Genomic DNA, 97,073 nt, shown 5'->3' on the forward strand with positions numbered 1-97,073 from the left:
TCGATGGCGGTGGGCGGCGTGGCCTTCGAACCCGTCTACAGCGCGCGCGACGCCGCAACGCCTGCGCAGGCCGATGCGCGCTTCGAGCTGTATGCCACCGAAGCGGCCGCCAAGGCCAATCCGGACGGCGAGGCCTTCCCGATCCGCATGCGTTTTGACCAGTCGATCCGCGGCCTGTCCGTGGGCGCATCGATCGATTTCTCGGGCATCACGCTGGGCAACGTCACCCAGATCAACCTGGACTTCGACCCCGTCAGCAAGCGCTTCTATTCGCTGGTGGATGCCACCCTGTATCCGGAACGCCTGGGCCGGGTCTACGAAGAGGTGCGTGCCCGCGCCGTCGAGGATGGCGACGAGGCCGGTGGGCGCCTGTTGGGCATCATGATCAAGCATGGCCTGCGCGCCCAGCTGCGCACCGCCAACCTGTTGACCGGCCAGCTGTATGTGGTGCTGGACGACTTCCCCAATGCCAAGCCGGTGGACTTCAAGATGTCCAGCCCGGCCCTGATCCCGACCGTGCCGGGCAACCTGGACCAACTGCAGCAGCAGGTCAGCAACATCGTCGCCCGCATCGAGAAGATTCCGTTCGACAAGATCGGCGAAGACCTGCGCACCACGCTGGCCAGCACGTCCAAGCTGATGACGCGCCTGGACAAGCAGGTGGCGCCGCAAGCCCAAGGCGTGCTCAAACAGGCCCAGGAATCGATGGCCAACCTGAACGCGCTGTTGGCGTCGGACGCCTCGTTGCCGGTCAATGCCGAGAAGGCCATGCAGGAACTGAGCCGCGCGGCGCGTTCCCTGCGCGCGCTGGCCGACTTCCTGCAATCGAACCCCGAATCGTTGCTGCGCGGCCGCGGCGACGACCCGATCCCCGGCGCTGGCCCGGTCAGGAACTGAAATCATGCCCATTCTTCGCTCCCGATCCCTCCGCCCGGCCCTGGGCCATGGCTCCCGACTGCTGCGGCGCGGGGTGCCCGCGCTGGCGCTGGCCGCGTGGCTGGCCGGCTGCGCCTCGTCGCCGCCGGTGCATTACTACACGCTGCAGGGGCCGTCGGCCCCGGCGCCCGCCGTGCCGCGCGCGGCGGCGCCTTTCCTGATCGATGTGCAGGGCGTGAACGTGGCGGCCCAGGCCGACCAGCCGCAGTTGATGGTGCGCACGGGCGACGGCAGCGTGTCGGCCCTGTATTCCGAGCGCTGGAGTTCGCCCCTGGGCGATGAAATCCGCGGCGCGCTGTCGGATGCGCTCAAGCATGACCTGGGCGCGCTGGACGTGCAGGTGGTCAAACCCGGTCCCACCGCGCCGGTCTGGCGCATACAGACCGACGTGCAACGTTTCGACCTGGTCGCGGACCGCATGGCGCAACTAGATGCCACCTGGCGGGTGCGACCGGTGAACCTGAAGGGCAACGGCCTGCTGTGCCGCAGCGTGGTCACGGTGAATGTGTCCGATGCGGCGGGCGATTCCGCCGCTGACGGGACCGGGGCCAAGCCGGCGCCGACGTCGGGCGTGCCCGGGTTGGTCGCGGCGCAGCAGCGCGCCGTGGTGGCGCTGGCGGGCGCCATGGCGTCCGCCATTCGGGGCCAGACGCCCGACAGCGGCGGGGTCGTGCAGATGCTGGGGTGTTCGCCACTGCCGGATTGAGCGGATTCGCCCGTTAAAAAGGGCCAGGGCGCTTGTCAAAAACCCGCCATGATCTCAACCGGTTAACCCTAGGGTTAACCTTAGTACAAACCCGGTTGCAACCTGATTAGCATACGGTCCTACCGATGCTGGGCCCCACTGTGGGCCCGGTATGACCTTTGCCATGCGACAGGAAGCAATCTCTTATGGCCAGCACCACCCTCGGCGTCAAAGTCGATGACGCGCTACGCGACCGCCTGAAGGCCGCCGCACAAAAGCTCAACTGCACGCCGCACTGGCTGCACAAGCAGGCAATCCTCGCCTACCTGGACAAGATCGAGCGTGGCCACCTGCCCGCCGAAATGTCCCATCTGGGCGGGGAAGAAGGCGCCGACGACGAGAGCGGCGAACATCCCGCCGCCGCCACGCCGCCGTTCTACGAGTTTGGCCAGGACGTGCAGCCGCAATCGGTGCTGCGCGCGGCCATCACGGCGGCGTATCGCCGCCCCGAGCCGGAATGCGTGCCGTTGCTGCTGGGCCAGGCCCGCATGCCGAACCTGGAAAAGGTGCATGCGATGGCCACCGACCTGGTCAAGAAGCTGCGCGGCAAGCGCACCGGCGGCGGGGTCGAGGGGCTGATCCAGGAATTCTCGCTGTCCAGCCAGGAAGGCGTGGCGCTGATGTGCCTGGCCGAGGCGCTGCTGCGCATTCCCGACCGTGCCACGCGCGACGCGCTGATCCGCGACAAGGTCGCCCGCGGCGACTGGAAGTCGCACATGGGCGGCTCGCAATCGCTGTTCGTCAACGCCGCGACCTGGGGGCTGATGATCACCGGCAAGCTGGTGGCCGTGAGCAGCGAGCAGTCGCTGTCCAAGGCGCTGACGCGCCTGATCGGCAAGGGCGGCGAGCCGCTGGTGCGCAAGGGCGTGAACATGGCCATGCGCATGATGGGCGAGCAGTTCGTGTCGGGTCAGACCATTTCCGAAGCGCTGGCCAACAACCGCAAGATGGAAAGCCGCGGTTTCCGCTATTCGTACGACATGCTGGGCGAAGCGGCCACCACGGCCGAAGACGCGGATCGCTATTACGCGTCGTACGAGCAGGCCATCCATGCCATCGGCAAGGCGGCGGCCGGCCGTGGCATCTATGAAGGCCCGGGCATCTCGATCAAGCTGTCGGCGCTGCACCCGCGTTATTCCCGCGCCCAACGCGAACGCGTCATGGCTGAACTGCTGCCGCGCGTGAAGGCGTTGACGATCCTGGCGCGCAGCTACGACATCGGCCTGAACATCGATGCCGAAGAAGCCGACCGCCTGGAAATCTCGCTGGATCTGCTGGAAGCGCTGTGCTTCACCCCTGAGCTGGAAGGCTGGAGCGGCATCGGCTTTGTCATCCAGGCCTACCAGAAGCGCGCGCCGTTCGTCATTGACTATGTCATCGACCTGGCCCGCCGCAGCCGCCACCGCGTGATGGTGCGCCTGGTCAAGGGCGCCTACTGGGACAGCGAGATCAAGCGCGCCCAGGTCGACGGCCTGGAAGGCTATCCCGTCTACACCCGCAAGGTCTACACCGACGTGGCCTACCTGGCCTGCGCCCGCAAGCTGCTGGGCGCGCCGGAAGCCGTGTACCCGCAGTTCGCCACGCACAACGCCTACACGCTGGCGGCGATCTACCAGCTGGCCGGCCAGAACTACTACCCGGGCCAGTACGAATTCCAATGCCTGCACGGCATGGGCGAGCCGCTGTACGACGAAGTGGTGGGCCCGCTGGCCCAAGGCAAGCTGAACCGCCCGTGCCGCATCTATGCGCCGGTCGGCACGCACGAAACGCTGCTGGCGTACCTGGTGCGCCGCCTGCTCGAAAACGGCGCCAACACCTCGTTCGTGAACCTGATCGGCGACGACAGCATTCCCGTCGAAACGCTGGTGGCCGATCCGGTGGACGCGGCCTCGCGCATCGTGCCGCTGGGCGCGCCGCACGAGAAGATTCCGCTGCCGCGCGAGCTTTACGGCAATCCGCAGCAAGGGGCGCGCGCCAATTCGGCCGGCCTGGACCTGAGCAACGAACATCGCCTGGGGTCGCTGTCGGCCGCGTTGTTGACCAGCGCCGCCACGCCCTGGCGCGCCGAGCCGATGCTGGGCGAGGGCGCCGATGCCTGGGATGCGGCCCGCGCGATCGAAGTGCGCAACCCCGCCAACCTGCGCGACATCGTGGGCCACGTGATCGAAGCCAACGGCGAGGAAGCCGAGGCCGCCTTGCGCGCCGCGGCCAATACGGCGCCCATCTGGCAATCGACGCCGGTGGCCGAGCGTGCGCAATGCCTGCGCCGCGCCGCCCAGTTGCTGGAAGAGCAGATGCAGACCCTGCTGGGCCTGATCGTGCGCGAAGCCGGCAAGTCGCTGCCCAATGCCATCGCCGAAGTGCGCGAGGCCGTGGACTTCCTGCGCTACTACGCGGACCAGGCCGAGCGCGAGTTCGGCAACGACACGCACCGCCCGCTGGGCACGGTGCTGTGCATCAGCCCGTGGAACTTCCCGCTGGCCATCTTCACCGGCCAGGTGGCCGCTGCCCTGGCGGCCGGCAATACCGTGCTGGCCAAGCCCGCCGAACAGACGCCGCTGATCGCGGCGCAGGCGGTGGCGATCCTGCGCGCGGCCGGCGTGCCGGCCGGCGCGGTGCAGCTGTTGCCCGGCCGCGGCGAAACCGTGGGCGCGCAACTGGTGGCCAGCCCCGGCATTCGCGGCGTGATGTTCACCGGGTCCACCGACGTGGCCCGCATCATCGCGCGCACGCTGGCCGACCGCCTGGATGACGACGGCCACACCATTCCGCTGATCGCCGAAACCGGCGGCCAGAACGCCATGGTGGTGGACTCGTCGGCGCTGTCCGAGCAGGTGGTGTTCGACGTGCTGAGTTCGGCTTTTGACTCGGCCGGCCAGCGCTGCTCGGCGCTGCGCGTGCTGTGCGTGCAGGAAGACAACGCCGACCACGTGCTGACCATGCTGCGCGGCGCGATGCGCGAACTGAGCGTGGGCAACCCCGACCGCCTGTCGGTGGACGTGGGCCCGGTGATTGACACCGAAGCCCGCAACGGGATCCAGCGCCATATCGACGCGATGCGCACGGCAGGCCACCGGGTCGACCAGGCCGAACTGAACGGCGAATGCCGCCAGGGTACGTTCGTGGCGCCCACCATCATCGAAATCGACACGGTCAGCGAATTGACGCGCGAAGTGTTCGGCCCGGTGCTGCACGTGGTGCGCTACAAGCGCGAGGAACTGGACGCCTTGCTGGATGCCATCAACGGCACCGGCTACGGCCTGACTTTCGGCGTGCATACCCGCATCGATGAAACCATCGCCCACGTGACCGGCCAGGTCCATGCGGGCAACGTCTACGTCAACCGCAACATCGTGGGCGCCGTGGTGGGCGTGCAGCCGTTCGGCGGCGAATGCCTGTCGGGCACGGGCCCCAAGGCCGGCGGCCCGCTGTATATGTACCGCCTGCTCGGCACGCGCCCCGACGGCCTGCCGCCCGCGCTGGATCCGGCGGCGCCGTTGCCGCAGCGCATCGCGCTGCCGGGCCCCACGGGCGAGACCAATACCTATATGGTCGAACCGCGTGGCGCCGTGTACTGCGTGGCGGCCACCGAGGCGGGCGCGCGGGCGCAGTGGTCGGCGGCGCGCCTGACCGGCAACCACGCCTGGTTCGCGGACACGCCCGCAGCCCAGGCGCTGCTGGCCGGGCTGGATGCCGAGCAGCAGGGCCAGGCCGGCATCCTGGCCGATGCCGAAGTCGACCAGGCCGATTACCAGGCGGTGCTGTTCGAGGGTGATGGCGATGCCTTGCGCACGCTGAATCAGCGCATTGCACAGCGTCCTGGCGCTATTCTGGCGGTGCATGGACTGACGTCGGACGCGCTGGCGGCGGGCGCGGCTTACGTGCCGGAACGCCTCTTGACCGAGCGATCCATCAGCGTCAATACGGCCGCGGCCGGCGGCAACGCCAGCCTCATGACCATCGGCTGAGCGTGACCGAGGGGTAACCCTTGGGCAACCAAGGGTTATCTCCAATATCTAGCGAGGTTGCACTGGAAGCAAAATCCGGTCGCACCTGAAGTTCGATTGCGGCAACCCGGCAATTGGATTCAAACAGAAAAGCCTGGCCCAAAAGCCCAGGAATAACAAAGCCTCATCCGACATACCGGAGGATACCCATGAAGTTTCGCACCACTTTGAAGCTTGTCGCCGCCGGCATCGCCGCCGCCAGCATGGCCGCCGCTGCCCAGGCCGCCGACGTCAAGTTCGGCTTTGCCGCGCCGCTGACCGGTCCCCAGTCGCATTACGGCGAAGACATGCAGAACGGTCTGAACCTGGCGCTGGAAGAAGCCAACAAGAAGGGCATCAAGATCGACGGCCAGCCGGCCAAGTTCGTGCTGGTGTCGCGTGATGACCAGGCCGACCCGCGCGTGGGTGTGCAGGTTGCGCAGCAACTGGTCGACGAGAACGTCGTCGGCATCCTGGGTCACTTCAATTCGGGCACCACGATCCCCGCGTCGCGCGTCTACCATGAAGCCGGCCTGCCGCAGATCGCCATGGCCACGTCGCCCGAATACACCAAGCAGGGCTACGAAACCACGTTCCGCATGATGACCAGCGACACCCAGCAGGGCGCCGCGGTCGGCAAGTTCATGGTGCAAAGCCTGAAGGCCAAGAAGGTCGCGATCATCGACGACCGCACCGCCTACGGCCAAGGCCTGGCGGACGAAGTCGAGAAGGCCGTCAAGGCCGCCGGCGGCCAGGTGGTTCGCCGCGAATACACGACCGACAAGGCCAACGACTTCACGGCCATCCTGACCAACATCAAGGGCTCGGCGCCCGACGCCATCTTCTACGGCGGCCTGGATGCGCAGTCCGGCCCCATGAAGCGCCAATTGGCCACGCTGGGCCTGAAGTCGCCGCTGGTTTCGGGTGAAATGACCCGCAGCGACACCTTCATCAAGCTGGCTGGCGACGCCGCCGATGGCACCTTTGCCTCGCTGGCCGGCGTGCCGCTGGACAAGATGGCCGCGGGCAAGGATTTCGAAAAGCGCTACCAGGAACGCTTCAAGAAGGCCCCCGGCGTGTACGCGCCCTACGCCTATGACGGCGCCTGGAACATGATCAGCGCCATCGAAGCCGCCGGCTCGGCCAAGCCCGAGAAGTACCTGCCGGAACTGGCCAAGCTGAACCGCAAGGGCGCCACCAGCGAACACATCGCCTACGACAAGAACGGCGATCTGAAGGAAATCTCGGTCACCATCTACGAAGTCAAGAATGGCAAGTGGGAGATGGTCGAGACGATGGTCAGCCAGGCCAACTGAGGCTGCTGCACCCGGCCAGGTCGCGGCTGCGCCGCCCCTGGCCATTGACACCCGCCCGCGCCGCCCGGCGCGGGGGTGCGCCACAACGGTGGCGGCCCCGCGGGTGCGCCGCGCGCGAGATGCGCGCGATTTTTCCAGGCTTATTCTGCGGCCCCTATGGATATCTTCATTCAACAACTGATTAACGGCGTCACGCTCGGCAGCGTGTACGCCCTGGTCGCCCTTGGCTACACCATGGTGTACGGCATCATCGGGCTGATCAACTTCGCGCATGGCGATGTCGTCATGATCGGCGCGATGGCCGCGACGACGATCGCCATCTCGCTGGTGGGCGGCGATCCGTCCACGTCCGCGTTCGTGGTGCTGGGCCTGGGCCTGCTGGTGTCCGTGCCGCTGTGCATGGCGGTGGGCTGGACGGCCGAGCGCGTGGCCTACCGGCCGCTGCGCCGGGCACCACGCCTGGCCGCGCTGATCACCGCCATCGGCGTGTCGATCATCCTGCAGAACGTGGCGATGATGGGCTGGGGCCGCAACTACCTGAACTTTCCGCAGGTGTTGACCCCGCAGGTGTTCGAGATCTTCGGCGCCCGCATGAGCACGCTGCAGATCGCCATCGTGGTGATCGCCGCGCTGATCATGGGCGGCCTGCTGGCGGTGGTGCACAAGACCCGCCTGGGTACCGCGATGCGCGCCACCGCGCAGAACCGCGAAGTGGCCGGTCTGATGGGCGTGAACATCAACACCGTCATTTCGGCGGCGTTCCTGATCGGTTCGGCGCTGGCCGCCGTGGCCGGCATGATGGTCGCCACCTACTACGGCGTGTCGCAGTACACCATGGGCTTCATGCTGGGGCTGAAGGCCTTCACGGCCGCGGTGCTGGGCGGCATCGGCAACCTGGTCGGTGCGATGGCCGGGGGCCTGTTGCTGGGCATCATCGAATCGCTGGGCGCCGGCTACATCGGCGACCTGACCGGCGGTTTCCTGGGCAGCCACTACCAGGACGTTTTCGCGTTCTTCGTGCTGGTGCTGGTGCTGATCTTCCGTCCGTCCGGCCTGCTGGGCGAGCGCGTGGGAGACCGGGCATGAGCGGCGCCATGAAACACAGCGGGCTGTCGACCCGCAACCTGATCGGCATTGCGCTGATCGGCATCGTGCTGGCGGTGCTGCCGTTCGTGATCGGCATGGCCGGCCAGAGCTGGGTCCGCATCCTGAACTTCGCGTTGCTGTACGTGATGCTGTCGCTGGGCCTGAACATCGTGGTGGGCTTTGCCGGGCTGCTGGACCTGGGCTATATCGCGTTCTATGCGGTGGGCGCCTACACCTGGGCGCTGCTGGCTTCGCCGCACTTCGGGCTGCACCTGCCGTTCTGGGCGATCCTGCCGATCGCGCTGGCGGTGGCATGCCTGTTCGGGGTGCTGCTGGGGGCGCCGACGCTGAAATTGCGGGGCGACTACCTGGCCATCGTGACGTTGGGGTTTGGCGAGATCATCCGCATCTTCCTGAACAACCTGAACGCACCGGTCAACATCACCAACGGGCCGCAGGGCATCAACCGCATCGATACGTTCAAGGTGGGCGAATTCGCGTTCGGCCGCACGGAAAGCCTGCTGGGCATCCGCGTGACCGGGCCGGAGAAGTACTACTACCTGCTGTTGGCGCTGACGCTCATCATCATCCTGGTGTGCGTGCGCCTGCAGAATTCGCGCATCGGCCGCGCCTGGGAAGCGATTCGTGAAGACGAGATCGCGGCCAAGGCCATGGGCATCAATACCCGCAACATCAAGCTGCTGGCCTTTGCCATGGGCGCTTCGTTCGGCGGCGTGGCGGGCGCGCTGTTCGCGTCGATGCAGGGCTTTGTCAGCCCCGAGAGCTTCTCGCTGATGGAATCCATTTCCATCCTGTGCATGGTGGTGCTGGGCGGCATGGGGCATATCCCCGGCGTGATCCTGGGCGCCCTGATCCTGGCCGCATTGCCCGAGTTCCTGCGGGCCGTGGTCGAACCGGTGCAGCACATGCTGTTCGGCGCCGTAGTGCTGGACCCCGAAGGCATCCGCATGCTGCTGTTCGGCCTGGCCATGGTGTGCGTCATGCTGTTCCGCCCCGCGGGCCTGTGGCCGTCGGCCGTGCGCAAGCGCGAGCTGGCCACCAAGACCCAGGGAGGTGCGGCATGAGCAAACTGCTGCAAGCCCAGGGCCTGGGCAAGCGTTTCGGCGGCCTGCAGGCCTTGTCGGACGTCAGCTTCGATATCGAGCAGGGCGAGATCTACGGCCTGATCGGCCCGAACGGCGCGGGCAAGACCACGCTGTTCAACGTGCTGACCGGCCTGTACATCCCCGAAGACGGTTCGTGCACGTTCAACGGCCAATCGATGTCGGGCAAGAAGCCGCACGAGGTGGCGCACGCAGGCCTGGCGCGCACCTTCCAGAACATCCGCCTGTTCGCCAACCTGAGCGCGATCGAGAACGTGATGATCGGCCGCCACATGCGTACCCGCGCCGGTGTGCTGGGCGCCGTGTTCCGCACCCGCGGTACGCGCGCCGAAGAGGCCGCCATCGAGGCCCGCGCGCAGGAACTGCTGGATTACGTGGGCATCGGCCACCGCGCCAACGACGTGGCGCGCTCGCTGCCTTACGGCGACCAGCGCCGCCTGGAAATCGCCCGCGCGCTGGCGACCGATCCGAAGCTGCTGGCGCTGGATGAACCGGCCGCCGGCATGAACGCGTCGGAAACCGTGGTGCTGCGCAAGCTGATCGAAAAGATCCGCGGTGACGGCGTGACGGTGCTGCTGATCGAACACGACATGAAATTGGTCATGGGCCTGTGCGATCGCGTGCTGGTGCTGGAATACGGCAAGGTGCTGGCCATGGGCAAACCCGCCCAGGTGCAGCGCGACCCCAAGGTCATCGAAGCGTATCTGGGCGCGGGCGCCGCCCAGGATCCGCTGATTCATCAGGAGCGCCCGGCATGACGACGGCAAGCAAACCCCTACTGGAACTGCGCGGCCTGCAGGTCGCGTACGGCGGCATCCGCGCGGTGCGCGGCATCGACCTGCGCGTGGACGAAGGCGAGCTGGTCTGCCTGATCGGCGCCAACGGCGCCGGCAAGAGCACGACCCTGCGCGCCATCTGCGGCCTGGTGCCGCTGGCCGGCGGCGAAGTGCTCTACGGCGGCAAGTCCATCGGCGGGCAGAAGTCGCACGAACTGGTGCGCCAGGGCCTGGTGATGGTGCCCGAGGGCCGCGGCATCTTCGGCCAGCTGACCATCGAGGAAAACCTGGCGATGGGCGCGTACATCCGGCGCGATGCGGCGCAGGTGCGGCAGGACACGGACCGCGTGTTCACGCTGTTCCCGCGCCTGGCCGAACGCCGCAAGCAGGCGGCCGGCACGCTGTCGGGCGGCGAGCAGCAGATGGTGGCCATGGGCCGCGCGATGATCGCGCGCCCCAAGCTGCTGCTGCTGGACGAGCCGTCCATGGGCCTGGCGCCGCTGATGGTCGAGAAGGTCTTCGAGGTGGTGCGCACCATCGCCAGCGAAGGCGTGACGATCTTGCTGATCGAGCAGAACGCCCGCCTGGCGCTGGAAAACAGCCACCGCGGCTACGTGATGGAATCCGGCGAGATCACGCTGTCGGGTCCGGCGCGTGACATGCTGCATGACCCGAAGGTGCGTGCAGCCTATCTGGGTGAAGTCGAAGAGGTGTAAAAAAAACCGGCGCAAGCCGGTTTTTTTTACCTTAAGCGGGTTGCGCCACGACCCGCTCACGCCCGATCAGCAGGGCGATGACGGCAGCGATCAGGCCGGTGGCGCCCGCGGCAACGAAGGCCATCAGGTAGCTGCCTTGCGATTCGCGCACCAGCCCCGCCATCCAGGCCGCGCTGGCCGCGCCCAGCTGGTGGCCGGCCACGATCCAGCCGAACACGATGGGGGCCTCGCGGTCGCCGAAGGCTTCGGTGGCCAGGCGCAGCGTGGGCGGCACGGTGGCGATCCAGTCCAGGCCGAAGAACACCGCGAAAATCGCCAGGCTGTAGAACGAAAAGTCGGAATACGGCAGGTAGATCAGCGCCAGCCCCCGCAGCGCGTAGTACACGAACAGCAGCTTGCGCGGATCGTAGCGGTCCGTGAGCCAGCCCGACGCGGTGGTGCCGAAGAGATCAAAGATGCCCATGATCGCGAGCAGGCCGGCGGCTTGCACTTCGGGCATGCCATGGTCGCCGCAAAGTGCGATCAGGTGCGTGCCGACCAGGCCGTTGGTGGTGAAGCCGCAGATGAAGAAGGTGGCGAACAAAAACCAGAACGTGCGGGTCTTGGACGCCCTGGCCAGGGCGCCGAAGGTGGCGGCCACCATGCCGGTGCGCGGCGCGGCGGGGGCGGGCGGGGCGTGCGGGTCGCTGCCGAACGGCACCAGGCCGACGCTGGCGGGGCGGTCGGGCACCAGCCACCAGGCCAGCGGCATCAGGGCGGCGGCCGCGGCGGCAACCGTCCAGACCACCCGGGTCCAGTCGCCGGACGAGGCCAGGGCGGCCAGGACGGGCAGGAAGATCAGCGTGCCGGTGGCCGTGCTGGCGGTGAGCAGGCCCATCATCAGGCCGCGATGCTTGGTGAACCAGCGATTGACCACGGTGGCGCCCATGACCACGGCCACCGCGCCCGAACCGATACCCGAGAACACGCCCCAGGTCATCAGCAGGTGCCAGGGCTGCGTCATGTACGCGCTGACTGCGCTGGACGCCGCCATCAGCGACAACGAAAAGATCAGCACGCGGCGCAGGCCGAAGCGTTCCATCGCCGCGGCGGCGAACGGGCCCACCAGGCCATACAGGAAAATGCCGACAGCGGCCGCGAACGAGGTCGAGCTGCGGCTCCAGCCAAAGCTTTCTTCCAGCGGCACCAGCAGGACGCTGGGCGAGGACCGCAGTCCGGCCGACACGAGCAGGGCCAGGAACACCACTGCGACCACGACAAAAGCGTACTTTTGCCCGGCGCGGCGGAAGGGGACGGGGGGTTGGGCTATACTCATGTTACTGACCGGTACGTATTGAGGTTTGCGAATAGTACGTACCGGTCAGTAACATCGTCAAGTTTTTTTTGGCGGCCCTGTTTACAGGAAAAGGAGCATTCGCATGGCCAGTAAATCCGGGTCGGCGGACAAGGCAACCGCCGCGTCCTCCCACGCAAAGCCGCTGCTTGCGGCCGATCGCATCCGCAAGACTGCGCGCGAGATGTTCTACCGCGACGGCATCCGGGCGGTGGGCGTGGACGCCATCGTCAACCAGGCCGGCGTCACCAAGCCCAGCCTGTACCGCAGCTTCTCGTCCAAGGACGAGCTGGCCGCGACCTACCTGCGCGATTACGAGGCCGAGTTCTGGGGACGTTTCGATGCGGCCTGCAATGCGCATCCCGGGGATCCGCAGGCGCAATTACGTGCCTACCTGTCGGGCCTGGGCGTGCGTGCGGTGCAGAACGGTTACCGCGGCTGCGGGCTCACCAATGCCGCGGTGGAATACCCCGAGGACGGCCATCCCGCGCGCGTGGTGGCGGTCGAACACAAGGTGGAGCTGCGCCGCCGCTTGACCGCGATGGCGGCGGAAATGGGGGCGCCGGACCCTGCCGCGTTGGGCGACGGGCTGCTGCTGCTGATCGAAGGGGCGTTCGTCTCGAGCCAGTTGTTCGGCGAGGGCGGCCCGGCCGGGCGCGTCGCCGACATGGCCGACAAGCTGATCGCCGCCCATGTGGGCTGCCGTCAGGGCTGATCGTCACCTGTTGCGCTGCACAAAAATAGTGCCAGATATGGTGCCTGTGCACTATCATGGTGGTGTTTGTACCCATTGCGCAACGGCAAAAATAGTGTCAAGCAATTTATATTGCGACGCAGCAAACGCGGATCTAACATGAAGTCGTGTTGTTCCCCATCGCGCTTTCTCAAGGAGAGAATCATGAGCGATACCGCGTTGAAAAATGCCCGCATGTCGGATGCGCTGGAGCGGTCCCTGATCCGCGAGGCCATCAAGGCGGAAACCCTGTCCGGCCCGTTTTCCCGCATGGGTTGGCGCCGGCTGAAGCTGCGCCTGGCCAGGCTGGGCGGCGCCGTTGGCGAAGTGCTGCACGACATGGACGCCGGCCGTCGCCAGCACCCGGTCGTCTCCGCCCGCCGCTAAGGTTCCGGCAGGGCTCCAGAAAAAACGCCAGCGCAAGCTGGCGTTTTTTTATGGCCGAAGGCGGCGTGCGATCACACCACCATGTCGACCAGCAGGTAGCCGTCCAGCAGCACGATGCCGACGGTGGCGATGACGGCGGCCCAGGCCCAGGCGCCGCGCAGCGCATGGTGGCCCATCAGGCTCTTGCGGCAGGCCAGCAGCACCAGCGGCCCCAGGGCGAAGGGCAGGGCCAGGCTGAGAATGACCTGGCTCAGCACCAGCAGTTCGTCGGGATCCTGGCCGCCCGTGAAGATCAGCAGGCCCACGGCCGCGGCGCCGGCGATCAGCCGCGTGGCCAGCGCGCGGCGGCGGTCGGACCAGTTGCTGCGCACCTGGAAGCCCTGCGACAGGATGCGGCCGGCCAGCACGCCGGTGATGGTGGAGCTTTGCCCGGCGGCATACAGCGCCACCGCGAACACGATGGCCGCGCCGATGCCCAGCGTGTGGCCGATGACGGCGTGGGCATCATCCAGGCTGGAGACGATCATGCCCGAGCCGGACAGGGACGCGGCGGCGACGATCATGATGGCCGAGTTGATCAGCATGGCCACGCCCAGCGACACCACGGTGTCGTTGCGCGCTACCCGCATGGCCATGTCGCGGGCGTCGGCCGGCAGCGCCCGGGCGCGTTGCGCCAGCGAGCCGGAATGCAGGTACAGGTTGTGCGGCATCAGGGTCGCGCCCAGGATGCCCAGCGCGATCAGAAAGCCTTGCGGGTTGCGCAGCGCCTGGCCCGTCTGGGTGATGCCGTGCGCCACTTCCGTCCAGGCCGGATTGGCCTTGAACAGCAGGAACACGAACGAGGCCGCCACGATCGACAGCAGCACGGCGATGACGCGCTCGTGGCGATCGGCGTTGCCGCGGGTCAGGGCCAGCACGGCAAACGTGCCCACGCCCGTAACGGCCACGCCGCCGATCAGCGGCAGGTTGAACAGCAGGCGCAGCGCGATGGCGCCGCCGATCAGTTCGGCCAGCGCGGTAGCCAGGATGGCGGCTTCGCCGGCCAGCCAGGCGGCCTTGGACATGCGCGGGGAAAGATGGCGGGCGGTGAGGGTGGCCAGGTCTTCGCCGGTGGCCAGCGCCAGGCGCGACACCAGCACCTGGAAACCCAGCGCCAGGATGGCCGAGGCGATGACCACCAGCAGCAAGCCATAGCCGAAGCCGCTGCCGCCGGCGATGTCGGTGGCCCAGTTGCCCGGATCGATGTAGCCCACGGCCACCAGGATGCCCGACCCGACCACCCGGCGCAGGTTGGCCGTCACCTGGGCGTCTTGTGCGTACGCCGCCTTGCCGCCAGAGATCGCATAAATGAATCGGGTCATGATTTTTCCTGAGAATGGTTCTCATTTTCCATAACTCGGGCATGACCGTCAAATTGATTTTCAGCAAGCCGGGGATAGGGCGGCCCAATGGCGCCGCCCTATCCCGGCCTGGCGGGCCGGTCAGGACTTGAGCTTGGCGTCCATGGTGATCTTGGCGTTCAGCACCTTGGAAACGGGGCAGCCTTTTTCAGCCTTGCGGGCAGCGTCTTCAAACGCCTGGGCCGACGCGCCGGGAATGACGGCTTCGACGGTCAGGTGCACGGCGGTGATGGCAAAGCCGTCGTCGGCCTTGTCCAGCGTGACCTCGGCCTTGGTGTCCAGGCTTTGCGCCACCAGGCCGGCTTCGCCCAGGATGTTGGACAGCGCCATGGTGAAGCAGCCGGCGTGGGCGGCGCCCAGCAATTCTTCGGGGTTGGTGCCCGGGGTGTCGCCAAAGCGGGTATTGAAGCCGTAGGGCTGGCTCTTGAGCGCGCCGCTCTGCGTGGAAATCGTGCCCTTGCCCGTCTTCAGATCGCCCGACCAGGCGGCGGTTGCGGTTTTCTTCATGCGTTGACTCCTGTAGAGGGGAACGCGCCCGTCGCGGACGCGTCCGGTGGGGGAGGCGGGCCGTTGGGGCGGCGCCGCGCAATGCCGAATGGGCATGGACCATGATACGGCGGCGGCGTGGCGCGGATGCGCATGGCAGCCCCACGCAACGGCAAGCCGATGTAACGGTTGCGGTCGCTACGCCTTGCCAGCGCGGCACCGCGCCGTCACACTTCGCCCTGGCTCAACCCGAACAGGCATTGGATACAGATGGTAGTGATCGACACCGAACAAACCCGCCGCGCATTGTCGTTCGACGCGGCGATTCCGGCTTTGCGCGAGGCCTTTCGCCAAGGCGCCCACGTGCCGCCGCGCCACGTGCATGCCATTGAATCGGGCGGTGCGCACGGCACGACGCTGATCATGCCGGCCTGGAACGAGCAGGGCTATTTCGGCGTCAAGGTCATCAACATCTTTCCTGAAAACACACGTCAGTCTTTGCCGGGCCTGCACGCCACCTACAACCTGTACAGCGCGCGCACCGGCGTGCCGCTGGCGCAGGTCGACGGCGACCAGGTCACGGTGTTCCGCACCGCCGGCGCCGCGGCGCTGGGCGCCTCGTACCTGGCCCGGCCCGATGCGCGGGTGCTCACCATCGTTGGCTCCGGCCGCATCGCCGGGCTGGTGGCTCAGGCCATGCGCACCGTGCGCCCCATCGACAAGGTGCTGGTCTGGAATCTGCGCCCGGCCGGCGCCGACGCGCTGGCGGCCGCGCTGCGCGAACAGGGCTTCGATGCCACCAGCACGCCAGAGCTCGAACAGGCCGTGCGCCAGTCCGATATCGTCAGCTGCGCCACGCTGTCCACCGAACCGCTGGTGCGCGGCGCCTGGCTGCGCCCGGGTACCCACCTTGACCTGATCGGCAGCTTCAAGCCCGACATGATCGAAACCGACACCGCCTGCTTTGACGGCACGACGGTCTACGTGGATACCGACGAAGCCCCCACCAAGGCCGGTGATCTGCTGGCCGCATTCCAGGCCGGCGTGCTGGCGCGGGAAGGCATCCGCGGCACGCTCACCGACCTGGTGCAGGGGCGAGCCCCGGGGCGCACCGATCCGCGCGAAATCACCGTGTTCAAGGCCGTGGGCAGCGCCCTCGAAGACCTGACGCTGGCCGCGCTTGTCTACGAGGCCCGCGCCGGTCAGGCAAAATAGCGGCATCCGCTTTTCTTCCTTTCCGCGAGTTGCCGTCATGTCCCGCACTTTTCTCCGTTACGCCTGCGCGGTCGCGCTGGTCGTCCCCGCCTTGTCTGCCCGTGCCGACATCGTCATCGGTGTGGACGTGTCCACCACCGGCCCGGCCGCGGCGATCGGCATCCAGACCAACAACGCGATCCGCCTGTGGCCGGCCACGCTGGGCGGCCAGCCGGCGCGCTACGTGGTGCTGGACGACGGCACCGACGTCAGCCGGGCCGTCAAGAACCTGCGCAAGCTCACGTCCGAAGACAAGGTCGACGCCATCGTCGGGCCCAACACCACCGCCGCGGCCCTGGCTGCGCTGGACGTGCTGGCCGAAACGCGCACGCCGATGATCGCGCTGGCCGCGTCCAGCGTCATCGTCGAGCCGTTGTCCGACCCCAAGCGCGCATGGGCCTTCAAGATGCCCCAGAACGATTCGCTGATGGCGACGGTGCTGGTCGAAGACATGAAAAAGAAAGGTCTGAAGAACGTGGCCTTCATCGGCTTTGCCGATTCCTACGGCGACAGCTGGTGGAAGGAATTCTCGGCCGCCGCCGGCTCCGACCTGAAGATCGTGGCGCAAGAACGCTTCCAGCGCACCGACGCGTCGGTGGTGGGGCAGGTGCTCAAGGTCATCGCCGCCAAGCCCGATGCCGTGCTGATCGCGGGCGCCGGCACGCCGTCGGCCCTGCCGCAGAAGACGCTGCTTGAACGCGGCTACACCGGCACCATCTACCAGACCCACGGCATCGGCACGCTCGAATTCCTGCAGGTCGGCGGCAAGGACGTCGAAGGCACGCTGTTCCCCACCGGCCCGGGCGTGGTGGCGCGCGAGCTGCCGGACTCGAGCCCGGTCAAGAAGGTGGCTGTGGCCTTTGCCGACCAATACGAACGCCAGTACGGCGCCAACACGCTGACTCAGTTCGCCGGCGATGCTTACGGCGCCTGGATGCTGCTGGATTCCGCCGTGGCGCGCGCCCTCAAGACCGGCGCCAAGCCCGGCACGCCGGAATTCCGCGCGGCCCTGCGCGATGCCCTGGAAAACACCCGCGACCTGATCGTGCCCAATGGCGTGCTCAATATCTCGAAAGACAATCACCAGGGCTTTGACGAGCGCGCCCGCGTCATGGGCGTCGTGCGCGACGGCAAGTTCTCGTACGCGCAATAGGGGCCTCATCAGTAAAAATGGGGGCGAAAAATGGGGACGACATAGTCGTCTACCCTTCGTAACGTGTTCTAACCTGTCATAGGGCAGCGCACGGGAAAAGCAGGCTTCGGCCTGCTTTTTTTCGTTCATATCATTAGAGGTGAAATGATTTAATGTCGTATCATTTTTAGCGAAGCCATGTACCTAGAAATAAATTCGGGAGAAAAAGACCATGACCCTGCAAACCACCCGCCGCCTGCTGCTGGCCCTGAGCCTGGGCTTGTTGGCCGCCTGCTCGGACTCCGGCGGCGACAAGACCGCGGCCGGCAAGGCCCCCGCGGCCGCCAACACGCTGGAAGCCGCCAAGGCGGCCGGCAAGATCCGCATCGGCTATGCCAATGAGGCCCCGTTTGCCTTCATGGACAGCAAAGAGGCCAAGGTCACGGGCGAGTCGGTCGAGATTGCGCGGGTGGTGCTCAAGCGCATGGGCATCAATGAGGTCGAAGGCGTGCTGACCGAGTTCGGCTCGCTGATTCCCGGGTTGCAGGCCAAGCGTTTCGACATCATCGCGGCGGGCATGTACGTGACGCCCGAACGTTGCGGCCAGGTGGCGTTTTCCGACCCCACCTATGGCGTGGGCGAGGCCTTCCTGGTCAAGCAGGGCAACCCCAAGAACCTGCACAGCTACGAAGACGTGGTGAAGAACCCCGACGCCAAGCTGGGCGTGGTGGTGGGCGCGATCGAAGGCGAGTACGCCTCCAAGGTCAAGGTGCCACCCGGCCAGGTGGTGGTGTTTCCCGATGCGGTCAGTGCGCTGTCCGGCGTGCAGGCGGGCCGCGCCGACGCCTATGCGGCCACCGCTCTCACCATCAACGACCTGATGGGCAAGACCGATGCCGGCAGCGGCCTGGAAAAGGCCGACCCGTTCACCGATCCGGTGATCGATGGCAAGGGCGTGCGCGGCTACGGCGCCTACGCCTTCCGCCCCGACGACAAGGCTTTTGCCGATGCCTTCAACGCCGAGCTGGCCAAGTTCATCGGCACCGAAGAGCACAAGCAACTGGTGGCGCCGTTCGGCTTCACGCCGCAGGAATTGCCCAACGGCGTCACGGCCGCCAAGCTCTGCGCCGGCCAATAGGAGGCGCCGATGCCGCTCATATCCGAACATATCGCCGAGCTGGTGCCGCCGCTGCTCGAAGGGCTGGCAGTGACGCTGGAAATCATGGCGGGTGCCGTGGTGCTGGCCGTGCCGCTGGCGCTGGCCGCGGGCATCGGGCGCCTGTCGACGCTTCGGCCCGTGCGCTGGGTGGCCTCGATCTATGTCGAGGTCTTTCGCGGCACGTCGGCCCTGGTGCAGCTGTTCTGGTTCTATTTCGTGCTGCCGCTGTTCGGCGTGCAACTGCCGGCCATGCTGGTGGGCATCGTGGTGCTGGCCCTGAATGCCGGCGCCTACGGCGCGGAAGTGGTGCGCGGCGCAATCCGCGCCGTGCCGCCGGGCCAGCGCGAGGCGGGCGTTGCGTTGAACCTGACCCGCGGCCAGATCATGCGCCGCATCGTCGTGCCGCAGGCCATTCCGGCCATGCTGCCGCCGGCCGGCAACCTGTTGATCGAACTGCTCAAGAACACCGCGCTGGTGTCGCTGATCACCATCACCGACCTGACCTTCCGCGGCCAGCTGCTGCGCAGCGAAACCCTGCGCACCACCGAGATCTTCACCTTGATGCTGCTGATGTACTTCGCGGTGGCGCTCTTGATCACGGCCGGCGTGCGGCTGCTTGAACGGAGGGTCCGCGTCCGATGAAACCGATATTCGACTGGTCCTTCGCACTGGAGATCCTGCCCACCCTGGGCTCGGCGCTGATCATCACCATCCAGGCCACCGTGCTGGGCATGCTGGTGGCCGTGACGCTGGGCCTGGCGCTGGCCCTGATGCGGCGCTCGCGCCTGGCGATCGTGTCGCTGCCCACGGCATTCGTGATCGAGTTCGTGCGCAGCACGCCGCTGCTGGTGCAGATGTATTTCCTCTTCTACGTGATGCCGCTGACCGGGGTGCAGATGTCGCCGCTGGCGACCGGCATCGTGGCGCTGGGGCTGCACTACGCGACCTATTGCGCCGAGGTCTACCGCGCCGGCATCGAGGCGGTGCCGCGCGGCCAGCTGGAAGCCGCCCGCGCCCTGAACATGTCGCCCTGGCGTACCGCCGTCGGCGTGGTGCTGCCGCAGGCGATTCCGCCGGTGGTACCGGCGCTGGGCAATTACCTGGTGGCCATGTTCAAGGACACGCCGCTGCTGTCCGCCATCACCGTGGTGGAACTGCTGCAGCAAAGCAAGATGATCGGCTCCAGCACCTTCCGCTACACCGAGCCCCTGACCCTGGTCGGCGTGCTGTTCCTGGTGCTCAGCCTGGTCGCGGCCTGGGGCGTGCGTGGCCTGGAGGCCCGACTGCAACGATACGGAGGAAAGCGATGAGCGCAAGCGTCACCATCAAGAACCTGCACAAGCGCTACGGCGAACTCGAGGTGCTGCGCGGCATCAACCTGGAGATCCCGGCCGGCCAGACCGTCGCGGTGATCGGCCCGTCGGGCTCGGGCAAGTCGACCCTGCTGCGTGTCCTGATGACGCTGGACCGGCCCACCAGCGGCGATATCGAGATCGATGGCCAGGCCATGTGGACCGACGAACAGGGCCGTCCGGCCGGAGCCAATTCCGACCACCTGCGGCGCGTGCGCGGCAAGATCGGCATGGTGTTCCAGCACTTCAACCTGTTCCCTCACATGACCGCGCTGGGCAACACCATGGAAGCGCCGGTGCACGTGCTGGGCATGTCGCGCGACCAGGCCCGCGAGCGCGCCGTGGAATACCTGGACATGGTGGGGCTGGGCGACAAGCTGGATGTCTATCCGGCGCAGTTGTCGGGTGGGCAGAAGCAGCGCGTCGGCATCGCCCGCGCCTTGGCGATGTGCCCCGAGATCATGCTGTTCGACGAAGTGACGTCGGCGCTGGACCCGGAGCTGGTGGGCGGCATCCTGCAGATCCTGCGCGACCTGGCGGCCCGGCGCAGCATGACGATGATCATCGTCACCCACCAGATGAAATTCGCCGAACGCAGCTCCGACCGCACCCTGTTTTTCGACGAGGGCAACATCGTCGAGGACGCCGAGTCGCAGACACTGTTCAGCGCGCCCAAAGAGGCGCGAACCCGCCAGTTCCTGGATAGCGTCATCGAAGGCCAGTAGCGCGGCCGGGCCGCAGGCGGCGCGCGCCGCCTGCATCGTCCGCCAGCGCGCGGCGCGACCAGGGCGTTGATGCGTCTGTGTCCCGCAGTCAGAACCCCCGCCGTTTAACCCTGTTGCGTCCGTTGGGATTTCCCGCCGGGCACGCCGGGCGGCGCTATGCTGTGCATCCGCGTCCATCGCCCGGAGTTCTTCGCATGAGTCACCTGTTCAGTCCCACGTCAGTCGGCAATGTCGACCTGGTCAATCGCATCGTCATCGCGCCCATGTGCGAGTACTCGGCCGACGAGGGCCGGGCCACTGATTGGCACATGATCCACCTGGGCCACCTGGCCCTGTCGGGGGCGGCGCTGCTGTTCACCGAAGCGACCGCGGTCGAGGCCGACGGCCGTATTTCCCCGGGCGACCTGGGGCTGTGGTCGGACGAGACCGAGGCCGCGCTGGGCCGGGTGGTGCAGGCGGTGCGGCGCTATTCTCCGATCAAGCTGGGCATTCAATTGGGCCATGCGGGCCGCAAGGCGTCCAGCCATGCGCCCTGGGAAGGCGGCCAGCTGGTGCCGCCCGAGCAGGGCGGCTGGCAGGGCTGGGCGCCGTCGGCGATTGCCCACAACGCGTCCGAGCCGCCGCCGCGCGCGCTGGACGCGGCCGGCCTGGCGCGGGTGCGCGATGCCTTCGTGGACAGCGCCCGCCGTGCCATCCGTCTGGGTTTCGACGCGATCGAGCTGCATGCCGCCCACGGCTACCTGCTGCACCAGTTCCTGTCGCCCCTGGCCAATCAGCGCGATGACGAATACGGCGGCTCGCTGGAAAACCGCATGCGCTTTCCGCTGGAAGTCTTCCGCGCGGTGCGCGAGGTGACCCCGGCGTCGGTGGCGCTGGGCGTGCGCGTGTCGGCGACCGATTGGGTCGACGGCGGCTGGGACCTGGAACAGACCCAGGCCTTTGCACTGCGCATCAAGGAACTGGGGGGCGAGTTCATCGACGTCTCCAGTGGCGGCGTGTCGTCGCAGCAGAAGATACCGGTGGGGCCGAATTACCAGGTGCCGTTCGCCGACGCGATCAAGCGCGAAGTCGGCTTGCCCACCATCACCGTGGGCCTGATCACCGAGGCCCAGCAGGCCGAGGACATCCTGGCCAATGGCCAGGCCGACATGGTGGCCCTGGCCCGCGGCATGCTGTACGACCCGCGCTGGCCGTGGCATGCTGCCGCGCAACTGGGCGGCCAGGTCAGTGCGCCGCGCCAATATTGGCGGTCGCAGCCGCGCGAGCAGAAAGAACTGTTCGGCGAAACGCGCTTCGGCCAGCGCTAGCCGCCGCAGCGGAGCCGGGCGACGTACGCGAGTCCGCCACCCAGACCGATCCGCCATGAAAAACGCCGCTTTGAAAAGCGGCGTTTTTCATGTGGCCTTGCGGCGAAGCGCGAGCCTTACAGCTTGGCGTAGGCGGCTTCCAGATCGCGATGCAGCAGGTCGGCAAAGCCGGCTTGCGAGGCATCGTGTTGCGACAGCAGGCGGGCCAGCACGACGTTGTCTTCTTCGCCGTTCCAGATCTTGATGTAGGTGCCTTCCTTGTAGCCGTGTTGCTGGCGGAAGATGTTCAGCACGTTCTTGGACACGTACTGGGTATAGGCATCGTTCCAGGTCATCTCGCAGGCCGTCATGCTCTGTTCCAGCAGCTTGAAGCTGGCGCGGCCGCAGACGGCCAGGCCGCCGATCAGTTCCAGCAGTTCCGGCACGGTCAGGCTGGCCAGCGCGTAGCTCTTGCCATCGAGTGTGACCGAGGCCGGGCCGGCCAGGTCGGCCACCAGCGCGGCAGCGGCCGCGCCGACGTCGCCCTTGGCCTGCACGATGGTGTGCGACAGGTAGAAATGCAGGATGTCGACCAGTTCCATCTGCACCTGGGGCAGATCGATGGTCTGCTTTTTCCACCACTTCCAGCCGTAGTGCTCGAGCGCCTCGGCGGATTCGACGAAGGCGGCGCGCAGGAAGCGGGCGCCGCCATTGATCCAGTCCGGATTGATCATGCTGTTCAAGTCGCCTTGCAGCTTCAGCATCGTGGCCGCCTGGGCCTGGTTCAATCCGACAACGTTGTTCACTTTCACTCCGGTATTCATGGGGTCTTTCGACGGCGGCGGAAATGTTAGCACCATTGCGTGGGGTGCCAGGCGCCGCCGTCCGCGTTCAGCCGTCCTTGCGGTACGAGGTGGTCTTGAGCGGCGGCAGTTTGCCCAGCGGCTGCTTGCGCGGATCGCGCGCGCCGCTGGCGGCCTTGAACAGCATGAACGCGAAGAACGCCAGGAACACCGCCGGCATCAGCTCGTCCAGGTCGAAGTGCGGTGAGCGCAGTGCCTTGAACGCGATATTGACCGCGGCCCAGCCGGCGATGGCGCCGGCGATGGTCAGGAAGATGCCCAGCTTGCGCTGGCGCGCGCGCTTGGCCATGGACACCGTGGCGGCGTCTTCCTGGCCGGGCACCCCCACCAGCGGCGCGGGTTCGGCGCGGCGCGATTGCAGCGGCGGGGGCGCGGATTTGCCCCAGGTCAGGTCGTACAGCGAATCCTTGGTGGAACCGCTCGGCGGGGCCGAGGGCGTGGCGGCCGGGGTGCTGGCCTGGCGGCGGGTTTCGGCCTTGTCGGGCACGCGGCCGGGCGAAGCGCCGCCGGCCCGTGACAGGTTCTCGACGTAGCGCGCGAAGTCGCCGTTTTTCGGCTCCATATCTATTGCCATGCTGTTCTCCGGGCTGGGCCTGATGACGACGGATCGGCCCTAATTGCCGCGGCGCGCTCGCGCCGGCTGCCGGCGTTTGCGCATCATCGCGACCAGAAGCCCGAATCCTAGCAGCACTGAGAAGCCCGCGCCGATCATCATGGCGATCTGTTGCGCGTTTTCGGCCGCGCCCAGGCTGCGCGCCGTGATGTAGCCCGGCGCCAGCATCAGCGGCATCCACAGCACGGCCGACGCGACGTTGGCCAGCTGGAAACGGCCATGGGCCATGCCCATCACACCGGCCACCGTCGGGATGGTCGAGCGGATGGGGCCCAGGAAGCGGCCGATCAGCACCGAGGCGAAGCCGTAGCGGTAGAAGAACAGCCGCGCGCGGGCCACCGCGGTGCGCTGTTGCTTGAGCGGCCAGCGACGCAGCACGGTCGGGCCGGCCCAGCGGCCCAGCGCGTACGACAGCGCGTCGCCCACGATGGCGCCGGCGATGCCCCAGGCCAGGATGCTCCAGAGGTCCAGCGTGCCCGCGCCGATCAGGCCGCCGGTCAGCAGCATCAGGGCGGTGGCGGGGATGAACAGGCCCAGCAGCACCATGGATTCACCCAGCGTCAGCAGGAAGGTGATCGGGCCGGCCCAGGCCTGGTTGGTCTCGATCAGCAGGCCGATCTTGTCGATATAGTGGTCCATGGGGGTCGAAGTTGAAAATTAGCTGAATGCAATCGGGTATCTTAACGCCTGCGTCGTGGACGGCGGGTGAAAATGGCGGTCCACCGGAAGGCTATCGTCGGAGTTCTATGGATTCGGTTACACAGGCCGTGCTGGGCGCGGGCATACAGGGGGCGCTGCTGGGGCGCGTGCAGGGGCGCCGGGCGCTGTTCTACGGCGCCGCGCTGGCGACGGTGCCGGATCTGGATGTGTTGATGCGCTATCCCGACCCCGTGTCGCTGATGACCTACCACCGCGGGTTCTCGCACTCGATCTTCGTCCTGACCGGACTGGCGGCGCTGCTGGCCTGGTTGATACGCAAGTATTGGCCCCAGGCGCAATACAGCGGCAGGCGCCTGTTCCTGACCTTGTGGCTGGTGTTGGTGACGCATCCGCTCCTGGACGCCTTCACCGTCTATGGCACGCAGTTGTTCTGGCCGATACCGTCCATTCCCGAAAGCTGGTCGGCGATCTTCATCATCGACCCCGTCTATACCGTGCCCTTGTTGCTGGCTGCGGTGTACGCCGCGGCGGTCGGCATGACGCGCAACGCCCGCCGCTTCCTGGCCGGGGCGCTGGTGTTCAGCACGGCCTACCTGGGTTTCGGCTTGGCAGGCCGCATCGCTGCCGAGCACCGGGTGCGCGATGCGATGCAGGCGCAGGGCATCGCCGTGACCGAGCTGCGGGCGATGCCCATGCCGCTGAACACGCTGCTGTGGCGCGTGATCGCCAAGACGCCCGATGGCCACTACTACGAGGCCGTCAGCAGCTGGTTTGATCGGGACCCACCGGAATCCCTGCGCCAGCCGCTCAATCTGGACGTGGGCCAGGCGCTGGCCGGCGTGCCGCTGCACGAGCGGCTGCGCTGGTTCACCGACGACTGGCTGCGCTACGACGTGATGGGCGACGCGCTGGTGGTGACGGACCTGCGCATGGGCATGGCGGGCCACTACAACTTCCGCTTCAAGATGGCCGAGCGCGGCCCCGATGGCGCCTGGCGCGCGGTCACCCCGTCCAGTTGGCCGGGCGAGCGGGGCGGTTGGGCCGAATTGAAACTGGTGCTGGCCCGCATCCTGCACGCCCAGCCGCCGCTGCCGCTGGCGCAATGGGCGGAAAAGGCGGCGCCCTAGGGCCTGTGCGAGGCTCCTTTTAGTGTTAACAGGCCCTGGCGCGCATCGCACCCGCCGGTCTGGTGTCGAAGGCCCCTTTCGCGTCGTACGCGAGGGGCTTTTGTTTTTGGCCGCCCTGGATTATTCTTGTTCGCTATTAAGGAACAGTAGTTCCGTTTTGTGGAACATTCATGAGTATTCTAGACGGCGTTCAACGCGTGCTGTCGCTGTATGCGGACGGCGTGGCCGAGTTGAGCTTCACCGACGTGGCGCAGCGGCTGTCCATGCCCAAGAGCACGGCGTCGCGCCTGCTGAACCAGATGCAGCACTACGGCATGCTGGACCAGGACGCGGCCACCCGCCGCTATCGCCCGGGTACCTTGCTGACCCAGGCGGTGCGCGCCGGCCAGAACGCCACGCCGCTGGACGAGGCCTGCCGCAAGGTCTTGGCCCGGCTGTCCGATGACAGTGGCCTGACCGCCTACCTGTCCACCCTGAACCAGCGCGAAACCGTGGTGTTGCAACGCTTGAATGGCTCGCACCCGGTGCAGGTGCTGTCCCCGCCCGGCTCGCGCCGCGCGGCTTCCGGCACGGCGATGGGGCGTGCGTTGCTGTCGCGCCTGACCCAGACCGAATTCGACACGCTGTATGGCGCCGATCCCGCCCAGCCCCTGGCAGTGGAAGGCAAGGATTGCCCGGCCACTGTCGGCGAACTGGCCCAGCGCGTCGCCCAGACCCGCGCCGACCACTGCGGCGTCGCCATCGACCAGGCCATGCCGGGCATTGGCGCCGTCGCGGCTGCGGTGCGCGATCCGGCCACCGGCGAACTGCGCGGGCTGTGCCTGTCGTTCGTGTCCTTCCAGGCCGATGCCGCCCGCGTGGCGACCCTGCGCGAATCTCTCATGCAGCAAGTCGCGGCGCTGGGCCGCGAACTGAACGATCCCTATTGGCTGGGCTGATGCCCGGCCTGATTCCCCTGACCGACATTCCCGCATCCTGGCCGCGCCCGCGCGGCATCCGACCTACCGATTCCAAGGAACCCTCATGAACCTTCTGCTTCTCAGCAATTCCAGCAGCGACGCCGGCTATCTGGTGCATGCGTTGCCCGACATCCGCGAACTGATCGAAGCGCTGCCGGCCGGCGCCAAGGCCGTATTCGTGCCGTTCGCGGGCGTGACCCGCAACTGGGACGACTACACCGCGCTGGTCGTGTCGGCGCTGGCCGATACGGGCCTGGACATCCAGGGGCTGCATCGCGCCGCCGATCCCGTGGCTGCGCTCAATGAGGCCGCGGTCATCATCGTGGGCGGCGGCAACACCTTCAACCTGCTGGGCCAGCTGCGCCGCCAGGGCCTGCTCGACGTCGTGGCGCGCCGCGTGCGCGAAGGCGCCGCCTACCTGGGCTGGAGCGCAGGCTCGAACATGGCGTGCCCCAGCATCTGCACCACCAACGACATGCCCATCACCGACCCCGAAGGTTTCGATGCACTGGGCCTGCTGTCGTTCCAGATCAATCCGCACTACACCAATGCGCACCCGCCCGGACATCGCGGCGAAACGCGCGCGCAGCGCCTGGCCGAATTCTGCACGCTGAACCCGACCATGCCGGTGCTGGGCCTGCCGGAGGGCGCGGCGCTGCGCGTGCGTGGCCAGGCCGTGGCGCTGATCGGTCCGCACGACGCGCCGCTGTTCCTGGGCCACGCCGAGCCGCGCGTGTTCCGCCCCGGTCCGCTGGAGATCCCGGCATGAAGCAAGTCATCGACACCATCGAGCTGCTGTCCTCGGCCCACATCACCGGCGAAGCCGTGGCGCAGTACCTGCGCGCGGCCGGTAATTGCCAGGTCGACGTGACCCGGCTGGAACGCGACGGCGCTGCCACCGAGTTTCTGTCCATCATCATCCCGGGCGCGGATGACGCCGCGCCGCAGTTGGGCATCATCGGCCGCCTGGGCGGCATCGGCGCACGCCCGGCCGTCACCGGCCTGGTGTCCGATAGCGACGGCGCCGTGGTCGCGATTGCCGCCGCGCTCAAGCTGATGGCCATGGCGCGCCAGGGCGACGTCCTGCCCGGCACCGTGCGCATCCGCACCCACATCTGCCCACGCGCCGGCACCCGTCCGCACCATCCGGTGCCGATGATGAAGTCGCCGTTCCCCATGCGCGAAATGATGTCGCATGAAGTGGACCCGCGCATGGACGCCATTCTTTCGGTCGACACCACGCGCGGCAACCGCCTGGTGAACCAGCGCGGCGTGGCGCTGACGCCGGTGGCCAAGCAGGGCTACCTGCTGCGCATTCCGGAAACCATGCTGGACGTCATGGGCTGGGTCAGCGGCGAACTGCCGCTGACGCTGCCGCTGACCACGCAGGACATCACGCCCTACGAAAACGGCCTTTCGCACGTCAACTCGTTGATGCAGCCCACCATCGCCACCGACGCGCCCGTCGTCGGCGTGGCGCTGACCGCGCAGACCGCCGTGCCCGGCTGCGCCACGGGCGTGACCAACGCCGTGGATGCCGATGTCGCCATGCGCTTCTGCATCGAAATCGCCAAGCTGTTCGGCCAGGGCGCCATGACGTTCGTCGATGCGGCCGAGTGGAATGCGCTGCAAAGCCGCTACGGCTCGCTGGCGCGGCTGCAGACCACCGGGGTCGAACCCGGGAGCGCCCAATGAGCGGGCACCCGCCACGGCGCGTCGCGTTCTTCACCATTGGCCAATCGCCGCGCAGCGATATCGTGCCTGAAATGGCGCCGCTGCTCGGCGCGCATGTGCAGATCGAGGAGTTCGGCGCGCTGGACGGCCTGGACGCCGACGCGTTGGCCGCATTGGCGCCGCGCCCGGGCGAATACCGCTTCGCCACGCGGCTGCGCGACGGCACGCAGATCGAACTGGATGCGACCGCCGCCGAAGCCCGCCTGGCGCAAGTGATGCGCGAGGCGGACGCGTCCGGCTACGACCTGTTGGTGCCGCTGTGCACCGGTACCGCCATCGCACCGATGCGTACGCTGGTGATCGAACCGCAGCAGGTCGTGGATCATCTGGTCGCAGGGTTGTCGCAGCACTGCCGCAAGGTCGGGCTGGTGGTGCCGCTGGCGGCTCAGGTCGATGCCTTCCACCTGGCCGTTGCGCTGGAATGCGAGGCGCGCGTCGCACACGCTTCGCCCTACGAGGCCGACGCGGACCGCGCCGCCGAGCAATTCGCGCAGGCCGGTCGCGACCTGGCGGACTGCGATTTCATCATCATGCACTGCATGGGTTACGCCGAGCGCATGCGGCAGGCAGTGGCAACGGCGTCGGGGCGCCCGGTGCTGCTGTCCAACCGCCTGGTGGCGCAGACGCTCGCACAATTATTGGTATAAGGGGAAACCACTTCATGTTCAGCAGCACCTTGCAACGCGCCGTGGGCGCCGTATTCATCGCCGGTTCGCTGGCCGCTGCGCCGGCCTTGGCCGCCGACGCCTGGAAACCGACCAAGCCGGTGCGCCTGCTGGTGGGGTTCGCACCCGGCGGTTCTGCCGACACGCTGGCCCGCCTGTTGGCCGAACCGCTGTCGCAGCGCCTGGGGCAGACCGTCGTGGTCGAGAACCTGGCGGGGGCCGGCGGCAACATCATGGCGTATCGCCTGTCGCAATCGCAACCTGACGGCTACACCATCGGCATTGCCGCTGCGGGCTCCATGGCCATCACGCATGTCCTGAACCCGAAGGGCACGAACTACAAGCCGGCTGATTTCACGCCCATCACGCTGGCGGCGGTGCAGCCCAACGTCGTGATCGTCAACAAGGACGTCCCGGCCAACAACCTGGCCGAGTTGAAGGACTACTTCCAGAAGACGCCCACCGCGACTTACGGCACGGCAGGCGTGGGTATCTCGAACCACCTGATCGCCGAGACCATGCTGTACAAGATGGGCGTGAAGGTGCCGCATGCGGCTTACCGTGGCGCCGCGCCGGTCATCACCGACCTGCTGGGCGGCCATATCGCCATGACGATGGACAACATCTCCACCGCTGCGCCGCTTGCCAGCCAGGGCAAGGTCAAGGCCATCGCCGTGGCCTCGCTCAAGCGTTCGGCCCAGTTGCCCAACGTGCCCACGTTGGACGAGCAGGGCCTGAAGGGCTTCGACATGCCGACCTGGCAGGGCGTGTTCGCCCCGGCCGGCGTGCCGGCGGACGTCCTGGCGGCCTACTATGCGGCGCTGCAGGACGTGCTCAAGCAGCCGTCGGTGATCGAGAAGATGGCGGGCCTGGGCTCGGAACCGGTCACCGGCATGACGCCCGAGAAGTTCGGCCAGTTCCTGGAAACCGACCGCAAGCAATGGGCCGACATCGTGCGCGCGGCCAATATCAGCCTCGAGCAGTAATGGCGGCATTGACGCCTGACTTGATGTCAGACGTTGCGTCACTGGCTGCCTCGGCAGTGACGCCGCCATCAAGTGAAAACGCCAGACTGTCGTCTGGCGTTTTTTTTGGCTGAAGCCCGGCGCTTGCGCCGGCAGTACCCCCCGATCAGGCCGGCAGGCGCGCGGCGATCTCGGCAATCAATCGACGGGCGGCATCGAGCTTGTCGGCGGCCGGCAGCGGGTGCGCGCCCTGGGCGTCGAACAGCACCAGTTCGGTCGTGTCGGCGTCCATCACCTTGTGCGCCAGGTTGCCGACCAGCAGCGGAATGCCCTTGCGTGCGCGCTTGGCCTCGGCGTGCTCGGCCAGCTTTTCGGTTTCGGCGGCAAAGCCCACGCACCAGGGGCCGTCTTTCAGCTTGGCCACTTCGGCCAGGATGTCGGGGTTGGGCTCGAATTCCATCAGCGGCGCGCCGCCGCCTTCGCTGGTTTTCTTGAGCTTTTGCGCGCTGACGTTCTTCACGCGCCAGTCGGCCACTGCCGCGACCGCAATGAAGATGTCGGCGTCGGTGGCGCTGGCCATCACGGCATCGTGCATCTGGCGTGCGGTGGTGACCGATAGCGCGGTAACGCCGCGGGGCACGGGCAGGGCGGTCGCGCCGGTGATCAGGGTGACGCGGGCGCCCGCTTCGCGCGCGGCGCGGGCCAGCGCGTAGCCGGTCTTGCCCGACGAACGGTTGCTCAGCACGCGCACCGGGTCCACGGGCTCGGACGTGGGGCCGGCGGTCAGCAGCACGTGGCGGCCGGCCAGCAGCTTGGGCTGGAAGAAGGCGATCAGGTCGGTCAGGATTTCATGCGCTTCCAGCATGCGTCCGTCGCCCGTTTCGCCACAGGCCTGTTCGCCTGCGGACGGACCCAGCACGCTGATGCCGTCGGCGCGCAGCTGCGCCACGTTGCGCTGGGTGGCCGGGTTGGCCCACATTTCGCGGTTCATGGCGGGGGCTACCAGCAGGGGGCACGCGCGCGCCACGCACAGGGTGGACAGCAGGTCGTCGGCCATGCCGTGCGCCAGCTTGGCCATGAAGTCGGTGCTGGCGGGGGCGATCAGCACGGCATCGGCGCCGCGTGTCAGGTCGATGTGCGCCATGTTGTTGGGCACGCGTGCGTCCCAGGCATCGACGAACACCGGGCGGCCCGACAGGGCCTGCATGGTGACGGGGGTGATGAAGTGCGTGGCCGCTTCGGTCATCACCACATCGACGGTGGCGCCTTGTTCGGTCATGCGCCGCACCAGCTCGGCGATTTTGTAGCAGGCGATGCCCCCGGTCAGGCCGAGGACGATGCGTTTGCGGGCGAGGTCGAGCATGAGGGTCGGACGGCGGGCAAGCGCCGTCAAATCAAGGAACGGACAATGATTTTATTCTGCATTGCGGTATTGCGCCGTTCGCCATGCCGATAGGGGGCGTCAAACAGGACAAAACGCAAGACAGAACCCAAGAAAAAACCCGGCCGGGGGCCGGGTCTTTCGGGGCAATGCGGGATGAAAAATCAGGCCCGCGGCTTGCGCGCCCGCAGCAGTTCGTCCAGCACCAGCAGTACCGCACCGCAGCTGATGCCCACGTCCGCCAGGTTGAAGGCGGGGAAATACCAGTCGCGCCAATAAAACAGCAGGAAGTCCACCACGTGGCCATAGACCACGCGGTCGATCACGTTGCCGATGGCGCCGCCCAGGATCAGCGTCAGGGCCAGGCAGAACCGCGGCTGGCCGCGGGTGCGGCGCAGGATCACGGTGATGACCACGGCGGCCACGATGCCCAGCGCGGTGAACAACCAGCGCTGCCAGCCTTCTTCGGACGCCAGGAAGCTGAACGCCGCACCGCGGTTGTACAGCAGCGTGAAGTCGAAGAACGGCAGCAGGTTCAGGCGTTCGCCGTACTGGTACGAGGTGTTGAAGTACACCTTGGTCAGCTGGTCCAGCACGATGATCGCCAGGGCGATGGCCAGCCAGCGGCCCACCTTGGCGGGGGGCGCGCTGGCAGCCGCGGACGCGTTGGCGCCTTGCGGGGCGGGGCCGGCCATGTTCAGGCCTTGTCGCGGGCTTCGCCCGAGCCGAACAGGTTGGACACGCAGCGGCCGCAGATCTCGGGGTGGTCCGGATCCTGGCCCACGTCCAGGCGCCAGTGCCAGCAGCGTTCGCACTTCTTGTGCGTCGACGGCGTGACCTGGATGCGGGTTTCGCCTTCGCCTGCGTGCACGGTGGCGCGCGAGACGATCAGCACGAAGCGCAGGTCGTCGCCCAGGCTGGCCAGCAGTTGCTGGTCTTCGCCGTTGGCGTACAGGTCGACTTCGGCCTGCAGCGACGAACCGATGTCGCCTGCCGTGCGCACTTCTTCCAGCTTGCGCTGGACTTCGGCGCGAATGGCGCGCAGGCGCGTCCACTTGGCAGACAGGGCCTCGGCATCGGCGAACGGCGGCAGCGCGTGGTAGACCTCGGTGAAGATGGTCACGCGGGCCGCGTCGGCCTGGTGCTTCAGGGCCGAGGCCACCAGTTCTTTCCAGGCTTCTTCGGCCGTGAACGACAGGATCGGGGCCATCAGCTTGAGCAGCGTCTGGGTGATGTCCAGCAGCGCGGTCTGGGCCGAACGGCGGGCCACGCTGTCGACAGCGGACGTATACAGGCGGTCTTTCAGGATGTCCAGGTAGAACGCGCCCAGGTCTTCCGAGCAGAACGTCTGCAGGCGCGACACGGCCGGGTGGAAGTCGTAGCGCTCGTAGTTGGCCTGCACTTCGGCCTGCATCTGCGCGGTCATGGCCAGCGCATAGCGGTCGATCTCGAACAGCTCGCCATAGGGCACGGCTTGCGACACGGCGTCGAAGTCGGCCAGGTTGGCCAGCAGGAAGCGCAGCGTGTTGCGGATGCGGCGGTAGCCTTCGACCACGCGCTTGAGGATCTCGTCGGAAATCGACAGTTCACCCGAGTAGTCGGTGGAAGCCACCCACAGGCGCAGGATTTCCGCGCCCAGCGAGTCGGACACCTTTTGCGGGGCGATCACGTTGCCGACCGACTTGCTCATCTTGCGGCCCTGGCCGTCCACCACGAAGCCGTGCGTGAGCAGGGCCTTGTAGGGCGGTTGGCCGTACAGCATGCAACCGGTCAGCAGCGACGAATGGAACCAGCCGCGATGCTGGTCCGAGCCTTCCAGGTACAGGTCGGCGGGCCAGGCGAGTTCAGCGCCATGCGAGCCGGCGAAGGCGTGGTCCTTGCCGCCCAGCACGGTGGCATGGGTGCTGCCGGAGTCGAACCAGACGTCCAGCGTGTCACGGTTCTTTTCGTATTGGTCGGCTTCGTCGCCCAGCAATTCGCGCGGGTCCAGCGCCTGCCAGGCCTCGATGCCGCCTTGCTCGACGCGCTGCGCCACCTGTTCAAGCAGTTCGGACGTGCGCGGATGCAGCTCGCCGGTTTCCTTGTGCACGAAGAACGCCATCGGCACGCCCCACTGGCGCTGGCGCGACAGGGTCCAGTCCGGACGGTTGGCAATCATGGCGTGCAGGCGGGCACGGCCCCAGGCCGGGTAGAAGGCCGTGGCGTCGATACCGGCCAGCGCCGATTCGCGCAGGGTCGGGCCGCCGTCTTTCGGGGCCACGTCCATGCCGGCGAACCATTGGCTGGTGGCGCGGTAGATGATGGGCGTCTTGTGGCGCCAGCAGTGCATGTAGCTGTGCTTGTGCTTTTCCACGTGCATCAGCGCGCCGGCTTCGGTCAGGGCCTCGACGATCTTGGGGTTGGCATCCCAGATGGACAGGCCGCCAAAGAGCGCCAGGCTCTCGGCGTACTTGCCGTCGCCCATGACCGGGCTGATGAAGTCGGTGTCTTTCATGCCGTGCGCCTTGCACGAGATGAAGTCTTCGATACCGTAGGCAGGGGCCGAGTGCACCACGCCGGTGCCCGAGTCGGCCGTGACGTAGTCGCCCAGGTAGACGGGCGACTTGCGGTCGTAGGCGGCTTCGAACTGGGCCAGCGGATGGCGGAATTCAATGCCCGACAGCGCAGCGCCCGGGGCGGTGGCGATGACTTCGCCTTCCAGGCCCCACGACTTCAGGCAGGCTTCGACACGCTCGCGCGCCACCAGCAGCAGCGGACCGAACTTGGGCGCGGGCGACACGCGCACCAGCGCGTATTCGATTTCCGGGTGCACGTTCAGCGCCTGGTTGGACGGGATGGTCCAGGGTGTGGTGGTCCAGATGACGATGGCGCCGTCGTCCACCGAGTCCAGGCCGAAGGCCTGGGCCAGCTTGGCCGGTTCGGCGAACGGGAAGGCCACGTCCACCGCCGGGTCGACGCGGTCGGCGTATTCGACTTCGGCTTCGGCCAGCGCCGAGCCACAGTCGAAACACCAGTTCACGGGCTTCAGGCCGCGGAACACGTAGCCCTTGTCCAGGATGCTGCCCAAGGCGCGGATTTCGTCGGCTTCATTGCTGAAGTTCATCGTCATGTAGGGACGATCCCAGCCACCCAGCACGCCCAGGCGCTTGAAGTCCTTGCGCTGGCGGTCGATCTGCTCGAGCGCGTAGGCGCGGGCCTTGGACTGCACTTCGGCCACGGGCAGGTGCTTGCCGTACTTTTTCTCGATCTGGATCTCGATCGGCATGCCGTGGCAATCCCAGCCCGGCACGTAGTGCGCGTCGTAGCCGGCCATGTTGCGGCTCTTGACGATGATGTCTTTCAGGATCTTGTTGACCGCGTGACCGATATGGATGTCGCCGTTGGCGTAGGGCGGGCCGTCGTGCAGCACGAAGCGCGGGCGCCCCTTGCTGGCGGCGCGGATCGCCTGGTAGACGTGGTTTTCCTCCCACTGCGTAATCCAGGCGGGCTCGCGCTTGGCGAGGTCGCCCCGCATGGGGAAGGGGGTATCGGGCAGGTTGAGGGTCTTTTTATAGTCCATGAACGGCAAAATAGGCGCGCGCGTTTCGCGCGTCTTCGGCGATGGCGGCAGTCAGGGAAGGGAGGTCAGGAAACTTTTCTTCGTCCCGCAGCTTGTGCAGGAATTCGATACGCACGAGTTTACCGTATGCGTTGACGGTCTCGTCGAGCAGGTGTGACTCAAGCAGCACGCGGCCGCGGTCTTCGACCGTGGGGCGCACGCCCAGGCTGGCCACGGCCGGCAAGGCGCGGTCGCCCAGGCCGTAGACCTGCACCACGTAAATGCCGGAACGGGCCGCGCAGCGCTCGGCCACCCGCAAGTTCATGGTGGGAAAGCCCAGGGTGCGGCCCAGCTTCTGGCCGTGGATCACGTGGCCGCTGATATGGAAGGGGTGGCCCAGCAGGTGGCGGGCCCGGTCCAGGTCGCCGACGGCCAGCGCGGTGCGCACTTCCGAACTGGAAATACGGTGGCCGTGGCGGTCGGTCACGTCGGCCAGGGTCTGGACCTCGAAGCCATGGCGCAGGCCGGCTTCGCGCAGCAGGTCGATGTCGCCGCTGCGCTTGTGGCCGAAGCGGAAGTCTTCGCCCACCAGCAGCCACTTGGCGTTCAGGCCCCCCACCAGCAGGTTCTCGATGAAGGCATTGGCCGACATTTCGGCCAGGCGGGCATTGAAGCGTTCGACCACGACCTGGGAAACGCCATAGCGCGCCAGCGCCGCCAGCTTGTCACGCAGGCCGGAAATGCGCGTGGGCGCCAGTTCCGGGCGGTGGTTCAGCGTGGCGAAATACTCGCGGGGATGCGGTTCGAACGTCATCACGGCCGGGGTCAGCGCGCGCTCGCGGGCAACCTGGCAGACGCGCGCCAGCATGGCCTGATGGCCGCGGTGGACGCCGTCGAAATTGCCGATGGTCAGCGCGCAAGGGGCGCGCTGAGCGGGCGGAGGAAGGGATCGGTAGATACGCAGCGATGGTTTCACGAGCGAGAGTTTACAATTTTGGATTACGGGATTGTTCGACATCCCCAATTTGGATTGGTCATCTTGCCGGAAACATCTACTACACAGCGCCGCATCGTCATCCTGATCTCAGGGCGCGGCAGCAATATGCAGGCGCTGGTCCAGGCCTGCCGCGAGCAGGGCTGGCCCGCCCGCATCGCGGCCGTCATCGCCAGCCGGCCGGATGCCGGCGGCCTCGAATGGGCCGCCGAGCAGGGCATTGCCACGGCCGCCCTGTATCACAAGGATTACGCCAGCCGCGAAGCGTTCGACGCAGCCCTGGCCGCTGAAATCGACCTGCACGAACCCGATTTCGTCATCCTGGCCGGCTTCATGCGGGTCCTGACGCCCGGCTTCGTCAATCGCTTTGCCGGCCGGCTCGTCAATATCCACCCGTCGCTGCTGCCGGCGTTCCCCGGGCTGCATACCCACGCCCAGGCCCTGGCCACCGGCGTGCGGGTGCACGGCTGTACCGTGCATTTCGTCACCCCGGTGCTGGATCACGGCCCGATCATCGCCCAGGGCTGCGTGCCGGTCCTGGCCGGCGACACCCCTGAATTGCTGGCCAACCGCGTGCTGGAGGTAGAACATCAGGCTTTTCCCGCCGCCGTGCGCTGGCTGGCCGAAGGCCGGGTTACCCTGACAACCGACCACCGGGTGGACGTGCAGGGCGATCCCGACCGCCTGTTCACCTGGTCCGCGGCGTCCTGAGCCGCGACCCTTACGCATCGCGGGCCGCCCGGCGGCCCTGAATCGCATTTATCGGGCGCAATCCCTGCGCCCCACTGGAATACACCATGAGCAAACCCCAATCTCCGCGTTCCCGTCCGGCCGGCGCCCCGAGGGCAGCCGCCGAAGGCCGCGACGGTCGGTCTTTCTTCTCGCGCCCCAAGGGCGAATCCCGCGACGCCGCCCCGCGCGAACGCGCCCCGCGTGACGAACGCGCTGGCGGCCGCGAAGAACGCGGCTCGTTCGGATCCGAGCGCCGCGAAGAACGCGGCAATTTCGGCGCCGAGCGTCGCGAAGGCCAAGGCCGTCCGGCCCCGCGTCCGTCCTATGACGCCCCGCGTGGCGACAACCGCGGCGGTCAGCGCGGTTCCTTCGGTTCCGAGCGCCGTGAAGGGCAGGGGCGTCCGACGCCGCGCCCGTCCTATGACGCCCCGCGCGGCGACAGCCGTGGCGGCGAGCGTGGTTCCTACGGTTCTGAGCGCCGCGAAGGCCAAGGCCGTCCGGATTCCCGTCCGTCCTACGGCGCCCCGCGCGGCGACAGCCGTGGCGGCGAGCGTGGTTCCTACGGTTCGGACCGTCGCGAAGGCCAAGGCCGTCCGGATTCCCGCCCGTCCTACGGCGCCCCGCGTGGCGACAACCGTGGCGGCGAGCGCGGTTCCTTCGGTTCGGACCGTCGCGAAGGCCAGGGCCGTCCGGATTCGCGTCCGTCCTACGGCGCTCCGCGTGGCGACAGCCGTGGCGGTGAGCGTGGTTCCTTTGGTTCGGACCGTCGCGAAGGCCAGGGCCGTCCGGACTCGCGCCCGTCCTACGGCGCCCCGCGTGGCGACAGCCGTGGCGGCGAGCGCGGTTCCTTCGGTTCGCACCGCCGTGAAGGCCAGGGCCGCCCGGACTCCCGCCCGTCCTACGGCGCCCCGCGTGGCGACAGCCGTGGCGGCGAGCGTGGTTCCTTCGGTTCGGACCGTCGCGAAGGCCAGGGCCGCCCGGACTCCCGCCCGTCCTACAACGGCCCGCGTGACGACGCCGGCCACGGCCAGCGCGAAGCCGCGCCGCAAAAACCGCAGTTCAACCGCCCGCGCCTGTCATACGCCGCCAGCCGCATCGACCAGGTGCAGCGCGTGCTGGGCGAGATCCTGCAATGGACCTACCCGGCCGACGCCGCGCTGTCGCACTGGCTGCGCCATCACCCCGGCCTGGGCGCCCGCGACCGCTCCGAAGTCGCTGAAGCCGTCTATGACGTGCTGCGCCACCTGCGCCGCTACCGCCAATTCGGCGAAAGCGGGGTTGGCCCCGCCTCGCGCCGTCTGGCCATCCTGGGCCTGGCCGCGACGCTGGGCGTGGACGCATTGGAAGAGGGCATGGATGCCGGTGAAGCCGCCTGGCTCAAGCGCGTCAAGCAGATCGACCTGGCGACCCTGCCACGCGCCGTGCGCGGCAGCATCCCCGACTGGCTCGACGAGCGCCTGGGCGCCATGGACAGCCCCGAAACCCTGATCGACGCACTGAACCGGCAGGCCAGCCTGGACCTGCGCGTGAACCCGCTCAAGGTCGAGCGCGACGCCATGCTGACCGAACTGCAGCAAAGCGCCGGCCGCTACGAACCCGTGGCCATGCCGTTCTCGCCCTGGGGCATCCGCATGGAAGGCCGCCCGGCGATCAACCGCTGGCCGCAATTCGAAAACGGCAGCATCGAAGTGCAGGACGAAGGCAGCCAGTTGCTGGCCCTGCTGGTAGCCCCGCGCCGCGGCGAAATGATCATCGACTTCTGCGCCGGCGCCGGCGGCAAGACCCTGCTGCTGGGCGCGCTGATGCGTTCCACCGGTCGTCTCTATGCCTTTGACGTGTCGGCCGCCCGCCTGGCCCGCGCCAAGCCGCGTTTTGCCCGCAGCGGCCTGTCCAACGTGGTGCCGGTGGTCATCGACAGCGAAAACGACGCTCGCGTCAAACGCCTGGCCGGCAAGGCCCAGCGCGTGCTGGTCGATGCGCCGTGCAGCGGCATCGGCACCCTGCGCCGCAATCCCGACCTGAAGTGGCGCCAGCATCCCGAAGCGCTGGCCGAACTGGGCCAGTTGCAGGAACGCATCCTGAACAGCGCCGCGCGTTGCGTGGCCCCGGGCGGCCGCCTGGTGTACGCCACCTGCAGCCTGCTGGCCGAAGAAAATGAAGTGCAGGCCGAGCGTTTCCTGGCCAGCCACCCTGATTTCGAACGCCTGGACGCAGCCGAAATCCTGGCGGCGCGCTGCGAAAACCTGAAGCTGGACGGCCCCTACGTCCAGCTGCGCCCCGACGTTCATGGCACCGACGGCTTCTTTGCCGCGGTGTTCGAACGCCGCAAGAAGGCCACCGCCGCCACGGACACCGAGGCCCAGGCCGAGGTCGACGCAGAAGCGGACGCCGTGGATACGGTCGAAGGCGCTGCCGAGGCAGAGGCTGACGCGGTCGTGCAGGCTGCCCAGGCCGAAGCCGAAGTGGTTCTGGCGGAAGTGGAGTCGGTTCAAGCTGAAGCCACTGACGTGGCTGACGAGACCGAGGCGGCGCTGGCCGAAGAGGCCGATGCGGCGGAACCTGCCGACGCCGAGCCGGCCCCGGTCAAGCCCGCTGACGCCAAGCCCGCGGCTTGAAGCACGCGGGCCGCGCCGGCTCAGTTGGCCGGCGCGATGCCCAGCGTGGCGCTGTAGCGGCGGATGCCGATCGTCTTATTCTGGTATTTCACTTCCCAGGCCAGCGAGTCCGACCCGGGCTGGTTGGCCTGGTAGACCAGTTGGGCGACCGGCACTGTCTTATATGCGCAACGTCCCGAATCGCCGGATTGGCCCCGTGTCTGCACGATGCTGGCCGTGCCCAGGCGCGGCTGCAGCGTGATCGTCACGCGCGGGGCGCGCAAGGCCAGGCAATCCGACCCCCGTATTTCGTAGTACGACGCCAGCACGGCGACGTCCCCGGTTTTCATCGACTGGGCGAGGGCGGGCGTCGAGGCCGCCAGCCCGGACAGGGCCAGCAGTGCAATAAAATAGGGACGGGCTTTGTGGCGAAACATCTGGGGGCGGACCGGATAAGTGACGGGGCGAGCGGACCGAAGTGTGCGCCAGACGCATGGCGCCCGCAAGACAGCCGCAGGACCTGACAGGAACTTTAATGGCGAAATGTAGCCAAAACACCATGCCTTGCGAAGGCTTCCCCAGTTCCGGGAAGCGCCGGCCCCGCCGCCGGAAGCCCGCACGGTGTCAGTCCGCGGCTTGCCAGTGCCGCCGCGAGCGTGCGGTTTTGTGCTCAAAAGCGGGGCTTAGTCCTTGATTTCGCTCAAAAACTATTTTGAAACTCCGTTGTCATAAGATGGCAAAGGTAAGCTAAACTTCAGGCACTCTTCAAGCGAGGCTCATAACAGCTTTATGGATTACATCCTCTCCTTCATTGCCGGCGGTCTGACTCAAGCCTCTTGGTGGCAGGTCGTCGTTTTCACCCTGGTCGTGACGCACATCACCATTGTCGCGGTCACGGTCTTCCTCCATCGCAGCCAAGCGCACCGCGGTCTGGATTTGCATCCGGCTGTCATGCACTTCTTCCGTTTCTGGCTCTGGATGACGACCGGCATGGTCACCAAGGAATGGGTCGCCATCCACCGCAAGCACCACGCCAAGTGCGAGAAGGAAGGCGATCCCCATTCGCCCATCCTGTTCGGTATCTGGAAGGTGCTGTTCCGCGGCGCCGAGCTCTACCGCGAAGAATCCAACAACAAGGAAACCATGGCCAAGTTCGGCCACGGCACGCCTGACGATTGGCTCGAACGCAACGTCTACAGCAAGCACAGCCTGTGGGGCGTGCTCAGCATGCTCGCCATCGACATCGCCCTGTTCGGCGCCATCGGCGTCACGGTCTGGGCTGTCCAGATGGCCTGGATTCCCTTCTGGGCGGCTGGCGTCGTCAACGGCATCGGCCACTACTGGGGCTACCGCAACTACAACAGCCCGGACACCAGCACCAACGTGTTCCCGTGGGGCATCGTGATCGGCGGCGAAGAGCTGCACAACAATCACCACGCCCACGGCACGTCGGCCAAGTTCTCGGCCAAGTGGTACGAATTCGACATCGGCTGGTGCTACATCAACATCCTGAAGTTCCTGGGCCTGGCCAAGATCAAGAAGGTCGCGCCCAAGCTCAAGCTGGATGACTCCAAGACCGGTATCGACCTGCGCACCCTGCAAGGCGTGATCACGCACCGCTACGAAGTCATGGCCCGCTACGCGGACGTGATCAAGAGCGCCGCCCGCGAAGAACTCGCCAAGCTGAAGGCCTCGCGCCAGGACGGCAACGCCGATTGCGGCTGGAACAAGCTGCACAAGGTGCGTCGCGCCATCCACCGCAACGAAGACATCCTTCAGCCGGAACAGCTCGAAGCCGTGGACAAGGCCATTGCCCAGAACCAGTCGCTGTCGACCCTGGTGCAGATGCGCCGCGAACTCGGCCGCATCTGGGAAAGCTCCAGCGCCAGCAGCGAACAGCTCCTTCATGACCTGCAGGCCTGGTGCCAGCGCGCCCAGCAAAGCGGCATCGCCGGGCTCGAGCAATTCGCTCAACGTCTGCGCCGCTACGCGGCATGATGCTAGAGAAGCTCAACCCTGAACAACGCGCCGCAGTAACGTTAGAACCGCAGCACGCCCTGGTCCTGGCCGGGGCGGGCAGCGGGAAGACCCGGGTGCTCACCACCCGCATGGCCTGGCTGATTCAAACCGGCCAGGCTTCGCCTTTTGGGCTTCTGGCGGTCACGTTCACCAACAAGGCTGCCCGCGAAATGCTGGCGCGCATGTCGGCCATCCTGCCGATCGATACGCGCGGCCTCTGGATCGGCACCTTCCACGGCCTGTGCAACCGCATGCTGCGCGCGCACCATCGCGATGCCGGCCTGCCGCAGACCTTCCAGATCCTCGACGTCACCGATCAGCTGGCCGCCATCAAGCGCCTGATGAAGGCCAACGGCGTCGACGACGAGAAGTATCCGCCGCGTGACGTGCAGCGCTTCATCAACGGCGCCAAGGAAGAAGGCCTGCGTCCCAACGACGTCGAAGCCTACGATGCCCACCGCCGCCGCCTGATCGAGATCTACCAGCTCTACGAAGCCCAATGCCAACGCGAAGGCGTGGTCGACTTCGCCGAGCTGCTGCTGCGTGCCTACGAATTGCTGTCGCGCAATGCGCCGGTGCGCGAGCACTACCAGCGCCGTTTCCGCCACATCCTGGTCGACGAGTTCCAGGACACCAACACGCTGCAGTACAAGTGGCTGCGTCTGTTGGCCGGCGGCGGCGCGGCGATCTTCGCCGTGGGTGACGACGACCAGTCCATTTACGCGTTCCGCGGTGCCAACGTCGGCAACATGTCCGACTTCGAGCGCGATTACGCGCACGGCACCGTCATCCGCCTTGAGCAGAACTACCGTTCGTACGGCCACATCCTGGATTCGGCCAACGCGCTCATCGGCCACAACAGCGGTCGCCTGGGCAAGAACCTCTGGACCGACCAGGGCGAAGGCGAACCGGTGCGCGTCATCGAACAGCCTTCCGACGGCATGGAAGCCCAATGGATCGTGGACGAAATCCGTTCGCTGATCCACGAAGGCAGCCTGCGCCGCGAGATCGCCGTGCTGTATCGCAGCAACGCGCAATCGCGCGTGATCGAACACGCCATCTTCTCGGCCGGCATTCCCTACAAGGTCTACGGCGGCCTGCGCTTTTTCGAGCGCCAGGAAATCAAGCACGCGCTGGCCTACCTGCGCCTGATGGCCAATCCGCACGACGATACGTCCTGGATGCGGGTGGTCAATTTCCCCACGCGCGGCATTGGCGCGCGCACGCTCGAACAACTGGCCGACGCGGCCCGCGCGCACGATTGCAGCCTGTACGCGGCGGTGGCCATGGTGGCGGGCAAGGGCGGGTCGAACCTGGCCCAGTTTGCGCAGCTGATCCATCGCCTGATCGAAGAGACGCGTGACCTGCCGCTGCCCGAAATGGTCGAGCACATGCTCGAAACCAGCGGCTTGAATGCCCATTACAAGGCCGAACGCGAAGGCGCCGAGCGGCTGGAAAACTTGAACGAACTGATCACCGCCGCGGCGGTGTTCGCGTCCGAGGAAAACTACGACAGCCTGCCGGCCGGCGTGCCGCCCGCGCAGGACACCTCGTCCACCTTGATGCCGGGCGTGGTCGATGCGCCGCCGGTCGTGGCCGACACCATGACGCCGCTGGCGGCATTCCTGTCGCACGCGGCCCTGGAAGCCGGCGACAACCAGGCCCAGCAGGGCCAGGACGCCGTGCAGCTCATGACCGTGCACGCCGCCAAGGGCCTGGAATTCGACGCGGTCTTCATCACCGGCCTCGAAGAAGGGCTGTTCCCCCACGAGAACAGCATTCTTGAACAGTCCGGCCTGGAAGAAGAACGCCGCCTGATGTACGTGGCGATCACCCGTGCGCGCCAGCGCCTGTACATCAGCCTGGCGCAAAGCCGCATGCTGCATGGCCAGACGCGCTACGCCATGCGGTCGCGCTTCCTGGATGAAATTCCCGAGCAGCACCTGAAATGGCTGTCGCCCAAGGCCGGCCTCGCGCCGGTCAGCAGCACGGGCGCGGGCTGGAACGGCAATCGCGGCGATGCCTTTGGCCGCAAGCCCACCAACACCATTGCGCCGCGTCAACCGCGCGGCACGGCCACCGGTGTCACCGTGGGCGACAAGCAGTATCGTGTGGGGCAGGGTGTCCATCACGCCCGTTTTGGTGATGGCACGATCATCGGCCTGAGCGGTGCAGGGCAGGACGCGCAGGCTGAAATCCAGTTCCGCGATGTGGGCGCCAAGACCCTGGCGCTGGGCATCGCCAAGCTTGATATTGTTCAAGGTTGACAAAGACATGGCCAAAGACGATTCCCCGAAAGCCGAACTCTCGGCGCTGCGCGCCGAGGTCGACGAAATCGATCAGCAGATCATCCTGCTGCTGGGTGTGCGGTTCCGCTGCACGGACATGATCGGCGAGCTCAAGCAAGCCCACGACATGGACCTGGTGGACCCGGTGCGCGAAGACCAGCAGGTTCAGCGCATCCGCCGCCTGGCCGAAGAGGCCGGCGTGCCGCCCGCGCTGGCCGAAACCATTCTGCGGGAAGTGATCGACACCGTCGTCGATCACCATACCCGTCTGCGTGAGCGTCCTTATTCGTGATCCGGCATGCTTGCTCAAAAACGGCGTCCACCTCGGACGCCGTTTTTTTTACAGCACCTTCAAGAACGCCAGCAGCGCATCGATCTCATCCGGACTCAGGTCCAGCGGCTTGATGTGCGCCGACTTGCGCGGCGCATACGGATCGGGCGGGTTGTCCGGCGCCGGTTCGCGGCCCATGCCGGCGTTGTACATGCGCAGCAGTCCCTTCAGGTCCGGAAACAGGCCGTTGTGCATCCACGGCCCGGCGCGCGAGACATTGCGCAGGCTGGGCGTGCGGAACTTGCCCAGGTCGTCGAGTTCGCGCGTGGCTTCGAAGCGCCCCAAGTCCTGGTTGCGGCGGCCGTAGAACGACAGGCCGATGTTGTGGAACTGGTGGTCCGTCAGCAGCGGGCCGCTGTGGCAGTTCATGCAGCGGGCCTTCGTACGAAACAGATGCAGGCCGCGTAGTTCCGTATCATCCAGCGCATCGGGCTTGCCGGCCAGGAATGCATCGAATCGCGTGGGCTCGGGCCGTAGCGACGCGACGAACGCCGCCAGCGCGCGCGCCAGGCGGTCCGCATCCACGGGCGACGGCGGCGCGGGGGTGGCGTCAGGCGCCGCAGCAGATGCCGCAGCGGGTGCCGCGTCAGGTGCCGCGCCGAATGCCGCCAGGAACAGCGGCGGATAGGCCTCCGTCTGCCGCAGCCGCGCCACTGCGCCGGCCGCGTCATGGTTCATTTCATGCGGGTCGTGCAGCGGCCCCATGACCTGTTCCTTCAGGCTGGCCGCGCGCCCATCCCAGAACAGGCGCGGGGCGAATGGCGCGGCCAGGAGCGGCGTGGAACGACGCCGGCCCATCAGCTTGTCTTCGCCCACCGCCAGCGCCAGGCCATCCGTGAAGGCGCGCTGCGGCAGGTGACAGGACGCACAGGACACCTGACCCTTGCGCGACAGGCGGGTATCGAAGAACAGCATCTGGCCCAACGTCACGACCGGCGCACGCGCCACGTCGGCCGCCAGTTCCGCCTGGCCCGGGTTCGCGGCTGTCCAGCTCAACGGCAGATCGGATGCAGGCGGTACCGCCGCCCATTCCGTCCAGCGCACGCCCGGGTCGATGGTGGGCGCCGGCCACGTAGCGGCGGGTCCGGCGTAGCGGAACCGCAGGCAGGCGGCGTCTGCGCCTGTCGCGTTGCGGCAGGCGGGCGCGACAGTCAATGGAGCAGCCCCCGGCGGCTCGGCGCCCTGCGCGGCGCTGGCCAGCGCCAGCGCCGCGCCCGCCATCAGAAGCGATAGCCGACTTGCAGCCATAGCTCGCGTCCCGATTGGAAAGTGCTGCGGTTGGTCTTCAGGTTGGGATTGCTGGCCGTCACCGCGGGCATGCGGTTCAGCACGTTCAATACCTCGACCGTGAATTCCAGGTTGCGGGCGAATGTGGGTTGCCAGGCCAGCTTGGTGTCCCAGGTCCAGTACGACGGCAGTTCACCGGATTCGAAGCGGTCCAGGTAGTAGGGCTTGGGGCCCACGCCGACATAGATGGTGGCATCGCGCTTGCTGCGCCAATTGACCATGTTGCTCCAGGTGAGCCCGGCGCGGGGCCACGCGCCGATCAGCGTCATCGTGGCGACCTGCGGCTGGTAGAAGGTGCTGGGCGGCAAGTCGATGGCGCGGATCTGCGAACCGTTGTAGATCACGTAGTCGTCCGGCGCGCGGGCGTCCGCGGTGTAGCCTTCGACCAGGTCGGCGTTGGTCTTGCGCTTTTGCCAGCTCCACGAGGCCTGCATGTTCCAGCGCGTCTCGCCCAGGCGCCAGGGTTCCAGCATGCGCAGCGTCAGGCTGACGCCGTCCGTGGTGGACAGGCCGTCGTTGGTGTACTTGTAGCCGTCGCGTTCGTTGCCGGTCTTGGTCCATTGGTCGCGGCCGTTGCGGTGCACGTAGCTCAAAGTGCCTTCCAGTCCTGCCATGCGCTGGCGCAACGACACGGCCCATTCGTCGTCGTAGGGCAGGCGCAGGCCCTGGTATTCGACGAAGTACTCCTTGTTGCCATCGGCCACCGGCTTGCCCTTGGCATCCAGCACCTGCTTGCGCAGGCGGCTGCGCTCGGCTTCCAGCGCGGTTTCCAGCACTTCGCCGCCGTAGTAGCGCGACCAGCCGGCGCTGAGCAGTGTGTCGCCCGAGCCGAACAGGTCCCAGTCCAGGCGGGTGCGCGGCGAGAGGTTGGTGTTGCCCAGGAAGGTCTCGCGGTCGTAGCGCACGCCGGCATCCAGCGCCAGGCGCTGCCATTCGATGCGATCGGACAGGTACAGGCTGGCCATGTCGTAATTCACGTTCACGGTGCCGGGCAGATAGCGGACCTTGCTGAAATCCTGGTATTTACCGTTGGCGCTGTAGGCGCGGCGATAGGAATAGGTTTCCTGGTAGCGCTTGAAGGCCGCATCGATATGCTGGATTTCCGTACCGGCGTACAGGCTGTGCGTGAAGACGCCCGTGCGCACCGGGTCCAGGTCGATGCGGCCCTTGAGCGTCCAGGTATCCTGCTGCGTCTGTTCGCGGCCGAAGCCGCCGGCGGTGTATTGCGGCAACCGGTAAGGCTGGTACGTGACCAGTTCGTTGCCGACCGATGTGCGGTTGCTCATCGAACGGTCCCAGCCGGCCTGCAACGTGAAGCGGCCGCCCTGGAACAGGTGATCGACATTGCCGCTGACACCGCGCGCGCCGTGATTGTTGTCCCAGCGGGTGTTGCGGAACAGGTCGCTGGCCAGCGTCTCGTGCCGGTCGCTGTATTTCAGCGTCAGGTCGGCGATGGTGTCGGCGCTGGCGCGCACGCTGAACTTGCCCAGGAAGTTGTCGATGCGGTCCTGGTAGCGGTCCTGTCCGGGCAGGGGCTGGCCCTTGTCGTCCACGCCCATGTTCCAGCGCGTGATGTCCGATTCGCGGCGCGACATTGCCAGCACCGCACCCGTTTTCTCGTTGAACGCAATGTCGCCCACGGCGGAATAGAAGCGCTTCTTCCATTCCGGCGAGTAGCCGGGCTTACCTTGCGCCCAGCTGTTCTCGTCGCCTTCCGACACCTGTTGCTGCGTCATCTTCGACGTGTTCCAGCGGTAGTCCAGGTTCAGGTGGTTCTCGCCGGAAAAACGCCGCAGCCGCGCGTCGACCACGCCGCCGGTAAAGCGCCCGTATTCCACCGGCACGAAGCTGTCGTGCACGCGCACTTCGTCGAGCAGGCTGGTGTCCACGAAGTACGACTGCGGATTGCTGGGGACGTTGCCGACCTGCAGGTTCAGGTTCTTGCTGGCCGGATCCACGCGGTTGGTTGCGTCCATGCCGTCGATCTGGAACAGGTTCTGGTAGGGGCTGGAGCCGTGGAAGGAAATGTCTTCCACGTTCAGCGAGCCGCGATTCTGCGAGCCCGCCGCGCCGGGATTGGTGCGCACCGCGGGGTGGGTGGCCAGCAAGGTGCTCAGGTCGCGGTTCGACGACGGCGTTTCGGCGATTTCCTCGCGGCCGTAGACGCGTTCGCCGACTTGTTCGCCATAGACCCGCACGGCTTCCAGCCGCAACGCCGAGAATTGGCTGGTCTTGTCCACGAAGACGATGTAGCGGCCCGGGCCGTCTGCGCGCAGCGCCAGGCCGGACCCTGCCAGCAGCTTGTCCAGCGCCAGCAGGGCCGAATACTCGCCTTGCAGTGCGGGCGCGATCTTGCCAGCCACGGCGGCGGGCGGGAACGAGATTTCCAACCCGGCCTGGCGACCCAGCGCCAGCAAGGCATCGCCCAGCGGCTGGGCGGGAAGGTCGTACGAGGTCGCGCGGGCCGGGGGTTGTGCGGCGACAGGCGCTGCGAGCGCCAGCGCGGCGCAAAGGATGGCGGCCGAAGCGCCTGCCAGGCGCCGTGCGCCGCCGTCAGAGGGGAAAGCCATGGATACGTCCCAAGCTGTGTTGATGTCAGCCGTAGGACGTGGCGACGCCGTGTTTACCTCAGTGCCAGATCGATGAATAATTTATATCGATTCTCATTTACTGATTGGTGTGCGCACGTCAACGCAGGATCAGCAGGCCCGGCAGGTCCGTGATGCGCACCGGCGTCTGTGCCAACAGCAGGTCCAGCGCCCGCTTGGGGTTGGCGATATTGGCGGTGCCGGACACGCGGGTGCGCCGCGCCGCGTCACCCATGACCACGATGTGCTTGCCTGTGTAGCGCGCCAATTGCGCGGCGGCGTCGGGCAGCAGCGCATTGTTGAACGCCAGCAGGCCCTGGCTCCAGCCGGGCGCGTTTTCCTTGGGCGCGTCACCACGGAGGATGCCGGCAGGCGAGACGGTGGCTTCCTGCCCCGGGTCCAGGATCAGCGATTGGCCATCGGCGCAGGCCAGGCATTGCACCGCCACACGGTGCTGATAGACGGTGATGCGGGTGCCGGCCGGCTCGCGCGCCACGGTGTAGCGGGTGCCCAGCGCGCTCGCCGAGGCGTCGGGCGTGGCCACCGTGAACGCGGGGCCATCGGCAACGCGCGGCGCGGCATTGAACAGCGCCTGGCCGGCCAGCAAGCGCACTTCGCGCTTGTCCGGGCCGAAGTCGACCGCAATGGCGGAATGCGCGTCCAGCACGGCGGTGGACCCGTCGGGCAGCGCCACGCGCAGCACTTCGGCGCCGCTGGCGTAATCGGCCCCGGGATGAAAATCCCGCAGCGTATGCCAGGCGATGCCGGTGGCCGCCAGCAGCGCCAACGCCAGGACCGTACGCCGCTTGCGGGCCGGCCGTGGCGGCGCCAGCTTGCCGCGGTCGATCTCGCCCATGCGGCGCCACACCCGTGCCAGCCGGTCGTATGCCGCGGCATGGCTGGGGTCGGCCTGGTACCAGGCATCGAATTCGGCCTGGGTCTGGGCGTCCAGTGTTTGCCCGCTGGCGCGGACCACCCAGCGCGAGGCCTCGTCATTGGCGGCCTGCGGCCCGCGAACGGACGACGCGGTGCTCATGCCAGCGCCTGGTCGCAAGCCAGCAGGATGCGCATCATGTGTTTTTCCACCGCGCTGACCGAGATCGCGAACCGCTCGGCAATGGCGCGATAGGTCAGGCCATCGTGTCGGTGCAGCACGAACACATCCAGGCTGCGGCGCGGCTGGGCGAGCAACGCGGCTTCCAGCCGGCGCAGCAATTGATTGGCGGCGGCCACATCCAGCGTGTCGGCTTCGAAGGCAGGGGGCTGCGCGGCAGCGTAGTCGGCGACGGCGGTCAGTTCGCGGCCGCGGCGCCGGTGCCAGTCGGTGGCGATGTTGGCGGCGACCCGGAAGACGTAGGCGCGGTCATTGTCCGGGCGGGTCTTGTCCTTGAACTCGGCCAGCTTGATCCAGGTGTCCTGGGCGCAGTCCTGGGCCACATCGCGGGACCCGGTGCGCAGCGAAAGAAAACCCAGCACCTCGCGGTAGTGGCGAAGAAATACATCGGTAAGCGAAGACATGTCGCTGACGCCAGGCGCCAGATAGAGTCAAATTCGCAACCAATTATAAATGATAACTATTATTATTACTAGACGATTGCCGGCGTGGGCAAGCGGTGGGCGGCCTGGCCGCCCACCGTGATCAGGCTTCGCTCTGGTCGATTTCTTCCAGCGAACCCTGCAGTTCAAGCCACTGTTCTTCCAGCGTTTCCATGCGCTTGCCGTGTTCGCCATGCTCGGCCATGACCTTCTGGCGTTCGCTGCGGCGTGCGTCGGAATACAGGTCCGGGTCGGCGATGACACCGTCCAGCGCATGCAGCTTGGCGCGCAGCTTTTCCATTTCGGATTCCACCTTGGCCAGCTTGGCTTCCAGCGGCTTGCGCAGGGCCGACAGGCGTTGGCGCTGTTCGGCCTCGGCCCGGCGCTGCGCCTTGCGGTCGACCACGGGCTCGCCGTTTTCGGCGCTTTCGCGGGCCGCTTCGGCGCGTTCGCCGGCGTTGCGGGCGGCCAGCCAGTCCCGGTAGTCTTCCAGATCGCCGTCGAATTCGCTCACGGCGCCGTCGGCCACGATCCAGAAGCTGTCCACCGTCGTGCGCAGCAGGTGCCGGTCGTGCGAGACCAGCAGCATGCTGCCGCCGAATTCGGCCAGCGCGGCGGCCAGGGCCTCGCGCGTTTCCACGTCCAAGTGGTTGCTGGGTTCGTCCAGCAGCAGCAGGTTGGGCTTTTGCCAGACGATCAAGGACAGCGCCAGGCGCGCTTTTTCGCCGCCCGACATCGGGCCGACCTTGCTGTTGACCGTATCGCCCGAGAAGCCGAAGCCGCCCAGGTAATTGCGCAGTTCCTGCTCGCGCGTTTCCGGCGCCAGGCGCGCCAGGTGCGCCAGCGGCGTGCTGTCCAGATCCAGCATGTCGAGCTGGTGCTGGTGGAAGTAGCCGATGGCCAGGCCGCGCGAGGCGCGGCGTTCGCCGGCCTGCACCGGCAGCTCTTCAGCCAGCGTCTTGATCAGCGTGCTCTTGCCGGCCCCGTTGGCGCCCAGCACGCCCACGCGGCTGCCCGCGCGCACCATCAGCGTCACGTCGCGCAGGATCGGCACGGCGTTGCCTGCCGCATCGGTATAGCCGGCGGACAGGTGTTCCAGCGTCAAGAGCGGGTCGGGCACCTGGTCGGGTGACGGGATGCGGATGTCGATGCCGGCTTCGGCCTGCAGCGGCGCCAGCACCTGCATGCGGGCCAGCGCCTTGACGCGGCTTTGCGCCTGCTTGGCCTTGGACGCCTTGGCCTTGAAGCGGTCGATGAAGCCTTGCAGGCGGGCGGTTTCGCGGGTCTGGCGTTCGTAGGCGATGCTGGTCTGGCGCAGGCGCTCGGCGCGCTGCGTCAGGAAATCACCGTAGCCGCCGCGGTAGCGCACCAGCTTGGCATGGTCGAAATGCAGAATCGACTTGGCCACCGCGTCCAGGAACTCGGTGTCGTGGGAGATCAGCATCACGGTGCCCGGATAGGCGCCCAGCCATTTCTCCAGCCACAGCATCGCGTCCAGATCCAGGTGGTTGGTGGGTTCGTCCAGCAGCAGCAATTCGGACGGCGCCATCAGTGCGCGCGCCAGCGCCAGGCGCATGCGCCAGCCACCGGAAAAGCTTGCCACCGGCTGGGTCCACTCGGCCGGCTTGAAGCCCAGGCCGGCCAGGAGCTGTTCGGCGCGGGACGCGGCGCTCCAGGCGCCAGCCTCGACCAGGGCGGCCTCGACCTCGGCGATCTGCGTGCCCTGGTCGTCGGTCAGCTCGGCGCGGCGCGCTTGCAGCGCGCGCAGCCCCGTGTCGCCGTCGATGACGAATTCGCGGGCAGGGCGGTCGTCGGCGTGCAGTTCCTGTTCGACACTGGCGATGCGCCAGCCGGCAGGTACTGCCAGATTGCCGGCGTCCAGGTCCAGCGAGCCGGTCAACAGGGCGAACAGCGACGACTTGCCGGCGCCGTTCTTGCCCACGATGCCGACGCGTTCGCCGGGATGCACCACGAATTCAGCGTCGTCCAGCAGTACCTTCGTGCCGCGGCGCAGGGTCAATCCAGTAGCGCGTATCACGTCGTCAACTGCTCGCGGGTCAAGAGCAGGAGCTGGTCGGATGCCTCTGCCGTATCCAGCCACACCGGCGACAGCTCGGGGAAGGCGGCTTCGAAGAAATCACGTTCGTGGCCGATTTCCAGCACCAGCACGCCGTCTTGCGCCAGAAAGCGCGGCGCGGCTTGCAGAATGCGTCGCACCAGGTCCATGCCGTCGGTGCCGCCGGCAAGCGCCAGGTGGGGCTCGTGGCGGTATTCCTGCGGCAGCACGTCCATGGAACCGCTGTTCACGTAGGGCGGATTGCACACGATCACGTCGTACTGGCGTTCGGGCAGGCTGTCGAAGAGGTTGCTCTGATGCAGTTCCAGCCGGTCGGCCAGGCCGTAGTCGTCGACGTTGCGGCGGGCTACGTCCAGCGCGTCCGGCGAGACGTCGACGGCGTCCACGTGGGCATACGGGAAGGCCATGGCCGACAGAATCGCCAGGCAGCCCGATCCCGTGCACATGTCCAGTACGTTGTCGACGGCCTGTGCGTCCTGCACCCAGGGCGACAGGCCTTCGTCCAGCAGCTCTGCGATGGGCGAGCGCGGCACGATGACGCGCTTGTCCACGTAGAAGCGATGCCCGCGCAGCCAGGCCTCGTTGGTGAGGTAGGCAGCCGGCACGCGCTCGGTCACGCGGCGGTCGATCAGGTCCAGCACGCGGCTGCGCTCTTCGGTCAGCACGCGGGCGTCCAGGAAGGGCTCCAGCGTGTCCAGCGGCAGGTGCAGGGCGTGCAGGACCAGGTAGACCGCCTCGTCCCAGGCGTTGTCGCTACCGTGACCCAGCGCCACCTCGGCGGCGTTCAGGCGCGATACGCCGTAGCGGATCAGGTCGCGCAGGGTCAGCAGTTCTTGGCGGGCGGATTGATACATGAGGGGCTTTTTACTTGGCGGGCAGGAGGTTTTCCAGCGTGCGCCGATAGATGTTTTTAAGCGGGTCCAGCGAGGCCAGCTCGATACGCTCGTTGACCTTGTGGATCGTGGCGTTGCAAGGGCCGAACTCGATGACCTGCGGACAGATCTTGGCGATGAAGCGGCCGTCGGACGTGCCGCCCGTGGTGGACAGCTCGGCCGTCACCCCGGTTTCGTCGCGGATCGCCTTGACCAGCGCATCGGTCAGCGAACCGCGCGGGGTCAGGAAGGGCTCGCCGCCCAGGTCCCAATCCAGCGTGTATTCCAGGCCGTGCCGGTCCAGCACTTCGTGCACCCGCGCCTGCAGGCTTTCCGGCGTGCTGGCGGTGGAGAAGCGGAAGTTGAACAGCGCCACGGCATCGCCCGGCACCACGTTGGTGGCGCCCGTACCCGAGTTCAGGTTGGACACCTGGAACGTGGTCGGCGGGAAATACTCGTTGCCCTGGTCCCATTCGATCTTGACGATGTCGGCCAGCGCCGGCGCCAACTGGTGCACCGGGTTGCGGGCCAGGTGCGGGTAGGCCACGTGGCCCTGGATACCCTTGACCGTCAACGTGCCCGACAGCGAGCCGCGGCGGCCGTTCTTGCAGGTATCGCCCAGCACGTCGCCCGAGGTGGGTTCGCCGACGATGCAGTAGTCCATCTGTTCGCCACGCGCCTTGAGCGCGTCGCAGACGATGGCCGTGCCGTCGATCGACGGGCCTTCCTCGTCGGACGTGATCAGCAGGGCGATCGAACCGCCGTGCTGCGGGTTGGCCGCCACGAATTCCTCGGCCGCCACCACGAAGGCAGCAATCGAGCTTTTCATGTCAGCCGTGCCGCGGCCGTACAGGTAGCCGTCGCGCTCGGTGGGCACGAACGGATCGCTTTCCCACTTCTCGCGCGGGCCCGGCGGCACCACGTCGGTATGGCCGGCAAAGACGGCCAGCGGCGCGGTCGTGCCGCGGCGCGCCCACAGGTTGGTGACACCGCCCTGGGCGATGGTTTCGCAGGTGAAGCCGATGCGCGCCAGGCGCGCAGCCAGCGTCGCCTGGCAATCCGCGTCCGCCGGGGTGACCGACGGGCGCGAGATCAGGTCCTTGACCAGATCCAGAACGACAGAACCCGACATTTGGCTTAGGCCCTCAGCAGATCATTGATGCTGGTCTTGGCGCGGGTTTGCGCGTCGACACGCTTGACGATCACGGCGCAGGCCAGGCTGTGCGAGCCGTCGGCCGACGGCAGCGAGCCCGGCACCACCACCGAACCCGACGGCACGCGGCCGTAGGTGATCTTGCCCGTGGCGCGGTCATAGATCTTGGTGCTTTGCGACAGGTACACGCCCATGGCCAGCACCGAGTTCTCTTCGACGATCACGCCTTCCACGACTTCCGAGCGGGCGCCGATGAAGCAGTTGTCTTCGATGATGGTGGGGTTGGCCTGCAGCGGCTCGAGCACGCCGCCGATGCCGACACCGCCGGACAGGTGGACGTTCTTGCCGATCTGGGCGCACGAACCGACGGTGGCCCAGGTGTCGACCATCGTGCCTTCATCGACGTAGGCGCCGATGTTGACGTAGGACGGCATCAGGACCACGTTGCGGCCCAGGAACGCGCCGCGGCGGGCCACGGCGGGCGGCACCACGCGGTAGCCGCCTTGCTTGAACGCGTTGTCGCCGTATTCCGAGAACTTGAGCGGCACCTTGTCGTAGAACTGCAGCGGGGCCTGGCCCATGATGGCGTTGTCGTTCAGGCGGAACGACAGCAGCACGGCCTTCTTGATCCACTGGTGCACGACCCAGTCGTCGTTGATTTTTTCGGCCACGCGCAGGCGGCCCAGGTCCAGACCGTCGATGGTGTGCTCGACGGCTTCGCGCACTTCGGCGCCGGCATCGCCGAACGACAGGTTGGCCCGGTCGTCCCAGGCTTTTTCGATGGTGGTCTGCAGGTCGAGAGTCATAGCGGGTCAGCTTTTCAAAGGTTGATCAAACAGAAGTATGTACAAAATGGGCAATGCGTTCGGCCGCCTGCACGCAATCGGCCAGCGGCGCCACCAGGGCCAGCCGGATGCGGCCCTGGCCCGGATTCACGCCGTGCGCGTCGCGAGCCAGATAGCTGCCCGGCAGCACGGTAACACCGGTACGGCCATAAAGGTCACGGGCAAACGCCGTATCGGACCCCGGCGTGGCCGCCCACAGGTAGAAAGACGCCTGCGGCCGGGACACATCCAGCACGTTCTGCAGGATGGGCAGCACGGCCTCGAATTTTTCCCGATACAGGCGCCGGTTGTCCTTGACGTGGGCCTCGTCCGTCCACGCCGCGATACTGGCGGCCGACACGATCGGGCTCATGGCGCTGCCATGATACGTGCGATACAGCAGGAAGCGGCCGATCAGCGCGGCGTCGCCCGCCACGAACCCCGACCGCAACCCCGGCACATTGGACCGCTTGGACAGGCTGGAGAACGCCACGAGGTTGCGGTAGTCGTTACGGCCCAGGCGGCGCGCCGCCTGCAGGCCGCCCAGCGGCGGATTGCCTTCGTCCAGGTAGATCTCGGAATAGCACTCGTCCGACGCGATCACGAAGCCGTAGCGGTCCGACAGGGCGAACAGGTCTTCCCATTCGTCCAGCGTCATCACGTTGCCGGCCGGGTTGCCCGGCGAGCACACGAACACCAGCCGCGTCTTTTTCCAGACCTCGTCCGGCACCTGGTTCCAGTTGCAGGCGAAATTGCGCAGCGCGTCCGCGTTGACGTAGTAGGGCGTGCCGCCGGCCAGCAGCGTCGCGCCCTCGTAGATCTGGTAGAACGGGTTGGGGCAGATCACCACCGACCCGGCCGACGGGTCGATCACCGTCTGGGTAAAGGCGAACAGCGCTTCGCGCGAACCCAGCGCCGGCAGCACCTGGGTGTCGGCGTCGGGCGCCGGAATGCTGTAGCGCCGCGCCAGCCACTCGGAAATCGCCCGGCGCAAGGCCGGGTCTCCCTTGGTCGACGGGTACACCGACAGCCCGCCCAGGTGGTCGCGGATGGCCTGCCCGACGCGCTCCGGCGCGGCGTGCTTGGGCTCGCCAATCGACAGGTTGATGGGCGTCAGGCCGTCCGGTTGCGAGCTGGCAGAAGCCAGCAAAGCCCGCAATTTTTCGAACGGGTAGGGGTGTAGAGCATCGAGGCGCGGATTCATGACGCAAGATTTTAACAAGCAAGCTACAATAGCGGGCTTGGCTTTGCGAAGGTGGCGAAATTGGTAGACGCACCAGGTTTAGGTCCTGACGCCGTAACAGGTGTAGGGGTTCGAGTCCCCTCCTTCGCACCAAACCCCTATTAGATGCTGTTTTGGCCCGGGTGGCACCCTGGCTGGGCAGTGTCTGCAAGACTGTTGCAACTGGCTTTCAGGCCGGGTTGCAGCGCGGAAACCCCCTTGGCAGGAATGCCTTGGGGGTTTTTGTTTTGGGCGGAGCTGGCTGGGGGCGGGGGCTACAGCAGGAAAGGGAGCAAAACGATGCCGTGGACTAGAACAAACACGCCGAATAGAGCCATATCGTGTTCTCCCCAGGAAAATATCACTTGGCTGCTATAACCCTTGGCGTCTCGCCCTGCGCCAAAAGAGCAGGGCGGCCAGCGGGGTACACAGCAGGGCGCCGATAAGCAAGTCTCTGGGGGCCCGCAATCCGTCGAGCTCGTAGGCGATTCCCAGGAGAAACATCGTGGAACCTATGGCGGCCAATATCACCGCCAATAGATAGAGCACCTTGGAGAGGATTGCCGGAGTCTTGGAAATAACTCGGATTGTCTCCTTCTTGCGTTCCAGGCTGGCGATGGCGGCTTCCAGTTCAAGCCGGCGCTTCTTTTCTTCAAGCTGTTCGATTGTGTCTGGCATTGGGACGGCATTCAACGGGGGACTCAGAATTGTAGTCTGATGATTTGTTTACTTGAAATAATAGTCAGCACCCTATTGTGAGTAAACCGCAGCCTGACACGCTATTCCTCGCCCTCTCACTCGGCAGTCGAGGCATGCTTTTTCAAGATCGGTGCCATCTTCGGCGACCAGCGATAGCCGCCCTGATAGGGCGTGGCATAACCCAGGACCGTGAGCTTTTCCAGCACCGTACGCATATGTGGCCCGGGATAAAAGGAGCAATCCAGCGAAAAGCTCAGTTTGTTGAAGTGAACGTCATGCCAGGAATACACGTACACGAAGTAATCGATCAGTTCGTCCAGTTTCTGCGCGTTGTGCCAGTGCCTGGCAGCCACAGCTGCGGCTTCATAGGGTTGGCAATTGAACCGGAATAGCGAGTAGTTGGGATAGCCGGAAATCGGGTCTTTTACCGGCTCGGCGATCTGCAGGCCATGCAGAATGCTGCATATCCATTCCCATGTGGATATGCTTTGGTTATAGAAAGCCAGGGTATCGAGATCCCATGTTTCGTTTTCGGTGGAGCTTCAGCAATCAAGGTCATCACCGTCAACGTCGGAAAGCCGTCGACGCTATCAACGCCGGGTGACGGGACGATGACCAACTTTGCAGCAACAGTACGGCACCTGTTTAAGAAACCGTCCCCACAAGCCGTATTTATCCATAGCCCCGCATTTCGCGCTCAGCTTCAAAGGCAGCTATGGCACGCAGAAATTCCGACCTGGTACGTCATTCAATAGCAGCCGTCACGCTGGCCTGTGCCATCGACGGCATCGGCCCCGCCGACGCTCAATCCGTGACAAGCACCGGCCAAATCACGCCAGGCCCGGTCCAGACGCCCAACTGGTCGGTCGGCGCGGACCTGATCGTGGGAAACACCGCGGCTGGCGCACTCACCATTGACGTAGGCGCTACGGTCGACAACAGCGACGCCTACATCGGCAACCAGACGGGCAGCGCGGGCACGGTGACCGTGTCGGGCAGCGATGGCAGCGGCCAGGCCTCGACCTGGACGAACGCCGGCACGATGCGCATCGGGGTGGAATCGGGCAGCAACGGAGCGCTCAATGTGCTGGGCGGTGGGGTGGTCAAAGGTGACTCGGCCATCATCGGCGACGAGACCGGCGGCGTGGGCGTCGTGACGGTCTCGGGGACGGGGTCGACACTGACGCTTTCCACCGCTACGGCGTTCCAGATCGGCCGCGAGGGCCGCGGAACGCTCCTGATCAACGACGGGGCCGTCGTGCACAGCGGACAGGCCAGCCTCGGCCTGGGCGGCGGCGAAGGGCATGTCACGGTTGCTGGTGCGCGAACGGTCTGGGACCCGGTCGGCAATATCTATGTGGGCCTGGGCGGCACCGGTGAACTGCGGGTTCAGGATGGCGCCGCGGTCAGCACGGTCGGCCCGACGGGCCCCACGTCTGCCGCAAGCATTTACATCGGCTTGAGCGGCGGCAGCGTCGGCACGGTGACGGTATCCAGTGCGACCGCCGATACGTCCACGCTTAGCGCAAGCGACGGCATCGACGTCGGTCTGAGCGGCGACGGCACGCTGAACATCGAGAAGGGCGGCTGGGTGCGGACGAGCTTCGACACCTGGATGGCTCGCACGCCCACGGCCACGGGCACGCTGAACCTGAACGGCGATGCCAGCGGCCGCGGCGTGCTGGAAACGGGCGCTGTCGTCAAAGGGTTGGGCAACGTCACCCTGAATCTGAACGGCGGCATCCTGCGTGCGAATCGCGACGAATCCGATTTTCTGAGCGGCTTTGCCACGCAGGCCGTGGGCGCCGGTGGCGCCTGGTTCGATACGAATACGCATGAGGTCGGCGTAGGCACCGCCTTTTCCGGCTCGTCCAGCTTGACGAAGCTGGGCGCGGGCACGTTGACGCTGACCGGCAACAGCACGGCATTCACGGGCAACACCGAGGTCCGTGCCGGAACGTTGCAAGTCGATGGCGTACTGGGCGGCTCGATGAACGTTCTGGCTGGCGCTCGGTTGACCGGTACGGGCCAGGTCGGCGCCACGGGCAACCGTGGCACGATCGCGCCGGGCCCGCGCAGCGGCTTCGGCACGCTGACGATTGCCGGCGACTATGGCGCCCAGGGCGGCAACCTTGAAATCAGGACGAAGCTGGGCGATGACAACTCGCCGACGGATCGATTGGTCATCACGGGGGGGACGTTCGGTACGACCCCCGTGACCGTAACCAACGTCGGAGGCGAGGGCGCGCTGACCCAGCGCGGCATACAGGTGGTGCAGGTCAATGGCCTGTCGGCCGGGCAGTTCAACCTGGCCAATGGCGACTACGTCATCGCCGGCCAGCCGGCGTTGGTGGCCGGGGCCTACGGCTATGTATTGCAGAAGGACCCGGCCAACGGCAATTGGTATTTGCGTTCGTCATTGACGCAAGTCGGCGCACCCGAAGCCGGTGTGCCGGGCGTTGGCGCACCGGAAGGCGGCAATGGCCCCTCCGGCGCGCCGGGGCCCTCCATGTACCAGCCCGGTGTGCCGGTGTACGAAGCCTACGCCAACACATTGCTGTCGTTGAGCCAGTTGCCCACCCTGCGTCAGCGCGTCGGAAACCGCCTCTACGATGCGGCGGACACGGGGCGCAATGGTGTGTGGGGCCGGGTGGAAAGCACGACCAGCCGCGCCAATCCCTCGGTGTCCAGCACGGGCCAGCACCAGAATACCGACAGCTGGAAGGCGCAGTTCGGCGTTGACCGGATACTGTCCGGCGAGCAAGGCGGTTCGCGTCTGGTCGGCGGGTTCAATGTGCACTACGGCACGGCCAAGACCCACGTGTCGTCGCGCTATGGCGATGGCAGCATCGACACCACGGCCTACGGTCTGGGTCCGACGTTGACCTGGTACGGCAACGACGGCACGTACGTCGACACCCAGGCCCAGGTGACGTGGTTCAACAGCGACCTGAATTCCCGTCTGGCGGGCAAGCTGCGTGACGGCCAGAATGCGCGTAGCTATGGGCTCAGCGTCGAAGCGGGCAAGCCGTTCGCACTGAAGGAAGGGCTCGCGCTCATCCCGCAGGCCCAGCTGAGTTACGTGTCCACCCACTTCAGCCGCTTCAACGACAGATTCGATGCACGGGTTGAAAGCGACAAGGGCGACAGCCTGCAGGGTCGTCTAGGCATTGCGCTGGACTACCAGCGCAACTGGCATGACGCCAGCGGAAAGGCGCGGCAAGCGAATGTCTACGGCGTTCTCAACGTGAAACGTGAATTCCTGGACGGAACTCGGGTGCAGGTATCGAGCGTGCCGGTCAGCAGCCGGATGGGTCGTACCTGGGGCGGCATGGGGGTGGGGGCCAACTTCGGTTGGAACGAACGCTACGCGCTCTATGGCGAGGTGGGCGCCGATGCCGATTTCTCGGGCAGTTACGTCGTGACCGCAACGGCGGGTTTAAGGATCGCGTTCTAGATAGCCAAACTGGCTTTATTTGCAGTATCGGATAAGGTGGAGGCTGGCCAGCGGACCGATGCAAGCCGCCGGCGGCACATTGATCCCCACTTTATCGAGGTTTCACCGCATGAGCGCCGCATCCGTTTTTGTCCTGTGCAGTTTCCTCACGCTGGCCGTCTTGATGGTGATCGGCAAAGCAGTCAATTCAGCTGCGCGAGCGCCGCAGATGAACGGCGCGCGAGTCGCTTTCTGGACTTTGCTGATTGCCATGATCGCGATCCCGGTCGGCCTGCTGGGGTATTTCGAGCTATTCCAACCCAGCGCAGACCTGGAGCTTGCCTACGCCCGAGGCGGACTCGCTGGGGAAATCAGCTCGGGAATACTGCCGGCCGTGATCGTGGCGGGGATACTCTCGTTCTGGTTTTCACGTCGCCACGGAAAGAAGCGCAGAAAGACCGTGGCAAGTCAGTAGTGGCGCAAATACAGCACAATTATCCATGCCGCCAGCACGCTGATCGCGATATGGGTTTGGAACCTGTGGCAATACAGCGCTTCTTTGGCGAAGGGCTGCCCGCGATTTTTGAAGTGATTCCGCGATAGCCTGACCAGATCGCTAATGGCGAGTATCAGGCAGGCCACTATGATGGCGATCAGTACCCAATAAAGCAAAACTCTCATGGTTGCCCGCTCCTGGGGAATGCCACGTTATTTTGGGAAAAAGGGTGCTGGGGCACCATTTTCTCCCAAACGGCGGTTCTCGGGTAGAGACACCTTTTATCCGCCCTCCAGGCTTGCTATAAAGACGGGTCAAGTCTGTTTTTTCGAGCGAGGGGTTAGTGTCGATTGAAACGCTCTGCCGCGGCGCTTTTGTGCTTGCGTGCGCCGTACTGGTGTCTGGATGTTCATCCCCTGCTTCGCCCTGGTCGTCGCCGAATCCAGGGCCGGTGATGGCCCCATCTTCTTCCCGGACTTCGCTCGAGTGCCGGGTTACCAACTGCCTGTACGACGGCAAGTACGAGCCGAACGAGCGCAGCTACGCCGAAGATGAAGCCAAGCGCTTGAACCGGGCCGAGCTGGACCGGCTGCGCCGCGCCATGGGTAACTGACCAGACGTTAAATGGCCCGCTGCATGGCGGGCCATTTAACGTGGGCTTACGCTCCCGCAAGGCGCGGGCGCGTTGAACGCCGCATCACTTCAAGAGCTTCGGAAAGCCGGGATCACGCACAGCCTTCTTGATCAGTTCCTGCACGGCGCCCATGCCTGCCAGGGCAGTCTGAGTGCAGGCCGTCTCGCCGATGAAGCTGGTGGTGAACTTGTAGGTATCCTCCACCGACAGCGAACTGCCGTTGCTGGAAGTCAGCGTCATGGCGCTGACCCATTTGCCGCTGTTCGAGCTGAAATTGAGCTTGTCCAACGTGCCGGTGAGTTCGACCGGCGCGCTCTCTGCATAGATGTTCGCCATCAGCAGCTCGCTGATCAGCGCTTTGCGGACGTATTCGGAGTAGGGCTCGGCATTGGGCGTCTTGACGGGGCCGAACCCGCGGCAGGTGATCACGCCCGCCCGGCTTTGATCGCCCGGACCATTGCCGAAAGCGCCGACCTTCACCTTGACTTCACCTACGGCACGCAGAGCCGATACCGTTTCGGCATCCGCCGAATAACGGGGGACTGCGAAGGTGGAGCAACCGCTGACAGCCAAGGCAAGGATTACGACGCCAGACAGCTTGAACATACCTCTCTCCCTTAATTGTTGGACTCGTTTTGTATCACAAAAAAACAAGTTCATAGCGAAAGAGGGGGCATTCACCGAGAGGCCGGCATGGCTCTCAACTGAATCGCGAATGTGTCCTGTGGGTTGTTGAACGCAGCGGGCTTGTCGGCGCCGATATCGATCCGCGCGTGGTCTGCGTTGCGGTACGACGCGTTCGAGAAATGCTTGACGATCGTGCGCGAACTGGCGGCATCGGCCAGGCCGATCGCGGGGCTGAAATCCACCAGGCCGCGATGAAAGTCGGCGACCACGCCCGCCAGCGCCCAATGGCAGACCCCTTGGCCGAAATAATCTTCGTCGCGGAACGGGGCCAGAACGACCTCGGCACGGAAGGTGCCGTCCGCTTGGCGATCAAACGTGACTGGCACACGCTGTTCGGGCACGACGGTCGCGCCCGTCACGGGCGTCAACGGCGTGCAGGCGGCATTGCTGACCCGGTAGTCGGCATGGCCGTCGACACGGTCGAACGGACCTGGCGCGCCCTCGACGGTGGCTATGATGCCGATGCGCCGCGACGTGTCGGGGTTGGGCTGGACGGCGACGCTGGACGTGGCCGCGGCGTATGCCGAATGAGCCAACCCCGAGATCATCGCAAAACCGGCGGCCAGGGGCAGGCAGGCCATCGCGCCAGCGCGTTTCATCGCGTTCACTTGGCGGCCTTGGCAGGCACGGGCGCCAGCGTGTCGTACTGGTCGATCTGGCCCACGTCCACCCAGCCCGCGGCGCAGTCACCGGCATAGTCGCCATCTTTGCCCCGTTGGCATGCCTTGCCGCTTTGGGGCGTCTTCCATTGCACCGGCAGGTCGGCGTCCTTGCACAGGTCGTTGCCGCGGCATTCCGGCACGCTGGCGGTGGGCACGGCGATGACGTAGTGGCGCTGGGTCTCGCCCTTGCGCGCCATCGCGGGGATGCACACGAACTGGCGGTCCTGCACGTGGGCCACGGGGTGGCCTTCGCCATCGATGCGGTCGTTCAGGTCCAGGCCGCCATCGGCCGCGATCGAGCCGAACGCGGCGCCTTCGCCGCAGTTGCCGAAGTTCACGGAAAAGCCATCTGCGGTGCAGCTCGCGCCGCCGTAGCCGTCGGCACGGCACTCGATCTTCGAGGCGGGCGTCATGCGGGTGAGTTGGGCTTGGGCGGCGGCAACGGCGTTATCGCCAGCCGAAGCGGCCAAGGCCGTCGCGGCGCACAGGCTTGCGGCCAGGGCGGCCAGCAGATGGGGCAGGGAGATCTTCATGGGGCTTCCTGAGAAGGATCGGAGTGCGATGCAATCGGCGGGAATTGTAATGCCGGGACAAGAACGACGCGGTGTCCGTGTCAGGCGGATGGGGCGGGCTGCGCGGCCGCGCCGGGCGGTTTGCCATAGAGCACCCGGGCGCACGCCACGCCGCCGACCAGCCCCGGCAATCCCCCCATGAGCAACAGCGCCGTCAGGTCCGACCACGAGTAGTCGCGTGATCCGAATCCCAGTTGAAAAATCGTGGCATACAAGCCGCCCAGCAGACCGGGCCAGCAGTACGAACGCCATGACACGCGGGCCGGCCGAAAGGCGCCCGCCACCCCGCCGGACAGCAAGGCTGGCACCCCGCCGAAGAGGTAGGAATAGGGCACCAGGAAAATCATCATCGGCAGGTTCTTCAGCGCTTCCAGGTCGAGGGCCGCGACGGTTACCAGCAGCGCAAAAGCGCCAACTCCCACAGGCGGCCCCAGGGCGACAAACAGGCCCGCGCCGCCCGCCGCGCTGCGCAAGATATCGCCGGGCGTCTTGCCGGCAGGACGGCGCCAGAGGCGCCACAGCAACGCGGCCAGTGACAGCGTCGTCAGCACGCAAACGGAAAACAGCAGCAAAACGGAATGTCCTTATTCAGGCGCCGGCTTGTTGGGGAACAGGTTCAGCGACAGGATGGCGTCGGGGTAGGTGGCCAGCAGCATGCCGGACATATGGCCGTGCAGTGCGCCGAACAATGACCAGTTCAAAGGCTCGGTGCCGGGCAAGAGGTCCAGCAGCATCAATTGCCCAGTGCGCACCGTGCCCACGAAATACGCGCGCTCGTCGTGCTGGCCGGTGGGCGTGGCGCGGTAGATCTTGGTGGCGCGGGCGCTGTCATCCTTGCGCCAGGTGTTGCCGCCCGTACTGCTCTTGGCGCCGATGGGCGCGATGTCCGCCTGGATGGTTTCCCAAAGGGCGCGGGCGTTGGCGGCGTAGACGACGATGGTCATGGGTGCGCAGTCCTGTAAGAAAGAGGGGACGCAGCAAAGGTACCAATGTCGCGGGGTTCCGGCAAGCGGCCGATGACGCGCCGCCGTCGGCCTGGGCGCCATACATGGCAACGCTAATCGCCCGCCAGCTCGCGCAGTTCGCTGGCGCGATTGGCGTTGAGCAGCATCGGGCAGTAGCCATACATTGGCGACCCGACGTGCGCGCCGGCCAGCGAGCAGTGGCCGTTGCGATAGACCAGCCAGGCCTTCTGCGCTTCTTCGAGCTTGACGGCGTCGTCCGGAAACTCGGTGGCCAGGCGCGCGTGGACCTTGGCGTACTGGGCGTTGATCTCGCGTTTGGCTGCGGACGATACCGCGCTGGAGCACGCTTCGACGGTGCCGTTGTTGACGGCGCCGGCGTCTTTCAGGCAGCGGTCGTACTGGTCCATGTAGTCCGGCGGGGCGGCCAGGGCCAGGGCGGGAGACAACATCAAAGTCAGCGCGAAAGCGTGTCGGATCATGGCGGCGCGAAGGGTAATCCAGGGGTTTTGAATAGGGTGAACACGCGCTCGAATTGGCGTGCAGGCCAAGCATACCGCCTGCCGCGGATTGGTGTTTCTCCTGCTTGACACTCATCGGGTTAGTCCATAAAGTCACCGCACAGATTTAGATAAAAGACCATCTGTAAGATGGTCTTTTATCGCGTGCACGTTGCGTCGACCTCTTACAGAAATAATTCCAAGAGGAGACAGTCGTGCAATCAACATCCGTCAAGCTGCGTGGCATCGACGATGTCATCGCCTACATCGATTCTCGTCCGGGCATCGTGGGCCGAGCCGGCCTTATCTGGTGGCTCGCCCTGGGTGGCCTGTTTCTCGACGCATTCGCCAATTCCGCGCTGAGCGCGGGCCTCGGACCCATGACGCGCAACCTTGGCCTGACGGCCGGCCAGGTGGCGCTGATGACCTCGTTTGCCTCGTGGGTGGCGATCGCGTTCAACCCCATCGGCGGCTGGATGGCGGATCGCTGGGGCCGCATGCGGCCGCTGATCGCGGCCAAGCTGCTGGCGCTGATCGGCGCGTTGCTGGTGGTGTTTGCGCCGTCGTTCGAGGTGATCCTGGCGGGCCGGTTCTTCGTGGGCGCGGCTTATGGCATCGACTTCGCGATTGCGATGGCGGTGCTGGCCGAGTTCACGCCGGTCAAGTTCAAGAGCCGGCTCAATACCTGGCAGGGCATGTGGTACACGGCGGTCTGCGCCAACCTGTTGCTGGCGCTGCTGTTCTATTCGTGGGATGTGGGCGACGCGATCTGGCGCTATTCGGTGGCGGCCACCGCCGTATTCGCCGTGACCATCCTGCTGCTCCAGTTGCGCTTCATGGTCGAAAGCCCGATCTGGCTGGCGCGCAAGGAGCGGGTCGACGAGGCCGCCGCGGCGATGACGCGCATCTACGCGCAGCCATTCACCGCCGCGCCATTGGCCGAACGCGTACCGGTGGCCAATCAGGCCCGGCGTGGGCTGGCCAACGTGCTGCTGATCTTTCGTGGCGTGTATCTGCCGCGCACCATCCTGGCGGCCACGGTGCAGATCGGGCAGTCGATCCAGTATTTCGCGGTGGGCTGGTACCTGCCGCTGATCAGCGCGGCGCTGTTCGGCAAGGACTTCGTCTATGCCACGGTGGGCGCGCTGGTGTTCAACGTGTTCGGCATTTTCGGCGGCTTCATGTCGCCGTACATCGGCCGCAAGCTGGGCTTGCGGCGCGCGTCGGCGTTCGGGTTTGCCGCCGTGTTCCTGATGCTGCTCATCCTGGGCACCTTCCACGGCAAGATGCCGATGTGGCTGGCGGTGGTAGTGCCGTCTCTTTTCATCCTGTTCCATTCCGGCGGGCCGGGCGCCAACGGCAAGAGCCTGTCGTCGCTGTCATTCCGTGGCGAATTGCGGGCCGGCGCCAACGGCGTCATCGGCGCACTGGGTTCGATTGGCGCGGCGGTCGGGCTGCTGGTGTTTCCGCTGTTCCGCGAAAACTACGGGCTGGAGAAGACCTTCCTGATTCTGTCGGTGGTGCCGCTCATCGCCAGCATCATCTGCTTTGCCATCAAATGGGACCCCACCCGCAGCGGGATCAATCCCGACAACGAGGCCGGGGCCCCGCAATTCAAGGGCGACGAGACCCTGCCCGCGCTGGACCCCGTCTTGGGGAAAACGGCGCGATGACGGACGGAGACACTATGCACAAAGACGTGATCCTGGCCATCGATGCCGGCACCTCGGGGACCCGCGCGGCCCTGGTGTCGGGCGACGGCCATGTATCGGGGCAGCAGTACCTGTCGCTCCAGGTCGATACGCCGCGACCTGGCGTGGTCGAGCAGGACGCCAACGCCATCCTGGAACGGACGGTGCAGGTATGCCGCCAGGTCGTCGAACAGGCGCGCCAGGATGGCCGCGAGATTGCGGCGCTGGCGCTGGCCACGCAACGCGCGACGTCGGTGCTGTGGGACACCACCACCGGCCGTGCGTTGGTGCCGGCGATGGTGTGGCAGGACACGCGCTACGTCGATGAACTCGATCGCCTGGCCCCGGCCTGGAATGCGCGTCTGCTTGCGCAGGTAGGGCGTCCGGCCGGCGTGCGTTCGCCGTATCTGTGGGCCGCGCGCCACCTGCGCGATACGCCCGCGGTGGCGCAGGCCTGGCGCGAAAGGCGGCTGGCATTCGGCACGGTCGATACCTGGCTGCTGTGGCACCTGTCGGACCGCCGCGAATGCGTCACGACGCCCACCAACGCCACCTCTGCCGGCGCGTACGTGCTGGCCGACCATTGCTATTACCTGGACTGGATCGACGCGCTGGAATTTCCGCGTGAACTGCTGCCCGCCCTGCGCCAGGAAGCCGATGACTTCGGCCATACCCGCACAGATCTGCTGGGCATCGCCGTGCCGATCCGCGCATCGGCGGGGGACCAGCATGCCGGCGCCGTCGGGCTGGGGTGCCTGGACCGCGGGCAGGCGATGTGCGTGCACGGCACCGGCAGCTTTGTCGACTTGATCATCGGGCCCCAGCCCCCCGTGAACAGCGGCCGCTACGAAGGCTCGTTGACCATGACGGCGCGGCGCCAGGATCAGGTCTCGCACTTCGCGGTCGAGACGTTTGTCGCCACGACCGGGTCGGCCTTGAACTGGGTCTGCGACAAGCTGAAGTGGTTCCAGAACGCGCAGGAAATCAGTGCCTTGGCCGCCACGGCCGAATCCGCCGGCGGCGTGACGTTCATTCCGGCCCTGACGGGCTTGCGGGTGCCGCGCATGGAAGCCGGGGCGCGCGCGTCGCTGACTGGCATCTCCATGGCAACCACGCAGGCCGAGGTGGCCTACGCCATTCTGGAAGGCATCGCCCATTCGGTCGCCAGCTGCATCGAGGCGGACGAGGAAGTGTCGGGCGTGCAGGTGTCGGAACTGGTGGTCGGGGGCGGCCTGTCGTGCAGCGATCCGCTTCTGCGCATCCAGGCGGACCTGCTGGGCATTCCGATACGCCGCATGCAGGAAGCCGACCGCGCCAGCCTGCGCGGCGTGGCGTTCCTGGCAGGCGCCTCGGGCCTGTTCTGGCCGTCGTTGCAGGCGGCGCGCGATACCGCCGCCACCGACGCGGTGTTCCTGCCATCGCTGGCGGCCGACGCGCGCGCCCGGCGGCGGGCGCTGTGGCATTCGCGCGTTGAATCCGAATTGGCCCATGCGGGCCTGTACCCCCACGACAAACAGGAGGCATTGCGCACATGATCGGGTGGCCATCAAGAAAGCCCAGGAAGGACCGGGCCGACATGACCCGCGGCGAACCGCTGCGGCTGGTCCGCCAGGAGCAGTCGGACCGGTTGGGCAGCGAGCAGTTCGATATGTTGATCATCGGCGGCGGCATCACGGGCGCCTACGCCGCGCTGGATGCCAGCCTGCGCGGCTATCGCGTGGCGCTGGTGGAAAAAGACGACTTTGCGTCGGGCACGTCGTCGAAGTCTTCGAAGATGGTGCACGGCGGGCTGCGCTACATCGAACAGGGCAACCTGGGGCTGGTGCGCCATTCGCTGCACGAGCGCCAGCGGCTGCGCCGCAATGCCCGCCATCTGGTGCAACGCCTGCCTTTCCTGTTTCCCATCCTGGAACGCGACGGGGTGTTCGACAAGCGGCTGGCCAAGGCCTTCGAAAGCCTGCTGTGGACCTACGACCTGGCAGGCGGCTGGCGCGAAGGCATCCTGCACCAGAAGCTGACGCCGGCCGAGGTGCTGTCGCATTGCCCGACCTTCAAGCTGGATGGCCTGCTGGGCGGCTTCCTGTATTTCGACGCACGGGTGGACGACGCGCGGCTCACGCTGGCGGTCGCGCGCACCGCGGCTTTCCATGGTGCGGCCGTGCTGAACCATGCCAAGGCGGTCGAGGTCACGCGAGACGCCCACGGTCGGGTCGACGGCGCCATCGTGCAGGCGGGGCAGACCGAAATCCGCGTGCGGGCCGCAGTGGTCGTCATGGCCACCGGGGTGTGGCTGCGCGACTGGAACGGCAGCCGCAAGGACGATCCGCAGGCGCTGCACATCCGTCCGGCCAAGGGCGTGCATGTGGCGGTGCCGTGGCTGAAGGTGCGCAACGACTGCACCGTGACGATTCCCGTGCCCGGACGCAGCCGCCGCGCCACCATCACGCGGTGGGGCAACGTGTCCTACCTGGGCACGACGGACGAAGACTACGACGGCGACCTGGACGACGTCCATTGCACCCGCCGCGAGCTGGACTTCCTGCTGGAAGGCGCCCGCTCGGCGCTCAAGACCGATCTGTGTGCCGACGACGTGGTGGGCAGCATCGCCGGCTGCCGTCCGCTGGTGGCGCCGCCGGGCGGCAAGACGCTGGAAATCAAGCGCAACCACGAAATCCGGGTGGCAGCCGACGGCCTGGTGACCATCGTGGGCGGCAAGCTGACGACATCGCGCCACATGGCCGAGCAGACCATCGACGCCGCGCAGAAGGTGCTGGGCAAGAAGGCGCGCTGCATCACCGCCAGCGCCTTCCTGTTGGGCGCGGCGGGCTACGACCCGCAAGCCATCGTGGCCTCGGGCGGCCTGTCGGCGCACCTGGGCGAACGCTACGGCACCGAGGCGCGTTTTGTCAGCGACCTGATGCAGCAAGACCCGGCGCTGACCGCACCGTTGGTGGCCGGGCTGCCTTACACCGAGGCCGAAGCCCTGTACGCCGTGCGCCACGAATTGGCGGCCACCGTTGAAGACGTGCTGTCGCGCCGCATGCGGGCGCGGCTGATGGCGCGCGATGCCTCGGCGCTGGCCGCGGCGCGCGTGGGCCAGATTCTGCAGGCCGAACTGGGCCTGTCCGATACCGAAGTGGCGCGGCAAGTGAACGGCTACCGCGCCGCGATCCAACATGAAAAGTCCGTACTAATGGGAGACGACTCGTGATCAGCAAAGAGGCAATCAAGCGCGGTTACAACCGTGGCAACTACGTGGTGGGCGCGCACACGCCGCCGGGCTATGCGGCGGGTTTGAAAGAGACCGGCACGCAACCTGGCACGCAACCCGGCCTGCAACGCGACCCGGTCGCGGTGGCGCCTGAGCAGATCCAGGCGCTGCGCGCCGCGGCAGACGAGGTGCTGACCGCCACCGCCGACGCGGTGGCCTGGACGCGCGACTGGTGGGCCGGGTCGATGATGACCGAAACGGCGGGCCGGCCCGCCACGCCGCACGCGGTGATCGTCAAAGTGTCGACCGTGGCGCAGATCCAGGCCGTGATGCGTATCGCCCACGCGGCTGCCATCCCCGTCACCGTATCGGCCGGCCGCAGCAACGTCACCGGCGCCGCACTGCCGCTGCGCGGCGGCATCGTGCTGGACGTCTGCCAGTTGAACCGGTTGATCGGCATCGACCGCGAAAGCCAGATCGTCGAGGTCGAGGCCGGCATGTTCGGCGATGTGTTCGAACAGACCATCCAGCGCGATTTCGGCCTGACGATGGGCCATTGGCCGTCGTCGTTCGGTATCAGCACGGTGGGCGGCTGGGTGGCGTGCCGCGGGGCAGGGCAGTTGTCCACGCGCTACGGCAAGATCGAAGACATGGTGTTCGGCATGGACGTGGTGCTGGCCGACGGCAGCCTGATCACCGTGGGCGGCTATTCCCGTGCAGCGTTGGGGCCGGACCTGCAACAGGTCTTCATCGGTTCGGAAGGCACGCTGGGCGTGGTGGTGCGCGTGCGCCTGAAACTGCACCGGCTGCCCGATTACGGCCGTGCCATCGCCTACGGCTTCAAGACCTTCGCGGCGGGCCTGGAGGCCTGCCGCCAGATCATGCAGCGCGGCGCCAACCCGGCGGCGCTGCGGCTGTACGACGAACTGGAAAGCGGGGTGCAGTTCAATCAGCCGGACCTGAACGTGCTGCTGGTGGCCGACGAGGGGCCACAGCCTGTCGTCGATGCCGTCATGCAGATCAGTGAAGCCGTGTGCCGCGAAACGGGCGAACCGCTGGACGGCGAGGCGGTGTTCGAACGCTGGCTGGAAACCCGTTACCTGACGGGCAAAAGCGCCGAAGGCTTCAAGCGCAGCCCGGGTTTCGTGGCCGATACGCTGGAAATGGCGGGGCGCTGGAGCGACCTGCCCGCGATCTACGACGAGGTCGTGGCCGCCATCAATGCGGTGCCGGGCACGCTGGCCGGGTCGGCGCACCAGTCGCATGCGTACGGGGACGGCGCGTGCCTGTATTTTTCGCTGCGCGGCGAAGTCGCTGTCGAAGACCGGGTCTCGTGGTATCGGCAGGCCTGGGACGCCGCCAACGCGGTGTTGATTAAATATAATGCCGCGCTCAGCCACCACCATGGGGTGGGCCTGCTGCGCGCGCCATACATGCGCGAATCGCTGGGGCCGGCCTTCGCGGTGCTGCTCGCGGTGAAGCGGGCGCTGGATCCGAAAAACATCCTCAACCCGGGAAAGCTCGGCCTGACGGACGAACTCTTCTACGATCAGGGCAGGCAATAACATGGACAGGTCACTCGGGGCATGCCTTTCGCGGCATCCGGTCATTGCCACGCTGTACGGGCCGGAGCAGATCAACGCCTTCGTGGGCAGCGCAGCCGAGATCGGCATCGTGGCCAACGTCGAGCTGCGCAAGCTTGCGCCGGTGATCGCCGCCTTGAATCGGGCGGGCAAGTACGTCATCGTCAACATCGACAGCTGCGAAGGCCTGTCGCAGGACAAGGGCGGCGTGGACTACCTGGCCGACATCGGCGTGGCCAGCCTGGTGTCCACTCGCGTTGCCACCATCCAGCGTGCCAATCGCGCCGGCATGGTGACGATGCAGAAGGTGTTCGTGACCGACCGGTCCACCTGGCCGCGCAGCGTCAAGGCGCTGGAACAGAGCGACCCCAACCTGGTGCAGATCATGCCGGCGCCGATGCTGGCTCACATGGCGCCGCAGGACCTGAAGGCGCTGCCGCCCATCGTGGCGTCGGGCTTTGTCTGCAACCAGGGGGACGTGGCCGCCGCATTGAAACAGGGCGCGGTGGCGGTGTCGACCAGCGACGCGGTGCTGTGGAGCGTGGACCCGAAAGCGCTGCGATAGCGCCGCAGCGCTTTCGGCCGGCCGTGGCGGACGTCAGTCCAGCCGCGCGCCGGACTGTTCCACCAGCGTCTTCCACACGGGCAATTCCTGCTGGTAGTTCGCCACGAATTCCGTGGGCGAGTTGCCCGTGGGGATGAAGCCCATGTCGATCAACCGGGCCTGCACCTGCGGCGTGCGCACCATGTCGTGCATTTCGCGGGCCAGGCGCGCGACGATGGGGGCGGGCGTGTCCTTGGGGGCGGCCAGCGCCACCCAGCCAACCAGGCGGTAGGCATCTTCGCGCAGGCCCTGTTCGGCCAGCGTGGGGGCATCGGGCAGCACGTCCATGCGCTTGTCGCCGGTGACGCCGATGAGCTTGAGCCGGCCGTTGTCGATGTACGGCTTGGTGCCCAGCGCGCTGGCGAACGCCAGCTGGATGCGGCCGCCGATCAGGTCCTGCAGCATGGCCGATTCGCCCTTGTAGGCCACATGGGTCATGTCGCCGTGCTGCGAGGCATCGAGATAGGCCAAGCCCAGGTGTCCGTACGAGCCAACGCCCCACGAACCATAGGCCACCTTGCCGGGATGGGCGCGCACGTACGCCAGCAACGCTGGACCGTCCTTGGCCGGCACGCTGGGGTGCGCCACCAGCGTCACGGGCGCGATGGCAATTTGCGAAATCAGGACGAAGTCGCGCAGCGTCTGGTAAGGCAGGTGGTGGTACAGGAACTGGTTCTGCATCAGCGAAGAGCTGAGCGACACGGTCAGCGTATAGCCATCGGGCGCGGCCTTGGCTGCGGCATCGGTGCCCATGATGCCCGATGCACCCCCGCGGTTTTCCACCAGCACCGGCTGCCCCAGCCGGTTCGACAGGCGTTCGGCCACCATGCGCGCCACGATGTCGGTGGCGCCGCCCGCGTTGTAGGGCACGATGATGCGGATGGGTTTCGTGGGCCATGCGGCCTCGGCGTGCAGCGGGCCAGCCAGCGCCAGCCCCAGCAGGGCCAGTGCGCTGCCCGTAAGCCAGCGGCGGCGGGATCGTACGGTGTTGCCCTGGGTCATGCGCATGTCTCCGGATCGGCGCGTGAGGCGGCGGGGCGGGATCGCCACGCCGCTGTCGCGCTCGTTCCAGGATTCTTGTCTTGCGACGTGTTTTTTACAATGCGAGGTCAGGTTGACAGCATGTCAAACGGCCTTTGACGTCGGTAATTCAGCGTAATTCGCTGCGCCGATACAGGCTCAAGCCCAGCGCCAGCAACGCCAGCATGCCGGCGCAGCCGCGGTTGACCCAGGTCATCACCCGGGCCGAAAACGCGCGCATGGCGTGGCGGCCGCCATAGGCATACAGGCACATCATCACGCAGTCGATGGCGGCGCTGACCAGCGCCAGCACCACGTACTGATGCGCGACGGGCGCGGCCGGCTGGATGAATTGCGGCAGGAAAGCCGAGAAGAACAGGATGCCCTTGGGGTTCGACAGGCCCACGAACAGGGCCCGCAGAAAGGCCTTCCTGCCAGTGGCGGACACCTGCGCCGCATTGACCTGCAAGGCGCGCGCCGGTGAATGCCAGATGGCCCAGGCCAGATACAGCAGGTACGCCGCGCCGCCCCATTTGACGACGCTGAACAATTGTTCCGATGCTTGCAGCAGCGCGCCCAGGCCGCAGCCCACCGCGCCGATCAGCAACAAATCAGACAACATCGCGCCGGCAATACCAAAGCCTGCGACGCGCATGCCGTGGCAAGCGCCGTTGTTCAGCGCCAGCAGCATGGAGGGGCCGGGGCTGACCATGACGGCGCTCACGGTGACGACATATAGCAATAGCGTGGTGGCGTCCATCGGTCATGGTGAGGGTAGGAAAACAGCGCCAAGCATAGCAATGTCAACAATCGAAAGGAATTTGCATTGCTTTGAAGTTGCCGGCGCCGCTTTGGCCGACCATCGAGTTTTCAGCTTGGAGGGCGAATCGTGTACCCACTATCAAAGCGCTGCGGCGCAGAATTCTTCGGCACGTTCTGGCTGGTGCTGGGCGGTTGCGGCGCGGCCGTGCTGGCGGCGGGCTTTCCGCAATTGGGCATCGGCTTTGCCGGCGTGGCGCTGGCGTTCGGCCTGACGGTGCTGACCATGGCCTTTGCGGTCGGGCACATTTCGGGCGGCCACTTCAATCCCGCGGTCACCGTCGGCCTGGTCGCGGGCGGCCGTTTCCCCGCCCGGGAAATCCTGCCTTACGTTGTGGCCCAGGTCCTGGGAGCCATCGCGGCAGCGGCGGTGCTGGCGGTCATTGCCGACGGCAAGCTCGGATTCGACCTGAAGGGCAGCCATTTCGCCGCCAACGGCTACGGCGCGTATTCGCCGGGCAAATACTCGATGGGCGCGGCGCTGGTGACCGAGGTCGTCATGACCGCGGGCTTTCTGTTCGTGATCCTGGGCGCCACCGCCAAACGCGCCCCGGCGGGCTTTGCCGCCATCCCCATCGGCCTGGCCTTGACGCTGATCCACCTGGTCAGCATTCCCGTCACCAATACGTCGGTGAACCCGGCGCGTTCCACCGGCCCGGCACTGTTCGTGGGCGGCTGGGCGCTGGAGCAACTGTGGCTGTTCTGGGTCGCGCCGATCGCCGGGGCAATCATTGGCGCGCTGGCGTATCGCCTGGTGAGTGAGCCGGCGACTCAGCGGTAGAGGCGAGGGGCGTCAGCCCGGATCGGCGCTCAGTCCAGCGCCTGCAACTGCATCACCTGCGCGTCGCTGGGAAACCCCCGCGTGCGGTAGCGCACCGGGTACACCTCTTCCCGTTCCAGCAAGGGCGCCAGCACCGCCAGCGCCTGTTCCCAGTCGACCACGCGGACTTCGCCGATCTCGTCGTCGGCATCCGGGCGCACCAGCGCCAGGCGGTCGACCTGGGGTAGTGATGTATCCACGCCGCGCGTCCAGGAAGCCACCGAGAAAGACGCCGTGGCGTCGTCGTTCTGCGTGAACAGGTTGTAGTTGGCGACAAAAATGTCGACGCCCTGTTCTTCGTGGATGCGGTCCAGGGTTTCCTTCTGGGCGTCGTAGTCGCCCTTGGCCAACAGGCGCGCCAGGTGATTCAACTGGCGGCGCGTCGCGTCTTGCGGGGGCTGGTAGCGTTCGATGCCCGCGTCGGTGTAGTGATACATGTGCGGCGACACCGGGCGGCCATGCGGCACGACCTGTTGACAGAGTTCAGCCATCTTCATCAGGCCGGCGTCGTCGTTGTCGCCGCTGACCAGGAGCAGGTCGCGAGTGGGCATCATGAATACCGGACGGCCGCGTACCGGCACGCGCTCAAGCATGTCGGGCAGCAGTGCGCGGCTGGTGTCGTAGCCGTCTTCCCAACCGCCGCTGTAGACCCCTGGCGCCACTTCCATGAAGTCATCGGCCGAGTCGCGCAGGTTGTCGATGGCAATCGCCAGCGCCTGGTCGAACGAGATGCCCCACGCCGCCTCGGGGCCGTTGGTCAGCGTCGAGATCGATTCAGGGTGGTCCAGCGCAAGCAACACGACGCAGTCATCGCCGAAAGGGCGCAGCGCGGGGTGGAAATCGGCGTCGTTGCCATCGGTGCGCACATGATGCATGCGCACGTCTTCGATGGCACCCAGATTGCGGATCACAGGCCGCAGCAGCGGGCGGGCCTCGGCCAGCGATTGCGGCACCGCCTGGCCGCTGCTGAGCAGGGTGGACACGAAGCCTTGCAGGGCGCCTTGTCGCTGTCCGCCCGGGGCGTTGCAGTAGGCGTGATAGGCGTTGTGCAGGTTGAAATACGAGCCTTCGCCCTGCAACAGGCGGAATTCGTCGGCCTTGTAGGCCAGGTCGCCCGTGTAACCGCGCTGGCGTACGGCGGCAATGAAAAGCTCGGCGAACTGGTCCTGTGTCGGCTTGCGCCGTAACAGCGAATCTAGGAATCCCATGCTTTTCTCGGGTGGTTGAGGCGGTGCCGTCGGGCGCGGCGGCGTTCGGCTACGTCACATCGCGGTCGGGAAGCGAGCGTTGCGGGGCGTCGGCCGCTCGGGCAGCGGCTTGCTCGCGGATGCGGGCCTGGGTGTCGGCGTCCACCAGCCGGCGCAATTCGCGAAACAGCGGCAGGGCGTCGGTGTACTTGCGGCCGTAGTCCAGATTGAAGGCGTAGTCGAAATCGGGGTCGTTGGCGCCCTGGTTATGTTGCAGCAGGGTTTCCAGCTTGTCCATGGCTTTCACGGCGCGAGCTTCGGGCGACGAGGCGTTTTCGTAGTCGTCCCACAAGGCCAGCAGCTGGGCGCGGGCGGGGGCATCCAGCGGCCCGGCCAGGGTCAGCAGGTCCTGGCGTTCCTGGGCGCCCTTGTCCAGGCCGGGTGTCTGCCGGATCGCGGGCACATCGCCGTGGATGGCCTCGCCTAGGTCATGGATGACGCACAGCTTGAGGATGCGGGCGAAGTCCAGGCCCGTCAGGCCTTCTTCGAGCATCATTGCCATCAGGCACAGGCGCCAGGTGTGTTCCGCGGTGCTTTCCTGGCGGCCGCCGGAGCTATGGGCGCTGCGCAGCACGTCTTTGAGTCGTTCGGCCTGGCGGAGAAATTCCAGCCGGCCCTGGAGAGTGTCGGTGTCCATGAATCAGGTTGTCGTAAGTCTGATATCAATATTCTGGCGGGCGTTGCCTGGATAGACAGGCCCATCGCCAACGAGTGTATCTTGTGACTGACGCCGCCATCCCGACCGTCCCTGCCGCCGACCTGCACTACGACCGGGCCACCATCGCCTTTCATTGGCTGACGGTCATCCTGGTGGTCGGGCTGTTCGCCCTGGCCGAAATCTGGGGCTTCCTGCCGCGCGGCACGCCCACGCGGCGCCTCTTGCAATCGCTGCATATCTCGTTCGGCTTGCTGTTTGCCGCGGTGTTCGTGCTGCGGGCGGTGTGGCGCCTGGGCGCGGGCCGGCGGCTGCCGCCGGCCGGGGCGGGGTGGCTGCGGGTGGCCAGTTCAGGCATGCACGGCTTGCTGTACCTGTTGCTGGCGGCGCAGATCGTGCTGGGCTTCCTGTTCCGGTGGGCCCAGGGCGAGCCCTTCGCCTTCTTCGGCCTGTTCGACATCCCCACGCTGATCAGCATCGACCACGAACAGCGGCGCTTCATTGGCGGCCTGCACAACACCGTGGCCTGGAGCATCATCGTGCTGGCCTGTATCCACGCGGTGGCCGCCTTGTTCCACCACTACGTGCTGCGCGACGGCGTGCTGCGCCGCATGACCTCCAGCCGCTGAAGCGAGCCAAAAAAGGCACGCCAGGCAGCCGGATCGGGGGTGGGCAGGTTGTACATTACGCACTATTACCTGCTTCACCTTTACAGGATCGCCTCATCATGACCGCCCCGGAAGTCGTCATCTCGCCCTCGATCACCTGCGCCAACGACCAGCCCTTCGTGCTGTTCGGCGGGATCAACGTGCTGGAATCCCTGGATCTCGCCCTGCGTTCCTGCGAGGAATACCAGCGCGTGACCACCAAGCTGGGTATTCCTTACGTGTTCAAGGCCTCGTTCGACAAGGCCAACCGCTCCTCGATCCATTCCTACCGCGGCCCGGGCCTGGAAGAGGGCATGAAGATCTTCGAGGCGGTCAAGAAGGAATTCGGCGTGCCGGTCATCACCGACGTGCACGAACCGTGGCAGGCGGCGCCCGTTGCCGAAGTGGCCGACATCCTGCAACTGCCGGCCTTCCTGGCGCGACAGACCGATCTGGTGGTGGCGCTGGCCAAGACCGGCCGCGTCATCAACATCAAGAAGCCGCAGTTTCTCAGCCCCACGCAAGTGCTGAACATCGTTGAAAAATTCACCGAAGCCGGCAACGAACAATTGATCCTGTGCGACCGCGGCACCAGCTTCGGCTACGACAATCTGGTGGTCGACATGCTGGGCTTTGGCGTCATGAAGAAGGTATCGGGCAATCGCCCGGTGATCTTCGACGTCACCCACGCGCTGCAGCAGCGTTCGGCGCTGGACGCTGCCTCTGGCGGACGCCGCGAGCAAGTGGCCGACCTGGCGCGGGCCGGCATGGGCGTAGGCCTGGCGGGGCTGTTCCTGGAAGCCCACCCCGACCCCAGGAACGCCAAATGCGACGGCCCCAGCGCCTTGCCGCTCGACAAGCTCGAGCCGTTCCTGACCCAGCTCAAGCAGCTGGACGATCTGGTGAAATCCTTTGCGCCCATCGACATCGAGCCCTGACCCGGATTGTCATCGCAGGTCAGCCAAGTTGTTATACGATCCGGGCCAATTACTTTAGGGAGGCCTGGATGTCTTTTTACGCGATCGTCGCCGTTCGTAAAGAACCCGTCAGCGGCCATGTCGCCTATGTGCGCTGGGGGCTGGCCGAACGCGGCGTACCTGGGTGGGTCAGCGACCCTGTCACCGCGGCGGCGTCCGAGGTCATCGAGGCCATCAAGGCCGGCGCCGACGTCGAAACCATGATCAGCGTCGACGGCCTGTCGGTCGCTTCCCGCCCCGTGCGCGTGCTGGTCGACGACGACGGACGCGAGCACCTGGCGTCGGTGCCGGCGCCCAGCTCCACGCTGCACACGGTGTTCGACCTGCCCGAGTTCTAGAACGCCGGCTTTCGGCTTCGGGAATACCCTGCTTGCGCGGCACCGGCCGCGGCGCGACCCTGCTGGAGTCACCGCCAGAAGGGGGTCTGCATGTCCGAGTCGGAACTTGCCAGCGCCACCGCGGCCCCCCGTGCCCGCAGACGGCGCGTTTCCTGGATCTGGCTCGTGCCCGTCGTGGCCGCCGTCGGTGGCTTACTACTGGTTCTACATGCCTGGCTGGCGGCCGGCCCCACCGCCACCATCGCCTTTCGAACCGCCGAAAGCCTAGAAGCCGGCAAGACCCAGGTCCGCTTCAAGGAAGTGGTGGTCGGCATGGTCGAGCGCGTGGCGCTCAACGACGACCGCTCCGGCGTGGTGGCAACCATCCGCCTGAATCAAGACGCCGCCGACCTGCTGCGCGACGGCACGGCCTTCTGGGTGGTGCGGCCGCGCCTGACGCTCAATGGCGTATCCGGCCTGGGCACGCTGCTGTCCGGCGCCTACATCGGCGTGGACCCCGCCGGCCCGCGCAAGGACGGCGCCAAGGCGGCTTCCAAGACTGCATTCACCGGCCTGGAAACCCCGCCACAGGTGTCGCAGGACCGCGGCGGCAAGCGCTTTGCCTTGCAGGCCCGCGACCTGGGGTCGCTGGAAATCGGGTCGCCGGTCTATTACCGCCGCGTCGCGGTGGGCGAGGTCATCGGCTATCAACTGGAACGCGGCGGCGCGGGCGTGACGGTCGAGGTGTTCGTCGACACGCCCTACGATGCCTATGTCAATGCCGGCACGCGCTTCTGGAATGCCGGCGGCATCGACTTCAGCGTGGATTCGCGCGGGCTGAAGGTACGTTCTCAATCGTTGCTGTCGGTGGCGATTGGCGGCCTGGCGTTCGAAACCTTCGATGCCCGCGAGCACCCGCCCGCGCAGGCCGGCGCCGCGTTCGGGCTGTTCCCCAATGAAGAAGCCGCCCGGGCGCAGCCCGATGGCGAACCCTTGCGGATACGCCTGCGCTTTGACCAATCGGTGCGCGGGCTGGCGGTCGGCGCGCCCATCGACGCCTTCGGCGCGACGCTGGGGCAGGTCGACGCGATCAACCTGGATTTCGACAACACCACCGGCCTGTTCTACGCGGTGGTGTCCGCCACCGTCTATCCCCAGCGGCTGGGCGCGCAGGTGCTGGGCGAGGTCAAGGAATACACCGGCCCCGACCTGTCGCGTCCCACCGGGCGCCTGCTGACGTCGCTGGTCGAACGGGGCCTGCGCGCGCAACTGCGCATCGGCAACCTGCTGACGGGCCAGCTGTATGTGGCGATGTCGGTGTTTCCCGACGCCAAATCGGTCACCTTCACGATGGAGGAAGTGCCTTTCCTGCCCACCGTGCCCAACAACCTGGACCAGCTGCAGCAGCAGATCAATCGCATCATGACCCGCCTGGACAAGGTGCCGTTCGACTCGATCGGCACCGAACTGAGCGGCCTGTTGCGGTCGGCATCCAGCCTGGCGCGCAGGCTGGATACGCAGGTGGCCCCGGCTGCGCAGGCGCTGTTGCGCGAGGCCAGCCAGTCGCTGGCGGCCGTCGGCAGCATGCTGCAACCCGATGGCACCTTGTCCGTGGACACCGACACTGCGGTGCGGGAACTGGGCCGGGCCGCCCGGTCGCTGCGGCAATTGTCGGATTTCCTGCAGACCCGCCCCGAAGCCTTGCTGCGGGGACGCGGGCCGGACTCGGCCAAGCCGGCGCGCTGAGGCCGCACCCCGGCGGCAAGGACTGCGGCCGGCCTGTCCCGGACCCAGTGCAGCCGTATCGGCGGCAATGGTAGTTTTTGCACTGTCGCGCATCTTTGCCAAGGGATACCGGCGGGCGCAGCCTTACGGGTGCCCCGGCGCACAGTGGGCATGGCGCTTGCTGGTGTTGGCCTGTCTGATCGGCACGGTCCTCGGGGCCGCGGCCCGGCTTCACTGGGGAATCAGCATGGACCATAACGAAATGATGGCTCGCATGATCAGCAAGCCTGTCGCGCCCGGCAAGCCCGAGGGCTGGGACGGCATCTTGTCCGCGTATGCGGATTGCCTGTTGAAAGTGCAGGCCAAACTGACCGAGGAGGATGTGCGGGGGTTTCTGGAGGTGGGGGCGCGGGTGTTCAGGACCTGTTGCCAGGAAGAGGCCAAGCAGCGCTGGACCGCAGAGCAACTGGCCGCCTACCACCGCAAGCCGCCGGCGCCGGCTTAGGGCCGGCCATTGCTGCGCAGGGGGCTACAGGCACTGGCGCAGCGCAAACTTGCGGCCGAAGGCGCGAATTTCATCGCCATCGACCGAGGCGGCCACATCCCAGTGGTCGCCGCGCGTCACCAGCACCGACTGGGACGAAAAAGCATGGCGCAGCGCGAACATCCAGAAGGCGGCTTCCGAGCCGACCGGCGCCAGGTCATGCGGCCCGATCCGCAAACGCTCAGGGCGGGGCGTTGCGCCCAGTGACCAGCGCAGCGCGATCGCCAGGAAGGCAAAGCGCGCCGAGGCGGACGATGGTTGGACGCAAAACACGCGAATCTTCGGGTTCATGGAATGTGGCCTCCAGCAATGTGACCCAGCCTAGCAAAGAAGGTTGCATCGTTCCATACCGCGTTCGGGCGAGGCGTGCGCGGGCGTTCGGCGACGTGGCTTGTCGGCCGGCACCGTTCGGCAGACCTTACTGATCCGTCGGCAAGCGGGTAAAGACATTGGTGACGATCATCTCTTCCGGCCGCGCGGTCCCCGGCGCCTGCGGGGGCATGAGCTTGTCCATTTCCTTGCGGTCCTGCACGCGCGTCAGGCTCAGGTGGTCGCCCTGGATTTTCACGTAGCGGATGGACGCCACGCCCAGCTCGTATTTGCTGGTGGATTGTTCCAGCGTCTGTTCGATGCGCTTGGCGTCCAGCCAGCGGTAGGTGCCGCTGGACACCATGCCGGGGCCCTGCATCGACCAGGTGCCGTCCGCGCGGAATTCCGCCACGCCTGCACCGCCGGCCGGTTGCGGTGCCAGCGCTTGCCCATCCACGGTGCGCAGCATGGTCTGGTGCCGCCATTTGCCCACCAGGGCTTGCACGGCGTCGGGGGCCGGCGGTTGGGCGGCGGCTGGGGTCAGCGCGGCGCCGCAGAGCAGGGCGGCCAGTGCGTAGGGGCGCAGGAGCTTCATGGTGCGGTTCAGGCGGTCAGGTCGTCAGTGGGGCCCTGGACGGCGCGTGCGTCGGGCGGGCGTGGGTTTGGCGCATTATGCGCGTCGATGGCGCTGGCGTCACGGCTCGCGCCGCAGTCCTTGCAGCAGCAGTTCCTGGGCCTGCAACGCCAGCGCCAGCCGGTCTGCGGCATCGTCCCCGGCGGCAATCCAGAAGGCGCTTTCGGCCAGGCCGCCATAAAGCATGCGGGCCAGCGCCCGCGGGTCGGCCGGGCCGATGCGGCCTTCCTCCATCAGCGTCTGCAGCAGCGCGCCCAGCGACACGCTGCATTGGTCCTGCGCGGTGTTGCCGTTGTGGCCCAGGACCGCGCGGGCGTCTTGCAGCACGATCCGGCGAATCTCCGGCTCGGTCGCCATTTCCAGATAGGCGCGGCAGCGTTCGACCAAGCCCGTCCAGGCATCGGGCGCGCGCCGGGAAATGGTTTGCAGCCGTTCATCCATCTCGCCGTCGATCTGCTCGACGACCGCTGCCAGCAACCCCGACTTGTCACCAAAATGGTGATACAACGCTCCTCGGGTCAGTCCGGCGGCGGCGGTCAGATCGTCCATCGACGTGCCCGCGTAGCCGGCGCGGCGGAACGATTCCCGCGCCGTCGCCAGCAGCTTCCCGCGGGTTTCTTCAATCATCTCGGCGCGCGATCGCGACATGGTGGGCTCCCGTTGCATACGCCGCGTATGTTAATTGACATGCGGCCGGTATGTGAATACGATCTTGCATACGCTTCGTATGTCAATTTGTCCGGTGGCTTGTCCCGCCGGCCTGCAACATCCCCAGAGGTTTCGGGTGTCCAATCCCTATCGCGAATTATTCAAGGCGCCCGGCGCCGCAGGTTTTGTCGCCGCGTGCGCGGTCGCCCGATTGGCCTTGCCGATGATCGGCATCGGCATCATCACCATGTTGTCGCAGGTCCGCGGCGCCTATACCCTGGCCGGCGCCGTGGCGGCCACGTTCGCGCTGGCGACGGCATTGCTGGCGCCGCGCATTTCCCGCCTGGTCGACCGCCATGGCCAGGGCAGGGTCCTGCCGCTGGCAGCCGGCGCCAGCGTGGCGGGGCTGGTCGGTCTGGCAATCTGCGTCCGTGCGGGGGCGCCGGACTGGACGCTGTTCGTGTTCGCGGCGCTTTCCGGCAGCCTGCCCAGCATGCCCGCCATGGCACGGGCCCGCTGGACCGAGATCTACCGCGACCAGCCGCAACTGCGCACGGCCTACGCGCTGGAATCGGTCTTTGATGAACTCAGCTTCATCATCGGGCCGCCGGTGGCGGTGGGCCTGTGCGTCTTGCTGTTTCCCGAGGCCGGCCCGCTCGGCGCGGCGCTGCTGCTGGGCGTCGGCGTCACGGCGTTCGTCATGCAGCGCGCCACCGCGCCCAAGGTGCAGCCGCGCGAAGAAGGCCGCGAAGCGTCGGTGCTGAGCGTGCCCGTCATGCGGCAGCTGACCACCATGATGGCGGCCATGGGGGTCATCGTCGGCACCATCGACGTGATGAGCGTGGCGTTCGCGCGCCAGCAGGGCCTGCCGGCAGGCGCCAGCGTGGTGCTGTCAGCCTACGCCCTGGGTTCGTGCGTGGCCGGCCTGGCGTTCGGCGTGCTGAAATTCCAGATGCCGCTGGCTCGCCTGTTGGCCATTGCCGCCACCGTCACCGCCTTCACCACGGTGCCGCTGCTGCTGGTTGCGGACCTGCTGACCCTGTCGTTGGGCGTCCTGCTGGCCGGCCTGTCGTTCGCGCCCACCATGATCATCGCCATGGCGATGGTCGAAGGCAGCGTGCCGGGGCGCCGCTTGACCGAAGGGCTGACCTGGCTGGTGACGGGCCTGGGCGCAGGGGTTGCGGCCGGGGCGGCCCTGGCGGGCTGGATCGTTGACCATCATGGCGTGGGCGCGGGATTCTGGACGGCGGTGGGGGCGGGCGCCGTCGTGTTGCTGGTGGCCCTGTATGCCGCGCGCGGCGCCAAACCCGCACCAGCGGCAGCGTGAACCCTTGGCGGTTCTAGAATGCCGGTAGCGCCGGGCCGCGGGGCGCGGCGCCTACAAGGAGAACAACCATGTCCCGAACCGTCGTCAATCCCGACACTGTCTTCAACTCGGTGCAATACGGCTTCAGCCAGGCCGTCATCGTGACCGGCCAGCGGCGCATGCTGCTGTCCGGCCAGGTCGGCGTCGATGCCGACGAACGCACCGTCGGGCCCGGTCTTCAGGAACAGACCGAGGCCGCGCTGGACAATATCGAACGCGTCCTGGCCGCGGCCGGCGGCACGCTGGCGCAGGTCATCATGCTGCGCATCTACATTTGCGACACGGTCCGCGAAGACCAGGAAGTGATCGCCCAGGCCCTGCGCGACCGCTTTCCGAAAGACCCGCCGCCCTCGTCGTGGGTCATCGTCAGCGGCCTGTCGCTGCCGGAATGGCTGGTCGAAATCGAAGCCGAGGCCATGCTGGACTGACGCCGCCGCAAAGCAACGCCGGGTCCGCAAGCTTCAATCCTTGTCGCGCCACGGCGTCGCGGCGAAGGCCTCGCGCAGGTGGGCTAGAAAGCCCGCCGTGCGGGCCGACAGGTCCTGGCGCGACTTCACCAGCGCCACCACATTGGCCTCGGGCAAGTTCCAGCCTGCTAGCAGCGGCACCAGGTCGCGGTTCTTCACATGCTCGGCCACATCCCATTCGGACCGGGCCACGATGCCATGGCCGGCCAATGCCCAGGCCACGGCCGCCGCGCCGGCGTTGCTCGACAGCACCGGCGCGATGCGCACCCCCACCGCCGGTCCGCGGCCGCGCTTGAAGCGCCACAACGTCACGTCTTCTTCGTTTTCCCGCAGGGCGATGCAATCGTGGTCCCGCAGATCTTCAGGCTTGGCGGGGGCGCCGCGCCGCGCCAGGTAGGCGGGCGACGCGCACAGGATGCGGCGATTGGGCGCCAGCGGATACGCCACCAGCGTTGAATCGCGCAGCTCGCCGATGTGGATCATGACGTCCCAGTTGTCGCTGGCCAGGCGCGGCGGTCCGTCGGACAGGATCAGGCTGGCGGTCACGTCTTCGCTATCCTGGCGAAACTGTGCCACCAGGTCCGCCACGTAGCGCTGGCCGAAACCCAGCGGCGCCACCACCCGCAGGTGACCGGCCACCACGCCGCGGCGGCCGACCAGCTCGTCGGCCAGGTCATTCAGTTCGCCGCAGATCTGCCCGGCGCGCAGCGCCAGCAGGCGGCCTTCGTCGGTCAACGCCGTGCCGCGGCCGGACCGGTTCACCAGCCGCACGCCCAGCCGTTTTTCCAGCGCATGCAGCCGCTGCGTCACGGCGGGCGGCGTCACATCCAGCGCGCGTGCGGCCTGGGCCAGTGAACTGGTGGCCGCCAGACTCAGGAAAAAGCGCAGGTCGTCAGTGGTAATCATTCAGAATTGCCTTAATGATTGATTAAGTCCTTATTAAACACGCAAGCCCCGTGGCGCGCCATACTGCCGGCATGCGGTTGCGCCCGGGCGGCGCCCGCCTCGATTTCCGCCTGTTCCCGCCCGTTTTCTTCCGACACTGCCATGACCGCTGCCTCTGCCACCCTCGATACCCTGGATACGCCCTGCCTGCTGCTGGACGAAACCCGCATGACGCGCAATATCGAGCGCCTGAACGGCCTGATGGCTCGCCACGGCGTGCAGTTGCGCCCGCACCTGAAGACGCCCAAGTCGATCGAAGTCGCCCGCCGCGTCATGGCCAGCCCGCAAGGCCCGGCCGCGGTGTCCACCCTGCAAGAGGCCGAACAATTCGCCGCCGCCGGTGTCACCGACCTGCTCTATGCGGTGGGCGTGGCGCCGGCCAAGCTGGATCGCGTCCTGGCCCTGCGTGGCCGCGGCGTCAACCTCACGGTGGTGGTCGACAGCATCCAGGCCGCGCAAGCCGTTGCCGAGCGCGCCAGGCAAGAGGGGGCGGGTATTCCCGCCCTGATCGAAATCGACTGCGACGGCCATCGGGCCGGCGTGCAGCCGGGGCACACCGACCAACTGCTGAGCATTGCGCGGGTGTTGCACGGCGCGGGCTGCCTGCAAGGCGTCATGACGCATGCCGGCGAGTCCTATGGCTGCCGCAGCCTCGAGGCCATCGCCGACATGGCGGAGCAAGAACGCCTGGCCGCGGTCACCTGCGCCGACGCGATCCGCGCGGACGGCCTGCCGTGCCCGGTCGTCAGCGTCGGTTCGACCCCCACCGCGCATTTCGCCCGCAACCTGGATGGCGTCACTGAAGTGCGCGCGGGCGTCTACGTCTTCTTCGACCTGGTCATGGCCGGATTGGGCGTCTGCTCGGTGGACGACATTGCCGCCACCGTCCTGACGACGGTGATCGGCCATCAGCCCGACAAGGGCTGGATCCTGGTGGATGCAGGGTGGATGGCGATGTCACGCGACCGCGGCACCGCCAAGCAGCCGGTGGACCAGTTGTACGGCCTGGTATGCGATGCCGACGGCAAGGTCTATCCCGACCTGCTGTTGGCCGAGACCAACCAGGAGCAGGGCATCATCAAGCTGCGCGCCGGCAGCGGCGCCGTCTTGCCGGACCTGCCGCTGGGCACCAAGCTGCGCATCGTGCCGAATCACGCCTGCGCCACCTGCGCCCAGCACGACGCCTACGAAGTCCTGCACAGCGGCAGCCGCGACATCGTGGCGCACTGGGAACGTTTCCGCGGTTGGTAAGCCTGCAAAAGGAATCTCGATGGACACCATTTACACCCCCAACGCTACCCCGCCGGCCGGTCACTATTCGCAGGCCGTGCGGGCCAACGGCTTCATCTTTGTCTCCGGGCAACTGGGCTTTCTGCCCGCCGCCCAGCCGGGCGAACGCCCGCAATTGGCGCAGGGCGTGGCGGCCCAGACCGAAGCCGCGCTGCGCAGCATGGCGGCCATTCTGCAAGCTGCGGGTTCGTCGATGGCCCACGTGGTCAACGTCACCGTCTACATCCCCGACGTCGGCCTGTGGAACGAGGTGAACAGCGTGTACGAACGCAGCTTTGGCGACCATCGGCCTGCCCGGGCCATCGTCCCCACCCGTGAACTGCACTACGGGGCGCTGGTGGAAATCAGCGCCATTGCGGTGGCGGCATCCGCTTGATCTGTGGGGGACGGATGAGGGGCGTGCGCGGCCTATAATGCGGGCGCCTCGATACCCCTGGGGGAGCCCATCCGCATGCACTACGAATATCTGTTCTGGTCCATGGCTGCCATGGTCGCCATGGCGCTGGTAGGCGGGTCGCTCTGCGGCCGCTTGCGCTCGGTTGGCCGGGCGTTGGCCGGCGTGGCCGTGCTGGCCGCCGCGGTCTTTGCCGCTGTGTTCGCGATGTCGCGCTCGGCCGGCTTTGGCGACCAGGCCGCCATGCTGTCGATCGCGGCCTTCATGTTCAGCCTGGTGATCGGCAGCGCGGCGGCGCTGCTCACCCGACGCATCCTGCGCCGCGCCTGAGCCGAAAAAGAGCAGGGCGCCCGCAAGGGGCGCCCCGTTACACCTGCCGGCGTCGGATGCCGAGCGGGCTGGGTGCCCTCGGCCCGCGAGTTGCGGCGGCTTATTCTTCGGCGTCGTCGAAGTCTTCGTCTTCGTCGTCCTCTTCGTCCTGCTCCAGGGCGTCATAGCCCTTCCAGGTGATGCGCCAGCGCGTGTCGCCGGCCGTCGCGGCCGTCTCGCTGACTTGCTTGACCAGGCCGGCATCGGCCAGCAGGTCCAGGTGATGCGCAATCAGTTGCAGGCCCTGCTCCTGCGCGTGGGGCGCCAGAGCGGCGTTCTTGATGTCGTGGGTGCTCAGGTTGGGGCCCGCCGCGTCGCGCAAGGCACCCAGGATGGTGACGACCAGATCGAAATCGCGTTGCATGATGTTGTCCGCCAAGTTGGGAAAAAAGACAGGCCGACAATAGCAGAGTTCCGTGGCGTCCACGCGACAGCCGCGAGGCCGGGTTACAGTGGCGGGTTACCGATAACCGTTACGGGCAGTACCCATGAAGAAACCCGCAGAGCGCGATTGCCTCGCGCTGATCCCCGGCTACACCGGCCAGGCCGCCAAGCTCTTTCTGACCCGCACCGAAGACGGCGCCATCGACGGCGTGACCGTGTTCGACCTGCTGGGCCACGTCAAGCTGCAGGGCGATGCCCAGGCTGCGGCCGACTGGATCGCCGACTGGCTCGCGCAAGAGTCCGACAACCGCAAGGCCCGCCGCACCCAGCTGCAGGCCCAGATGTTCCTGTGCAAGCTGGCTGGCGACGAGAAGGCCACGTTCCTGGCCGCCCAGAAGCCGCTGGTGGCCGCGCTGGCCGCGGCCGGCGTGCGCAGCCGCAGCGTGGCGGCCACGTCCGGCGCGGCTCGCCGTTCGCTCGGTCCGAATGTCAGGAAGCCTTAGCATAAGGCTGTTATAGTCGCGCCTGGGCGTGTGCGCACCTGCACGGTGCGTGCCCAGGCGGGCATGGCCCGCAAGTCTAGGAAGATTGATCATGGAAATACTCAGTCGGCACGTTGCCGACGTGGCGGGCGGCGTTGAGCTGCACACGACGCTGGATGGCGAGAGCATCAGCGTTTATGTCGTAACCGGCGTAAACGATCTCAATGGCATCGCCGACATCGTGCCCCCCGAAAAAGTCGAAGGCGGAGCAGACATACACGCTGCCAATGTCGACAATGTTGATAATGCGCAAGACCAAATCGACCAGGTCCTGGAAAATATGAATCCCGGCGACGTGGCGGTTTTCCTTTGCTCGGGTCCCGATGCTTTTGGCGCGGCGCTCGATCTGTTGGGCTTACCTATCGACGAGTAAGCCTCACGGCAAACCAAAAAATGCCCGACCCAAACGGCGTATGAGTCCGATGCGCGTTTGACGGCATTTATATAAGCCTCGATTGTTTTTTTATGATGCGTGGGTGTTTACACCTATGCAGGACTCCTTTTTGCCTATGAAAACGTGTAAATTTTGTGCGCAGTTTCTCTTTGTTGCATTATTGGCACGTATTTTTTAGGATTATGTTGACTTGTGAGGGGAACATAACGATAGTGTCGGCACACGATCACAAGCGTTGCGATTTTCGTTCAGTGCCGTGCCTTTTCCGGCTCAGCGTTATTGTTCTACTGTCCCCTCCTTGATTGATTCGTGACCTCCGGGCATTTGCCCATTATCTCTAGGAAATACAGTATGGAAACCGGCGTCGTTAAGTGGTTCAATTCGGAAAAAGGCTATGGCTTCATCACCCCGGAAGCGGGTGGTAAGGACCTGTTCGCTCACTTCTCCGAAATTCAGGGCTCGGGCTTCAAGTCTCTGGAAGAGAACCAGCGCGTCAGCTTTGTGACGGCCAATGGCCCCAAGGGCCCGCAAGCCACGAAGATCCAGGTCCTGTAAAGGTTCTGGCTTTTCGGAAAAGCCCCTTCGGGGGCTTTTTTGCATCTGGGGCTCCCGCAAGGGGGCCTTTTTCATGTCGTCCGGCCGGGCGCGGTATCCTTGCCGCAGCTTTCCGCCTTTCGCCTGGCTTCGCGTCAGGCGTGCATCCCATACAGGACGACTTCCATGACCCATCCCGGCCAGACACCGCTTTCCCTGCAACCGCAAGACGTGGTGGCGTTTTGGCGCGATGCGGGACCCCAGGCCTGGTTCACCAAGGATGCGGCCTTCGACGAGCGTTTCCGGCAGCGCTGCGGGGCGGCTCACCTGGCCGCGGCGGCTCGGCAACTGGATGCCTGGCTGGAAGAGCCCGAGGGCGCGCTGGCGCTGATGATCCTGCTGGACCAGTACCCCCGCAATGCCTATCGCGGCACCGCCCATATGTTCGCCACAGACCCCCTGGCGCTGGTGTTTGCCGAACGGGCCATCGCGGCAGGGCACGACCTGGCGGTCGACCCGTCACTGCGCCAGTTCTTCTACCTGCCCTTCGAGCATGCCGAGAACCTGGCCGCGCAGAATCGCGCGGTGGCCCTGATGGAACCCTTGGGCGCCGACTCCGTGCGCTGGGCGGTTCTGCATCGCGACATCATCAAGCGTTTCGGCCGCTTCCCGCATCGCAATGCCGCGCTGGGTCGCCACACCACGCAGCCCGAGCAGGAATTCCTGGACGCGGGCGGCTTTGCCGGCTGAGCCCGAACGGCCGGCGCAGGCGGCTTTCCCTCGCCGGCTCGACCCTGCTGCTCCCTCGGTATCTGCATGTATCGGTGCATGGCGAGTTGAAAATATCCGCCCGATCCGCGCGGCCCCAGGCGGGGCGCGGGCCTTCGGGTGCCCGCATATTTGACGTTTTTCAGGGTTCGCCAATACACTGGGTTCAGCGAGATTTTCAAGAGACGCGGTCTGCGTTTAACTTGTCGCCGTCAGTGGTGCTGCGGTTGCTTCCTCTCCCATCCTTGATGATCTGGCGCCCCGCGAGCAATCGCATCTTTTAGGTTCGAGGAAATTCCATGGCAACCGGCATCGTCAAGTGGTTCAACGCCGAAAAGGGTTATGGCTTCATCATGCCCGACGACGGCAGCAAGGATCTGTTCGCTCATTACTCTGAAATCCGCAGCGAAGGCTACAAGTCGCTGCAGGAGAACCAGCGCGTCACGTTCGAGGTCGGTACCGGCCCCAAGGGGCCCAGCGCCAAGAACATCAAGGTCGCAGCCTGAGTTCCTTCCTGTAGCGGTCCGGCAACGGCCCGCTCCAATAAAAAGCCCCCGCACGCAATGTGCAGGGGCTTTTTCTTTTTCGGGGCGGGCGGGGCGTCAGTGCTTGGGGTGCGGCGCCGGCGTGGACAGCTTGTCCACCAGGGCGATGCCCAGGGCGGACAGGATGAACAGGGCGTGGATGATGGTCTGCCACATCACGCCGGCCTCGGAAAAGCGGGCATTGGGCGTGCCCAGGGTGCCGGCCTCGATGAAGGTGCGCAGCAGGTGGATCGACGAGATGCCGATGATGGCCATGGCCAGCTTGACCTTCAGGACGCTGGCGTTGACGTGGCTGAGCCATTCCGGCTGGTCCGGGTGGCCCTGCAGGCGCAGGCGCGACACGAAGGTTTCGTAGCCGCCGACGATCACCATCACCAGGAGGTTCGAGATCATCACGACGTCGATCAGGCCCAGCACGAGCAGCATGATCTCCATTTCGCCAAAGCTGTTGGCGTGCGTCAGCAGATGCCACAGTTCCTTCAGGAACAGCATCACGTAGACGCCCTGGGCGACGATCAGGCCCAGGTATAGCGGCAGCTGCAGCCAGCGTGAACTGAATATCAGGCTGGGCAGCAGGCCAAGGCGGGGAGGGGTATTCGGGGTCATGAGTGGTTGCGAGCCAAGGTTGGGTGCGAAAAAGTGCGGCGGCAATTCTATCAATGCCGGACCTCGCGGCAATTTGTTTTTGATGACAAATCGGTATTGCGGCGAGGGTATTTACCACGCTAACGAGTCATTTGCATGCCTTTTGTGTAAGTGAAGTTCGCATTTGCGAAACTCTGTGGCGAAACGGTTTGCGACCTTTTGGCGTATATAGAATTGCCGCCTCACTCGCAAAGAGTCAGTCAAGAGGAGTTTTTCCATGAAGATCCGCTACACCGTTGCCGCCCTGGCCGTTGCGCTTGCCCCTTATTCTGCGTCGCATGCCCTCGACATCGGGGGCCTGGTGGGCGCCGGCAGCAAGGTGGTGCAGGCCGCCACCCTCAGCGATGCCGAAATCAAGACCTTGTCCGACAAGGCGTGCGCGCAGAGCGATTCCCAGGAAAAGATCGCAGCGCCGGGCAGCAAGTACGACGCCCGCCTGCAAAAGATTGCCAAGCAACTGGGCGGCACCGTGAACGGCCAGAAGGCCAACTACAAGGTCTACATCACCAAGGACGTGAACGCCTGGGCCATGGCCAACGGCTGCATCCGCGTCTATAGCGGCTTGATGGACATGATGACCGACGACGAAGTGATGGGCGTGGTCGGCCACGAAATCGGCCACGTGGCCCTGGGCCACAGCAAGAAGGCCATGCAGACCGCCTACACCGTGTCGGCCGCGCGCGACGCTGCCGGCGCCGCTGGCGGCGCCACCGTCGCCGCCCTGAATTCGTCCCAGTTGGGCGACCTGACCGAGAAGTTCATCAACGCGCAGTTCTCGCAATCGCAGGAAAGCGCTGCCGACGACTACTCGTTCGACCAACTGCAGGCCAAGAAGCTCAACACGAAGGGTCTGGTGACCGCGTTCCAGAAGCTGGCCGAGCTCGATGGCGGCAAGAGCGATATGATGAGCTCCCATCCGTCTTCGGCAAAGCGCGCTCAGCACATCGAAGATCGCATCGCCAAAGCGAAATAAGGCGTCCCAAGCGGGCGTTTGCCTCCCTTCGGGGGTGGAAACGGGGTGCGGGCATCCGGGCTTATCCGGGGGCTCGCACCCCTTTGCGTCAGGGTTCCGGAAGTTTCCGGTAAAATGGCGCGTTTATCCGCCCGTCATCTCTTATCTCTCGGAAAATAGGTCTTTTAATGCAGCCTGTGGTTGAAACCCTCTCCGGCCTGGAGCGCCGTGTTGATCTGGCCGTCTCGGTGGCCGACGTCGAAAAGGAAGTCCAGGCGCAATTGAAGCGCGTGGCCCGTACCGCCAAGGTGCCCGGCTTCCGTCCCGGCAAGGCGCCGCTCGCCATGCTCGAGCGCAGCCATGGCCCCGGCATCCGCTACGACGTGATCAATAGCCAAGTTGGCCGTGCGTTCGAACAAGCCGTCGACGGCGCCAAGCTGCGCGTCGCCGGTGCCCCGAACCTGGAACCCAAGACCGAAGGCGTCGCCGACGACACGCTGGCGTTCACCGCCACGTTCGAGGTCTACCCCGAAGTCGCCGTGCCCGACCTGTCGGCACTGGCCGTGACCCGCTTTGACACCGCCGTCACCGACGCCGAAGTGCAACAGACCCTGGACGTCCTGCGCAAGCAGCGCGCCACGTTCGAAGCCCGTGAAGGCCGCGCCTCGCAAGACGGCGACCGCGTCACCCTCGACTTCGCCGGCACCATCGACGGCGTGCCGTTCGAAGGCGGCAAGGCCGAAGACTTCCCGTTCGTGCTCGGCCAAGGCCGCATGCTGCCGGAATTCGAAGAAGCCGCCCGCGGCCTGAAGGCTGGCGAATCCAAGGTCTTCCCGCTGAAGTTCCCTGACGACTACCAAGGCAAGGAAGTCGCCGGCAAGACCGCCGAATTCACCATCACCGTCAAGGAAGTGGCTGAAGGCGTCCTGCCCGAACTGAACGCTGAATTCGCCAAGTCCCTCGGCCAGGCCGAAGGCGACGTCGAAAAGCTGAAGGCCGACATCCGCAGCAACATCGAACGCGAAGTCAAGGTCCGCTCGCAAGGCCGTACCAAGTCCAGCGTGATGGACGCCCTGGTCGAAGCCGGCCAGTTCGACGTGCCGAAGGCCCTGGTCGACAACGACGTGCAAAGCCGCATCGCCGCTGCCCGCGAAGAACTGAAGCAACGCGGTGTGCCGAACGCCGAGTCCGTGCCTATCCCCGCCGAAGCCTTCTCCACCGAATCCGAGCGCCGCGTGCGCCTGGGTCTGCTGGTGTCCGAACTGGTCAAGCAAGCCCAGCTGCAAGCCAAGCCGGAACAGGTTCGTGCCCGCATCGAAGAATTCGCGGAAAACTACGAACAACCCGCCCAGGTTGTCAGCTATTACCTGGCTGACCGTCAACGTCGTGCTGAAATCGAGGCTATCGTGCTCGAAGACAACGTCGTTGCACACGTTCTGGACAAGGCCAAGGTCACCGAAGAAAAGGTGCCTTTCGATCAGTTGATGGGGATGGCGTAACACTATGCAGAGATTCACCGATTTCTATGCGGCAATGAATGGCGGGTCTTCGGTGACCCCCACCGGCCTGGGCTACATTCCCATGGTGATCGAGCAGTCGGGGCGCGGCGAACGCGCCTACGACATCTATTCGCGTCTGCTCCGCGAGCGGCTCATCTTCCTGGTGGGCCCGGTCAACGACGCAACGGCCAACCTGGTCGTGGCGCAGTTGCTGTTCCTGGAATCGGAGAATCCTGACAAGGACATTTCCCTGTACATCAACTCGCCTGGCGGGTCGGTGTACGCGGGCATGGCCATCTACGACACCATGCAGTTCATCAAGCCGGACGTGTCGACCCTGTGCACCGGCCTGGCGGCCAGCATGGGCGCCTTCCTGCTGGCGGCTGGCAAGAAGGGCAAGCGTTTCACCTTGCCCAACTCGCGCATCATGATCCACCAGCCCTCGGGCGGCGCCCAGGGGCAGGCCTCCGACATCCAGATCCAGGCTCGCGAGATCCTGGACCTGCGCGAGCGTCTCAATCGCATCCTAGCCGACAACACCGGCCAGTCGATCGAGCGCATCGCCCTGGACACGGAACGTGACAACTTCATGTCCGCCGAAGATGCGGTATCGTATGGACTGGTGGACAAGGTGATGACCTCCCGTTCGGAAGGCTGACTTCCCGGTTGAGTCTGACCCGCTACCGCCACGTTTGAGTAAGCGCAGGCGCCGGGCCGTTTACCCGGTCCGGCGCTTCTTTACCTGAGATACGACTACATATGCCAGAAAAAAAGGGATCGGCAGACGCAAAAGTGCTGCATTGCTCGTTTTGCAATAAAAGCCAGCACGAAGTCCGCAAGCTGATCGCGGGTCCGTCGGTATTCATCTGCGATGAATGCATAGACCTGTGCAACGACATCATCCGCGAGGAAGCGCAGGCTACCGCGCGCGCGGCGATTCGTTCCGAACTGCCCACTCCGGCTGAGATCAAGACGTTCCTCGACCAGTACGTCATTGGGCAGACGTCGCCCAAGCGCATGCTGGCGGTGGCCGTCTACAACCACTACAAGCGCATTCGCCACGGCGAAATCAAGGGCGACGAAGTCGAGTTGTCCAAGAGCAACATCATGCTGATCGGCCCCACCGGGTCGGGCAAGACGTTGCTGGCGCAAACGCTGGCGCGCATGCTGAACGTTCCGTTCGTCATGGCCGATGCCACCACGCTGACCGAAGCCGGTTACGTGGGCGAAGACGTCGAAAACATCATTCAGAAGTTGCTGCAGAACTGCAACTACGAAGTCGAGAAGGCGCAGCGCGCCATTATCTACATCGACGAAATCGACAAGATTTCCCGCAAGTCCGACAACCCGTCCATCACCCGCGACGTATCGGGCGAAGGCGTGCAGCAGGCCTTGCTCAAGCTGATCGAAGGCACGGTGGCCTCGGTGCCCCCGCAGGGCGGGCGCAAGCACCCCAACCAGGACTTCGTCCAGGTCGACACGACCAACATCCTGTTCATCGTCGGCGGCGCCTTCGACGGACTCGAAAAGGTCATCCGCGACCGTACCGAAAAGTCGGGCATCGGCTTCTCGGCCTCCGTGCGCGCCAAGTCCGAACGCGGCGTGGGCGAGCTGTTCTCCGAAGTCGAACCCGAAGACCTGATCAAGTTCGGCCTGATCCCCGAACTGGTCGGCCGTCTGCCGGTGGTCGCCACCCTGGACGAGCTCGACGAAGCCGCGCTGGTCCAGATCCTGACCGAGCCCAAGAACGCGCTGCTCAAGCAGTTCCAGAAGCTGTTCGCCATGGAAGGCGCCGAGCTGGACGTGCGCCCGGCCGCCTTGAAGGCCATCGCCCGCAAGGCGCTCAAGCGCAAGACCGGCGCCCGCGGCCTGCGTTCCATCATCGAGCAGGCCCTGCTCGACACCATGTATGACCTGCCGTCGCAAGGCAACGTCAAGCGCGTGGTGCTGGACGAAGGCGCGATCGAAGGCGAGGGCAAGCCCTTGCTGATCTACGCGGACGAAGAAAGCGCCGCCGAAAAGCCCGAGCGCGGAGAAGTCCGCGACGCCGCGGCCTGACGGTTATTTCAGAAAAACCCGTTCTCGTAACGGGTTTTTTTACCTCGGGGCCAGGCGTTGAACGCATGCTCCCGGGGCGTGTCCAAGAAAACAAGGGATACCGGCCGCTGTTTTTTTTGCCGTTTTGTTTATCCGGCAGCCGGGATCTTGAATTTTCGGCTATTGTTCCCATAACAGACGTAACTGACGAAGATGCCCGGGTATACCCGGTCATCCTGTCCCCGATACGCCGAGTCATACCGAGGAACCTCCTATGTCTGCCAGCCAGACCCTGCCTTCCGACCCGATCGACCTTCCCCTGCTGCCACTGCGCGATGTCGTGGTGTTCCCGCACATGGTCATCCCGCTGTTCGTCGGCCGTCCGCGCTCGATCCGCGCGCTCGAGGTTGCGATGGAAGCGGGCAAGAGCATCATGCTGGTGGCCCAAAAGTCCGCCGGCAAGGATGATCCCACCCCCGAAGACGTCTACGAGATCGGCTGCGTTGCCGGCATCCTGCAGATGCTCAAGCTGCCTGACGGCACCGTCAAGGTGCTGGTCGAAGGCACCCAGCGTGCCCGTATCAACAGCATCGAAGACGCCGATTCGCACTTCACGTGCCAGGTCACCCCGATCGAACCGGACGCCGTCCAAGGCTCCGAAACCGAGGCCCTGCGCCGCGCGATCGTTGCCCAGTTCGAGCAATACGTCAAACTGAACAAGAAGATCCCTCCGGAGATCCTGACCTCGCTCGCCGGCATCGATGACGCCGGCCGCCTGGCCGATACGATCGCCGCGCATCTTCCGCTGAAGCTCGAGCAGAAGCAAAAAATGCTCGAGATCGTCGGCACCTCCGAGCGCCTCGAAGGCTTGCTCACGCAGCTGGAAACTGAAATCGACATCCTCCAGGTCGAGAAGCGGATTCGCGGCCGTGTGAAGAAGCAGATGGAAAAGAGCCAGCGCGACTACTACCTGAATGAGCAGGTCAAGGCCATTCAGAAAGAGTTGGGCGAAGGCGAAGAAGGCGCGGACATCGAAGAGCTCGAAAAGAAGATCATCGCTGCCCACATGCCCAAAGAGGCACGTAAGAAGGCCGATGCCGAGCTCAAGAAGCTCAAGCTGATGTCGCCCATGTCGGCCGAAGCCACCGTGGTGCGCAACTACATCGATACGCTCATCAATCTCCCCTGGAGAAAGAAGAGCAAGATCAACAATTCCATTTCCAACGCCGAAACCGTACTGGACAACGACCACTACGGCCTGGAAAAGGTGAAGGAACGCATCCTTGAATATCTTGCCGTGCAACAGCGCGTGGACAAGGTCAAGGCGCCGATCCTGTGCCTGGTCGGCCCTCCGGGCGTCGGCAAGACCTCGCTCGGCCAGTCCATCGCCAAGGCCACGAACCGCAAGTTCGTGCGCATGGCCCTGGGCGGCGTGCGCGACGAAGCCGAGATCCGCGGCCATCGCCGGACCTACATCGGTTCGATGCCGGGCAAGATCGTCCAGAACATGTCGAAGGTCGGCGTGCGCAATCCCTTGTTCCTGCTCGACGAAATCGACAAGCTGGGCATGGATTTCCGCGGCGATCCCTCGTCGGCGCTGCTCGAAGTGCTGGACCCTGAACAGAACCACACGTTCCAGGACCACTACATCGAGGTCGACTTCGATCTGTCCGACGTCATGTTCGTGGCGACCAGCAATACGCTGAACATTCCGCCGGCGCTGCTGGACCGCATGGAAGTGATCCGCCTGTCGGGTTACACCGAGGAAGAAAAGATCCACATCGCCCGCGACCATCTGCTGCCCAAGCTGATGAAGAACAACGGCGTGAAGGATACCGAGCTGACCGTCGATGACAGCGCCTTGCGCGACATCGTGCGCTACTACACCCGCGAAGCCGGTGTGCGTGCGCTCGAACGCGAAGTGGGCAAGATCTGCCGCAAGGTCATCAAGCAATTGCTGACCCAGACCGATCGTGCCAAGGCCGAAGGCAAGACCCTTGAGGTCAAGCCGGTCAATGTCACGGGCGACAACCTCAGCGACTACCTCGGCGTGCGCCGCTACACCTTCGGCATGGCCGAAAAGGAAAACCAGATCGGTCAAGTGACCGGCCTGGCCTGGACGGAAGTCGGTGGCGATCTGCTCACGATCGAAGTGGCGGACATGCCTGGCAAGGGCGTGATCCAACGCACGGGTTCGCTGGGTGACGTGATGAAGGAATCGGTCGAAGCGGCTCGTACGGTGGTGCGCTCGCGGGCACGTCGCCTGGGCTTTGCCGACAGCGTCTTCGAGAAGCACGACATGCACGTGCACGTGCCGGAAGGCGCGACGCCCAAGGACGGTCCGTCCGCGGGTATCGCGATCACCACGGCCATGGTGTCGGCGCTGTCGCGCATCCCGGTGCGCGCCGATGTCGCCATGACCGGCGAAATCACGCTGCGTGGCGAAGTCCTGCCGATCGGCGGCTTGAAGGAAAAGCTGCTGGCCGCCCACCGCGGTGGCATCAAGACGGTCTTGATCCCGGAAGAAAACGTCAAGGATTTGGCGGAGATCCCGGACAACGTCAAGAACCATCTCGAGATCGTGCCGGTCCGCTGGATCGACAAGGTGCTGGAACTGGCTCTGGAGCGTCTGCCCGAACCGCTGGCTGAAGACGAGGCGGTCAAGGAACCGCTGGTGGCCAAGCCGGCCGAGCCGGGTTCGACGGATCCGGTGCTCAAGCACTGATCCCGGCCTGCAAGGCGCTGCCAGCAGCGCCTTCAAAAAGAAACCCCGCCATGTGAACTGACCCCCGAAAGTTGGACTTTGATCCAACCTTCGGGGGTTTTTTGCATGGCAAAGTACGACGAGCAGTTCAAGCTGGACGCTGTCCGGCGGTATCTGTCTGAACA

At 66.1% G+C, this 97,073-nt stretch carries 96 protein-coding genes and 1 tRNA gene (1 of these 97 only partly in view); 58 read left to right on the forward strand and 39 right to left on the reverse strand.

All coding sequences use genetic code 11. From position 1 onward, the window contains the following. The 8 genes from HV798_RS18175 to HV798_RS18210 all read left to right on the forward strand — a co-directional run. Positions 1–897, forward strand: the 3' portion of a protein-coding gene (locus HV798_RS18175) for a PqiB family protein (RefSeq protein ID WP_175191918.1). It extends 768 nt beyond the left edge of the window; 897 of the gene's 1,665 nt are visible here — the last part of the coding sequence; the start codon falls outside the window, past its left edge; it ends in the stop codon at positions 895–897. Positions 898–901: 4 nt separating this feature from the next. Beyond that, positions 902–1,642, forward strand: coding sequence for a PqiC family protein (locus HV798_RS18180; RefSeq protein ID WP_175191919.1), 741 nt, complete (start codon positions 902–904; stop codon positions 1,640–1,642). A gap of 185 nt (positions 1,643–1,827) precedes the next feature. Continuing rightward, positions 1,828–5,649: a trifunctional transcriptional regulator/proline dehydrogenase/L-glutamate gamma-semialdehyde dehydrogenase gene (gene putA, locus HV798_RS18185; protein WP_175191920.1), complete on the forward strand. Its 3,822-nt coding sequence runs from the start codon at positions 1,828–1,830 to the stop codon at positions 5,647–5,649. A gap of 188 nt (positions 5,650–5,837) precedes the next feature. Continuing rightward, a complete protein-coding gene (locus HV798_RS18190) occupies positions 5,838–6,983 on the forward strand; it encodes a branched-chain amino acid ABC transporter substrate-binding protein (RefSeq protein ID WP_175191921.1) in 1,146 nt (381 codons plus the stop codon). A gap of 234 nt (positions 6,984–7,217) precedes the next feature. Then, the gene (locus HV798_RS18195) at positions 7,218–8,069 is read left to right on the forward strand and encodes a branched-chain amino acid ABC transporter permease (RefSeq protein WP_425486154.1); all 852 of its coding nucleotides are present in this window, start codon (positions 7,218–7,220) and stop codon (positions 8,067–8,069) included. Then, positions 8,066–9,154 carry an ABC transporter permease subunit gene (locus HV798_RS18200; protein ID WP_025135851.1) on the forward strand — a complete coding sequence of 363 codons (1,089 nt, stop codon included), beginning with the start codon at positions 8,066–8,068 and terminating at the stop codon, positions 9,152–9,154. The genes HV798_RS18195 and HV798_RS18200 overlap by 4 nt, the downstream gene beginning before the upstream one ends. Further along, the gene (locus tag HV798_RS18205; protein ID WP_175191923.1) at positions 9,151–9,951 is read left to right on the forward strand and encodes an ABC transporter ATP-binding protein; all 801 of its coding nucleotides are present in this window, start codon (positions 9,151–9,153) and stop codon (positions 9,949–9,951) included. Before HV798_RS18200 ends, HV798_RS18205 begins: the two co-directional genes overlap by 4 nt. After that, positions 9,948–10,685, forward strand: a complete 738-nt coding sequence (locus HV798_RS18210) for an ABC transporter ATP-binding protein (protein ID WP_175191924.1) — start codon at positions 9,948–9,950, stop codon at positions 10,683–10,685. Before HV798_RS18205 ends, HV798_RS18210 begins: the two co-directional genes overlap by 4 nt. A 31-nt stretch (positions 10,686–10,716) precedes the next feature. Here the strand turns inward: HV798_RS18210 and HV798_RS18215 are convergent, their stop codons facing one another. After that, positions 10,717–12,000, reverse strand: coding sequence for an MFS transporter (locus tag HV798_RS18215; protein WP_175191925.1), 1,284 nt, complete (start codon positions 11,998–12,000; stop codon positions 10,717–10,719). A 103-nt stretch (positions 12,001–12,103) separates the two neighbouring features. On the opposite strand from HV798_RS18215, the gene HV798_RS18220 reads away from it, so the two are divergent. Next, complete coding sequence (locus tag HV798_RS18220) at positions 12,104–12,733, forward strand: TetR/AcrR family transcriptional regulator (protein ID WP_175191926.1); 630 nt, start codon at positions 12,104–12,106, stop codon at positions 12,731–12,733. Between the two features lie 183 nt (positions 12,734–12,916). Further along, positions 12,917–13,138 carry an XRE family transcriptional regulator gene (locus HV798_RS18225; protein ID WP_175191927.1) on the forward strand — a complete coding sequence of 74 codons (222 nt, stop codon included), beginning with the start codon at positions 12,917–12,919 and terminating at the stop codon, positions 13,136–13,138. A gap of 71 nt (positions 13,139–13,209) precedes the next feature. On the opposite strand, the gene HV798_RS18230 is transcribed toward HV798_RS18225, so the two are convergent. Both HV798_RS18230 and HV798_RS18235 read right to left on the reverse strand, forming a co-directional pair. Further along, entirely contained in the window at positions 13,210–14,499 is a 1,290-nt protein-coding gene (locus HV798_RS18230; protein ID WP_175191928.1) for an Nramp family divalent metal transporter, read from the reverse strand. Positions 14,500–14,619: 120 nt separating this feature from the next. Then, positions 14,620–15,045 (reverse strand): OsmC family protein, encoded by a 426-nt coding sequence (locus tag HV798_RS18235; RefSeq protein ID WP_025135858.1) that lies wholly within the window; start codon positions 15,043–15,045, stop codon positions 14,620–14,622. A 249-nt stretch (positions 15,046–15,294) separates the two neighbouring features. Between HV798_RS18235 and lhpI the strand changes: the two genes are divergently transcribed. From lhpI to HV798_RS18270, 7 genes are all read left to right on the forward strand, one after another. After that, complete coding sequence (gene lhpI, locus HV798_RS18240; RefSeq protein ID WP_175191929.1) at positions 15,295–16,239, forward strand: bifunctional Delta(1)-pyrroline-2-carboxylate/Delta(1)-piperideine-2-carboxylate reductase; 945 nt, start codon at positions 15,295–15,297, stop codon at positions 16,237–16,239. Between the two features lie 37 nt (positions 16,240–16,276). After that, positions 16,277–17,431 carry an ABC transporter substrate-binding protein gene (locus HV798_RS18245; protein ID WP_175191930.1) on the forward strand — a complete coding sequence of 385 codons (1,155 nt, stop codon included), beginning with the start codon at positions 16,277–16,279 and terminating at the stop codon, positions 17,429–17,431. A 211-nt stretch (positions 17,432–17,642) separates the two neighbouring features. Next, positions 17,643–18,548 (forward strand): ectoine/hydroxyectoine ABC transporter substrate-binding protein EhuB, encoded by a 906-nt coding sequence (gene ehuB / locus HV798_RS18250; protein ID WP_175191931.1) that lies wholly within the window; start codon positions 17,643–17,645, stop codon positions 18,546–18,548. Between the two features lie 9 nt (positions 18,549–18,557). Beyond that, a complete protein-coding gene (ehuC, locus tag HV798_RS18255) occupies positions 18,558–19,211 on the forward strand; it encodes an ectoine/hydroxyectoine ABC transporter permease subunit EhuC (protein WP_025135862.1) in 654 nt (217 codons plus the stop codon). Next, positions 19,208–19,879, forward strand: a complete 672-nt coding sequence (gene ehuD / locus HV798_RS18260) for an ectoine/hydroxyectoine ABC transporter permease subunit EhuD (protein ID WP_025135863.1) — start codon at positions 19,208–19,210, stop codon at positions 19,877–19,879. Before ehuC ends, ehuD begins: the two co-directional genes overlap by 4 nt. After that, positions 19,876–20,646, forward strand: coding sequence for an ectoine/hydroxyectoine ABC transporter ATP-binding protein EhuA (gene ehuA, locus HV798_RS18265; protein WP_175191932.1), 771 nt, complete (start codon positions 19,876–19,878; stop codon positions 20,644–20,646). The genes ehuD and ehuA overlap by 4 nt, the downstream gene beginning before the upstream one ends. 194 nt (positions 20,647–20,840) lie before the next feature. After that, positions 20,841–21,953, forward strand: coding sequence for an NADH:flavin oxidoreductase/NADH oxidase (locus tag HV798_RS18270; protein WP_175191933.1), 1,113 nt, complete (start codon positions 20,841–20,843; stop codon positions 21,951–21,953). Between the two features lie 116 nt (positions 21,954–22,069). On the opposite strand, the gene HV798_RS18275 is transcribed toward HV798_RS18270, so the two are convergent. The 3 genes from HV798_RS18275 to HV798_RS18285 form a co-directional block, all read right to left on the reverse strand. Continuing rightward, positions 22,070–22,756 carry a dUTPase gene (locus HV798_RS18275; protein WP_175191934.1) on the reverse strand — a complete coding sequence of 229 codons (687 nt, stop codon included), beginning with the start codon at positions 22,754–22,756 and terminating at the stop codon, positions 22,070–22,072. A 67-nt stretch (positions 22,757–22,823) separates the two neighbouring features. After that, on the reverse strand, positions 22,824–23,369 hold the full coding sequence (locus tag HV798_RS18280; protein WP_175191935.1) for a hypothetical protein: 546 nt from the start codon (positions 23,367–23,369) through the stop codon (positions 22,824–22,826). A gap of 39 nt (positions 23,370–23,408) precedes the next feature. After that, entirely contained in the window at positions 23,409–24,047 is a 639-nt protein-coding gene (locus HV798_RS18285) for a DedA family protein (RefSeq protein WP_025135868.1), read from the reverse strand. 107 nt (positions 24,048–24,154) lie between these two features. Between HV798_RS18285 and HV798_RS18290 the strand changes: the two genes are divergently transcribed. The 6 genes from HV798_RS18290 (at position 24,155) to HV798_RS18315 (ending at position 29,539) form a co-directional block, all read left to right on the forward strand. After that, positions 24,155–25,195: a metal-dependent hydrolase gene (locus tag HV798_RS18290; RefSeq protein ID WP_175191936.1), complete on the forward strand. Its 1,041-nt coding sequence runs from the start codon at positions 24,155–24,157 to the stop codon at positions 25,193–25,195. A 170-nt stretch (positions 25,196–25,365) separates the two neighbouring features. Next, the gene (locus HV798_RS18295; RefSeq protein WP_175191937.1) at positions 25,366–26,133 is read left to right on the forward strand and encodes an IclR family transcriptional regulator; all 768 of its coding nucleotides are present in this window, start codon (positions 25,366–25,368) and stop codon (positions 26,131–26,133) included. An 85-nt stretch (positions 26,134–26,218) separates the two neighbouring features. Continuing rightward, positions 26,219–26,923 (forward strand): dipeptidase PepE, encoded by a 705-nt coding sequence (gene pepE / locus HV798_RS18300; RefSeq protein WP_175191938.1) that lies wholly within the window; start codon positions 26,219–26,221, stop codon positions 26,921–26,923. Further along, the gene (locus HV798_RS18305; protein ID WP_175191939.1) at positions 26,920–27,849 is read left to right on the forward strand and encodes a DUF1177 domain-containing protein; all 930 of its coding nucleotides are present in this window, start codon (positions 26,920–26,922) and stop codon (positions 27,847–27,849) included. Before pepE ends, HV798_RS18305 begins: the two co-directional genes overlap by 4 nt. Then, entirely contained in the window at positions 27,846–28,535 is a 690-nt protein-coding gene (locus tag HV798_RS18310) for an AroM family protein (RefSeq protein WP_175191940.1), read from the forward strand. The genes HV798_RS18305 and HV798_RS18310 overlap by 4 nt, the downstream gene beginning before the upstream one ends. Positions 28,536–28,549: 14 nt before the next feature. After that, positions 28,550–29,539 carry a Bug family tripartite tricarboxylate transporter substrate binding protein gene (locus HV798_RS18315; protein WP_175191941.1) on the forward strand — a complete coding sequence of 330 codons (990 nt, stop codon included), beginning with the start codon at positions 28,550–28,552 and terminating at the stop codon, positions 29,537–29,539. A gap of 145 nt (positions 29,540–29,684) precedes the next feature. Here HV798_RS18315 and coaBC read toward each other — a convergent pair whose 3' ends face one another. The 4 genes from coaBC to HV798_RS18335 form a co-directional block, all read right to left on the reverse strand. Further along, positions 29,685–30,881 (reverse strand): bifunctional phosphopantothenoylcysteine decarboxylase/phosphopantothenate--cysteine ligase CoaBC, encoded by a 1,197-nt coding sequence (gene coaBC, locus HV798_RS18320; RefSeq protein ID WP_175191942.1) that lies wholly within the window; start codon positions 30,879–30,881, stop codon positions 29,685–29,687. 182 nt (positions 30,882–31,063) lie between these two features. After that, positions 31,064–31,594, reverse strand: a complete 531-nt coding sequence (gene lspA / locus HV798_RS18325; protein WP_175191943.1) for a signal peptidase II — start codon at positions 31,592–31,594, stop codon at positions 31,064–31,066. Positions 31,595–31,596: 2 nt separating this feature from the next. Continuing rightward, the gene (ileS, locus tag HV798_RS18330; protein WP_175191944.1) at positions 31,597–34,458 is read right to left on the reverse strand and encodes an isoleucine--tRNA ligase; all 2,862 of its coding nucleotides are present in this window, start codon (positions 34,456–34,458) and stop codon (positions 31,597–31,599) included. After that, complete coding sequence (locus tag HV798_RS18335; RefSeq protein ID WP_025135876.1) at positions 34,448–35,413, reverse strand: bifunctional riboflavin kinase/FAD synthetase; 966 nt, start codon at positions 35,411–35,413, stop codon at positions 34,448–34,450. The genes ileS and HV798_RS18335 overlap by 11 nt, the downstream gene beginning before the upstream one ends. A 63-nt stretch (positions 35,414–35,476) precedes the next feature. On the opposite strand from HV798_RS18335, the gene purN reads away from it, so the two are divergent. Continuing rightward, on the forward strand, positions 35,477–36,142 hold the full coding sequence (purN, locus tag HV798_RS18340; RefSeq protein WP_175191945.1) for a phosphoribosylglycinamide formyltransferase: 666 nt from the start codon (positions 35,477–35,479) through the stop codon (positions 36,140–36,142). A gap of 1,133 nt (positions 36,143–37,275) precedes the next feature. Then, positions 37,276–38,778: an RsmB/NOP family class I SAM-dependent RNA methyltransferase gene (locus HV798_RS18345; protein WP_425486155.1), complete on the forward strand. Its 1,503-nt coding sequence runs from the start codon at positions 37,276–37,278 to the stop codon at positions 38,776–38,778. 20 nt (positions 38,779–38,798) lie between these two features. Here the strand turns inward: HV798_RS18345 and HV798_RS18350 are convergent, their stop codons facing one another. After that, positions 38,799–39,194 (reverse strand): hypothetical protein, encoded by a 396-nt coding sequence (locus HV798_RS18350; RefSeq protein WP_175191946.1) that lies wholly within the window; start codon positions 39,192–39,194, stop codon positions 38,799–38,801. Positions 39,195–39,546: 352 nt separating this feature from the next. On the opposite strand from HV798_RS18350, the gene HV798_RS18355 reads away from it, so the two are divergent. Genes HV798_RS18355 through HV798_RS18365 form a run of 3 tightly spaced genes read left to right on the forward strand, consistent with a single transcriptional unit; the run spans position 39,547 to position 43,356 of the window. After that, the gene (locus tag HV798_RS18355; RefSeq protein WP_025135880.1) at positions 39,547–40,755 is read left to right on the forward strand and encodes a DesA family fatty acid desaturase; all 1,209 of its coding nucleotides are present in this window, start codon (positions 39,547–39,549) and stop codon (positions 40,753–40,755) included. Further along, positions 40,752–43,043 (forward strand): UvrD-helicase domain-containing protein, encoded by a 2,292-nt coding sequence (locus tag HV798_RS18360; RefSeq protein ID WP_175191947.1) that lies wholly within the window; start codon positions 40,752–40,754, stop codon positions 43,041–43,043. The genes HV798_RS18355 and HV798_RS18360 overlap by 4 nt, the downstream gene beginning before the upstream one ends. Before the next feature lie 7 nt (positions 43,044–43,050). Then, on the forward strand, positions 43,051–43,356 hold the full coding sequence (locus HV798_RS18365) for a chorismate mutase (protein WP_025135882.1): 306 nt from the start codon (positions 43,051–43,053) through the stop codon (positions 43,354–43,356). Positions 43,357–43,404: 48 nt separating this feature from the next. Here HV798_RS18365 and HV798_RS18370 read toward each other — a convergent pair whose 3' ends face one another. The 9 genes from HV798_RS18370 to dapC form a co-directional block, all read right to left on the reverse strand. Beyond that, positions 43,405–44,643 (reverse strand): cytochrome-c peroxidase, encoded by a 1,239-nt coding sequence (locus tag HV798_RS18370; RefSeq protein WP_175191948.1) that lies wholly within the window; start codon positions 44,641–44,643, stop codon positions 43,405–43,407. Further along, the gene (locus tag HV798_RS18375; protein ID WP_175191949.1) at positions 44,616–47,252 is read right to left on the reverse strand and encodes a TonB-dependent receptor plug domain-containing protein; all 2,637 of its coding nucleotides are present in this window, start codon (positions 47,250–47,252) and stop codon (positions 44,616–44,618) included. Before HV798_RS18375 ends, HV798_RS18370 begins: the two co-directional genes overlap by 28 nt. Positions 47,253–47,370: 118 nt before the next feature. Then, positions 47,371–48,306, reverse strand: a complete 936-nt coding sequence (locus tag HV798_RS18380) for a FecR family protein (protein WP_175191950.1) — start codon at positions 48,304–48,306, stop codon at positions 47,371–47,373. Continuing rightward, a complete protein-coding gene (locus HV798_RS18385) occupies positions 48,303–48,788 on the reverse strand; it encodes an RNA polymerase sigma factor (RefSeq protein WP_025135886.1) in 486 nt (161 codons plus the stop codon). Before HV798_RS18385 ends, HV798_RS18380 begins: the two co-directional genes overlap by 4 nt. Positions 48,789–48,909: 121 nt before the next feature. After that, positions 48,910–50,844 carry an ABC-F family ATP-binding cassette domain-containing protein gene (locus tag HV798_RS18390; protein WP_175191951.1) on the reverse strand — a complete coding sequence of 645 codons (1,935 nt, stop codon included), beginning with the start codon at positions 50,842–50,844 and terminating at the stop codon, positions 48,910–48,912. After that, positions 50,841–51,737 (reverse strand): 50S ribosomal protein L3 N(5)-glutamine methyltransferase, encoded by an 897-nt coding sequence (gene prmB, locus HV798_RS18395; protein WP_175191952.1) that lies wholly within the window; start codon positions 51,735–51,737, stop codon positions 50,841–50,843. The genes HV798_RS18390 and prmB overlap by 4 nt, the downstream gene beginning before the upstream one ends. 10 nt (positions 51,738–51,747) lie before the next feature. Then, positions 51,748–52,887, reverse strand: coding sequence for a succinyl-diaminopimelate desuccinylase (gene dapE, locus HV798_RS18400; protein WP_175191953.1), 1,140 nt, complete (start codon positions 52,885–52,887; stop codon positions 51,748–51,750). A 5-nt stretch (positions 52,888–52,892) separates the two neighbouring features. Then, a complete protein-coding gene (gene dapD / locus HV798_RS18405; RefSeq protein ID WP_025135890.1) occupies positions 52,893–53,714 on the reverse strand; it encodes a 2,3,4,5-tetrahydropyridine-2,6-dicarboxylate N-succinyltransferase in 822 nt (273 codons plus the stop codon). Positions 53,715–53,739: 25 nt separating this feature from the next. Then, complete coding sequence (gene dapC / locus HV798_RS18410; RefSeq protein WP_175191954.1) at positions 53,740–54,936, reverse strand: succinyldiaminopimelate transaminase; 1,197 nt, start codon at positions 54,934–54,936, stop codon at positions 53,740–53,742. Positions 54,937–54,981: 45 nt separating this feature from the next. Here dapC and HV798_RS18415 point away from each other — a divergent pair. Next, positions 54,982–55,068, forward strand: a tRNA-Leu gene (locus tag HV798_RS18415). 258 nt (positions 55,069–55,326) lie between these two features. Here HV798_RS18415 and HV798_RS18420 read toward each other — a convergent pair. After that, complete coding sequence (locus tag HV798_RS18420) at positions 55,327–55,632, reverse strand: hypothetical protein (RefSeq protein ID WP_025135945.1); 306 nt, start codon at positions 55,630–55,632, stop codon at positions 55,327–55,329. A 116-nt stretch (positions 55,633–55,748) separates the two neighbouring features. Next, entirely contained in the window at positions 55,749–56,006 is a 258-nt protein-coding gene (locus HV798_RS18425; RefSeq protein WP_175192012.1) for a hypothetical protein, read from the reverse strand. A 362-nt stretch (positions 56,007–56,368) separates the two neighbouring features. Between HV798_RS18425 and HV798_RS18430 the strand changes: the two genes are divergently transcribed. Both HV798_RS18430 and HV798_RS18435 read left to right on the forward strand, forming a co-directional pair. Then, positions 56,369–59,110 (forward strand): autotransporter family protein, encoded by a 2,742-nt coding sequence (locus HV798_RS18430; RefSeq protein WP_175192013.1) that lies wholly within the window; start codon positions 56,369–56,371, stop codon positions 59,108–59,110. A 109-nt stretch (positions 59,111–59,219) separates the two neighbouring features. Further along, entirely contained in the window at positions 59,220–59,564 is a 345-nt protein-coding gene (locus tag HV798_RS18435) for a hypothetical protein (RefSeq protein ID WP_175192014.1), read from the forward strand. Here HV798_RS18435 and HV798_RS18440 read toward each other — a convergent pair. Next, positions 59,558–59,770, reverse strand: a complete 213-nt coding sequence (locus HV798_RS18440) for a hypothetical protein (protein WP_175192015.1) — start codon at positions 59,768–59,770, stop codon at positions 59,558–59,560. The genes HV798_RS18435 and HV798_RS18440 overlap by 7 nt on opposite strands. Before the next feature lie 269 nt (positions 59,771–60,039). Between HV798_RS18440 and HV798_RS18445 the strand changes: the two genes are divergently transcribed. After that, a complete protein-coding gene (locus HV798_RS18445; protein ID WP_175192016.1) occupies positions 60,040–60,198 on the forward strand; it encodes a hypothetical protein in 159 nt (52 codons plus the stop codon). An 84-nt stretch (positions 60,199–60,282) separates the two neighbouring features. Here HV798_RS18445 and HV798_RS18450 read toward each other — a convergent pair whose 3' ends face one another. The 6 genes from HV798_RS18450 to HV798_RS18475 form a co-directional block, all read right to left on the reverse strand. Beyond that, positions 60,283–60,825 (reverse strand): hypothetical protein, encoded by a 543-nt coding sequence (locus HV798_RS18450; protein WP_175192017.1) that lies wholly within the window; start codon positions 60,823–60,825, stop codon positions 60,283–60,285. Between the two features lie 71 nt (positions 60,826–60,896). After that, positions 60,897–61,487, reverse strand: a complete 591-nt coding sequence (locus HV798_RS18455; RefSeq protein WP_175216483.1) for a hypothetical protein — start codon at positions 61,485–61,487, stop codon at positions 60,897–60,899. Positions 61,488–61,510: 23 nt separating this feature from the next. After that, positions 61,511–62,101: a hypothetical protein gene (locus tag HV798_RS18460; RefSeq protein WP_175192019.1), complete on the reverse strand. Its 591-nt coding sequence runs from the start codon at positions 62,099–62,101 to the stop codon at positions 61,511–61,513. A gap of 80 nt (positions 62,102–62,181) precedes the next feature. After that, the gene (locus tag HV798_RS18465) at positions 62,182–62,712 is read right to left on the reverse strand and encodes a hypothetical protein (RefSeq protein WP_175192020.1); all 531 of its coding nucleotides are present in this window, start codon (positions 62,710–62,712) and stop codon (positions 62,182–62,184) included. A 12-nt stretch (positions 62,713–62,724) separates the two neighbouring features. Further along, positions 62,725–63,084, reverse strand: a complete 360-nt coding sequence (locus HV798_RS18470; RefSeq protein ID WP_175192021.1) for a hypothetical protein — start codon at positions 63,082–63,084, stop codon at positions 62,725–62,727. A 113-nt stretch (positions 63,085–63,197) separates the two neighbouring features. Further along, positions 63,198–63,554: a lysozyme inhibitor LprI family protein gene (locus tag HV798_RS18475; protein ID WP_246288910.1), complete on the reverse strand. Its 357-nt coding sequence runs from the start codon at positions 63,552–63,554 to the stop codon at positions 63,198–63,200. A 263-nt stretch (positions 63,555–63,817) separates the two neighbouring features. On the opposite strand from HV798_RS18475, the gene HV798_RS18480 reads away from it, so the two are divergent. Genes HV798_RS18480 through HV798_RS18500 form a run of 5 tightly spaced genes read left to right on the forward strand, consistent with a single transcriptional unit; the run spans position 63,818 to position 70,652 of the window. Further along, positions 63,818–65,275, forward strand: a complete 1,458-nt coding sequence (locus HV798_RS18480) for an MFS transporter (protein WP_175192023.1) — start codon at positions 63,818–63,820, stop codon at positions 65,273–65,275. Between the two features lie 14 nt (positions 65,276–65,289). Further along, positions 65,290–66,828, forward strand: a complete 1,539-nt coding sequence (locus HV798_RS18485; protein ID WP_175192024.1) for an FGGY family carbohydrate kinase — start codon at positions 65,290–65,292, stop codon at positions 66,826–66,828. Beyond that, entirely contained in the window at positions 66,825–68,504 is a 1,680-nt protein-coding gene (locus HV798_RS18490; RefSeq protein WP_175192025.1) for a glycerol-3-phosphate dehydrogenase/oxidase, read from the forward strand. The genes HV798_RS18485 and HV798_RS18490 overlap by 4 nt, the downstream gene beginning before the upstream one ends. Next, complete coding sequence (locus HV798_RS18495; protein WP_175192026.1) at positions 68,501–70,069, forward strand: FAD-binding oxidoreductase; 1,569 nt, start codon at positions 68,501–68,503, stop codon at positions 70,067–70,069. Before HV798_RS18490 ends, HV798_RS18495 begins: the two co-directional genes overlap by 4 nt. Position 70,070: 1 nt before the next feature. Next, positions 70,071–70,652: a glycerol-3-phosphate responsive antiterminator gene (locus tag HV798_RS18500; RefSeq protein ID WP_025135962.1), complete on the forward strand. Its 582-nt coding sequence runs from the start codon at positions 70,071–70,073 to the stop codon at positions 70,650–70,652. Between the two features lie 33 nt (positions 70,653–70,685). On the opposite strand, the gene HV798_RS18505 is transcribed toward HV798_RS18500, so the two are convergent. Further along, a complete protein-coding gene (locus HV798_RS18505) occupies positions 70,686–71,693 on the reverse strand; it encodes a Bug family tripartite tricarboxylate transporter substrate binding protein (RefSeq protein ID WP_175192027.1) in 1,008 nt (335 codons plus the stop codon). A gap of 148 nt (positions 71,694–71,841) precedes the next feature. Continuing rightward, positions 71,842–72,471 carry a LysE family translocator gene (locus tag HV798_RS18510; protein ID WP_175192028.1) on the reverse strand — a complete coding sequence of 210 codons (630 nt, stop codon included), beginning with the start codon at positions 72,469–72,471 and terminating at the stop codon, positions 71,842–71,844. A 129-nt stretch (positions 72,472–72,600) separates the two neighbouring features. Between HV798_RS18510 and aqpZ the strand changes: the two genes are divergently transcribed. After that, positions 72,601–73,311 (forward strand): aquaporin Z, encoded by a 711-nt coding sequence (gene aqpZ, locus HV798_RS18515; protein ID WP_175192029.1) that lies wholly within the window; start codon positions 72,601–72,603, stop codon positions 73,309–73,311. A gap of 29 nt (positions 73,312–73,340) precedes the next feature. Here aqpZ and HV798_RS18520 read toward each other — a convergent pair whose 3' ends face one another. Both HV798_RS18520 and HV798_RS18525 read right to left on the reverse strand, forming a co-directional pair. After that, positions 73,341–74,558, reverse strand: a complete 1,218-nt coding sequence (locus HV798_RS18520) for a DUF1444 domain-containing protein (protein ID WP_175192030.1) — start codon at positions 74,556–74,558, stop codon at positions 73,341–73,343. A 49-nt stretch (positions 74,559–74,607) separates the two neighbouring features. After that, the gene (locus HV798_RS18525) at positions 74,608–75,234 is read right to left on the reverse strand and encodes an HD domain-containing protein (protein ID WP_175192031.1); all 627 of its coding nucleotides are present in this window, start codon (positions 75,232–75,234) and stop codon (positions 74,608–74,610) included. 83 nt (positions 75,235–75,317) lie between these two features. On the opposite strand from HV798_RS18525, the gene HV798_RS18530 reads away from it, so the two are divergent. The 5 genes from HV798_RS18530 (at position 75,318) to HV798_RS18550 (ending at position 79,423) form a co-directional block, all read left to right on the forward strand. Beyond that, complete coding sequence (locus tag HV798_RS18530; protein ID WP_175192032.1) at positions 75,318–75,881, forward strand: cytochrome b; 564 nt, start codon at positions 75,318–75,320, stop codon at positions 75,879–75,881. 98 nt (positions 75,882–75,979) lie between these two features. Continuing rightward, positions 75,980–76,837, forward strand: a complete 858-nt coding sequence (gene kdsA / locus HV798_RS18535) for a 3-deoxy-8-phosphooctulonate synthase (protein WP_175192033.1) — start codon at positions 75,980–75,982, stop codon at positions 76,835–76,837. Positions 76,838–76,905: 68 nt separating this feature from the next. Continuing rightward, positions 76,906–77,214 carry a DUF3892 domain-containing protein gene (locus tag HV798_RS18540; RefSeq protein ID WP_025135971.1) on the forward strand — a complete coding sequence of 103 codons (309 nt, stop codon included), beginning with the start codon at positions 76,906–76,908 and terminating at the stop codon, positions 77,212–77,214. A 90-nt stretch (positions 77,215–77,304) separates the two neighbouring features. Then, positions 77,305–78,939, forward strand: coding sequence for a PqiB family protein (locus tag HV798_RS18545; protein WP_175192034.1), 1,635 nt, complete (start codon positions 77,305–77,307; stop codon positions 78,937–78,939). Positions 78,940–79,165: 226 nt separating this feature from the next. Further along, positions 79,166–79,423, forward strand: coding sequence for a hypothetical protein (locus HV798_RS18550; protein WP_175192035.1), 258 nt, complete (start codon positions 79,166–79,168; stop codon positions 79,421–79,423). 24 nt (positions 79,424–79,447) lie between these two features. Here HV798_RS18550 and HV798_RS18555 read toward each other — a convergent pair whose 3' ends face one another. The 3 genes from HV798_RS18555 to HV798_RS18565 all read right to left on the reverse strand — a co-directional run bounded on the left by HV798_RS18555 (position 79,448) and on the right by HV798_RS18565 (position 81,053). Next, on the reverse strand, positions 79,448–79,753 hold the full coding sequence (locus HV798_RS18555; protein WP_025135974.1) for a hypothetical protein: 306 nt from the start codon (positions 79,751–79,753) through the stop codon (positions 79,448–79,450). A 127-nt stretch (positions 79,754–79,880) separates the two neighbouring features. Then, positions 79,881–80,366 (reverse strand): hypothetical protein, encoded by a 486-nt coding sequence (locus HV798_RS18560; RefSeq protein ID WP_175192036.1) that lies wholly within the window; start codon positions 80,364–80,366, stop codon positions 79,881–79,883. A 99-nt stretch (positions 80,367–80,465) separates the two neighbouring features. Next, a complete protein-coding gene (locus HV798_RS18565) occupies positions 80,466–81,053 on the reverse strand; it encodes a TetR/AcrR family transcriptional regulator (RefSeq protein ID WP_175192037.1) in 588 nt (195 codons plus the stop codon). Positions 81,054–81,189: 136 nt separating this feature from the next. Here HV798_RS18565 and HV798_RS18570 point away from each other — a divergent pair, with 136 nt between their 5' ends. Continuing rightward, the gene (locus tag HV798_RS18570; RefSeq protein ID WP_175192038.1) at positions 81,190–82,380 is read left to right on the forward strand and encodes an MFS transporter; all 1,191 of its coding nucleotides are present in this window, start codon (positions 81,190–81,192) and stop codon (positions 82,378–82,380) included. 68 nt (positions 82,381–82,448) lie between these two features. Beyond that, complete coding sequence (locus tag HV798_RS18575; RefSeq protein WP_175192039.1) at positions 82,449–82,847, forward strand: RidA family protein; 399 nt, start codon at positions 82,449–82,451, stop codon at positions 82,845–82,847. 33 nt (positions 82,848–82,880) lie between these two features. On the opposite strand, the gene HV798_RS18580 is transcribed toward HV798_RS18575, so the two are convergent. Beyond that, positions 82,881–83,792 (reverse strand): LysR family transcriptional regulator, encoded by a 912-nt coding sequence (locus tag HV798_RS18580; RefSeq protein WP_025135979.1) that lies wholly within the window; start codon positions 83,790–83,792, stop codon positions 82,881–82,883. A gap of 141 nt (positions 83,793–83,933) precedes the next feature. Here HV798_RS18580 and HV798_RS18585 point away from each other — a divergent pair, with 141 nt between their 5' ends. From HV798_RS18585 to HV798_RS18595, 3 genes are all read left to right on the forward strand, one after another. After that, complete coding sequence (locus HV798_RS18585; RefSeq protein WP_175192040.1) at positions 83,934–85,082, forward strand: DSD1 family PLP-dependent enzyme; 1,149 nt, start codon at positions 83,934–83,936, stop codon at positions 85,080–85,082. Between the two features lie 19 nt (positions 85,083–85,101). Further along, on the forward strand, positions 85,102–85,497 hold the full coding sequence (locus tag HV798_RS18590) for a RidA family protein (RefSeq protein ID WP_175192041.1): 396 nt from the start codon (positions 85,102–85,104) through the stop codon (positions 85,495–85,497). A gap of 75 nt (positions 85,498–85,572) precedes the next feature. Continuing rightward, the gene (locus tag HV798_RS18595; RefSeq protein WP_025135982.1) at positions 85,573–85,845 is read left to right on the forward strand and encodes a hypothetical protein; all 273 of its coding nucleotides are present in this window, start codon (positions 85,573–85,575) and stop codon (positions 85,843–85,845) included. 100 nt (positions 85,846–85,945) lie between these two features. Here the strand turns inward: HV798_RS18595 and HV798_RS18600 are convergent, their stop codons facing one another. Then, a complete protein-coding gene (locus HV798_RS18600; protein ID WP_025135983.1) occupies positions 85,946–86,248 on the reverse strand; it encodes a DUF2513 domain-containing protein in 303 nt (100 codons plus the stop codon). 124 nt (positions 86,249–86,372) lie between these two features. Between HV798_RS18600 and HV798_RS18605 the strand changes: the two genes are divergently transcribed. The 5 genes from HV798_RS18605 (at position 86,373) to HV798_RS18625 (ending at position 89,012) form a co-directional block, all read left to right on the forward strand. Continuing rightward, positions 86,373–86,771 carry a hypothetical protein gene (locus HV798_RS18605; RefSeq protein WP_025135984.1) on the forward strand — a complete coding sequence of 133 codons (399 nt, stop codon included), beginning with the start codon at positions 86,373–86,375 and terminating at the stop codon, positions 86,769–86,771. Positions 86,772–86,862: 91 nt separating this feature from the next. Continuing rightward, the gene (locus HV798_RS18610) at positions 86,863–87,183 is read left to right on the forward strand and encodes a hypothetical protein (protein WP_025135985.1); all 321 of its coding nucleotides are present in this window, start codon (positions 86,863–86,865) and stop codon (positions 87,181–87,183) included. A 372-nt stretch (positions 87,184–87,555) separates the two neighbouring features. After that, on the forward strand, positions 87,556–87,759 hold the full coding sequence (locus HV798_RS18615; RefSeq protein WP_006220190.1) for a cold-shock protein: 204 nt from the start codon (positions 87,556–87,558) through the stop codon (positions 87,757–87,759). Between the two features lie 165 nt (positions 87,760–87,924). Further along, complete coding sequence (locus tag HV798_RS18620) at positions 87,925–88,488, forward strand: DUF924 family protein (RefSeq protein WP_175192042.1); 564 nt, start codon at positions 87,925–87,927, stop codon at positions 88,486–88,488. A 317-nt stretch (positions 88,489–88,805) separates the two neighbouring features. Beyond that, on the forward strand, positions 88,806–89,012 hold the full coding sequence (locus tag HV798_RS18625; RefSeq protein ID WP_006225311.1) for a cold-shock protein: 207 nt from the start codon (positions 88,806–88,808) through the stop codon (positions 89,010–89,012). A 96-nt stretch (positions 89,013–89,108) separates the two neighbouring features. Here HV798_RS18625 and HV798_RS18630 read toward each other — a convergent pair whose 3' ends face one another. Next, positions 89,109–89,657, reverse strand: coding sequence for a TIGR00645 family protein (locus tag HV798_RS18630; RefSeq protein ID WP_025135987.1), 549 nt, complete (start codon positions 89,655–89,657; stop codon positions 89,109–89,111). A 256-nt stretch (positions 89,658–89,913) separates the two neighbouring features. Between HV798_RS18630 and loiP the strand changes: the two genes are divergently transcribed. From loiP to lon, 5 genes are all read left to right on the forward strand, one after another. After that, positions 89,914–90,669 (forward strand): metalloprotease LoiP, encoded by a 756-nt coding sequence (gene loiP, locus HV798_RS18635; protein WP_175192043.1) that lies wholly within the window; start codon positions 89,914–89,916, stop codon positions 90,667–90,669. 167 nt (positions 90,670–90,836) lie between these two features. After that, a complete protein-coding gene (tig, locus tag HV798_RS18640; protein WP_175192044.1) occupies positions 90,837–92,147 on the forward strand; it encodes a trigger factor in 1,311 nt (436 codons plus the stop codon). A gap of 4 nt (positions 92,148–92,151) precedes the next feature. Then, positions 92,152–92,805, forward strand: coding sequence for an ATP-dependent Clp endopeptidase proteolytic subunit ClpP (gene clpP, locus HV798_RS18645; protein WP_006395872.1), 654 nt, complete (start codon positions 92,152–92,154; stop codon positions 92,803–92,805). Between the two features lie 101 nt (positions 92,806–92,906). After that, positions 92,907–94,205: an ATP-dependent Clp protease ATP-binding subunit ClpX gene (gene clpX / locus HV798_RS18650; RefSeq protein WP_025135990.1), complete on the forward strand. Its 1,299-nt coding sequence runs from the start codon at positions 92,907–92,909 to the stop codon at positions 94,203–94,205. A 253-nt stretch (positions 94,206–94,458) separates the two neighbouring features. Next, positions 94,459–96,909 (forward strand): endopeptidase La, encoded by a 2,451-nt coding sequence (gene lon / locus HV798_RS18655; protein WP_025135991.1) that lies wholly within the window; start codon positions 94,459–94,461, stop codon positions 96,907–96,909. The last annotated feature ends 164 nt before the right edge of the window (positions 96,910–97,073 follow it).

The organism is Achromobacter deleyi, from assembly GCF_902859705.1.
Taxonomy (GTDB): domain Bacteria; phylum Pseudomonadota; class Gammaproteobacteria; order Burkholderiales; family Burkholderiaceae_B; genus Achromobacter; species Achromobacter deleyi.

What these genes read in the sequence shown, in the direction of transcription:
- HV798_RS18460 (WP_175192019.1), bottom strand. Translation starts at nt 62,101, where the DNA reads ATGAAGATCTCCCTGCCCCATCTGCTGGCCGCCCTGGCCGCAAGCCTG.
- HV798_RS18270 (WP_175191933.1), top strand. Translation starts at nt 20,841, where the DNA reads ATGAGTCACCTGTTCAGTCCCACGTCAGTCGGCAATGTCGACCTGGTC.
- HV798_RS18580 (WP_025135979.1), bottom strand. Translation starts at nt 83,792, where the DNA reads ATGATTACCACTGACGACCTGCGCTTTTTCCTGAGTCTGGCGGCCACC.
- HV798_RS18360 (WP_175191947.1), top strand. Translation starts at nt 40,752, where the DNA reads ATGATGCTAGAGAAGCTCAACCCTGAACAACGCGCCGCAGTAACGTTA.
- HV798_RS18445 (WP_175192016.1), top strand. Translation starts at nt 60,040, where the DNA reads ATGGCCCCATCTTCTTCCCGGACTTCGCTCGAGTGCCGGGTTACCAAC.
- HV798_RS18305 (WP_175191939.1), top strand. Translation starts at nt 26,920, where the DNA reads ATGAAGCAAGTCATCGACACCATCGAGCTGCTGTCCTCGGCCCACATC.
- HV798_RS18200 (WP_025135851.1), top strand. Translation starts at nt 8,066, where the DNA reads ATGAGCGGCGCCATGAAACACAGCGGGCTGTCGACCCGCAACCTGATC.
- HV798_RS18485 (WP_175192024.1), top strand. Translation starts at nt 65,290, where the DNA reads ATGCACAAAGACGTGATCCTGGCCATCGATGCCGGCACCTCGGGGACC.
- HV798_RS18520 (WP_175192030.1), bottom strand. Translation starts at nt 74,558, where the DNA reads ATGGGATTCCTAGATTCGCTGTTACGGCGCAAGCCGACACAGGACCAG.
- HV798_RS18225 (WP_175191927.1), top strand. Translation starts at nt 12,917, where the DNA reads ATGAGCGATACCGCGTTGAAAAATGCCCGCATGTCGGATGCGCTGGAG.
- HV798_RS18380 (WP_175191950.1), bottom strand. Translation starts at nt 48,306, where the DNA reads ATGAGCACCGCGTCGTCCGTTCGCGGGCCGCAGGCCGCCAATGACGAG.
- dapD (WP_025135890.1), bottom strand. Translation starts at nt 53,714, where the DNA reads ATGACTCTCGACCTGCAGACCACCATCGAAAAAGCCTGGGACGACCGG.
- HV798_RS18310 (WP_175191940.1), top strand. Translation starts at nt 27,846, where the DNA reads ATGAGCGGGCACCCGCCACGGCGCGTCGCGTTCTTCACCATTGGCCAA.
- ehuA (WP_175191932.1), top strand. Translation starts at nt 19,876, where the DNA reads ATGAGCGCAAGCGTCACCATCAAGAACCTGCACAAGCGCTACGGCGAA.
- HV798_RS18290 (WP_175191936.1), top strand. Translation starts at nt 24,155, where the DNA reads ATGGATTCGGTTACACAGGCCGTGCTGGGCGCGGGCATACAGGGGGCG.
- HV798_RS18195 (WP_425486154.1), top strand. Translation starts at nt 7,218, where the DNA reads ATGGTGTACGGCATCATCGGGCTGATCAACTTCGCGCATGGCGATGTC.
- coaBC (WP_175191942.1), bottom strand. Translation starts at nt 30,881, where the DNA reads ATGCTCGACCTCGCCCGCAAACGCATCGTCCTCGGCCTGACCGGGGGC.
- loiP (WP_175192043.1), top strand. Translation starts at nt 89,914, where the DNA reads ATGAAGATCCGCTACACCGTTGCCGCCCTGGCCGTTGCGCTTGCCCCT.
- HV798_RS18615 (WP_006220190.1), top strand. Translation starts at nt 87,556, where the DNA reads ATGGAAACCGGCGTCGTTAAGTGGTTCAATTCGGAAAAAGGCTATGGC.
- HV798_RS18575 (WP_175192039.1), top strand. Translation starts at nt 82,449, where the DNA reads ATGTCCCGAACCGTCGTCAATCCCGACACTGTCTTCAACTCGGTGCAA.
- HV798_RS18500 (WP_025135962.1), top strand. Translation starts at nt 70,071, where the DNA reads ATGGACAGGTCACTCGGGGCATGCCTTTCGCGGCATCCGGTCATTGCC.
- HV798_RS18280 (WP_175191935.1), bottom strand. Translation starts at nt 23,369, where the DNA reads ATGGCAATAGATATGGAGCCGAAAAACGGCGACTTCGCGCGCTACGTC.
- pepE (WP_175191938.1), top strand. Translation starts at nt 26,219, where the DNA reads ATGAACCTTCTGCTTCTCAGCAATTCCAGCAGCGACGCCGGCTATCTG.
- clpX (WP_025135990.1), top strand. Translation starts at nt 92,907, where the DNA reads ATGCCAGAAAAAAAGGGATCGGCAGACGCAAAAGTGCTGCATTGCTCG.
- HV798_RS18595 (WP_025135982.1), top strand. Translation starts at nt 85,573, where the DNA reads ATGCACTACGAATATCTGTTCTGGTCCATGGCTGCCATGGTCGCCATG.
- HV798_RS18375 (WP_175191949.1), bottom strand. Translation starts at nt 47,252, where the DNA reads ATGGCTTTCCCCTCTGACGGCGGCGCACGGCGCCTGGCAGGCGCTTCG.
- HV798_RS18385 (WP_025135886.1), bottom strand. Translation starts at nt 48,788, where the DNA reads ATGTCTTCGCTTACCGATGTATTTCTTCGCCACTACCGCGAGGTGCTG.
- HV798_RS18350 (WP_175191946.1), bottom strand. Translation starts at nt 39,194, where the DNA reads ATGTTTCGCCACAAAGCCCGTCCCTATTTTATTGCACTGCTGGCCCTG.
- HV798_RS18600 (WP_025135983.1), bottom strand. Translation starts at nt 86,248, where the DNA reads ATGCAACGCGATTTCGATCTGGTCGTCACCATCCTGGGTGCCTTGCGC.
- HV798_RS18540 (WP_025135971.1), top strand. Translation starts at nt 76,906, where the DNA reads ATGTCTTTTTACGCGATCGTCGCCGTTCGTAAAGAACCCGTCAGCGGC.
- HV798_RS18585 (WP_175192040.1), top strand. Translation starts at nt 83,934, where the DNA reads ATGACCGCTGCCTCTGCCACCCTCGATACCCTGGATACGCCCTGCCTG.
- HV798_RS18620 (WP_175192042.1), top strand. Translation starts at nt 87,925, where the DNA reads ATGACCCATCCCGGCCAGACACCGCTTTCCCTGCAACCGCAAGACGTG.
- dapC (WP_175191954.1), bottom strand. Translation starts at nt 54,936, where the DNA reads ATGAATCCGCGCCTCGATGCTCTACACCCCTACCCGTTCGAAAAATTG.
- ehuC (WP_025135862.1), top strand. Translation starts at nt 18,558, where the DNA reads ATGCCGCTCATATCCGAACATATCGCCGAGCTGGTGCCGCCGCTGCTC.
- HV798_RS18370 (WP_175191948.1), bottom strand. Translation starts at nt 44,643, where the DNA reads ATGGCTGCAAGTCGGCTATCGCTTCTGATGGCGGGCGCGGCGCTGGCG.
- lspA (WP_175191943.1), bottom strand. Translation starts at nt 31,594, where the DNA reads ATGGCCGGCCCCGCCCCGCAAGGCGCCAACGCGTCCGCGGCTGCCAGC.
- HV798_RS18215 (WP_175191925.1), bottom strand. Translation starts at nt 12,000, where the DNA reads ATGAGTATAGCCCAACCCCCCGTCCCCTTCCGCCGCGCCGGGCAAAAG.
- HV798_RS18230 (WP_175191928.1), bottom strand. Translation starts at nt 14,499, where the DNA reads ATGACCCGATTCATTTATGCGATCTCTGGCGGCAAGGCGGCGTACGCA.
- HV798_RS18355 (WP_025135880.1), top strand. Translation starts at nt 39,547, where the DNA reads ATGGATTACATCCTCTCCTTCATTGCCGGCGGTCTGACTCAAGCCTCT.
- HV798_RS18630 (WP_025135987.1), bottom strand. Translation starts at nt 89,657, where the DNA reads ATGACCCCGAATACCCCTCCCCGCCTTGGCCTGCTGCCCAGCCTGATA.
- HV798_RS18365 (WP_025135882.1), top strand. Translation starts at nt 43,051, where the DNA reads ATGGCCAAAGACGATTCCCCGAAAGCCGAACTCTCGGCGCTGCGCGCC.
- HV798_RS18285 (WP_025135868.1), bottom strand. Translation starts at nt 24,047, where the DNA reads ATGGACCACTATATCGACAAGATCGGCCTGCTGATCGAGACCAACCAG.
- putA (WP_175191920.1), top strand. Translation starts at nt 1,828, where the DNA reads ATGGCCAGCACCACCCTCGGCGTCAAAGTCGATGACGCGCTACGCGAC.
- HV798_RS18450 (WP_175192017.1), bottom strand. Translation starts at nt 60,825, where the DNA reads ATGTTCAAGCTGTCTGGCGTCGTAATCCTTGCCTTGGCTGTCAGCGGT.
- dapE (WP_175191953.1), bottom strand. Translation starts at nt 52,887, where the DNA reads ATGTCGGGTTCTGTCGTTCTGGATCTGGTCAAGGACCTGATCTCGCGC.
- HV798_RS18420 (WP_025135945.1), bottom strand. Translation starts at nt 55,632, where the DNA reads ATGCCAGACACAATCGAACAGCTTGAAGAAAAGAAGCGCCGGCTTGAA.
- HV798_RS18475 (WP_246288910.1), bottom strand. Translation starts at nt 63,554, where the DNA reads ATGTTGTCTCCCGCCCTGGCCCTGGCCGCCCCGCCGGACTACATGGAC.
- HV798_RS18190 (WP_175191921.1), top strand. Translation starts at nt 5,838, where the DNA reads ATGAAGTTTCGCACCACTTTGAAGCTTGTCGCCGCCGGCATCGCCGCC.
- HV798_RS18205 (WP_175191923.1), top strand. Translation starts at nt 9,151, where the DNA reads ATGAGCAAACTGCTGCAAGCCCAGGGCCTGGGCAAGCGTTTCGGCGGC.
- HV798_RS18610 (WP_025135985.1), top strand. Translation starts at nt 86,863, where the DNA reads ATGGAAATACTCAGTCGGCACGTTGCCGACGTGGCGGGCGGCGTTGAG.
- HV798_RS18180 (WP_175191919.1), top strand. Translation starts at nt 902, where the DNA reads ATGCCCATTCTTCGCTCCCGATCCCTCCGCCCGGCCCTGGGCCATGGC.
- HV798_RS18220 (WP_175191926.1), top strand. Translation starts at nt 12,104, where the DNA reads ATGGCCAGTAAATCCGGGTCGGCGGACAAGGCAACCGCCGCGTCCTCC.
- kdsA (WP_175192033.1), top strand. Translation starts at nt 75,980, where the DNA reads ATGACCGCCCCGGAAGTCGTCATCTCGCCCTCGATCACCTGCGCCAAC.
- ehuD (WP_025135863.1), top strand. Translation starts at nt 19,208, where the DNA reads ATGAAACCGATATTCGACTGGTCCTTCGCACTGGAGATCCTGCCCACC.
- HV798_RS18435 (WP_175192014.1), top strand. Translation starts at nt 59,220, where the DNA reads ATGAGCGCCGCATCCGTTTTTGTCCTGTGCAGTTTCCTCACGCTGGCC.
- HV798_RS18440 (WP_175192015.1), bottom strand. Translation starts at nt 59,770, where the DNA reads ATGAGAGTTTTGCTTTATTGGGTACTGATCGCCATCATAGTGGCCTGC.
- HV798_RS18545 (WP_175192034.1), top strand. Translation starts at nt 77,305, where the DNA reads ATGTCCGAGTCGGAACTTGCCAGCGCCACCGCGGCCCCCCGTGCCCGC.
- clpP (WP_006395872.1), top strand. Translation starts at nt 92,152, where the DNA reads ATGCAGAGATTCACCGATTTCTATGCGGCAATGAATGGCGGGTCTTCG.
- HV798_RS18525 (WP_175192031.1), bottom strand. Translation starts at nt 75,234, where the DNA reads ATGGACACCGACACTCTCCAGGGCCGGCTGGAATTTCTCCGCCAGGCC.
- prmB (WP_175191952.1), bottom strand. Translation starts at nt 51,737, where the DNA reads ATGTATCAATCCGCCCGCCAAGAACTGCTGACCCTGCGCGACCTGATC.
- HV798_RS18315 (WP_175191941.1), top strand. Translation starts at nt 28,550, where the DNA reads ATGTTCAGCAGCACCTTGCAACGCGCCGTGGGCGCCGTATTCATCGCC.
- HV798_RS18275 (WP_175191934.1), bottom strand. Translation starts at nt 22,756, where the DNA reads ATGAATACCGGAGTGAAAGTGAACAACGTTGTCGGATTGAACCAGGCC.
- HV798_RS18590 (WP_175192041.1), top strand. Translation starts at nt 85,102, where the DNA reads ATGGACACCATTTACACCCCCAACGCTACCCCGCCGGCCGGTCACTAT.
- lhpI (WP_175191929.1), top strand. Translation starts at nt 15,295, where the DNA reads ATGGTAGTGATCGACACCGAACAAACCCGCCGCGCATTGTCGTTCGAC.
- HV798_RS18605 (WP_025135984.1), top strand. Translation starts at nt 86,373, where the DNA reads ATGAAGAAACCCGCAGAGCGCGATTGCCTCGCGCTGATCCCCGGCTAC.
- HV798_RS18555 (WP_025135974.1), bottom strand. Translation starts at nt 79,753, where the DNA reads ATGAACCCGAAGATTCGCGTGTTTTGCGTCCAACCATCGTCCGCCTCG.
- HV798_RS18235 (WP_025135858.1), bottom strand. Translation starts at nt 15,045, where the DNA reads ATGAAGAAAACCGCAACCGCCGCCTGGTCGGGCGATCTGAAGACGGGC.
- HV798_RS18430 (WP_175192013.1), top strand. Translation starts at nt 56,369, where the DNA reads ATGGCACGCAGAAATTCCGACCTGGTACGTCATTCAATAGCAGCCGTC.
- HV798_RS18565 (WP_175192037.1), bottom strand. Translation starts at nt 81,053, where the DNA reads ATGTCGCGATCGCGCGCCGAGATGATTGAAGAAACCCGCGGGAAGCTG.
- HV798_RS18550 (WP_175192035.1), top strand. Translation starts at nt 79,166, where the DNA reads ATGGACCATAACGAAATGATGGCTCGCATGATCAGCAAGCCTGTCGCG.
- lon (WP_025135991.1), top strand. Translation starts at nt 94,459, where the DNA reads ATGTCTGCCAGCCAGACCCTGCCTTCCGACCCGATCGACCTTCCCCTG.
- HV798_RS18470 (WP_175192021.1), bottom strand. Translation starts at nt 63,084, where the DNA reads ATGACCATCGTCGTCTACGCCGCCAACGCCCGCGCCCTTTGGGAAACC.
- ileS (WP_175191944.1), bottom strand. Translation starts at nt 34,458, where the DNA reads ATGGACTATAAAAAGACCCTCAACCTGCCCGATACCCCCTTCCCCATG.
- HV798_RS18455 (WP_175216483.1), bottom strand. Translation starts at nt 61,487, where the DNA reads ATGGCCTGCCTGCCCCTGGCCGCCGGTTTTGCGATGATCTCGGGGTTG.
- tig (WP_175192044.1), top strand. Translation starts at nt 90,837, where the DNA reads ATGCAGCCTGTGGTTGAAACCCTCTCCGGCCTGGAGCGCCGTGTTGAT.
- HV798_RS18505 (WP_175192027.1), bottom strand. Translation starts at nt 71,693, where the DNA reads ATGACCCAGGGCAACACCGTACGATCCCGCCGCCGCTGGCTTACGGGC.
- HV798_RS18560 (WP_175192036.1), bottom strand. Translation starts at nt 80,366, where the DNA reads ATGAAGCTCCTGCGCCCCTACGCACTGGCCGCCCTGCTCTGCGGCGCC.
- HV798_RS18510 (WP_175192028.1), bottom strand. Translation starts at nt 72,471, where the DNA reads ATGGACGCCACCACGCTATTGCTATATGTCGTCACCGTGAGCGCCGTC.
- HV798_RS18210 (WP_175191924.1), top strand. Translation starts at nt 9,948, where the DNA reads ATGACGACGGCAAGCAAACCCCTACTGGAACTGCGCGGCCTGCAGGTC.
- HV798_RS18490 (WP_175192025.1), top strand. Translation starts at nt 66,825, where the DNA reads ATGATCGGGTGGCCATCAAGAAAGCCCAGGAAGGACCGGGCCGACATG.
- HV798_RS18295 (WP_175191937.1), top strand. Translation starts at nt 25,366, where the DNA reads ATGAGTATTCTAGACGGCGTTCAACGCGTGCTGTCGCTGTATGCGGAC.
- HV798_RS18245 (WP_175191930.1), top strand. Translation starts at nt 16,277, where the DNA reads ATGTCCCGCACTTTTCTCCGTTACGCCTGCGCGGTCGCGCTGGTCGTC.
- HV798_RS18625 (WP_006225311.1), top strand. Translation starts at nt 88,806, where the DNA reads ATGGCAACCGGCATCGTCAAGTGGTTCAACGCCGAAAAGGGTTATGGC.
- ehuB (WP_175191931.1), top strand. Translation starts at nt 17,643, where the DNA reads ATGACCCTGCAAACCACCCGCCGCCTGCTGCTGGCCCTGAGCCTGGGC.